The following is a 115,343-nucleotide window of genomic DNA, read 5'->3' on the forward strand; positions in this document are numbered from 1 at the left end:
AACAGCGACTTGTGTCAAGGAGGTGATACAGATAACCACGGGGAGGATATCCCTTGAAGGCGAAGCATTATCTGCTCCCGAGAACATGCCGCGATTCGAGGAGCTCAAAAGGAGTTTAGCGATTCATGCAGAGATCAGTAAGAACACTTAGAGCGGGACGCCAAAGCCTTCCAGCCTGAGTTCAGGCAACACGGCGATAATGGAAGGCAGGCTGCACCTGCTCGTGTGCCAAGCGTTTGAGCATCATTCGAATCATTGCCAGGTAGATCATCGCCTCACTGCTTTCCAGCCTAAACTCATAATCCTTACTCATCCGCCGGTTGCGCCCGATCCAAGCGATTGTCCGTTCTATCACCCAGCGCCTCTTCTTATGGCGCACTTTCTTCGGGGGCCGTAGCGCCGCCCAATCGATTACCTGGCCTGGTGCCACCCAGACGCCGCGGATTGGCGGCGGGTGCTTGAGGACCTCCAGCGTCCAGCCCAAGGTTTCCTTGATCCAGTCTGCCAACTTCCCCGAATACCCCTGGTCCGCCCACAGCTTCTCCAGCCGTGGATAGACCGCTCGCAGGGAGGCCAGGACCAGCTTAGCGCCTTCTCGGTCCTGCAGATTGGCCGGATGGACCACCACTTTCAAGAGCAGGCCCAGCGTATCGACCAGCAGGTGGCGCTTGCGCCCGGAGAGCTTCTTCGCCCCATCGTAGCCGTGTGGCCCGCCACGCTCAGTGGTCTTGACCGACTGGCTGTCGATGCTGGCCGCGCTGGGTGTGGGCTGCCATCCAGCCTGCCCCGTACCCGTTCGCGCAGCGTCGTGTGGATGCGCTCCCAAGTGCCATCCAGGCGCCACTTGCGAAAATAGGCATAGACGGTGGACCACGGGCCGTAGTCGCGCGGCAGCATCCGCCACTGGCAGCCGCTCCGCAGCAGGTAGAAGATCCCATTCAAGATGACCCGCAAGTTGACCGTGCGAGGGCGCCCGCCTGGCTTGGCTGGAGGCAGCATCGGCGCCAGGATGGACCATTCTTGGTTGCTCAGCTCCGAGGGGTAGAAGGCAGCAGCCATGAAACACCTCCGTGCGTTGGTGATGCGTCCTACCCTACCTCATCTCTTCAGGCTTGGCTAGTCCCTTCCCTATGAATGTTGCTCTCCCCCTTTTTCGCAAGGTTGCTGTTTACGCCAGCCCAGGCTGGGAGGCTTCGCGTACAGCCTCTACAGCGGGACGCTGAAGGATTGAGCCATCACGCAGGCACTGCATCAGCTCTCTCCTTGCCTGGCTTCTGCGACAGATAGCCACAGTGCCAAAACCAGCCATGCGCATCCTGCACCGTGATCTGCTCCAGCGCTTGGGCGATCGCCTCCTCCAGCGCCTCGCGGGTGCGCGCTGCCAGTCGCCGCAGCCAGGTTTTCAGCTTGGAGAACGCTTCCTCGATCGGCGTCAGATCTGGTGAATAGGCAGGCAAGAACAGCACTTGGCAGCCTCTGGCCTCGATCATTTGGCGCACTCGCTCCCCTTTATGGACACTCAAGTTGTCTAGGACCACCACCTGCCCTGGCCTCAGGCTCGGGGCCAGCACCTGTTCAACATAGGTCTCAAAGGCCAGGGTATCAACGGCCCCTTCCAGAATGAAGAGGGCCTGGACCCCTTCGAGCGTCAGTCCAGCGATCAGCATGGTGTTCTTCCCCCAGTTGCGTGGCACCACCCCATAGGCCCGTTGCCCACGCGGCGCTCGCGCATAGAGCGCCGTCAATGCAATCGTGCTGCCACATTCATCGATAAAGAGCAGGTCGTTGATCGGCAGGTGGCCCTTCAGCTCACGCCAGGCCGCGCGGTCAGATTCGCTTCGTTCGGCGGCCACCACCGATTTTTTTCCAGGTCCAGCCCAGCCGGTCAATGGCGCGACGCATGGTATCCCAGCTGACCCGCTGGCCATGGGTGGCGTCGTATAGGCGGCAGTGCTCAGCCAAGGTGACATCCCGATGGGCTGCGAGTTGTCCAGGCAATTCGGCCTCCAAGGCGGCGTGTTGCTTGGGTGGGCGGCCAGGAATGGGTTTGGCGGTCACCTGCCCGGTTTCGCGGCGTTGTTTCAGATACCGCTTGATGGTCGCAACGGACACCTGGAAGGCGGCGGCAATCTCAGCCTGGCGATGGCCTTGATCCACCGCACGCACGATCCGTTGGCGCAAATCGTCAGAATACGCTCTCATGCCTCCAGCATACCACATCGCTCAACTCTTTTGCGTACCGCTGTAGGCTTCTGCCCCAGGCATCAACAGGCTGGGCAGTTGACTCAACTGCGCTGTCGCCAATTTGGGTGTCGGGGCTTTGGCGAGGTAGCATCGCAGTTCCTTCAAGGCCGCGCGCCGGAGCCATTGACCAACGTCCTCAGGAGTCACGCCGAGTGCCGCGACGGTGCCCCATTGCTTCCAGCCCTGCTGTTGCAGCTCCCAGGCTCCCGCCGTCGGCCTTCGAGCCAATCCAGCTGTGTTTTTTGGGTATTCATACCTCTTGGTTTGCATGTTTGGGGTCTTACATAGAGATCAGTAGGTCGCGGCCTCTATTATGCTGGCGCATCCGAATATCCTGCGGTGGTGTTGCAGACGCCTCTCGTGAATCTGATAGCCATCGTGGCAATGTTTGTCGTCTTCCTGATCGTGGATACATTCCTCTTTGTGCGCAACGAACGCAACACGTGAGAAGTTGCCAGAAAGAAGCGCGCTTCTTTCTGGCGACAGTTATTACCACGGCTGGAGATTCTGAGAGCGACTGAAAAAGAGCCTCGTCTCTTCCCTACAGCCTTCTGCCCATCTTGCTATCTCTGCTCTCACTGCTGTATAATCTTGTGTCAATCAAGAGTCATCTATTTAGGGTCGGTCCCCTGGTATTCAACCAACCTCTCTTAGCGCTTCAGTACTGAAACGCTTTCCGATTGATTTCACACCACAATAGCCAGCGCTCAAACAATGCCTTGAATGGAGGTATCCTTGAATACCCACCGTGAGCGCCCATCCAGCAACGCGTGCCAGCGCCCTCTCGCTAAGGCGTCTCCGCCAGCGCCCTATCGCCTGATCAGACTGAGCAACCAGGGGCTACGAGCCTGGCTGGCTCTCCGGCTCTGGCTCCTGGCGAATACCTTTGCCCCTCAGTGGATGCCAAAACGATGGCATCATCCGCTGCTGGGCTATCTGGCGGCTGTGTTGCTTGAGTTGGCTGCCGCCAGTCTGACACTCCTGTCAGTTTACCACCTGCCTATCTTTGCCATACAAGGGACGCTGATGATCCTGGGGATCATCCTGTGCGCGCACATCTGGGGCAAAGGGCCAGGTTTCTTTGCGACCCTCGTAGGGGCGGCGCTATTGGAGTTTGTCGTGTTGCCCTCCTATTTCCCCTGGTTTCTCAATGATGTCTCCGATAGGCTCAGCGTGACCATGTTCTTGCTCGTTGGCGTCAGTATCAGCCTAGTCGCCAACCAGAGTGGATGGACACGCCAGCAGGCAGAAGAGATGACCCGCTCGCTCAGAGAGGCACACGCCAGAGCTGAACGAGAGCGCCTACGCCTGCGCTCGCTCTTGGAAGTCCTGCCTGCGGCTGTGGGGATGATGGACACTCAGGGGCGCATGGTGGAAACCAACCTGGCAAATAAGACTCTCTGGGGGGGAAACGCGCCGCGCCCTGGCGAGATGGCGCAGGTTCAGAAGTGGCGTGGCCGATGGCCTGACACCGGCAAGCCTCTTGCCCCCGAAGAGTGGGCGATCACGCGCGCATTCATCAAAGGCGAGACTACCATCAACCAAGAAGTGGAAGTGGAGTTCCCTGAGGGACAGCGCAAAGTGATCCTCGATTCTGGAGTTCCGATCCGCGAGGAGCAGGGGAGAATTATTGGCGGGGCAGCTATACACCAGGACATTACCGAGCGCAAGCGGCTGGAGGAAGCACTGCGCGCGTCCGAGCGCAGGGCGGCGAACCATGCCAGCGAACTCGAAGTGATCTTCGCAGCCATGACCGACGGTGTGTTTGTCTACGACGCGGAAGGTCGCATCTTGCGCCACAATACAGCCGCCCGCCAGATCTTTGGGTTCGATGCTCAGCCTGACGTTGTCTCCCTGCCTTTTAATGCGCGAGCCTCTCGCTATGCCCCGCTTGATGAGCACGGCCAGTCCTTCCCTATAGAGCACCTGGCCCTGAATCGTATCCTACGGGGCGAAGTTCTCACCAGCAGCCATGCCGCTGACGAACACCATCATACGCTCGATGGGCGCAAACTGTCGATTAGTATCACCGGAGCGCCACTCCACGATGCCGGGGGTGCCCTAACTGGCGCCGTCGCCATTGTGCGCGATGTTACCGAGCGACGCCAATTGGAGCGAGAGGTGGCTGAGCGTGCCGCCCAACTCGAAGCCATCTTCGAGAGCATTGCTGATGGGTTGATCGTCACTGATTGCCAGGGCCGAGTGCTGCACATGAATCAGGCCATTAGAACGCTGCTTGGAATTGAGCAGGATCTCAGGGGTTTCACAATGTCCCAGATCGAAGAGATCGCGGAGTATTCGGTGTGCAATGCCCAGGGGCAGCCCCTTACCGATGCAGAACGGCCCATCAGCCGCTATCTCCAGGGTGAGGTCTTAACCAGACAGCAAAGCGTCGATCTCATCCTCCACACGCGCGCCGGACGCGAGATTGGCGTCAACGTCGGTGGCGCACCCATTCGTGATGAAACAGGACATATCCTCGGTGCCGTCGAAGTGATTCGTGACGTGACCGAACATCGACGGTTGGAGCAGCACACCCATCATACACTGAACGCGCTGCTGGCGATGGCCGAAGCTCTGGTGCAGGCGCCCAATCAGACGCCTGCTGCGCCTGAGGATACCGCGCCACGTGATCCGCCCGTAGCGCGGCGTTTGGCAGAGTTGACACGCAGCGTCCTGGGGTGCCAGTACGTCAGCATGGCCGCAGTCGAGCCAGGAACCGAGACGCTGACACCGCTCACCGTCGTGGGCCTCTCGCCAGAAGACGAGCAGCAGTGGTGGGCCAGTTGGAACCCGCAGCCCTACGTCGGTGATGGCCTTCAACTTGGCGCTCTTGCTGCGCCGTGTACGGACAAGTCGGTTCTGCTCGAAAGGGCACAACCACCACTGCCCATCTGTCAGTATGTCACGCCGGAACACAAATCAATCATAGTACCAATGCGGGTGGGTGAGACTCTGGTAGGCGTGCTGCGACTGGATGATGGAGCGCAGGAGGATAATTATACCTGTCCGAACAGGCAGGCGCTCATCAGAGCAGTTGCCCGACTCGGCGCATTGGTGGTGGAGCGCGAGCGGCTGCTGCGTGAACGAGCGGAGGCGCGAGCAAGCGAACTCGCCCTGAGGGAGACCAATGCACATATGGATGCGTTCCTGGGCATGGCCGGACACGAACTCAAAACCCCGCTGACCAGTGTCAAGCTTGCACTGCAACTGGCAGAGCGCCGCATCCATCGCCTCGTCCAATGCGAGAAAGCTGAAGGCGCCGACTTGGCCCCATTTCTGGAACAGGTGGCGCGCGCCGAACACCAGACCGACCGCCTGGATCGGCTGGTAAACGATCTGCTCGACGTGTCGCGCGTCCGAGCAGGGAAACTGGAACTCCACCCCGAACCTGCCGATCTCGCGGCCATCATCCGCGAAGCAGTAGAGGAACAGCGTCAAGCCGCCTCGGACCGCAGGCTCTCCCTTCAACTCTCCGCTGATCAGCATATCCTGGTCACGGCTGATACGGACCGCATCGGGCAGGTCGTAACCAACTATCTAACCAACGCGCTGAAATATTCGCCAGTGGATCGCCCTATCCATGTCGGCCTGGCAATGGACGGCCAGCATGCGCGCGTCTGGGTACGCGACGAGGGACCAGGGCTGCCTGCTGAGGAACAGGAACACATCTGGGAGCGATTCCATCGGGTCAAGGGGATCGAGGTCCAGAGCGGCAGCGGCGCCGGATTGGGATTAGGATTACATATTTGCCAGACTATCGTTGAACGTCATCAAGGGCAAGTGGGCGTCGAGAGCGCCCCTGGACAGGGGTCCACCTTCTGGTTCACCCTGCCACTCGCCAGCTAGATGTTCGGCAAAGGCAGGCGCGCTTGACCATCCCGCTCTTGCCGCCCGAAGCCTCTGTTGTTTTGCCAGGTTTCTTGCTATAATGCCTTGGGAGAGACCAGGGGAAGGTCGCTGGGAACATCAGCATAGCAAAGAAGAGCGAGCAACAGATGCCCGAAGAACGTAAACTGGTGACTATTCTATTCGCAGATGTCACTGGCTCAACCAGCCTGGGAGAATCCCTAGACCCCGAAGATTTTCGCGCCTTGATGGGCCGCTACTATGAGCACGCGCGGGAGATCATCAGCCGCCATAGCGGCACGCTGGAGAAATTCATCGGCGATGCGGTGATGGCGGTTTTTGGTCTTCCAGCGGCGCATGAAGACGATGCCGAGCGCGCCCTGGCAGCGGCTCTAGCCTTGCGCGAAGTCATCAGACAGGATGCGTTGCTGGGCGAGTCCTTCCAGTTGCGCATGGGCGTCAATACGGGCGAGGTCATGGCGACAACTGATGCCTCGCGCAGCGACTTTCTGGTCACTGGCGATGCGGTCAATGCAGCCGCGCGCTTGCAGCAGAACGCCAATCCTGGCGAAATCATCGCCAGCGAGCGCACCGCGCAGGCCGCGCGCATGGCTTTTGTGTTCGAGGAGCCGCGCGAGATCCAGGTGAAAGGCAAGCAGCTTCCTCTGCGCGTTTTTCCACTCAAGGAAAAGCGCACAGTGCGCCTGGTGGAGCGACCACCACTGGTTGGGCGCAAGCAAGACCTCTTGCAGTTGGAGATTCTCCGCGAACACGCGCTGGAGGACGAGCGCCCACAGTTTGCCTCGATTATCGCCCCCGCCGGGACAGGCAAGACGCGCCTGCTGGAAGAATTTTTGAGCCGACTCGATCCAGAGGAGGGCTTCCAGGTTGCCGCCGCACGCTGCCAGCCGTATGGCGAGACGATGGCTTATCTGCCGCTGCAAAGTCTCTTGCAAGAACTGTTGGGCGCAGAAGTGAGCAGAGAACGCGCAGTTGACAGCTTTACCCAGGGCGGCTACCGGGCTGACGACTCCGCTCGGCTGGCCGGGCATGTGCTGGCGACCCTGGGCCGTGAAGGTGAAAGCGGCGCAAGCGCCGACCGCGAACTGATCTTTAGCGCGTGGCGGCTGCTCATTGAAGCACTTGCCCGGCAGGCGCCACGCATCATTATCATCGAAAACCTACATTGGGCAAGCGATAGCCTGCTTGATCTGGTCGAACACATCTCCTCGCTGCGCACTCAAGTCTCGCTCCTCCTGATTGTCCTCAGTCGTCCTGAACTGCTGGACCGGCGACCCAACTGGGGTGGGGGCCGCCAGAACTTTACCTCGCTCGCCCTCCAGCCTCTTTCGGCCAAACGCAGCCGCGAACTGGTCAAGCGCCTGGCCCCCGATCTGCCCGAAGCAGTGAGCGCGAAAATTGCCGAAAGCTGCGGAGGCAACCCCTTCTTCGCCCAGGAATTAGTCCGTGGCCTCGCCGAACGTGGTCTGGTCGGCACAGCAGCGACCACCGACGCTCTGCCTGATACCGTACACGCAGCAGTGCTGGCCCGCCTGGACCTGCTCTCGAAAGCCGAGCGCGAAGTCTTGCAGGTCGCCTCGGTGGCTGGCCGCTCTTTCACGCCAACACTGGTCAAGAGCGTTTTGCCCACCTTGAGCGCCGATGAGATCGAAGCCGCGCTCAACGGCTTGCTGGCCCGCGATATGGTTGCCACCGCCGCTGGCGGGGTGTTCACTTTCCATCATGGGCTGATGCTTGATGTGACCTACGGCACGCTCTCTCGTGCCGAACGCATTCGCCTGCACAAAGCCATCGCTGCCTCTCTGCTGGAAGAAGCGAACGATCACCTCGACGAATGTGTGGAACTCCTGGCCTATCACTACCATAAAGCTGTGGAATTGTCGCGTCTCTCGGCAGTTCCACAGAAGCTTGAGGTCGAAACCGAGCGCGCCATTAAATTTCAAGTACGGGCCGGTGAACTGGCGAGTCGTGCGGGCGCCTTTGGCGAGGCGCTGGCGTATTTCGAGCATGCCCTTCAACTGGCCGGGGATGCGGAAAAGATAACGCTTTATGAGCAGTTGGGCGATAGCCTGGCTATCCCGTGGAAAATAAAAATCCACGAGGCGTATCAGCGCGCGCTTGATCTCTGGCGCGCCTTGCCGGACCGCCAGCCCCTGGCGGGAGCGCGCCTGATTCGCAAATTGTTGATTACGAAGATGCGCTGGCATGTTGCAGACTCACTCTCGAAAGAGGAGGCCGAAGCACTCTGGCAAGAGGGAATACAACTGGCTGAGCTGGCTGGGGACGAGGAGGAACTCTGGCGAGTACGCACAGCCCCACTGTTTATGCAGGATGATTTCAGGGAACTGGGGGTTGAGGAGATGCGCCAGAGCAAACAGGTACAGGCGCTTAAGCAAGTCGCAGTTGAGGCAGCCGACCATTTTGAGCAACGCCAGGATTGGAATGCTTTGAGCGAGATTCTGGATGGCTATTCCGTACTCCAGTTCCGTTCTGGTGAGAACACTGAGGCGCGGAATACTATTGAGCGCCGTTTACAACTGGCGAACCTCTCTTTTAGCGAACGCGCTGATGCCATCTCGTCGTTTAATGCGATTGCCCTCCTCAGTGGAGACTATGATGCAGGCATTCAGATGATGATAAAGACCCTGGAAAGCCTGCATCCAGGGGAACCCTTAGAAGCGTTTGCGCATGCGCTGAATGGGCCAATCTGGTCGCTGTATTTCACCGCGCGCTGGTCTGAGGCTCCTAGATTTCGCCAGGCATTAGATGAGATATGGAGGCATACTCACGACATCGAGGGGGACCAGAGGGTACTCCTGGGAAGCTATTTAGCTTTGCTCGTCATGGCGCTCGCTCGTGAGGATCAGGCAGAGATTAAGACTATCGAGGAAATCTTGCGTCAGATACAGCCAGATTGGCGTGATGTCCCTGTGTTACCCTTCGTAGCCTTTTATCGTGATGGAGATTTCAGTCAGTTTCAAGTGAGCAGCCGTGGCGACGACCTTGCCGGCGCGTTGATAATGCTTTTCACCGAGCATGAACAAAATCCGCCAGATGAGGTGCTGAAGCAGGGGGACTACTTCGCAGACGACCTGACACTGCGAGCCTCCGCTATAGCCAGCGCGCTGCGCGCCAACGAGAACGCAGCCCTGGCGCAAGCTATAGACGAAGCCGAGGCTCATCAACTGATCGTCCATGCCGCGCGCATGCGTATCATCCTGGCTAAACACACCGGCGATCTTAGCCAGTTGGAGCGTTCCCGCGTTGTGCTGGAACCCCTGGAGGATCGCCTTTTCCTGCACAAACTGCGCGAGGTCGAGCAAATGCTGCTTTCGTAGAAAAGCCTCGCTGAATCTATATCACCTGACCAGCCCATCGTGTCTTGTAGAAACCTGATGTTATGTTAGGTTTCGCTGTATCGAGCGTGAGGGCAAAGGCTTTCACGCTCGTTGTCTTTTTCAGGAGGAATCCGACATGGCCGAGCGTATTGAACATCTCAACTCGATGGTCCATATCCGCTTTCAGGGTCAGAGTTGGCATATTGAAGCGCGCGAGCTTGGCATCAGCCCCAACGCCAGCGATGAGGAGGTAAAGCGGGCGCTAGCGCAGCATTTCGAGGTATCGGTAGCCAAATTTGCGGCCTATGTAGTCGAGCGCCATGAGAACGGCAACATGACTGTTCGCCCGGAGGCTGTTTTTGGCTAGCGGGCTGGCGCAGGAAGTGTAGGAAAATCACGATGAGCGAGAATGACACCCGTCTGACATTACTCAACACACTCCTGACGACACCGCATCGGAATCTGAGGGCAATTTACCCGATCCACAAGGAGATGATCGAGCAAGACCCACGCTTCTATGTGCAGGTGGCTGCCTGGTACGCTGATCATGGTGATGTGCGCGATCACAAGGAGATGTTCGTCATCAACCTGGGCCTCTCGCAGTTTGAGGGACACCGCGATGTCGGGCTGGCCTTGCTGCGCGACCTGCCGCCCTATGAAGTGGCCCGCGTGGTGGACTTCATCAAGGGGCAGGAGGTAACGCTCCAGCCGCCCAAAGAGCAGCGCAAGCCCGGCAAAAAAGCCGCCAGAGCAAAGGCGCAGCAGGCCAGCCAGGAGAAGCCGGAGAAGAAAGCGCCACAGAAAGAGAAAGTGGGCCTTTTTGTCAACGTGCCGCGCTCCATGCGCACCGAGATTCAGCGCTATCTACGCGAGCGCGAGCGCGACTGGCGCCGCCTCGATAGCGCGCTGCTGCATGGGCGCGCAGCGATGAAGCGGCTCTATGCCGGGCTGCACATTCAGCCGTCGGAGCGCAGCCAGGCGATTCTCTTTGCCAATCAGCCGCCGGAAGAGAGCATGCAGTACGCCGTCAAGCAGATCGCCAGGGCGACAAATCCAGCGGATCAGGCGCGCGCCATCGCCGAACACCGCATTCCCTACCGGGTTGCGGCTTCGCTCATTCGTGAGATGACACCTATGGTCCTGGCTGCCCTGATCGATGTAATGACGCCGCAAGAAGTCATCAATAACATGGCGTCGCTCAAGAAGCATGGCGCATTTGAGAACGAGGATGTCAAGAAACTCGTCGAAAGCAAGCTGGATGCAGCCAGGAAGGATAAGCGCGTCTCAGCCTATAAGGCCAAGGTGGCGATTGAGGCGGCAGGCGTCTCCGGCGAGCTTGCTGAAAAGCTGGACGAGATTACCGAGACGCAGGTGAAGGCCAAAGGGCGCATCAAGCGGCCCACAGTTTTATTGCTCGACAAGTCTGGCAGCATGCAAATCGCCCTTGACGTGGGCCGCCAGCTTGGCGCGATGATCTCGGCCATCTGCGAAAGCGACTTCTTTGCCTATGCCTTCGACAGCATGCCCTATCCTATCGAAGTGAAAGGGCAATCGCTGGCCGATTGGGAAAAAGCGCTGGCGGGCATTCACGCAGGCGGCTCAACCTCTTGCGGCGTGGCGCTAGAGTGGATGCGCAAGCAAAAGCAGCGCGTCGAGCAGATCATCATGGTGACAGATGAAGGCGAGAACCACGCGCCGCTGTTCAAGGACGCTTACACCGCCTATGCAGAGGAGCTTGCCACACGCCCGGATGTCATCTTTGTAAAGGTGGGCCAGGCAAGCAATCACCTGGAGCGTGTGTGCGCCCAGATGGGCATCTCGCCCAGCGCCTTTGAGTTCAAGGGCGACTACTACGCGCTCACCAACCTGATCCCGCTGCTGACCCGACCATCCATGCTGGACCTGTTGATGGAAATCATGGCCTACCCGCTGCCCAAACGAAAGGTGGGCTAGTCTTGTATGGGCATCAAAGACCTGCTGAATAAGCTGGAGGCCGCAGAGCAAGATTTCCTGGCCTCGGAGGTGCTCGCCCCGGTGCTGCCTGGGCAGGCGGTGACGGTGCGCATCACGGGTATCGTTTGCCGATTGCATGTGGACAACCAGCGTTTCGAGGGCTGGGCCATCATGCGACCGCTCTCCACGAGTCAGGCGCGCATCGTCCGTCCTGCTCGTCTGGCAGAGGTTTCAGCCTTTCTTAAGCTCTTCCCGGCAACACGCCTGATCGCTGTGCTGCGCGAAGGCCGTCGCTGGCATGGCCTGGCAGCACAGAAAGGCGATACACGCTTTCGCATTGATCGCCCGATGCCTGCCCTGCTGGCAGAGGAAAGTATCCAACCGTTCGAGACCCTGCTCGTGCGCTTCGATGGCCGCTTCTTCTGGTACGAGCGGCGTGATCCACGCCGCAATCCCGCCCTGGCCGCCTATCTACGCCAGGCGCTGAACGATAGAGTCGCGCCGGGCGACTTGCACAAATCAGGGCTGTCGGCGGAAGAGCGAGCGGCCTATACCTGGGCGTGGGGTCTGCTCGAAGAGGTTCGAAAAAGCGCCGTAGAGCAGCGCCTGGCCGATGCCCTGATGCACGCTGGTGGGCAATTGGAGGCGTTTACCGAGCGCGACGAAGCCTATACAATCACCTACGAGGTTGATGGCTCACGCCACGTCAGCACAGTACGTAAAAACGACCTGACGGTACTCACGGCTGGCATTTGTCTCTCCGGGCAGGATCAGCGATTCGATCTGACCAGCCTGGTTGGCGTGGTACGCGAGGCGGCTGCGCGTAGAGGCATCGTCAGGGTTGGCGATGACGGCATAGACGAAGAAGCGTACTGGCGCGTTCATCCAGCCCCCGAAGGCGAGGGTTAAACACACGCTTATGGATGTGTTTCTGGAAGAAGCAGCTATTCTGACGGGGAGTCGGCGCGGGCGCGTCTGGCTGACGCGCAGGTGCCACCCGGCCCAGGGCGCGCCCATGTCGGTTGAGGCCGACTGGCGCTGGGCGCTGCGGCGCGAAGAACGCTATGGCGACGTGATCGGTTTCTATCATACGCATCCGTTCACGGCGGGCGCGTCTCCCAGCGAGCGCGACGTGCGAACGATGCGCGCCTGGTGCGGGGCTTTTGGCAAGCCGATGCTCTGCGTAATTGCCTGTGGCACGCAGGCACAGACAACGCTGTTCGCCAATGACGAGGACGAGGGGCAAGTCTTGACCATTACGGAATGTTTTGCAGGCGGCCTGATCGTCGCGGTAGAGGAGATAGCAGAGGAGACCTGAGTATGGCGGATAAGTTCCTACACGAATCGCTTTACCGGGGCCAGGAGGCGCTTGATCGACTGGCGCAGGCGCAGATTACCGTTTGTGGCGCCGGGGCGCTTGGTTCACATCTGATCGATACCCTGGCGCGCCAGGGCGCGCGGCGTCTGAGGATCATTGACCAGGATCGTGTGGAAGAGCATAACATCGGCACACAGATGTACGATGAAGGGGATATTGGCGCTTTCAAGGCCGAGGTGATGCGGGCGCGCTGCTTTCGCGCCACCGGCATCGAGTTTGAGGCGGTGGCAAAGCCGTTGTCGGAGCGTAATATTGCCAGGCTTCTGCGCGAAGCCAGCCTGGTCATAGACAGCTTTGATAACTCCGCATCCCGGCGGCTAGTCACGGAGCATTGCCGCTCACAAAATCTGGCTTGCCTGCACCTGGGAATGAACGCTGATTATGGCGAAGTCAAGTGGAACGAAACCTATCGCGTACCCGCTGATGTCCTTGAAGGCAACGCCTGCGAATATCCCCTGGCGCGCAACCTCATCCTCATCATAGTTGCCATCGGCAGCGAGGCTGCGCTCCGCTTTCTGCTGGATGGGCAAAAAGAAAGCTATTCCTTTACCTTGCGCGATCTTTCAGTAAATCGAGAATCCTGACCGCGAGGGTTCATCGGGCGGACAAAGTTCAGCCCTGTACAAGTGCCAGAAGCGGTTGTTTGTGCCTTTCGGCCATCCCTCTGTACAAGAGAAGTGAGGAGTCGAACCTCGACGCTTTGCAGCGTTACCAGTTTGTACGCTTCCGCTGTCAGGGTACAGGGCTGAGGTTTGTCACTATCAAGAGCGTGCCAGAAGCTCGCGTGTTCATTGGAAGAAATCAGGCGTGCAAGTTCCAAAAGCAGTATTTACCGCTCTGCCATTGAGCTACGGGCGCATAATGGAGCGCCCGGTGGGACTCGAACCCACAACCTGTCGGTTAGAAGCCGATTGTATGCTTTTGCTGTTGGGGCACGCCTGATGTCTCAACAGTGATAGTATAACCAGCTTCTTGCGATTTGTCAAGATGTTCGGGAAGTATATCAGGGGCAGAAAAGCAAGAAGCCTGGAAAATCTCGCGCAACCAACAATATTTCGCATTACGAACCTCTTGACATCCTCTGCTTTTTTCGGTATCCTATAAATAACTGACTAGACAGTTATTTATAGTGAAAATGAACAAATGCTTCGACACAGAGCAAAGGTTATACAAGAGCAGGCTGGAGGGATACAATGTCTCCTCGCCCTGATGTCAGCGAAGAGCGCAAAGCACAGATTCTCAATGCAGCAACGGCAATCTTTGCCCGGCTGGGCTTCCACGAAGCGCGGATGGAGGATATTGCCAAAGAGGCCGGACTGAGCAAGGCCACACTCTATCTCTACTTCAAGAGCAAGGACGACATAATCGCCGCCATTCTGGACCATTTCTATCATCGGGGGTTGCAAGACTTGCAGTTGGTCCAGGGGTACGAGGGGTCGATCACCGATCTGCTGCTCATGATTACGCGTTTCCTGGCCGCCGAGGCGGAGCAGATGATGGCGCTCTTGCCCATCTCTTTTGAGTTCTATGCGCTGGCCGCGCGCCGAGAGGATGTGCGCCAATCGGTCAAGGAGTATTTCCAGAGCTACCGCGAAGGGCTGGCGGCGTTGATTCAACTAGGGATTGAGCGAGGCGAGTTCCGGCCAGTGGACCCACATGAGGCCGCCATTACCCTTGCAGCCATCTTTGAAGGGCTGGGGGTGCTGGAAGCAACCGACCCCGACGTAGTGAGCTGTGAGGTTCTTGCCGAAAAAGCCGTTAGTTTGCTGCTAACAGGGTTAATAATAAAGAAGGAGTGAGAACTAAATGTCAGAACAGGTCTTGCGCGTTCAGGAGATTCATAAGTCATTTGGGCGGCACAAAGTCTTGCAGGGGGTGAGTTTCTCAGTCTCACCTGGCACGTTAGTGGGCATCGTTGGCGAAAACGGCGCGGGCAAATCAACGCTGCTCAAGATTCTGGCGGGCGAGCTACGCCCCAACCAGGGGCAAGTCATGCGGCGCGGCGCGCTGGGCTACTGCCCGCAGCAGGTGATCTTGAACGAGGCGCTGACCATCAGCCAGCACCTCGATTACTTTCGCGCTGCCTATGGCATCGATAGTCTGCGCCCTGCCGACGAATTAATCGAACGCCTGGGCTACGCGCGATACCGGGCAGCAATCGTGCGCACGCTGAGCGGCGGCACGAAGCAGAAGCTGAACCTGACACTGGCGCTGATGCACCAGCCCACTGTGCTCCTGCTGGATGAACCCTATCAAGGCTTCGATTGGGAGACGTACCTCCGCTTCTGGGAACTGACGACTGAGTTGCGCGAGCAGGGCTGCGCTGTGCTGGTGATCTCCCACCTCTTCTTTGAGCAAAAACGCTTTGATGAACTCTATCACTTGCAGCAGGGCCAGATAACACGGGCCGCCTCTTGATAGACGTCCCTCCCTAGAAAGGAACTAGAGTATGACAAGTTCGTTCTCTCGGCGCTTGCTGACTGCTACGCGCTACGCGCTCTTTGAACAAGGCCGCAACCGATTTGCTCTGGGTCTGTTACTGATCTTCGTCCCCCTCTGGTACTACCTGGTCCTGCTGCTCACACGGGGCACAACGCTGGATTTCAAGTACTGGGCAACCGGAGCGATGCTGCATGTTGATGGCGGCAATCTTTCGCTGCTGACCGCAGGACTCAATGCCATTACACTTATCGTCGGCTTTATGTTCTTTGCCGCAGTTGGCAAAGGCATGCAGTTTGATCGTCGGCTCGTCCTGAGCGGCTATCCGCAAGTCGTGCTGATCCTGGGTAAGCTGCTCGCCCTGCTGCTGGTCACGGCGCTTATCTCCCTTTACGCCAGCCTGGTCCTTTTCGCCTTCTGGCAGCATGGGTATCCGGCCTCGTTGCCGCTGATCTGGCTGGGCTTCTGGTGCTCCGCGCTGATCTATGGCGGCCTTGGGCTGCTGCTGGGCGTGCTTGTGACAAATGAACTGGCCGGATTTTTTCTGGTCATTATGGTCAGCCTGTTTGATACCTTCATACAAAACCCTGTCGGTAATCCGGTGGGCAATCAGCCCATACTGAAGGAGTTCCCCTCCTTCGGCGCAATGCAACTCGATGTGGCGGGCGGATGGCCCAATCCAGTTCCCTGGGAATACTTTGGCCTGTCAATGGTCTGGTTTGCGGGATTTGCGCTGCTGGGGCTGATTATCTTCTGGTGGCGTACCCGCGCCCGCAGCGTGCGGACCCTCCCACTCACAGCGCCAGCCCCAACAGTATCCAACAGGCCGAATCTCAACGTATCGGGGACGGTAAGCTCTGAGATCCCATGACGCCAGGATTCTAAGCTACCGCTGGCGCTTGCTTATCAAGTCGTCCCACGAGTCTCTCCGAAGGCATAGCGTAGGAAAAGATGGCTGCTGCCACGCCTGAGATCGACCAGGGTTCCCCAGACAGGCTGCTCCGGCGCAAAGCGTTTGCCATCAACAAAGCCGGGGCGTTCGGTTGAGCCATCGCGTCCCGCCACCTGTGGAGCCAACGTCAGAAAGAGTTCATCCAAGAGGCGCTCAGCAAAAAAAACGCTCATCAGCTTGGGACCGCCTTCGGTCAAAATGAGGTCACAAGAACGCTGTCGGTTGATTGCCTCCAACACGGCCTTTGCACCGACAGAACCCTCGCCTGCTGCAATGCTGACCTTCACCCAGGATGGCAGCAATTGCTCTCCCAAGCGTTCTGCCCCGGAGCGGGTCGTCACAATCAAAACAGGCGTCTCGCCAGATTGAAACACTGGCAAGGAAAGATTCACAGCCCCCTGGGCCGTAACGATCACACTCAGCGGTGGCTCTGCTATGCCAAGACGCGCGCGTGTCTGCTGATACGCCTGGAGAAGCGGCGGATAGATATGCCCAGCGGTCCAGCGGTGGTTAGGAACCGAGCGGAGCGTACCCGCGCCAATAATAACCGCATCAGCGATGGCGCGGAGTAAGCCCATCACCAGGCGATCATGTTCGTTGAAGCCGCTGATCTCGCCTCCCCCGGTTCTGCTGCCCGGCGAGTTCAGCGCAACCACACCGTCCAGCGTGCTGACAAAGTTGCCGATGATATAGGGCCGCCCAGGATGCGGTGGGAACTCCAGCCGACCATACACCGCTGCCAGTTCTGCTGGCAGCGGCAACGCGGGACCGCGCTCAATGGCGTAGAGCGTTTCTAATGGTTCAAGTGGGTTCATGGGCGGACTCCACAGGCCGTAAAGAACTCAGCCCGCAAGGCTGGGTCGCTCTCGTAATGGCCGCGCCAGAAGGTCGTGCGCGTCAGGGGCGCTCGCTCGCGCACGCCGCGCATCTCAGTACAGAGATGCTGGGCCTCCAGATAGACCGCCACGCCATGTGGCTGAAGCATCGTTTCTAATGCTTCGGCGATCTGTTGCCCCACGCGCTCCTGCACGGTGAAACGCTTGGCGAACAGCCGAACCAGCCGGGTCAGTTTGGAGATGCCAATAATATGCTCGTGGGCAATATAGCCGAGATAAGCCCGGCCAAAAAATGGGAGCGCGTGATGCTCGCACAGGCTGAAGAACTGAATCGGCCCTTCGATCACTTGGCTCAGCCGACAATCCGGCCCGCCTCGACACTCCGTCTCAAAGACCGTCAGCAGCTTGGGATCGCCCTCATAGCCCTCCGTAATATCGTAGAGCGCGCGAATAAAGCGCTGTGGAGTCTTCTCCGTGGCCGGGGTATTGGTCTCCATCCCAAAGGCCGTAAAAATCTCAGCCACATAATCCTCAAACCGCCGCATCTGCTCATCGGAAATGCGGCGCGGGTGCAGGCGCATGGCGGCCTGGTAATCCCGATCATCGGTCTCGTCAACAAAGAACATTAAATACACCTTTCCAGGCAAATAGCCCAGGCTTCATGTGGTTTTAGACACGGCAAAATGGCAATGAGGCGCTTCTCCTCGCGCGCAATGCTCCTCAACTGGCTTTCCCACCAGTTCCCCCAGCAGCGCCTCAGCCAACTGGCACATCAGCGGATGGTCTGGAACCAGCGTCGCCAGAGGGCAGAGCTGCCCCTGAATCCAGAAGACCTCTTCTGCTTCCTCCAATTCCGCCAGTCCTCCCAACTCGTTGAGCGTTTCCGTAGCGACGCACAGGCGCATTCTCAGATCGCCTGCCGGAGTCGGCAATGTCTTCCCCAGACTCCTTCCGGTGGCGCGGATAAATTCTTCGACCTGTGTTGGAGGCAGTTGTTCTTCTAGTACGTCGAGCAACTGGTGCAGCACCGCTTCGTATGCCTTTGGGAACAAACGCTCGGCTTCAGGAGCCAGGGCATAGACAAAAGCGGGCTTGCCAGAACCGCGACGCACCCCCTGCTGGGCAACCAGCCCATCGCGCTCAAGCGTTGCCAGGTGCGCACGCACAGCATTATCCGTCAGGTGGAGCGCCTGGGCCAGTTCCTCGACAGTTCGGCTGGCCCGACGCAGAAGCAGAATCAGTTGGCCGCGCGTGGTGGCGAAAAAACGATGATTCCAGGGCGTTGTCATCATCCCTCCTGCTCTCCCTTCTTGGTGGAGAGTATAGCAGGGACTTTTTGTCTTTGTCAAGCAAGTCAATAGATTATTTGACTTACTTACTGCTACCTGCAAGAAGGCATCGGGTAGAGCGCCGCTCGCTCGGCAACATCAAACGGAAAGACTGTGTATTGCTTGCCATCTGGTTGCATTTGCACCACAGCCATTGGCTTATAGATATTGGCTCCCTGTTGGTTAAATTTGATCCGCCCGTAAAAGGTCATCACATCAAGCTGCGCAAGCGCGGCACGCACAGCAAGCGGATCGAGACTGCTCGCATGTTCCAGCGCCTGTCCAAACGCGATCACTGCTGCCGAAGCCTCCGCGACTTCGTAGGGAATCTCTTGATACAGAGGATATTGAGCAGTGAAGGCTGCGGCGTAGGCTTTTGGAGTTCCCCACGGATCAATGCCCTCATATTTGAGCGCGCTGGTCCATTGGGTTGCTCCAAAGATGTAGTTGGCCTGACTTTGCAGATACGCGCGAAAGAGCGTTGAAGATGGCCCTACACTAAAACCCATCGCTTTGGGCGAGACACACAGCGTTTTCGCCTGCTTCGCCAGCAGAAGCGTATCTTGAACATGGCCCGCACCTAAGAGGAGGTCGGGATGCAGCGCCTTAATCGCCAGCAGTTGTTGGCTGAGATCTTGCGTATCCGTAGGGTAGAAGTCTTGATAGACTACCTTCATCCCACGACTCTGAGCATATTCGGCTGCGCCTGCCACCACCTCTTTGGAGAAGGAATCTCTAGCGCCCAACAACGCTACTGTCTTGGCGGTGGGATCTTTAGCCAGCACGACAGCAATAATCCCACGCAGATAGTCTGTGGCTGGACTCAGCACCCCAAAAACGTAGTGATACCCATGAGCAAAGATACTGTCTGCCGAGCCGTTGGAACTCACCAGCGGCAAATGATAGCGTTCAGCCAGGGGTGCAACGGCTTCGGTGAGATCTGAACTGTATGGGCCAAGGAGAAAATTGACCTCATCTTTGTTGATGAGTTGCTCATAGAGGTGGACTGCCAGATCAGGTTGGGACTCGTCATCATAATAGCGAAGCGCCAGACGATAGACTTTCCCCCCAACTCTCAGCCCCCCTTCCTCGTTGATCGTATTGATCGCCATGAGATAGCCATCGCGGGTGTACTGACCCTCTTGAGCCAGCTCTCCTGTGATGGAAATGGTCGCGCCAAAGGTAATGTCGCCCCCGGCGCTATCGCTTCCTTTCCAGGTCGGAGTACATCCAGTCAACAGGAGGCATAGAGCTATCGTCAGCAGTGGAGCGTATCTCCATCGAGCGCAGCGCCACATCGGACACCTCGTTTTCCAGATCAAGCGTTGATCTGCTGTATTGAACAGGGGCAATTTCGCCAGGGAGAACGGCCTCCTCACTTGTAGCCCACCTTCCAGGCGACCAATCGTCGTGTCGCCTGGAAGGCTGTACTTACAAGTAGCCCTGCGCCAGAGGGGTTTTATTAGGCGCTCTTAAGAACCCATAAAGCGATAGCCGATGCCCGATTCAGTCACAAAATAACGTGGATTCGCTGGATCAGGCTCCAGCTTATGGCGTAAACGCCCCATATACACGCGCACATATTCAGCCTCTTCCCCATATTCAGACCCCCAGACCCGCTGTAAGAGCATTCGATGGCTTAACACCTTGCCCTCATTCGTCACAAGTTGCTCTAACAAGGCAAATTCTGTTGGCGTCAGACGAACATCCTCCCCAGAGAGACGAACCACACGCCCTTCGAGGTCAATCTCCAGATCTCCATAGCGGCGCACACCCGCCGAGGGAGGCTGTGCGAACCACTGACCACGCCGAAGTGCTGCCCGGACGCGCGCCAGTAACTCCTCCACCCCAAAGGGTTTCGTCAGATAATCATCAGCGCCGAGATCAAGGGCTGCTACTTTGTCGCACTCGTCATCGAGCGCCGTGAGGATGATAATGGGTACCGTTGAGATCTCGCGTATCCGACGACAGACCTCTAACCCATCCATAGAGGGCATCATAATATCAAGGATGAGCAACTGTGGGTGATCTGTCTCCCAGAGTCTGAGCGCCTCAATGCCGCTGCTTGCCTCCAGAACGGCAAAGTCCCGCGCACGCAGGTTGCGACAGATGAAAGCGCGCAATTCCAACTCATCCTCAGCAACCAGAACTCGTTTCGTTGGCATGGTCAGCTCCTTTGACCAGGGCAGCAACTTCTCGCGCGTACCCGCTTAGCAGCGCCAGGCATCCAGATCAAGCGCCAATAGGTGAGCCTGAGACAACATGGTGCCCTTGGAAATACTCGCTAGGCGCTTCCTCTCTGGCAGACGCAGGACCAATGGGGAGTGAAAAAGAAATAGCCGTCCCCTGATCGTTACTTTCGGCCCAGATCGAGCCATTATGCGCTTCAATAACTGCCTTGCAGATGGCTAACCCTAACCCTGTGCCTCCTGAGCGCTGCTGGATGCCCTGCTTGGCCCTGTAAAAACGCTCAAAGATATGAGGAAGCTCATCAGGAGTGATACCAGGTCCATCATTCCACACGGATACGACCACCTGTCCTTCCTCTAGCCTGGCAGTGATGCGAACTTCACCCGCTCCATAGGCGCGCGCGTTGGCAAGCAAATTGCGAAGAACGACTTCGATACGCGGCCCATCCAGTTCTAGCAGGGGAAGCTGTTCTGGCAGCGCAACTGAAAGAGAAGGGATAGCAACGTCAAGCTGGCGCAGAACTTGCTCCACCAGTTCCCCAAGCTGTCTGGGGCGCTGATGAAGGGTGAGAATGCCCGCCTCCAGCCGTGATAAATCCAACACGTCGCTCACCAGATGCGCCAGGCGATCTGCCTGCGCGCTAATGACCTGGAGAAAGTGATGTTGGTCTTCTGCTGACCAGGTTACATCTTCCTGAAGCAGCGTCGAGGCATTCCCCTTGATAATAGAGAGTGGTGTCCGTAACTCATGCCCGACAGTCGCCAGAAGCGTCGTCTTGAGTTGGTCGATTTCGCGCTCGCGGGTCACATCGCGTAGAAGGAGGCCGCGCCCACTGACCAGGCCCGACTCATCATGCACGTCAAAGACCTGAAGCCGGATGGACCGTTTTTGCGCTCCTGCACTCATCTCCATGACCCAGGTTGGGGTCTCGCCCTGAGCTATACGTGCAAGCATGGCATCGTAATCGTCCTGGCTCGCGCTGGCGCCACGCAAGGCCGCGTGGATCGAGGCGATGGAGTTATCCTCCAGCACAGCCACCAACGACCCAAGGATGGCTTTCGCGCCAGGGTTCGCATAGAGTACGTTGTCATTGACGCTCGCCAGGATCAGCCCATCACTCATACTGCTCATGATGGCGGCCAGAGTCTGTTTTTCTTTCCTGGCCCGTAAATAGAGGCGCTTGTTTTCTTTGGCGATCTCACGGAGCCGTTCATCGCTGCGCTCGTAGAGGACGGCATGCTCCCAGGCCAGCATAGCATAGTTGGCAAAGGTGAGCAGCAGATCTACTTCGTGAACACTGAAGGGCTGAGGGTGTGTCCGATGGACCACCAGCACCACGCTCCCCACATGGCTGCTGATAATTGGGATGGACAGGATGGAGCGGAAGCCTTCGGCATAGGAAATAGCCGGAAAGAACTTACCTTCCTCTGCCAGCATTTGCACCGGATGCCCACTACGCAGGGCCAGCATAGAGGGTGATTCCTGGTCATCAGGCGAGAGGCGAAAACCCTGACGCAGAGCGGCGCTTCGTCCCTCACTGGCGAGTACCCGTAAACCCTCTTGCTCGTCTTCAACATACACGGTAACGGCCTGCACATTGACCAGCCGCCGCGCCTGGTCAATGATAGTTTCCGCTACAGCTTGCGGATCAAGCGATGCGACCACCGCGCTGGAGGTTTCAAGTAGGGTGCGGAGTTCGGCTAACTGAGTGCTGACATCGCCTTCCAGCCGTTGCAGCGAGCGGGTCAGTTCGCCCACCGCGTCACTCCGCTGCGTGAGCAACGAAATGGAAGGCAACGTTGGCACGCGGGGAGGGGGAAAAGCTCGGTAGCGGGTTGCCAGTGTTTGCAGCGGTTGAATCACCCGTCGCGTGAGCAGGAGCCAGAAGCAGCAGCCTCCTAGTGCGAAAAGCACCGCCGCGACCACAAGCCAGGTACGAAAATGGTAAATGACGGCCAGGGCTTCATCGGCAGGTCGCTGCACTACGACAGCCCAGCCAGTGCCTGGAACCGGGACAGAACTGAAGAGCCACTCTCGCCCATCTGGCCCACTCCCCAGCCTGGTCGCTGGGTGTCCGGCCAGCGCATCGCTTGCCCCGGGTAGCTCACTCTCTACTGGCTGAAGGAGCCGTTCACGTTCGGAGGTACCGATAAGCTGCCCATCTTGATCGAGGAGACTGATGAGCAGGTGGTGTTGCTGGCGTTCCTGGGCATTGATGACAGTGCGGAGCGGAACGCTGAGGACATTGAGCGAGAGATTCGTGGCGACGATCCCCTGTAACATCCCATCAGGGCTACGTACCGCCTGAGCCACCGCTACCACCGCATCAAAGGTAGTCAGATCGACAACTCCTTCTTCTACAACCGGGCTGGTGGCGTTCCTGGCCTTCTGATAGACCGACAGCGGATCGTGGGAAAAATCGACCCCCAGAGTAAGTGGGTCTTGTGGAACTGAGACACGAAGCACCCCGTCAGCATCCAACCAGTAGACGCGATCAATATCGTTGCGAGCCATCTTAAACGCGCTGAAAGTTCGCTGCATCGCCGCCAGATCGCCCTGGCGTACCTCCTGCTGCTGGCTGAGATCGGCTACCGACGCTTTCGCGTTGCCGAGCTTGATGCTGGTCTCGATAGCCATCTCCTGGGCCAGAGCGAGGTCTGACGCCTGCACCTGGGATTGCAACTCCTGCTGTACGACGGCATTCACCATCAATCCAGTACCCAGGACGATCAGGACAAAGAGCAAATAGCCGCTGAGCAGTTGCACGAGCAGTGATTGATGTCTGATGCGTGTCATAGCGCCGCTCCCAGCACGAAACCGCTCTCCAACAGGAGGACTAAGAGACTATCAGTTTCTCTGTTATTATGCACCTCCTGTCTACTAATGCAAGAGCTACTTACCCAGTTGAGCCTCTGCTGCTGGCTCGTCTGGCTTGCTGACGCCTCGCTCTCCGAGATAGGCGGCGCGCACCTGTGGACTGTCCATAAGGGCGCTGGCTGAGCCACTCAGGACGATGCGCCCGTTCTCAATCACATAGCCCCGATCCGCTCGTTCCAGTGCAATCTGGACATCCTGCTCAACCAGCAGAATACTCAGTTTTTCCTGCTGGTGGATAGTATCCAGCGCCGCAAGGATGTCATCAACCACGTTGGGCGCCAGACCGAGCGACAGTTCGTCAATCAGCAGCAGCTCCGGGCGAGCCATCAATCCTCTCCCAATAGCGCACATTTGCTGCTCGCCGCCGGAAAGCGATCCTGCTAGCTGCTTGCGGCGCTCACGCAGCTTGGGCAGGAAGGTAAAGACACGCTCAAGATCGTCGGCGATGGCGCGCGCTGAACCAGCTCGGTGGGTATAGGCGCCAAGCCGGAGATTCTCTTCGACGTTGAGTCCAGCAAAAAGTCGGCGGCCCTGGGGGATGTGTGCCAGCCCCAGCCTGACTACCTGTTCCGCGCCGACGCGGGCAATCTCACGTCCGGCAAAGGTGATACTGCCTCTCCAGACTGGCAGCAGGCGCGAGATCGTGGTCAGAAGCGTCGTTTTGCCTGCGCCGTTAGCCCCTACTAGGGCAATCAGTTCACCAGAGAGAATCTCCAGAGACACATCCCAGAGAACCTGATTATCACCATAGCCAGTCGCTAGATTCTGGATAGTGAGCAGCGGCAGCGTAGATCGAGAAAGCGATGCCGCAATCTTGCTCTCCTGGGACACTGACCTCTTTGCAGAGTCATTCATCGTGCTGATGCTGCCTTTCCTTATCCCCCATCTGCGCTTGCTGCGCCTGGCGCTGCCGGAGATAACGCTCGCCCAGATAGGCTTCGATCACTTTCTGGTCGGAGAGTACTTGCTCAGGCGCATCTTCAGCGATTTTCCGTCCGTGGTGCATGACCAGAATCCGGTCAGACACGCCCATAATGGCCTGCATCACATGCTCGATGACGATGATAGTTACGCCCGTCTGGTTGATCGCGCGGATCAAGGAAACCGCTTGCGCGACCTCGGTAGGAGTCAGCCCGGCCATAACCTCATCCAACAACAAAAGCGTTGGGTTGGTTGCCAATGCGCGGGCGAGTTCCAGCCGTTTCCGGTCAGCGGTAGTAAGCTGGTTCCCCTTGAGGGCCGCTTTGTCGGCCAGCCCCACCAGCCCCAGTACCTCATCAGCCACGCGCAGCGCCGCGTAACGACCCAGATGCCGCTGACCAAAGAGCGCGCCTATCAGAACGTTTTCACGAATATCCAGACCGGTAAATGGTTGGGTAATCTGAAACGTGCGCGCGATGCCCAGGTGCGCCCGGCGATTGGCAGGCATACGGCTAATATCCTTGCCTTGATAGATGACCTTGCCGACAGTTGGCCTGAGCGCGCCAGCGATCAGATTCACCAGCGTTGATTTACCGGCGCCGTTGGGGCCGATGATGCCCAGCACCTCACCTGGCGTTACCACGAAGCTGAGGCTATCCACCGCCGGGAGGCCACCAAAACGCCTGCCGATGTTTTCCAACTGAAGCAAAGGCACAGCAAAGGCTTGCGCTGCTCCTAAAGGGGCTTCAGATGCCGTTATCGGCGATGAACCGTCGGACACGTCGCGCTCCTTCAATAAAGCGATTGCTGCGGGCGGCTCCCGGCGCGGGTTTCTGGAAGAATTCCTGCACCAGCGGTAAGAGTCCTTGCGGCAGCAATATGGTGACGATGACGATAGCCGCGCCAAGCAAGGTATTATGGATACTAAATCCGCTGACATCCAGTTGATAGGAGCCGTATTCAAAGATGATGGCTCCCACCAGCGGGCCAAGAATGGTTCCAGCGCCCCCCAGGAACGTGAGCAAGACCATCTCCACCGAGATGCCCACATCAAAAACCGTGAAGGGGTCGAAACCAATCAGCCAGTAGGCATACAGCCCACCAGCCAGCGCGGTTGGAATCGCGCTCAGCACAAAGGCGCTGACTTTATACCAGTACGTAGCGATGCCCAGCGCCTCTGCCGCCTGCTCGTTTTCGCGGATAGCGACCAGCGCGTAGCCGAATTTGTTGCGCGTCAGCAGAACAGTGATCAGCAAGCACAGCAGAGAAAGTCCCAAAAACGCGTAGAAGAAATACTGATAGGCCGCGAGACCTGGCGGGAACAAAGAAACCTCGCCACCGCTGCCGCCGATATTGCGAACTGCAACCAATTCACGCAGCGCCTCAGCGATACCCAGGGTGGCTATGGCAAAATAGTGGCCCCGCAGCCGGAGGACCGGCAGCCCCAGCAGGAAGGCAAAGAGGCCAGCAATCAATGCGCCTCCCACCAACCCTACCAGGAAAGGTATGTTGGCCTGCAAGCAGAGGCCAACGGTATAAGCGCCGATGCCAAAGAACGCTGCATTCCCGAAGGCTGCGTAGCCGGCAAAACCGCCGATAAAGTTCCAGCTTTGCGCCAGGACACAATACATCAAGATGAGCGTCCAGGTATGCAGATCGGACGCATCGCCAGTGAATGGAGTCAGGCCGATGAACGCTAGAATGACCAGCCCCCCAAGCAGGGACCAGAGCCATCCCCGCCCCTCTTTTGCTGCTGGGGGGGAAGCAGTGGTCGTCGGGGACGCCGATGGCTTTGCGCTTGTCGCCATGCGATTCCTCCTCACGAGTAGAACGCCTTGCCCAGCAAGCCCTTTGGTCGCAAGACAAGGACGGCGACCAGCAGCAAGAATGCGATGACATTATTATACCCAGGGCCAATCCAGGAGATGAGCGGCGCTACCGTCTCGGCCAGGCCGAAAACGAGTCCACCAGCAATAACTGCCCAGGGTGTACCCAGACCACCGAGAATCACAATGACAAAAGCCGAAAGGGTGAAGCTGCCGCCTTGGGAGGGGTCGAAGGACTTGAGTTCAGCCAGCATCGCTCCAGCAGCTCCAGCCAGCGCCGCGCCGATGCCAAAGGTCAGCGCGTAGATACGCCGAATGCTGATGCCCATCAGACGCGCCGCATCGCGGTCCATGCCAGTCGCCAGAATGGCATTGCCGGTGCGGGTGCGCTCAAGGAAGAGGCTCAGTGCCACAGTCAGCAGGAGGGCGATGGCCGCTGCGATCAGTTGGTCAAAAGCGATATGCGTCGAACCAAAGTTGAGGCCAGCGCCTGAGTAGGCCACATTGACAGAGCGCGCGTCGCTCTTGAAGAATTGTTGCAGCAAATCGGCAATCAGCAGGTCCAGCCCGAAGGTCAGCATGAACGTCACCAGGAAGGGCGCCCGGATGATACGGTTGATGGCGACATATTGCACAATCCACCCCAGGACAAACAGGACCAGCATCGAGATCGGAATACCAAGGAACGGATCTAGATGCAGGGGGGAGGTAAATATCCAGAAAGTGGTATAGGCGCCAACGAGGACAAAGGAGCCATGCGCCAGATTGACAATATTCATAATGCCCCAGACCAGAGAAAAGCCCAGGGCTACAGCAGCATAAAAGCTGCCGACCAGGAGCCAGTTGACAACTGCTTGCCCCCAGGGCATAAATGCTCTCCCTTCGCTACAACAGAGGATCGCCGGATGCCCCGATGGCACAGGCGAGGACGCAGCAGGCTGGCTGCGGCTCGCAGCATAGCTACGAGCCGCAGCCAGTCCCGGTGAGACAGCGCCTAGCGGCTGCCGAAAGGCGGCGTTGGGTAGATCAGTGGCGCGTTGGCGATATTGGCCGGGTAGACGGTGACGATCTTGCCATTTTGGATCTGAATGGTCGCCATCGGTTTGAAGGTGTTGGAGCCGGTAGAATCGAAACGCAGTTCACCATAAAAGGTCGTGATGTCCAGGTTCGCCAGGGCATCTCGCACCTTCTTGGGGTCAATCGATCCCGCCTGCTGGATAGCATACTGGAAGGCCAGACCGGCTGCTGTTGACTCAGCCGACTGGTAAGAAGGCTCGTGGTTATACTCCTTGACATAGAGCTGCTCATAGTTGGCTGGCGTGCTGAAGACATCAATGCCTTGATATTTCGCCTGAGCCGTCCACTGCGCGCTGCCCAGTATATCGTTGGCATCAGCGCCAAGCGCGGTAGCGAAATCAGGGGTCGCCGGGCCAACGGTGAAAGCATACAGCTTGGCGTTAATCCCTAGCTGCTTGGCCTGCTTCATCGTCACCAACGCTTCGTTCTCGTGGCCCGACCCCAGGATCATATCAGGCAAGCTGCCGCCGGGGCCGGTGGTCTTGAGAGCCGTCAGCACACCCGTCAGATCGGTAGTGTTTGCCGGGTACTGCTGGTAGTAAGTCACGGGCAGATTATGACTGTCGGCGAATGCTTTGGCCGCCTCGGCCACCTCAACAGAGAACGAATCATTGGCGAAGATGATCGCCACATTCTTTGGTGGAGTCGCCAGGGAGAGCGCCGCCTCAAGCATGACGCTCGCATACTTTTCGGCAGGGCTGAGGACACCAAAGATATAGTGGAAGCCTTTGGCGAAGATCGATTTCGCCGCGCCATTTCCCTCGACCATCGGGATTTGATACTGCTCGGCTATTGCTTCATCTTGCAGGGTAGCCGCAGTACCGTAGGGGCCGAGCAGGAAGTTTACCTTGTCCTTCGTGATCAACTGCTGTGTCAACTGGGAACTCTTGGTAGGATTGCTCTGGTCGTCATACCACTTCAGTTGCACCTGATAGTTCGTGTTCCCAACCTTGATGCCACCGTGTGCATTTATCTCCTTCGCCCAGAGCTTGTATCCCTCCAGGGTCAGGTTTCCTTCTGTGGACGTTGCTCCGGTGAGCGAGATCGGCGCTCCAAAGAGCAGCGTATTGTTCCCACCTCCGCCAGTGCTGCCGCAGCCGGCCAGTGTCCCCGAAAGAACCAACACGAACAAGGCCAGGACCGGCATGATGCCCCGACCTCGGCCAGAGGTAAGCCAGGAATGAAACCAATGCGTGGGATGAGAAGATGATGGGGATGATGCGCCGAGATAAGTTGCCATGTACCCTCCTCTGAGTAGAGTGTTACCTGCCAATCTGCTCTGGAACCTTACAATCTGAGTGTACCTGGCTATGTGTAAATACGGTGTAAGAAAATCAGCAGCGTTATAAAAATTTTGTAAACATTCATGGCAAGAGACAAGAAATTGCCTACCCATTCTTTGCAAGCCCACGCTGGGGCGCAATGTAGAGTAGAACCGGCCAGAGCGTAACCAGGCCCTTTCTCCTGCGCTCATTGAAGCAGGCACAGGATATGCGATGCGCAGAACAGAGTAGGGGAATAGAGCAGCTATCCCTCGCTTGTTGCCGTAATCTGGTGATATACTGTGTCCAGATCATCGAGGTATGTATCTGCGAACAGGCTGATGGCAGCCTCAGCGTATGACGGTACTCTGCACGAGAAAGAGGTTTCTAGTTATGGCGTTTGAACTCCCACCTTTGCCTTACGACTACACCGCGCTTGAACCACACATTGATGAACAGACGATGCGCCTGCACCATGACAAACACCACCAGGCTTACGTGACCAACCTCAACAACGCCTTGCAAGGCCAGAGCCAGTTTGAGAACCTGGCTATCGAAGACCTGATGCGCCGGATTAACGAGATACCAGAAAATATTCGCACTGCCGTGCGCAACAACGGCGGCGGGCATGTCAATCACAGCATGTTCTGGCAAATCATGAAGCCCAACGGCGGTGGCGAACCCTCTGGCGCGCTCGCTCAGGCGATCACGCAAGCATTTGGCTCGTTTGATCAGTTCAAAGCTGCCTTCAACGATGCTGGAACAAAACGCTTTGGCTCCGGCTGGGCCTGGCTGGTCCTCGACAATAGCGGAAGGCTGCAAGTCATCTCAACGGCAAATCAAGATAGCCCCCTAATGGACGGCCACTTTCCAGTCATGGGCAACGATGTTTGGGAACATGCCTATTACCTGAAGTACCAAAACCGCCGCGCCGATTATCTCAACGCCTGGTGGAACGTCGTCAACTGGGACGAGATTGCTAAACGGTACGAGCGGGCGAAAAGCGGGCGCTAAGGGCCATCCTATCTTGAGAAGGACTTCACGAGCCGACATCCCGGGGAGCAAAAAGTTAGCGCGAACCCGGCGGCTTCCTGGAAACGACTAAGTAACCATCCCTCCCGGCAAGTTTCGAGGAAAACAGCATAGCTTGCTGGAAGGGATGACTCTTAAGCGCGGCTGCACATGCCGCGCGCAGCTAGACCACCGGATTCAACTTCATTACCGTTCGATCTGTTCCTTGATAGCTGCCAGTCGCAATAAAGGCCGTCTGCCAGCTATAGGTATAGTCTATCTCTACCCCCAGCGAATCTTCGTTGGGAGGCGAAACCTGGCGTTTAGAAGGATCCCAGCTACCAGAGCTTGGTGTGGGTGGAGTGGCAGGGTTTGGGCAACCAGGATTACCTAGAAAGACCTCCTGATCCGTAGTGGGGTTCCCGTTACTGTCTGCCTTATAAATAATAATCTGCGTAACTGTCACCAGTGTCAAATTCTGCGTCGCAGCATAAACAGCCCCTAAAATGGCGCAATCCGCCCCTGGATTCGTATCTTCTTCGGCGCCAGTTCGGGCAGCCTGGCGAGTCGCATAGACGACAGCCAGATGGCTATCCAAAAGGCTGCCAAGATCAACACCGCCCGCGAGCAGAAGAAACATAATGCTCATGAGTACCGCAAATTCAACAAGAGCTTGCCCTCGTTGGCGGCGTCGTTTATCCAGGCCAGGGTGTTGCACACGCTCCACTTCCCAGGCGTCCACGACATCCTCCCTCCTTATCAAGCAGGCATCATTAAAATGTCTGTGGTTCGATGAGTTGTATAGAAACACTGGTCATCACAAACTGGCCCCGAGAAGCAGAAACAAAAGATGTCACCCAGTTATAGGCAAACGTAATGCGCACTCCCAGGTAATCGGCAGCATTGAAGGTGGCATTACGCGAAGCAGGGGGCCAGCCCAGTGTGCCAGGGCAGGGGTTGCCCTGCCCATCATAGACATCCTCGTCGGCTTGCTGGGCGCAGCTTGCCAGCGGCGCCGGGATAGAACCATTCGCGCTGGACTTGAAGATCTCGATCATCTGAATATCGCTGAACAACAGAGACGTTCCCCCTGAACTCGCGGAGAAAATCGCCTGAATGATCTTGCTGTCAGCAGCGGCATCAGTCGGCCCCAGGACCGCCCCAACACGCGCCCCTTCCCGCGCCGCAAAATTCGCCGTATTCACACTCTGAAAGAGGAAGCAAAACTCAATCGTCCCAAAGATCACCAACAAAAGCAGTGGGGCAACCAGAGCAAACTCCACCAGGCTCTGACCACGCTCGCTGCGACGCTTCTTTAGAGGGACCAGCAGGCTTTCTTTAATCATCTCTCATCCTTCGACAAGGCAGGGCTGCGTTCTGCTTCTCTCGACTGTTCGACCAGAAACGCCCTACCCGCCATGAAAATGAAAATTAGGAAGCTTTTCATGGCTTCAGTTGATAGCTCACCTCTCTGGTCGAAGGTAGGCCAGGCGCTTTGATGAGCCTGATTATAGAAACACCGTCAGGCGGCGTCAATAGCTCTCCCCAAAAAGTGCTACTTCATTGCGCGAAATGCGCCGCATGCTCAGTGCTGAATAAAAACCCAGGGGGTCTCCTGGCGGCGATGATCCTCGTAGCGCGCAATGTCATCGGCATACTGAAGCGTCCAGCCGATGTTATCAAGACCCTTCAACAACGACTCTTTCTTAAAGGCATCAAGTTGAAACGCAAAACTCTCTCCAGATGGCCTGGTGACTGTCTGACTTGGCAAGTCCACCTTGAGACGATAGCCTTCGGTTGCCTGGACTTCGCTGAAGAGGGTATCAATCTCACTCTTCTCCAACGTAAGCAGGAGCATGCCATTGTTGAAGCTGTTGTTATAAAAAATGTCGGCGAAACTGGGGGCAATGATGCAGCGGAAACCATACTCCCGCAGCGCCCAGGGCGCATGCTCACGCGACGAGCCTGCGCCAAAATTGGCGCGCGTCAGCAAAATCTGCGCGCCTTTATAGCGCGGCTGATTCAGCACAAAATCTGGATTGGGCGTGTTCTGGTTATCCAGATAGCGCCAGTTAGCGAAAATCGCCGGACCAAATCCTGTTCGACGGATAGACTTGAGATAACGAACAGGCGTTATGTCATCGGTATTGACGTTTTCGCGGTCTAACGGCGCGACAATGGCTTCAAGCGTCACAAATGGTTCCATAAATCTCTCTATCCCTCAGCGGTGGCTAGCTATCTACTCGCCAGGCGCGAATATCAACGAAATGACCGGCGACGGCTGCCGCAGCCGCCATTGCCGGGCTGACCAGATGCGTGCGGCCACCTTTGCCCTGCCGACCCTCAAAGTTACGGTTACTGGTGGAAGCGCAGCGCTCGCCCGGCGCAAGCTGGTCGCCATTCATCGCCAGGCACATGCTGCACCCCGACTCGCGCCACTCGAAGCCAGCCTCGCGGAAGATGTCGCTCAGCCCCTCCTCTTCAGCCTGACGTTTCACCGTTGTTGAACCTGGCACGACAATCGCCGTGACGCCAGAGGCAACCTTGCGCCCCTTCGCGTAGCGCGCCGCTTCGCGCAAATCCTCAATCCGTGAGTTGGTGCAGGAGCCGATAAACACGGTATCAAGGGGAATATCGGTAATGCGAGTCCCAGGCTTCAGGTCCATATAGGCCAGCGCGCGCTCCCAGGCTTTGCGCGTGCTGGGATCACCCGCCTGGGCAGGGTCAGGAACAACGCCTGTTACGTCCGTGCCCAGGCCGGGGTTCGTCCCCCATGTCACCTGGGGGGACAGATTATCAGCCCGCAGATCAACCGATGTATCATACACGGCGCCTGGGTCGGTGCGCAGCGAAAGCCAGTACCGCGCCGCCTGCTCAAACTCCGCGCCTTTGGGGGCAAAAGGTCGGCCACGCACATACTCAATTGTGCGCTCGTCCGGCGCAACCATCCCGGCGCGCGCCCCAGCCTCAATGCTCAGGTTACAGAGCGTCATGCGGCCTTCCAGCGTGAGCGCGCGCGGTGTTGAGCCGGTAAACTCGATAACATAGCCGGTACCAATCGCCGTACCATACTTCGCCATAAAGGCCAGGGCAACATCCTTGGCAAAGACCCCTGGCGGAAGCTGGCCCTCGATGCGTACTTCCATCGTCCTGGGCCGCTTTTGCAGGAGACACTGCGTAGCCAGCACATGCTCCACCTCGCTGGTACCAATGCCCATCGCAAAAGCGCCAAGCGCCCCATGCGTGGAAGTGTGCGAATCGCCACAGACAACCGTCATCCCTGGGAGCGTAATGCCTAACTCTGGCCCAATCACATGCACAATCCCCTGGCGTGGATCGTTGAAACCAAAGAAGGGCAGTTTGTACTCACTGGCGTTGCGCTCCATCGTGGCGATCATTTCAGCACTGCTCTGGTCCACAATATCTTCAACCCGGCGGCTGCGAGTCGGCACATTATGATCGAGCGTAGTAAAGGTTGCGTTGGGTTGGCGCACTGTACGCCCCGCCAGGCGGATACCCTCAAATGCCTGGGGCGAAGTCGCCTCATAGGCCAGATGACGATCAATATAGAGGATCGTAGGTTCGCCCGGCGCCTCGCGCACAGCATGAGCATCCCAGATCTTATCGAACAATGTTTTGGGTATTGCTGCCATCAAAAACTCCTTGCCAGGTTCTTCTCAGCGGTGAGAACAGTGTCCACAGTGACAACCGTGACGGGTGTGGGTCCATATGATCAGTCAGAAAGCCCTTGCCCCACTAATCTCCCGCCTCGTGCGCTGGCGCAATCGTAACGGTTTCAGCGATGCGGCGCAGGTCCATCTCCTCGGCCACACGATTCTTCGACAACAGAACCTTCACCAACTCAAATGCCTGCGTCAACTGCTCGCGCTCAAGCGTATAGCCCAGTTCGCGCATCTGGGCATCCAGGGCCGCGCGACCGGAAAGCTTGCCAACATACAGACGCCGATCAGCAGCAGTCAGTCCGACCGATTCAGGCGTCATGATTTCATAGGTTCGCGCATCTTTCAGCACACCATCCTGATGGATACCGCCGCCATGCGCAAAGGCGTTCGCGCCAACAATAGCTTTGGTCCACTGAGGCTGCATCCCGCTGAGCTTTGCCACCAACCGGCTGGTCGAGATAATCTTGGTCGTATCCACCTTGACATCCACATCCAGATCGGCGCGGCGGGTCCGAATTGCCATGATAACCTCTTCAGTTGCCGCGTTGCCCGCGCGCTCACCCAGGCCGTTGATACAGGTATCCACGCGATCAACGCCATTGCGAATGGCCTCCATTGCGTTAGCAACAGCCAGCCCCAGATCATCATGGCAGTGGGCCGAGAGCAAGATGCCGGGAAACTCGCGCTTGAGTTCGGCGATCAACTCGCCAAACTCCCAGGGGAGCGCGAACCCAACGGTATCACAAATGGTGACGTGGCGAACGCCTTCTTTCCTGACAGCGGCCACCACCTCAAAAATAAAATCATGTTCGGTGCGAGTCGTGTCTTCCAGAGCAAAATCCACGTTCTCGGTATAGCTCCGTCCTCGCGCTACCGCTGTGCGGGCCAGTTCCAACACCTCTTCTCGTGTCTTGCCGAGTTTGGCCTGCCGATGCAGCGGTGAGGTGCTGATAAACGGCTCGATGACCGGGTGCGCCGCGTCTTTGACGGCCTCCCACGCTCGATCAATATCCTGGGGAAACGCGCGGCCAATAGCGCAAATCTCCGCGGTGGCAACGTTGCGAGCAATCAATTGCACCGCTTCAAATTCGCCGGGGCCTGAGATCGGGAAGCCGCAATCGAGCGTATCAAAGCCCATATCCGCCAGCGCCTGAGCTATCTGAAGCTTTTCCGCAGGAAAATAATTGATGCCAGGTGTCTGCTCGCCGTCGCGCAGTGTTGTCTCGTAAAACTTAATGATGCGAGTCATCGTCGTCTCCTCATCATATTGCGGGCTTGTACCCCAGCCTACTTTAAGCAATTACCAGTATCGCGCTCATCGTCGCTGAAGGCCCAACTTTTCGGGGCACTAGACGTAGGCGCCAAGTTTCATCGAAGCCGCAGCTCCTACAAGTTGCCCCGCAGTGCTTGTTCGCGCTCGATAGCCCCAACCATATGCAGGCAGTTCGCAGGTCCATTATACCAGCAAGAGGACTAGAAGGGCAACTGAAGCCAGGGAACCCAGGGCCATGAAAAAGGTCATAACAGCTTCCAGCGCAAGCAGCCGATCAGCTTCAACGGCTGCTTGAAACGGGGAAGGAGACCGGCTCTATCACGAGAGACAACCCATCGCCACAAGGGAAGGCTCAGGTGGGCGCGTGATAATCTGGAAAAAGGGGGGCAAAATCGAAGCTGCGTACCTGGGCAAATCGGCTCAGCCAGTTTACGATCTCTTCATAAAGAGGGTGCGCGCGCACCGCCTGGCTCGCTTCATCAGAAGCACACCCCAGGTAGCAGAGAAAGAGCGGCTCTGCTTCTCTTGCTTCCTGGGGGCTGGTGCGGGCCAGGAAGATCTGTCCCAGCGGGGCTTCTGCCGCCAGTGTACGCAATCCGGCTATCCAACGCTGACGCATGTGGGTCTGCTGTCCGACTATCCTGCTGACCACCAGAACAATAGCATGGCGCGCCTCCACACCAGAACGGCTATACCCCCAGATATAACGGAGGAACCACTCCTCAGTCTCTCCTTCCACCTGCCCTGGAAGCGTCAGCCGGTACTGATCTGGCCTTTGTAAAGCCACGGCGCTGCCTGCGCTTTCCATCAAGTCATCTCCCTCCATCTTTCTTCCTGCTTCTGGATCCCAGGTGGTCAAGATGAGATAGGTATGCGCCTCCCCTTGACTACGGAAAAAGCGTGCGACAAGCAATTCAGGCAGCGCCGGAAGACGCTCGATAAGCCATCCTAACTCTCGTGGAGCCTTGTCAATCTGCCCAGGATAAGGGTGTATTAAAAGCGCGTGCAACGTTTCCATGAGTAAAGCATATCCTTTCGACGCTGGATAGCTGAAGCATAAAGGCCACTTATCTCCAAAGACTACCGATGGCTTCCCTCTGGGAGATATAACGGACTACTCAGAAAAATATCCGCACCTTAAATGAAAAAACTGTCAAACCACTTGGGCTTTTTCCTTCTCGACAACCTACCAAAATGAATAAACATTCAGCATTGGCGCCTATAGCTTTCAGCCGATATTCATTGATTGATGGTATGCTTTCAATGAAAGCGAGCAATGGTATGGAAGCGCCAACCCGGCTACAAGTAGAGCTAGCCTCTGCTGGCAGGCTCGAAAATCTCGGTAAACACCGCATGGAACAAGCGGAAGAGGTGGACATCAATGACTGAACTACCAGCAGATCAGCACATTACCTATCAACTGCAATACCGCAAGTGCGGTAAACCTACTTGTAGTACGTGCAAAACGAGCGTAGGTCACGGACCCTACTGGTATGCGTATTGGCGCGATGGCGCCAAACTTCGTTCAGGTTATATCGGCAAAGTTCAACCAATTGCCGTAAGATCTGCTGAAGTCGCGCAGAGAAACGCCTAGCGGCAGTCCCAATTTACCTCTACCTGGCACACACCTCTGTTCAACGACTCATGCTTCAGGTGATGTGGATCACATCCATTCTCCACATCGCCTCTTGCCCTCTTCATTGAGCCTGGTAAAACCCCTGGCTCTTCGCAGGCTTCTTCTGCCTCGCTCAATGCAATATGCGCTGGATGAGCAACCAGAATGAGTTGACACAGCCGAGCAGCCCTGCTATACTAGAAACACCTCCTCTCGTTGTTTCCTTGTGGCGCCAGGCAATAGAAGACGCTATCACCTACCCATACCCGCGAAAGAGGAGAAGAAAAAGTGACGAGCGAATCTGAAATAGCAAGCCAGAACACCCCGGAGCAAACACATGAGCTTGCAGGTGAACATACTTCGATCTCTGAAACACCACCCTGGCGCCGGCCAAACACCAGCCAGGCAACCGCCAATACGCACCGCGACCTGAATCAGATTATCGCTCGCGCCCGTGAAGAAATAAGACACCTTCGGGAAGAACTCACCAGGCATGAAGCCCAGAGCGCCCATGTAGCCCAGGAACGCGATGAAATCCAGCAGCAATATACCCATCTTTACGAAAATTTTCTAGAAGCGGTCCATCTGGCAGCGGAAGAAGACGTTCGCCAGGCTGAGCATCAACTCCGCACCACTCCACAGCGCATTCCCAAGCTTTTCGAGTCAATACAGGAAGCGATCATTGATTGGCTGACAAAGCAGCAAGCCGAGCGAGAAGCCGCGCTGCGCCAGAAGTTGGCAACCGTAGAGCAGCAGGCCGCAATCATTCGCCAGGAACTCCTTCATGAAAGAGAAACGCTCAATGCAGCACGCGAGAAGTTTGCCCTTGAGCGCCAGACATTTACTATGCACATGAAGACACGCGAAACATGGCTGCAAAATCGCTGGCTCGTCAAAGCCTGGGGGACAGCAGCCGTGATGTTTCTGGTTCTGCCTGCGCTTCAGATATACCTGGTTCTGCAAAAAGCAAGCACGTGGAACATCATCATTATTCCTACCGCCATTTGTCTGGTGCTGACCGCCCTCATAAACCTTGCGCAATCAAGGAAAAAGCCTGCCTCGAAAAAATAGCCTTGTATACAGGGAATCCCATCAAACTGGTCAGGAAAGCCAGCTTCATCAGCCGCCGGAGCGAGATTCTACGCCCCAGCCCGTCTCATCCTTGACATTTCCCAAACAACAAGCTAGAGTGATGAACATCACCACAAGCAGCCGAAAGGCTCGTAGTTCAGGCGCATATGATGCCGGACTATTCAAACAGGCTCTTTATCGTCTATCAACCAGCGAAAAGGCAGAGACTGAGGCCGACCTTCCACAGCCTCAGCTCAGGAGGTAGCACATGAACGGCCTCATGATGGATTACCCGCTTACCTTGCAACAGTCCTTCAACCGCGCAATCACCCTTTTTCCCAAACGCGAAGTAGCAACCCTGACCGAGAATGGCATCCATCGCTACACCTATGCCGATTTTGGTCAACGCGCAATGCAACTTGCTGCTGCCCTGACACAATTTGGCATCAAGCCAGGGGATCGTGTCGCCACCTTCGCCTGGAATACCTATCGCCACCTGGAACTCTATTTCGCCGTTCCTTGCATGGGCGCCGTTCTTCACACGCTCAACATTCGTCTCTTCGCCGACCAGATCGCCTACATTGCCAACGATGCCGAAGACCCCATCATCTTCATTGACGGCGATCTTATCCCCCTGCTAGAGCCACTGGCCGAAAAACTTCCCACTGTGCGCCAATACGTCATTATGGGCGAACCATCCGCCAAGGCAACAGGGAAACTTTCGCCAGCCATTGACTATGAAGAGTTCCTTGCCAGCGGCTCAACCGACTATGACTGGCCGAAGCTTGACGAGAATATGGCCTGCGCCATGTGCTACACATCAGGCACCACAGGTAATCCAAAGGGCGTGGTCTACAGCCATCGCTCCACCTACCTGCACTCTCTTGCCACAACGCAAGCCGATACCCTTGCTCTCTCCGAGCGCGATACCCTCCTTCCAGTCGTACCCATGTTCCACGCAAACGCCTGGGGACTGGCCCACGCCGCGCCGATGATTGGCGCCAAACAAGTCTTCCCTGGCCGTTTCATGGACCCGGCCAAAATCGCCCACCTCATCGCTGATGAGCGGGTCACGCTGGCCGCAGGCGTCCCAACCATCTGGATCGGCTTGCTGCAAGTCCTCGCCAGAGAACAAATTGACATGTCCAGCGTAACTCGCATTCTGAGTGGTGGCTCTGCCGTCCCGCTTGCCTTGATCGAAGGGCTACAAAAATACAACCTGAATATCGTCCACGCCTGGGGTATGACCGAAATGTCGCCCCTGGGTACACTGGGCCATCTCAAGAAGGAATACCTGAGCCTTTCCAACGAGGAGCAGAATCGTATCCGTACCAAACAGGGCTTCCCCGTTGCCGGTGTTGACATCCGAGTAGTCGATCTTGCTACCGGCCAGGAACTGCCCTGGGACGGCCAATCATTCGGCGAACTCCAGGTGCGCGGCCCCTGGATTGCGCAAGCCTACTATCACGACGAAGATAGCGCCTCCAAGTTCGTAGATGGCTGGTTCCGCACTGGCGATGTAGTCACCATAGACGAAGAAGGCTATATTCAGGTTTTGGACCGCACGAAAGATCTGGTCAAGTCCGGTGGCGAATGGATCTCCTCTATCGAACTTGAAGGCTTAATCATGGGCCATCCCAAAGTGCTAGAAGCCGCCGTAATCGCTGTGCCGCATCCAACCTGGCAAGAACGCCCGGTGGCATGCGTCGTGCCGAAACCAGAGTTCAAAGATCAAATCACCAAAGAAGAAGTCATCGAATATCTAAGGCCGCGCGTTGCCAAGTGGTGGCTGCCTGATGAGATTCTCTTCATCGAAGCAGTACCGAAGACGAGCGTAGGCAAGTTCGATAAAAAAGTCCTGCGCACTCAGTTTGCAGGAATTACCCTCTCCGTGTAAGAGAGGGCTAACGTGCCAGGGCTAACCCCTGGCGCTGAGGGGAAAGCCACATGCAATCACCCACATCTGGCACAAGGCTCTCTCTAGGGACCACCTTCCTGGGCGTAGCTCGCAGCCGCGCCCAGGAAATTGCCCTTTTCTTCGAGGGTCATCCCATCTCCTACGGCGATCTTGCCCGCCAGAGCGAGGGTTTTGCTGCGGCTCTGCGCCTGCGCGGCATTCAACCAGGAGATCGGGTAGCCATCCTCCTGCCCAACTTCCCGCACTTCCTGCCGGCCTACTTCGGTACAATGCGAGCGGGAGCTATCGCCATTACTATGAACCCCACCTACCGCCCGCCAGAAATCCGGCATATCTTCACCGATGCGCAGGTCGCTGCGGCGGTCGTGTGGTCTGATGTTCTGCCTCTGGTCCAGCAAGCCATAGGTGAAGACGCCTATCCCCGTCTGCTCATCTCTGTATCCCTGCCCACCAGTGAAGGGGATACCGCTGCCCCATCAAGCGCGCCAGCAGGGGCCGCCCATGTTGAAACGATCGGCTTTGAGCAATTTCTAGGAGAGGCCGCTGCTGCCATTGCCACAGGCAAAGCGCCAGAACCAATTGCCGAACCAACCCCGGATGATGTGGCTGTCATCCTCTATACCTCCGGTACCACCGGCAGGCCCAAGGGAGCGATGCTCACCCACCGCAACCTGCTCTCCAACGCCCAGGCCATCATCCAATTAGCAGACCTGACCCCCAATGATGTATTGATGAGCGTGCTGCCCCTCTTTCACGTTTTTGGCTCAACGGTCTGTATGGTTGCCCCATTGCTGGCTGGCGCGCCGATTGTCCTCGTGCCTAGATTCGACCCAAGACGCTTATTACCAACCATCCAGCAGCACAAAGTCACTATCCTGGCCGGAGTCCCATCTATGTATGCGCTCCTGCTCAGAACACCATTGGCGACACAGGATATTTCCTCTTTACGGCTCTGCGTTTCTGGTGGCGCAGCACTACCAGGCGAAATCCTGCGTGCCTTCAAGGACAAGTTTGGCATTCCACTCATTGAAGGCTATGGCCTCACTGAATCGTCACCCGCAGCCGTCTTCAACCCGCCCAGGGGTGTCCAGAAAGCAGGCTCCATTGGGCTGCCTATCCCTGGCGTTGAAGTCCAGGTCCACGACACCAGAGACCAGCCGCTTCCTGCCGGGCAGATTGGAGAGATCGCCATTCGCGGTCCAAACGTCATGAAGGGTTATTACAATTTACCAGAGGCCACCGCGCAAACTATTCGCAGCGGCTGGTTGTATACCGGCGACCTTGGCTATCAGGATGAAGACGGCTATTTCTTCATCGTTGACCGCGCCAAGGACGTCATCATCAAAGGCGGCCTGAACGTCTATCCGCGTGAGTTAGAAGAGGTCTTGATGGCTCATCCCAATATTGCCGAAGCGGCGGTTGTGGGCATTGGTGATGCCGTGAAAGGCGAATCCATCAAAGCCTGCGTCACGCCACGCGAAGGGCAAGAACTGACGCGGGAAGAAGTCATCGAATACATGCGCGAACGAGTCGCGCCCTTCAAAGTCCCCAACCTCGTCGAATTTTACACACTGCCAGCAGGACTCCCCAAAAATGCCACCGGGAAAGTGCTGAAGACCGAACTGCGCCAGGGGAAATAAGGATTTGGACCTGCTCCTCCAGAAACTCCAGCAGTTTTTTCGGGAGCGATCTATCGAATGCTATCTGGTAGGGGGGTCTCTGCGTGATCTGCTGCTCGGCCAGCAGCCTCAAGACCTTGATCTTGCGGTACGCGGCAATCCAGAGCCGGTCGCCCGCGCGCTGGCCGATGAACTCAAAGGGCGCTATATTGCCCTGGGTCTGGAAAAAGGCGTAAAGCGTGTTATCCTCCATAAGAAACCGTACAGCAGGTTCATCATTGATATTGCGCCCCTGCATGGCGAACAGATTGCCGATGACCTCTCTCAGCGCGACTTCACCATCAATGCCCTGGCGCTCTCCCTGGAAGAAGCCGCTGCGCTAACGACATTACCCACCCAGCAGCAGAAACCCGCGCCCCTCATTGACCCATTCAATGGATGGCGCGATCTTCACGCCAGCACATTACGGGCAGTGCAGCCGGGCGTTTTCCAACATGACCCGCTACGTCTGCTGCGCGCTATTCGTTTAAGCGCCAGACGCCAGCTATCCATCGAGCCATCTACCGCCAGCCTCCTCCACCGCGACGCGCCGCTGCTCATCCGAGTGACTCCTGCGCGTATCCGCGACGAACTCCTTCAGATGACGAGCTTGCCCAACGTCGCAGAAGCTATTCGTATGCTGGCTGCATATCAATTGTTCCCTGCAATCTTTCCTGCCTTCTATGACTCAGGCAACCAGGTTGATTGTTCCAAGAACTGGAGTCCAGACCGAAGCGCCTGGTCAACACTAACCTGCATGGCAAAGCTAATATCCGCATCGCAAGGAGAGGCCGCTTCACTGACACAGATAGAGCAGCAGATACTTGCTCCTCTCCTTCGGTTGAGCAACAGGCCGGCCTTCAAGAAGCGTTGGAAAAAATCTCCAGGTGGAGCGCATCCCCGCTCAGTCCTACATCTTCAAGCAGCATTGCTATCCGCTCTCCTCCAGGCAGGAGGAACGCCAACATCTCACCTGGAAGGAAACACAGCAAGCCCCCACCCACCAGAGCAGCTACGGTTGATCGCGGCTGCATTAAAACGACTGACTATGGGGCGGCGAGCCACTGCTTTTATCGTTTTCTTGCTTCAGGAAGGCTTATCTCCCTGGAAGGTGGAGCCTCGGCCCCAGGCTGGGAGCAGCGAACCCTGGATAGCGGCCCGACATTATTTTGAGCGATTCGGCGAGCGAGGGGTAGACCTCGCCTGCTTCTGCCTCGCGCTTCAGATGAGCGCCCCCCAGCAGGAGCCTCCAGATGGCGGCTGGCTGGCGCAGGTTCAAATACTTACTGACCTCATCGAAGCTTACCATTATGAGCGCGATTCCATCATTCCCCCTTCCCTCATTGACGGGCAAACGATCATAACGCGCCTGGACTTCATGAAGGGGGCAGCCATAGGAGCCTTACTGGCACAAGCGCGTAAAGCTCAGCTTGATGGGATCATTCAGACCAGAGCAGAGGCATTACAATTCATTGCGGATCATGCTTCTTCTTCCAGAGGAAGCGTACAGCAGGAAGTATCTGGCATCGGCCAGAACAAGAACTCGGCGCTAAAACAGTCGAGCGAGTGAGCAGAGAGTACTTTATGGCCCTGGCCTGCTCACTCGCCCGATTGTCATACCGACACGGCTAGATGATTTGACTGCGCTGCTGGGCAAGATACGTATGTTGCTCAGAGAGCGGTATCGCTCTTCCCCTGTAGGAGTCGAAAGACGCTGGCATCTGCTGCCAGGAGCGCGCGCCTGATTCGACTGCCCAGCCCAACGAAAGATTCGGCAATGTTCTGGTAATAATCCGATTGGCCGATCTTACCCCAGGAACGAACCGCCGCATCCGTCCACCAAGCAAGAGGGCAAAACTCGCCAGGATCGCCCCATTGCGCAGCACAAGCGCCAGAATCCCAACCCACTGCCCTGCCAGCAATTGCGGCCAGACCACCGTCTCCAACTGGCCCAGCAGCAGCGCCCCCAGCAGCGTCAAGACAAAGATAGACTGGCGTCGGCCCTCGAAGCGAACCATCGCCGCCAGCGGCAGAATCGCCAACAGATAATGACCTGGCAGCGCCCGAAACGTAATCATAAAGGCAAGCATCACCAGCAGCGTAGTCCTGACCAGCGCAGTATCACGCTCTTCAGGCCGCGCCTTGATGGAACGGTAAAACCGCCAGTAGAGCCAGCCGATGAGAATAACTCCCAAAGGAACGGCAAGCGTATCTACCAGCGAATTAAGCGGAGAAAGAATATCCCGCGAAAGGTCGGCTGGATTCGCGTAGCTTGCTGTGGCAAGGCCAAAGAGACGCCCACCCAGCAGCAGCAGCCCCGCATACATACTCTCAATCTCTACGCCACGATCTACATGATAGATAACCGCGTGGAGAAGAGGCTGCCAGCCAGCCATCAGAACCAGCGGCGCCAACACCGCAGCGCCAGATGCCAGAGTTGCGCGCAGCCCTTCATAGAGGCCACGATAGCTCGCGCGCCCCTCCATCAATTGGTAGAGAACGAACAAAGGCGCAAGCGCCAGAGGAAAGCCCTTGGTCAGCGTTGCCAGCACTAACATCACCCAGGCAAGACCATTCCGCCGACGAATAAGGGCCACCACAGCAATCATGCAGAAGGTTCCGGCAATCAGATCGAACTTCTGCGCAATGGCCCCGCTGGCCGCCACAAAGCTTGTATAAAGTAGACCGGAATAGAGGCCGGAGCGATCCCCTGGTATCAGCCCTTTTGCCAGACGAATGACCAGGAACAATGTCAACAGATCAAGCGCCATCATCTCCAGCGCAAAGCTCGCGCCATAGCCCCATTCGGTGAGCGGCCCCGCATGCGCCAGACCCGGCAGAATAATGAAGAGCATCCCAAGTGGCGGATATTCGACAGGGAAATTGCGATATGGCAGTAAGCCATCCGAGATGCGCTGCGCATAGAGAAAGAAAGCATCATCAGGGTAATGATGCCCAAGCATCACATTGAGCAGATAGATCAGCCGCGTCACCAACCAGAGCGCTATCATAAGCACCCAACCCGCGCGCCCATCTAGCGAGCGCAGTCTGAGTAAGGGCGTCTCCATTGAACGAGGAGCCAAAACTGCCATTCCCTATGATACCTCCCCCGATAGAACAAGCTGGGCTGACTCTGTTGCAATCGTTGGTGTCCCCACCCTGGCTTCATCAGCCTCTTGCGTGGTCAATCGTCGAGCGCAGGCCAGCAGCAGCGCCGCTGGCAGCGCGCAGAAATAGAAATATGTTGGCAGGCTGCGCCAGGCCAGGAAAAGCGGCAATACCGCCAGCACCATCGCAGCCTCGGGGCGTTCTCGCCCCCAGCGAAAATACCAGAGTAGCGCCCCAACCATCGCTGCCCCCTCCAGCACTGTATAGGCTGCGTGCGGCAAGAACGGCAGGAGCTTCCCGACGGAAAGCGCGATCAGTCCCGCGCCTTCTGGAAACATCGGATCACGCAGCGGCGCAAGCACCCCCGCGACCCAGGCGGAGCCATCCATCACGATAAAGGGCAGGTTGGCCGCCAGGAACAAAGCCACAGCTAACCCCGTCCGCACCAGCGCATCCCGCAAACCCAGGCGTTGATAAATAAAGATCAAATAGAACGGCAGATAAAACCACGCATTTTGCTTACTGGCTATCGCCAGCCCGACGAAGATCGCCGACACCCACCAGCGTTCCCAGAACAGCCAGGCGAGAAAAACGAGCAAGATATAGAACATATCCAGATCGCCAGCCAGCACCGAGTTCAACACAGGCAAATCCGCCAGAAAGAGCAGCGCCACCCACCAGCGTAAGTCACGCCGCACAAAACGCAGCCCGATCACCGCGAGCAGCGCCAGACACAAGAGATAAAAAGGTAACACCGTTGGCAAACCGGCCCAGACCAGCGGAACCAGCGCCAGAAAAGACAGCGCCGGATAGCTGGCATGCGACTCAAACTCCAGCACCTGATCAGGCTGCCCTACGGGTTCTTGCGCCAGCAGCGCCCGCAGTTGCTCTTTGGTAGGGTAATCTTGCTGGTGCGCCAGCGCCCCCTGTTGGAGCGGTGTTGTAAACTCCGCAGACTGGTGATAGTCCCGAATCGCAGCAACAATATCCGAGTTAGTGTATGGATTCTGCCCATGCAGCAAAAGATACGCAGCGTTATGGTCCAGCAGCGTCCCATCATTGAAATAGACCGGCGGCTGAAAACTCTCCACCACCAGTAAGCCAACCTGGCGCAGACCCAGCATCGCTAAAATCAGGCAGCTTATCAGCGCAGCCCACCCCAGCGCGCGACCAACCTTGCCAACAAGCAGCTTTGGGAGGCGCGGACTCACCGCCAGGCAGAGAGCGATAAGGCTCAGGCCCATCATCAGGAAAGAAACCGTCTCCGCGCCTGCAAGGCCAAACGCCCCGCGCGTCCACTCAGAGGGGATCTCTTGATACGCTTGAAGCCCAATCGCCAACCCCAGCAGCAGCAGACGCAGCGGCAGATGCGTGGAAGAGGCTTCATCAATCAAATCATCTGCCTGGCCCGACACAGAAGCAGCAGGTTGCTGCCTGCCAAAAGACCATGCGCCTAATTGTAACGGCCAGATTCCAGGAATCAAGCCTGTTCGCCGAAAAAACGTCAAGCGCCCTTGTCCTCCAGAAAGTGTACCGCCTCACGAACCGGGCGCTCCAATGCTTAAACTATGTAGCGTATCTACAAAACCGCACTGGAAATGCCTGGCCGCACCCTCAGATAAGAACGAGCAGCAGCGAAAAGAGGTCACACTCTGGCCGAGAAGAGTACCTGGCAGGACACACTCACAAAAAAGGCGGGAACCGGCAGAGTCTCTGCTTCCGGTTCCCGCTGTTATTGGATGTGCGCTTTAGCGCCTAACGCTCAGCCAGCCAGGCCGCCACGTCTTTTGCGTGATAGGTAATGATGAGGTCAGCGCCCGCCCGGCAGATACCCGTCAATATCTCCATCGTAATCCGCCGCTCATCAATCCAGCCATTGCGGGACGCCGCCTTGACCATCGCATACTCGCCGCTCACGTTATAAGCCGCCAGCGGCAGATCAAACTGCTCGCGCGCCCGCGCCAGCACATCCAGATAGGCTAAGGCCGGCTTGACCATAATCAGGTCTGCGCCCTCCTGCACATCCAATTCAATCTCGCGCAGCGCCTCGCGGGTATTGGGTGGGTCCATTTGATAGGCCCGGCGGTCTCCAAACTGCGGAGTAGATTCCGCCGCTTCGCGGAACGGGCCATAAAAGCCCGACGCATACTTGGCCGAATAGGCCATAATCGGCGTCTGACTAAAGCCATGTTCATCCAGCGCGGCGCGGATAGCGCCAACCCGTCCATCCATCATATCCGACGGCGCAACCATATCAGCGCCAGCCTCCACATGTGAAAGCGCCTCGCGGACCAGCAAGCGCAATGTCGCGTCATTTTGCACCTCGCCATTCACCACCACGCCGCAATGACCATGACTGGTATATTCGCAGAAGCACACATCGGTAATCACGACCAACTCTGGCGCCTGCGCTTTAATAGTGCGAATCGCCCGCTGCACAATCCCTTCAGGATGATAAGCCTGTGAACCAAACTCGTCCTTCTCCGCAGGGATACCAAAAAGCAGCACTGCTGGAATGCCCAGGCTGACAACAGACGCGATCTCGCGCTCCAACCCATCCACCGGCCACTGATACTGCCCCGGCATAGAAGCGATCTCTTGAGGCTGGCGCACCGTCTCCGCAATGAACAGCGGAAAGATCAGTTGATCGACAGAAAGCCGGGTTTCCCGAACCATTCGGCGCAGCGTCTCTGTGCGCCGGAGGCGGCGCAGGCGGCGGCCAGGGAAACCTTCTCCGCGCGCAATAGAAAGGTGAGACGCCTCGGAAACCATCTTCGAGGCGGGAGACATCACATCGCCTGGCATAGTCTCACAGCTCCTTCTCACGGTTCATTCTGAAGGTGAAGGCGATAGTAGATTTCACGATGCCCTTCTTGGAAACCTAACGACTCATAAAGACGAATAGCAGGAAGATTTTGCTCAAACACATGCAGGTCAAGAAAGCTGATACCTTCGGCGCGGCTAAACGCAATGAGCGTTTTCATCAGTTGATGAGCAATGCCATGCCCCCGATAGTCGGGATGAACCACCACGCGCTTGATATAGCCCACCTGTGTAGGCAGCGTCGCTGGCGCCAGCACCAGTTCCGCCTTGCCAACAGCCACAGCATCAGCCTCCGCAAGAAAAATCAGGTTGCGCTCGTGCATACTGGGATCAAGCGAACCAAAATACTTCTGAAGGTCGTGATGAATATTACGAAGCGGAGAAGTACCATAGCGATCTAAAGCTTCTATTGCGGGAATATCATCGAACGTTGCCTGTCGGATCACCAACCCCGTTGTCAGATCACTTTCAGTCATGCCTAACCTTCTGCGGCTGCGCTTCCTCGCCCCATCCTCACTCGCTCTTGCGTGGCAAGCGCAGCACCGCGACTAAGGCCACCAGCGCGGTCAGCAGATATAACGAATAAATAATGTAATCTTCGGCGTCTTTCGCAGCGAAAATATGCGTAATACCAAAGACAAAAAAGCCTGCGCTAATGGCAAACAAAAGAAGCGTGCTGGTAAGTTTCCTCGACATAGCTCTTCTCCCCCGTCAGGGAGGCTCCATTCTTAAAGCTGATGTAACATGCGCCTCGCGGCGTAAAAGTCCACTGGAGAGTTCGCATCAGCAGCATTATATCATAAGCCGCCGATCAGGGCTTGCATCGCCTCGGACCCTGGCTATCTAAAATCATAGGGCCAAATGCTTACTTGCGACAAGTCTCGCCTCAACCTCAAGAGGTAGAGACTTTGCGAGTTCATTGCTTCCAAGAAGTGAGAAGGTATAATCTCAAGAAGTGAGAAAACGTAATAGCGCAGGAAGGAGTACCAGGTTTATGCAGCTTGCAGGAAAAGTGGCGTTGGTCACAGGAGGCTCGCTAGGTATCGGCGAAGCGATTGCGCGCGCTTTTGGCCGCGAAGGCGCTCACATCACGGTTGACTACTTTCACCATCGGGAACCAGCCGAGCATGTATGCCGGGAGATCGGACACGGACGCGCTATCGCCGTTCAAGCCGATGTCAGCAAAGTTGCCGACATCGAACGTCTGGTGCAGACAACAGTTGAGAAATTTGGGCGGCTGGATATTTTAGTAAACAATGCTGGTATTGAAATGCCCACACCCTTTCTCGAAGTCACTGAAGAACAATGGGACCAACAGCTTGCGGTAGACTTGAAAGGCCCGTTCTTTGTTGCCCAGGCTGCCGCGCGCCAGATGATAAAACACAAGAAGGGCAAAATCATCAACATCTCATCCGTTCACGAAGACCTGCCCATGCCTGGCAACGCCGCGTATTGCGCGGCAAAGGGCGGCTTACGCATGCTCATCCGCACTTTAGCCGACGAGCTAGCCCCGCATCACATCAATGTCGTTGGCATCGGCCCTGGCGCTATCGCCACCCCGATTAACAAACACACTCTGGAAGACCCCCAGAAGGTCCAGGCCCTCTTGAGTACCATTCCGCTGGGGCGCATCGGCAAGCCGGAAGATGTAGCAGGACTGGCCGTCTGGCTGGCATCAGACGCGGCAGATTACGTAACCGGGACCACCTTCTTCATTGACGGCGGTCTGATGGTCCACGCCGGCAGCCTATAGCCTATAAAGGCGCTCGCTCTTCGTAAATCATGGATGCGCCCATAGCCTGAACTAATGCGCTGCCCTGCGGAACTTATAACCCAGCCCTCGCTCAGTCAGGATATAGTACGGATGAGCCGGGTTTGGTTCGATCTTGCCCCGCAGGCGGCGGATATAGACTTTCAGATAATCCAGTTCGCCTGCATACTCCTCACCCCAGACATGCTTGAGCAGCGTCTCGTGGGTGAGGATATGCCCGGCATTGCGCACCAGCAGATAGAGCAGGTTATACTCCGTTGGCGTCAGATCGATGACCCTGCCAGCAACACTCACCTCGCGGCAATCATAATTCATCCGAAAAGCCTCGCAGCAAAACGAAGGTGCTCGATCCGTCGGCGCAATCATCTCTGCCCGGCGCAGCACCGCTCGCACGCGCGCCAGCAGTTCCAGGTGGCTGAACGGCTTGGTAATATAATCATCCGCTCCCAACTCCAGCCCGCGCACCTTATCTAACTCGGCCCCTTTCACCGTCAGCAAGATAACAGGAATATTACTCACCTGGCGAACACGCCGCAGCACATCAAGCCCATTGAGGCGCGGCATCGCCACATCCAGAATCATCAAATCTGGCGCATCATCAAAGAATCGCCCCAGCGCCTCTTCCCCATCTGAGGCGCACAGGACATCGCTTTGCGCCCAGTGCAGGCGGAAAATCGTCGAAGTAATCTCAAGCAAATCACACTCATCATCAGCAAGCAAGATACGCATAGCTTATCCTGAATCAACAGCAGGCAGCGTAAAATAAAACGCGCTGCCCTTTCCAGAGACGCTCTCCACCCAGATATGTCCATCCTGCAAAACAACCAGTGCTTTCGCCAGCGCCAGCCCAATACCGAAGCCGCGCGAGGGAGCCTGGCTATTGGCCCCTCGATAAAACCACTCAAAAAGATGCCCCTGTTCTTCCAGCGGCACACCTGTCCCTTCATCGTGTACCCCAAACAACACTTCGCGCTCCTGGCCGTTCACCGTCAACCTGATAGCCGTCCCTGCCGGAGCATACTTCTGCGCATTGACCAGCAGATTCACTAAAATCTGCTCAAGCCGATGCCTATCCCCCAGGACGCAAACATCTTGTGGCTCAGCCTCGATCACCAGGCGCTGCCGTTTTCCCTCCAGAAGCGGGCCGAGCATCTGCCCAACGGATTCGGCTGCTGACTGGCAATGCAGACATTCGGGGATACATTCAAGCTGGCGATGATGCTCGCGCCACAGGGCAAGCAGATCATCAATCAACACATTCATCCGCGCGCAATTGCGCTCGATAACCCGCAGAAGGTTGTCCCGGCGCTCAGCCCTGGATTCATGCACGCCGCCAGCGAGCAGCGAAACGCTGGCGCTAATCGCGCTTAGCGGCGTATACAATTCATGGGAAAGCTGCGAGAATACCGTCTGGCGCAGCGCCTCCCACTGGCGGCGCTCAGCTTCCCAGCTAGCCTTCGTGTGCCTGATATAGACCTTGATACCACTTATTCCCAGCGCAACTATCAACAAGAGCAGCGCGTGTTCAGCTAGCAAAGTGATTTGCAGCGCCGAAAATGGCTGGTGAGGCGTCAGCAGAACACCGAGCGCGAAGGCGCTACAGGCTAACCCGCCGAAACAAAGGCATATCATCGTTGATGACTCATCCAGCAAAGCGACAGCCCATCCTAAATAAAGCAGATAGAGTGGGCTTGCCCACCCGCCGCTGAGCGATACCAGGATAGTAATAACCGCCAGATCGAGCAAAAGCTGAGGTGGAGCAGGGTAACGCCAGCGCAACCAACCAGGAAGCCTCCACGTAGAGCGCAGCGCGTAATACAAGACAAACACCCCTACCCAGGCCGCTGAATGTGGCAGCGGGGCTTTCACATGCGCGTGCGCCTCAAGCAAGGCAAGAAAAATGGTTGTGGCGATAAAAAACCAGAAGATTCCTTCACCAAGCCGCTGAGTTGGTATTGGGCCTGCCTGGGTCAGAGGGCTATGCTTCGCACCAGAGGGAGAGAAAGAAAAATCTATTGGTCCTGTCCTCTCTCAATGATCATATTCACTGGAAGCCAGATTGCGCCTGGCATGGGTTCGCACAAATTATGCCGGGGCGTCCTACAAGCGTTATGAGCACCGCTCGTATCCAGGCGCATCCCACCGCACATCGCGCGTGGAACGCTGGGCCGCTCGGTAGTTACGAGACGTTTTTGACAGCGCGTGGTACAATTTACGACGGCAGCAGCCGTAAGTGCCTGACTTCCTCCGCTGATCCCACTGATCGGCGGAGTCGTTATCACCTGGCCGCCTTCCCACATCACCTCTTAAGGAGACTACCTTGCGGCGAGCGTAGAGGAACCCAAACCAATATGGCTCGATCAGACGCTCCGCTCGCCCGTTGGAGGCAAACCATGCTTTCTGTGATCGCCACCATAGCGTTCTGGGTTATCGCCGCGCTATTGGTCGGCTCGGCGCTGGCAGTGGTCTTGCGCCGCAACATCGTTCACGCCGCTCTTTTTCTCGTCCTCGTTTTCGGGGCGACTTCTGGCATCTTTATCTTGCTCAACGCCGAGTTTATCGCTATTGTGCAGATACTAATCTACGCGGGCGCAATTACCATTCTGATCCTTTTCGCCATCATGCTCACACGCCACAGCATGTCGCGCCAGAGCAATCCGGCGAACAAACAACTCTGGCCTGCGGCCATCGTCTGCGTACTGCTGGGAGCCAGCATCATCTTCGCCATGTTCACCCCAGGTTCGCAGCTTCATCCAGAGGCCGATAGCACATTCATAAGTACCAGCATAAACAACGTCCTTCGCATCGGGCAGCTTCTCTATAGCCCATCCGGGTATAGCTATGTACTCCCCTTTGAAATAGCCTCCCTGGTGTTGCTCGTTGCTATTGTAGGGGCTATCGCCATCGGCAGGGAGGATTAAAAATGACCCCGTTTGTTTCAGGTGATATTGGTTCCATCTTCTATCCCCTTACGCTGGGGCATTTTCTGGTCCTGGGAGCAGTGCTATTCTGCATCGGGCTTTTTGGCGCGCTCACCCGCCGCAATGCCGTTGCCGTGTTGATGAGCATCGAAATTATGCTCAACGCCGTCAACGTCACACTGGTAGCTTTCGCCTATTTCAATAAGCCAACTGCGAACCTTCTTACCGGACAAATCTTCGCCATCTTTATTATCACTGTTGCGGCAGCCGAGGCAGCGGTGGCGTTAGCCGCCATTATCGCTATCTACCGACGGCGCAACACCATTGATGTCAGCGACATCAACATGATGAAATGGTAATACCGTATCTGTTGAGCGCAACGTCGCGCCTAACCACCAAAATACGTATGAGAGGTTAGCTAGCTTATGGGTGTAATAGATCAAGCCTGGCTTATTCCAGCACTCCCCTTAGCAAGTTTCGTTATTATCGTCTTCTTTACGCGAGTCATGGATGTGCGCAGCCGCAGGGTTGTGGCTGTTCCAGCAGGCGCAGCCAATATCGGCTATCCCTCTGGCCTGGCCCACGAAGAAGCCGAAAGCGCAAGTCACGAGCCAACCGATCAGCCTGGCACACACACTGGCGGCCATGACGCCGATACCTCGCAGGCTGCTCATGGAGATCACCGTCCGGCTGGCAGCGCCACACGCGAGGATGGCTCACACAGCGCGCATGGCGCGGGGGAGCATGGCGGCCAAACCCCCTTCTGGGCCAGAATGAGCGGCTATACGAGTATCGTCGCTGTCACCATTGCCTGGGTTATCTCCCTGATTATCCTGATCCAGTTCATTACCGGCGGCAGCAGCCTTCAGGCCAATGGCAGAACCATTTCCCTCTACACCTGGTTCTCCTTCAGCAGTACCCTCAACTATCCCATCAACTTCCACGTTGATTCGCTGACCGCCCTGATGCTGGTCGTCGTCACCACCGTCTCGATGCTGGTCCAGATTTACTCGCAAGGCTATATGGAGGGCGACCCCGGCTACTCCCGTTTCTTCGCCTGGCTTTCGCTCTTCACCGTCTCGATGCTCATCCTGGTGCTGGCCGATAACTTCCTGGTTATCTACATTGGCTGGGAACTGGTGGGCCTCTGCTCCTATCTGCTGATCGGCTTCTGGTACGAGCGGCACGATCCACCGCCAGCGGCCCTCAAGGCGTTCGTCACTACCCGCTTTGGCGACTTCGGTTTTCTGATTGGCATCCTGATCCTCTTCTTCAACTTCCACACCTTCTCCTTCAGTGCCATCAACGCCCAGGCTGGAAATATTGACATTGCCTTGCTAACCGTCGCAATGATCTTGATCTTCTGTGGCGCGGTGGGCAAATCCGCTCAGTTCCCGCTGCATACCTGGCTGCCGGACGCGATGGAAGGCCCAACACCCGTGAGCGCGCTGATTCACGCCGCCACAATGGTCGCTGCTGGCGTCTATCTGGTCGCGCGAACCTTCCTGATCTTCCACGACCACGCTGGCCCACAAGCCCTCGAAGTTGTCGCCTACGTGGGCGGCTTTACCGCGCTTTTTGCCGCCACCATTGGCCTGGTACAGAACGACATCAAGCGCGTGCTGGCCTACTCGACCGTGAGCCAGCTTGGCTATATGTTTGTGGGCCTTGGCGTTGGACCAACCAACGCCACTGGCATGTTCCATCTTTTCACCCATGCCTTCTTCAAAGCCTTGCTCTTCCTGGGGTCCGGCTGTGTCATTCACGCTATCTCCGAGCAGGATATGCGCAAGATGGGCGGTCTGGCGCCCTACATGAAGTGGACCGCTGTACCGTTCCTGCTGGCAACGCTCTCCATTTCCGGCATCCCGCCGCTAGCAGGCTTCTTCAGCAAAGATGGCATCATCGGTGAAGCCTACCTTTATGGTCAGGATCACGGAGGGAACTATATCCTCTATGGAATGACCCTCTTCACGGCTGGCCTGACCGCTTTCTATATGTTCCGGCTCTGGTTCCTCACCTTTGGCGGGCGGGGCGGCAGGTTTGGCGGCTTCTGGGGCGGCGAGTATCGCGGTGAAGGCACGCCGCATACAGTACCGTTTGTCATGTGGGGGCCACTGGTTGCCCTGGCAATTCCAACCGTCCTCGCGGGTTTCTGGGGGTGGCCCGCCAATTTCCCGGCGTTCCTGACCGGCAATCCAGCCGCAGCAGCATTCGAGAACCCCTTTACAGCGGCTCTGACATGGGTTGGCGTCGCTGTTGCGCTGCTTGGCATAGGAGGCGCCTGGCTGGTGTATGGCGTTCAGGCAGTTCCAGCCAACGCGCTCACACGCAATGCGCTGGGCGCTTTCGTGTACCGCGTGCTGCTCAATAAATACTATATTGACGAGTTCTACGGCTGGATCATCCGCTACATCGTGCTTGGCCTCTCCTATGCCGCGCAGGCGCTTGATCGCTACGTCATTGATGGTGTCGTTGATGGCTCAGCCGTCGTCATCAGGACCAGTGGCAATATCTTCCGTCGCACCGAAACTGGCCGGGTGCAGAACTATGCGGCAGCGATCTTTGGCGGCGCGCTCGTTCTCGTGATCGTCGTCTTTTTCGTTGTCCTGAAAGGGAATTAATAGGGGGCTGTAGAGTCGTGCAAACACAATTTCACTTACTTCTCACGTTAATTGTCTTTCTCCCCGCTGCCGGAGCGATTGGGCTATTTCTGATACCTGGCAAGCGGAACGACCTGGCAAAGTGGGCAGCAGCTATCGTGTCAGGGCTGGTTTTTGTCCTGACGCTTGCCCTCCTCTTTGGACAGCAATGGGATAACACCAGCATTGCCAGTTCAAGTACGTTGCGCTGGGTTGATTTTAGCCCCTGGATAAACATCCAGCTTGGCTCCAGCTTCCAGTTCAAGGTGGATTATTTCCTGGGGGCAGATGGCCTCAGCCTCCCAATGATTATCCTGAATGGCCTGCTCAGCTTTCTGGCTGTGATCGGCTCCTGGCATATTGAAAAGCGTACCAAAGACTATATGGCCCTGATCCTTCTGCTGGAAACGGGCGTGATGGGCGTTTTCTGTGCGCTCGACCTCATCCTCTTCTTCCTCTTCTGGGAAGTCGAGTTGATCCCCATGTTCCTGTTGATCGCTGTCTGGGGCGGCCTGCGCCGCGAGTACGCCGCCTGGAAGTTCCTGCTGTACACCCTGCTGGGCAGCTCAATCATGCTGGCGGGTATCCTGCTGCTCTATTTCGAGCAGGGCGCTCAGACCGGAACCTATACCGCCAACATGATCCTGCTTTCCCAGTCAACCCATCAATTGGTCGGTTTCCTGTCGCTGGGGCCGATCCAGATCACCGCGCAGTTGCTGGCGTTTCTGCTCATTTTCTTTGGTTTCGCTGTCAAAATCCCAATGTTCCCATTCCATACCTGGCTCCCCGACGCCCATACCGAAGCGCCGACCGCCGTCAGTGTGCTGCTGGCGGGCGTGCTGCTGAAGATGGGCGCTTATGGCTTGATTCGCATCTGCCTCGGCTTTTTCCCGTTTGCCGCGCACGATCTCGCCTGGTGGCTTGGTGGTCTGGCCGCTGTCAACATCCTCTATGGCGCGGGTGTCTCGATGATTCAGAGCGACATGAAGAAGATGATCGCCTACTCCAGTGTCAGCCATATGGGCTATGTTTTGCTGGGCGTAGCGGCAGCCGCAGCCGCAGCGGGCGACCCCAGCCTCTTCGCTTTTCAGCAAGCCGCGCTGACCGGCGCAGCCCTCCAGATGTTCACACATGGCAGTATCACGGGCCTGCTCTTCTTCTGCGTCGGTGTACTCTATGAGAAAGCCCATACGCGCGAGATTGACATCTTTGGCGGCATCGCGCAGCGTATGCCCAGGTTGATCACCATCTACACGATTGCCTGTCTCGCCTCGCTAGGTCTGCCCGCGCTCAGCGGCTTCGTTGCCGAATATCTCGTCTTTACCGGAAGTTTCCCGATCCTGACAACCTGGACCATTCTTGGCGCTTTCGGCATCGTTCTCACGGCGGGCTATCTGCTCTGGATGCTCAAGCGCGCCTTCTATGGTCCGCTTAACGCGAAATGGGCGGCGCTGACTGATGCCACCAACCTGGAGGTAGCGCCGCTGGTCGCGCTGGTCGCGGTCATCCTGCTCTTCGGCATCTTCCCTGGGCTTATCGTCAATATTATTCAGCCAAGCGTCAGCCAGATTATTCATACCCTGGCGGTTATCGCTCATTAAGGGGGTCGTGCTGTGCCAATTGCAAATAATGACATCTGGCTGCTCTCGCCGGAATTGAGCCTCACCATTCTGGCGCTGGTAGTCATCTTTCTCGATCTGGTCGTCAAACGTCGCATAGTAGTCGTTCTAACGGCCCTGCTGGGGCTGGCCGTTCCCGCTGGCTTCACCTTTGCGCTGGCGGCGAACCCTCCGCAAGACCCGCATGGCTTCTTTAACATGCTTATCGTCGATCAGTATGCTATCTTTTTCAAGCTGCTCTTCTTGCTGATCGGGGCGGTCATGCTGCTTATCTCCTATGACTACGTGAACAAATACGTCCGTTCGGCTGGCGAGTTCTACGCGCTCTTGCTGCTCTCCGTCACTGGCATGATGCTCATGGCAAGCAGCAGCGAACTCATCACCATCTACATCTCACTGGAACTTGCCAGCATACCGCTTTATGTCATGGCTGGCTTGCTGCGTAACGATGATCGCTCTGCTGAAGCCTCCGTCAAATATGTCCTTCTGGGCGCTATGTCTTCGGCCATCCTGCTTTACGGCTTTGCGCTGCTTTATGGGCTGACCGGCACAACCGATCTTCACGGCATTGCTCAGGCCACGATCACCAGGGGCTTTGCCGACGGTAACATTCTCCTGCTCATGGCGGCTATATTCGTGCTGGCCGGTTTTGGCTTTAAAATCTCGGCGGTCCCTTTCCATACCTGGGCGCCCGACATCTACGAGGGCGCACCCACTCCGGCAGTCAGCTTCTTCTCAGTCGGGTCAAAGGCGGCTGGCTTTGCGGCCCTGATTCGCGTCTTCATTGATGGAAACCTGGGGCCATCTAACGGCCAGACCTTTGTTATGCTCATCGCAGTCATCGCCGTCGTAACCATGACGCTCGGCAACGTGGTCGCCATTGTCCAATCAAACGTAAAGCGCATGATGGCCTATTCCAGCATCGGCCAGGCTGGCTACATACTGGTTGGTTTCGCCGCCAGCGTTGGCACAAACAACTCTGCTGGGACGGGCAGCGCGCTCTTCTTCCTCTTTATCTATGTCCTCACCAACCTGGGCGCTTTCGCTGGCATCATCGCGCTGAGTCACATCCTCGGCACAGAGAATATCCGCGACTTCAACGGACTGCGCTTCAGAAACGCCTGGCTCGCTGTAGGAACGTCTGTCTGCCTGCTCTCGCTGGCGGGCGTACCCCCAATGGCCGGATTCATCGCCAAATTCTTCCTCTTTGCCGCTGCCTGGCAGCAAGGACTGACCTGGCTGGTAGTCATCGCCGTTCTCAATAGCCTGGTCTCGATGGGATACTACGGGTACCTCGTTTACGCCATGTTTGTAAAGCCCCCGCTGAAAGAGGAGCGTATTAGCAGCACGCCTTCTCTGAACACGGCTCTGGCCGTTTCTACGGTGGGCATTATCGTAGTCACCATCCTGACCCAGTTCTTCCTCACCCAGTCCCAGATTGGCGCTCAGAGTTTGGCAGCCTTCCTGGGTCACTAGGGTTGTCCCTGTAGCGCCGCCTTCCAGGCGGCGCTACAGGGACAACCCTCCGCTTCACGCGGATGTGATATTATCAAGGGCCGCGTAAAACCCTGCCCTTCAGGGCTAGGGATAGAAGCGGCCTTGCACGACCTAAACACATGTGCGATACTCTGTCCAACGTGCTGCACCTTGACAAGAGAATAGTGTTTCGCTGGGTTCCGTCGTAAATCGTTCCGACGGGTAAAAGCACTAGCGTTTTGCGCGGGCGCCAGGCGATACACTTGAGCCGGAGTCACGCCCGCCAGGTGTGCCTGTAACCACGTTGCCGGGCCAGGAAGTGGCCCACAAGGGTACGCCCTTGTAGAAGCCCTGTGCTTGAGCACTGGGGTACTTCACTCTTGCTCCTCGCTGTTTCTCCAGAGATCACCCCAACGCTCCAGCAAAGAAGCTAGCTGATCTCTCTGGCGTTCTTGCTTCTCCGCTTTAGCTGCTCGCTTTTGCGGCTTGTTGGCCTTTATCGGTTTTGGCGGCGCAGGTGTCGGCTGAGCTTCTTCCTGCCCAAACCACTCTACCAGAATGGAGCAGGCTTGGCAGAGAAACACCGAAGCGCCCTTAGATTCCTCAACCGCAACGGCAAAGCGATGCCCACAGATGCGACAAACCACGCGCTGCCAGGAATCCTCTGGAAGATCGGCTAACTCTGCCATCGTTTCGCCTCGCAGAAATCTGCCAACGTTGGCTCTACTGGAGGGTTCGTAGTATCTCAGGAGACATCCAGAGTCTAGCACCAGAGCCGCTCGCCGTCCAGGGGAAAACAAGACTTCTCAATAGCACTGGCAGCGCCGCTTTCCAGGCGGCGCTGCCAGTGCTATCCGCAAGCATACAAGAAGATGGGGCATTACTCGTAGCGCAAGACTTCAAGTGGTCGCACGCGCGTGGCGTTCCAGGCCACCAGCCAGGCCACCAGCATACAGATTACCGCCGTCGCAAGGACAATCCCCAGGACGATAGGCGCGCTAACCCCCAGAGTGATCTTAAAGACCACTTTCGCCAGCACCACCGTTGCCAGCGTCACCAGCAGCATCGCCAGCAGCGCCCCGGTAAAGCCAACGACGCCGTTCTCCATCAAGACCTCGCTGAGAACACTGCGGCTGGTGTAGCCCACCGACTTCAAGATACCAAGCTCTCGACGCCGCTCCAGCATCGCCAGCGCCACCGCATTAGCAATGATGATGATGCCTGCCAGCATTGCCAGTGAAGCAATCGCCGTAAGCAGGATAATCAAGTTGTTCAGCAGGCCATTGATAAAGACCAGCAAATCAACCACGCTGAATGTCTGCACCGAAGGCACAGCTTTTTGTATCTGCTGGAGCGTATCGTGCGCCTGATTGGGATCGAGCTTCAGCGAATACACGTACAGCGGATTGCCACCACTCAGCGTATTCACCAGACTATTCGCGCCATAGATCGGCAGATTCGTACCGGTAAAACTCGTCGGGTAGAACCCCACCACTTTTAGCGTCGCTGTTGTTTTGCCGTCACGGCTGCCCACCTTCACCAGATCATCCAGCTTCAGATTGAGCGGACCAAGCGAGGCAGCCTGCGGCATCAACACGTTATAACTGCCGTCAGGGTTCGGGCTGGCATCCTGCGCAATCAGATTACGACCAACCTGACTGGCCTGGAACCCCTTTACGATCTTCGTATCGGGAACAGTTCCCTGGGCAAGATCGTAGCCGGTGACTCCGCTCAGGAAAAAGATCGCGCCCTGGCGCCCTACACTGCTGCTGGAACCAGCATCAGAGACCCCTTGCAGAAACGTCCCAATATCAACATTGTTGACCGCCAGCGGGATGTCTTGCGCAACAGCGTTCACCGTCTGCCCCTGGATCTCCGAAATCTGCGCCAGCTTCTGATCCACTGCCGCTTTATCCGCGCTCCCCACCAGGAGAAACGAGTTATATTTCAATTGTGTGGAGAGAGCGGAATTAATTTCATCCTTGATATTCTGTCCCAGCGTCAAAATCAGCCCGATAGCAAAAACGCCCACAAAGAGCGCCACCATCGTCGTCGAGGTGCGAATCTTCTGCCGCCCGATATTGCGGAGCGCCATCTTCACATTTGACTTCCAGGTGCGCGGCAAGATAACCACCACCAGACCCAGCAAAGAAACTACCAGGAACAGAACGCCAAACGCTGGTATCGCCAGAGTGATGGCAGCAGAGATGAGCAGCGCCCCACCGATCAGCAGCACAAACCACAAAGAGAAACGCTCCGGCACAGGCAGCTTCCCAATGATGAACGCGATCAGCGTAAAGGCCAGGCTCAGCAAGAGTAAGAAGATGCCCGCGCCAGCCACCAGGCCAAGCGCCACGCCCACGCTCTTCAGAATGCTCAGCGCCAGGAAAAAGAACAGCACTGCCAGCAGGACGGCAAGCAAAATGGACACCGCGATCCCTGTTCCGCCCCTGCGCTCGGCTATCCCGCGCAGCACTTCCACAGGCCGAATCTGGCTGGCCTGCACAATCGGCAGCAGGCCAAAGATCAACGCAGTGAAGAAGCCAATCGCCACCCCGGAAACCACCGTCACGGGATCAATACTCCCGGGCAAAGCGATACTAAACAACTGTTCCACCAGGCTCTTCACCAGGAAGCTGACGCCAACACCAGCCGCCGCTCCCACGATGCCGCCAGCAATGCCCAGCAATCCGGCTTCGACTCCAAAGAGCAGATAGAGATCGCGGCGCTGATAGCCCGCCGTCTTGAGCATGGCGATCTCGGTCTGGCGGCGGCGCAGCAAGACCTGCATGGTATTGATGATGCCCACGCCCCCGATCAACAGCGCCAGCAGGCCCACCACCTGGAGGAAATAGCGAATCAACTGTACCTGATCCTCATTCTGCTGCAAGGCATCTTTCGTGGTCGTCACCGTCGCCAGCGGCAGAGCACTCTGGATGCTCTGCTTGGCCGCGTCAGCGTTCTCATCGCTGTGATCGGGAACATCCGCGTAGATCGCGTTATAGGAAACGGGCTGATTAGAAGCGCCAGGCAGCGCCTTGTACGAATTCAGAGACACCAGCGCCTCATCTCCCTGGAACAGCCCGCCATTTTCAATGACACCAACAATCGTGCCGGTTACAACACGCCCATCCCCCGCATGAATCGTGATGGTATCGCCCACCTGCGCGCCCAGGGTCATCAGCAGGCTCTGAGTCACGACCAGATTATTGCCCGTTAAGAGCGACGCCAGGCTCCCATTGGGAGGATTTGTGAAGGTAGGCACACCCGCCAGTGGAAAGACCTGTGGGTCTACCGCCGCCAGGTTGTAGAATTGAAACTGCCCGTCGTTGTCAATACTCTGCGCTTGCGATTCAGCAACAGCGGTATATTGAGTAATCTCGTTTTGTGATTTGAGAGTGTCAAACGTCGTAACCTGCTCGGCTGTGAGCGGTACAATATCGCTGCGAACAGAAATATCACCGCCGTTGCCTGCCCGAATATTACTTGTTAGCCCATCGTTGACCATATTGCCCACAAGCTGCAATGCCACAATCGCCAGCACTCCCACCGCGATACAAAAGATCGCCAGCAGCGTTCGTTGCCCTCCGCGCGCCAGTGAGCGACTTGGATACGACCAGTAGAACCCGGCCTTCATGATCTCTGCTCCATCTCTTCAAGGAGAGGCTTTTTACATACTCCTGATTATTCGACGGCAGCCGCCACCAGACCATCCACAATGCGAACCGAGCGATCAGCCGAGGCAGCCACATCAGGATCATGCGTCGCAATAATGAACGTCGTCCCCGTCTGCTCGCGCAAGCCTCGAATCATTTGCAAAATATTGTCGCTGTTGCTCTGGTCCAGATTGCCGGTTGGCTCATCCATAATGATGATCGCTGGATTCGTCGCCATTGCCCGCGCCACAGCTACCCGCTGTTGTTCGCCGCCGGAAAGCTGGGTGGGCCGATTCCCCAGGCGATGGCCTAATCCCACCAGCCCTAACAGTTCTTTGGCTCGCGCGCTGGCGCTCCCCTCGTGTTTGCCCACATAGAGCGGAATCTCCACATTCTCCTGGGCGGTCAGTGTCGGGATAAGATTAAATGCCTGGAAGACCATCCCTATCTTCTGATTGCGAACTTTCGCTAGCTGGCTCTCGCTCATGCGCGTGATGTCGATCCCATCAATCAACACCTGGCCGCTCGTGGGGTTATCCAATCCGGCAATGATGCCCAGCAGGGTAGACTTACCAGAACCGGAAGGCCCCATAATGGCAACAAACTCGCCTTTATTCACACGCAAGTCAATGCCCCTGAGAATCTCGATTCGGTTGCCGCCCAGGGGTAATGATTTGTGAATGTCTCTGGCTTCCAACGCAGGCGCCATAGTCGTTGCTGCGCCGCCTGATTGTAAGGTTGTCTGTTCCTCAGAGTACGTCATGCGTTTGCGTCTGTCCCTTCTTTTATCTGCTGCGCCAGAGCCGCCCTCTCCTCATGCCCGGCCCTGGCGTCTGGTCAGTATGATTGGCCCATCTGCTTCTACGGCGCAAGGCTGAAAAGGTTGTACCCATCTGAACCATTTCCATAAAGGATAGTACTTGCCACAGGCCATTTAGAACAAGTGTAATACGTCATGTCCATAGCCCTGCCTTTCGTCAGACTTCCTGCTCGCTCCTGGGACTTTATCCGGGTTCGGACTGTTGAGCCGATGGCAAACACCTTTCGGCCCCATTTGCACGAAACCGACCAGGGGCGTCTCATCATCCCTGCTCAGAACGCCGACAGCTAGTGGGGTATGCTCAGTGGTGCAGAGCAGAGCGCCAGCCGCCATCTGCTCTGATGGGTTTCGGCTGGCGCTCTCACGAAGCGAAGAAAAGAGAGTTGACTTATAAAGGGACACGCAGAAATTGCTCGCGGGCCTGAGCAATCTGATTCAGTCGGCGCACCATCGCGCGAACCTCCTGTGCGTAGGCGCTTGTCCAGCTATCGGCATTTGCATTGCTCGCCTGCTGATAGATGACCTCAGCGCCGCGCACCAGGTCCAGATCGAATTGCAGAAGCTGGCGCAGTGTCATCAATTCCTGGCGAAACCGGCCCCAGATGCGGTCAGCAGTTGGCACAGCCATGCCTCGGACACGTCCCTCCAGGTCAGCAATCTCCTGCTGCAAGTCGCGGATACCCTGGACAGCCGCCAGCGCCTCTCGCGGCGGGTCGGGATTTTCGCGTGTCAGCGGCGGAATATGCCGCACTTGATACTCGCCCGCCAGGGTCATCAAGCAAGTAACCGCATCGCTGAGATAGCCGCTGGCTTTGCCGCGCACCAGAAGATCATCAGAGCGCGCCTGGTTCTGCGTGTTATAAAAGTTGTAGCCAAAGCCGGAGAGCGCCAGTTGCAGCGCCTGCACCACCGGATCGTTGGATAGACCGCCACCCGGAGGGTACATGTTCATTGGCTCGCCTGCCTTGGATGCGCCTGTGGGGCTGGCGCTGAATTGCCAGCAGAGACCGCTGCACCGATTTGAGCAGTTGAAAGCGTCGGCATGGCCGCCATAGTAAAGGGCTGCCCAACCGCCATATTGGGCGCAGAGATGATGCCGTGCTGCGCCATCAACATCGCCGTGTAATAGCGTACTGCCTCAACCTCGCTCAAGCCAAATGCCTTGAGCGAAATCAACGAGCGCATACGCTCGTCGCGTGGATAGACCAGCACCTTCACCGTATCCAGGCTAATACCATAGCCCTGCAAAAACTGCTGGAGATGCTGAAAAACGATCTGCGTCAGATCATGAATCTTTTCATTCACCGACTCCAACGGCGTGACTTGAACGATCTGGTTGATCGCCTGCTCGACTACTGGCCCCGCATAGACATTCACCTCAGCCGTCGTCAGCGTGTGGCCGCGATAGGGCATATGCTGCACCAGACGCATCGCGTCTTGCTGGCTGTTGACGTGGATATAATAATCCACATCGTAGCTCATCTCGGCCATCTCGCGCGAGAGCGCAAAACCAGTCGTTTTCACCACCAGCTTAGCGCGGTTGATGTACAGCGCCTCATACTGCCAGGGACTTTGACCATCATAGAAGGCCCGCTGGAAGGAACCCAGGAGCGGCTTTTCAGGCGTCACGACGGGGTACTGGCCGGTCTCATAAATATAGATAACCGCTCCCCGTGATTTCAGGACACAAAAGTGGTTACTCTCCACCGTCAGAAGTGAACCGCTCACAATGTCGTTTCTGGGATAATGCCAGAGGAGTACCTCTGGCCCCATCACCTCTTCGCCGTCAGGAAGAAGCGTAGAAATAACGTGACCGATAGCCATACCCAGATTCCTCCCTTGAAACCTACACTATACTCGGCAGCAATGCCTATTTCTAGTATAGCAGGCGAATCAAGCGGGGAACTCTAGTCGTATTTCGTCCAGACGCTCTTCACCTCGGTGTACAATTCCAGCGCGGCATGGCCGTGTTCGCGCCCGTAGCCGCTCTGTTTATAACCGCCAAAAGGCGAAGCCGCGTCAAAGACGTTGTAGCAGTTAATCCAGACTGTGCCTGCTTTGAGCAGCGAAGCCAGCTTATGCGCCTTGCCCAGATCGCGTGTCCAGATGCCCGCCGCCAGGCCATAGGGGCTGTTATTGGCGCGTTCGGCTACTTCCTCCAGCCCCTCAAATGGCAGAACAACCACCACCGGCCCAAAAATCTCCTCGCGCGCAACTGTCATCTCATCGGTGACGCCGCTGAAGACGGTTGGCTCGACAAAATAGCCGCCTTCCAGACCGTCGCCAGCAGCGCGCTTGCCGCCTGATACTGGCTTCGCGCCTTCGCGCAGACCGCTCTCGATATAGCCCAACACTGTCTGCATCTGACTTTCCGAGACAACCGGTCCCATCTGCACCTTCGGGTCCAGTCCATTGCCCAGCGTCGTCTTGCGCGCCCGATCTGCCAGCCGCTCGGTCAATTCCTCAGCAATAGAACGCTCGGCGAAAAGGCGCGAGCCAGCCGTACAAACCTGGCCCTGGTTGTAGAAAATCGCGTTGAACGCGCCCCTGACGGCTCCCTCCAGATCAGCGTCGGGTAGGACGATATTAGGCGACTTGCCGCCCAGTTCCAGCGAAACCCGTTTCACAGTATCAACCGACTCCCGCGCAATCTGCTTGCCCACTTCGGTTGAGCCGGTGAAGGCAATCTTATCTACTTCGGGATGCCGCACCAGCGCACTGCCCACCCGCGAACCTGGGCCGGTAATAATATTCACTACGCCTTCAGGAAAACCGGCTTCCAGCGCCAGTTCGCCAACGCGCAGCGCCGTCAGCGGCGTGGGGCCAGCCGGTTTCAAGATCATTGTGCATCCCGCCGCCAACGCGGGAGCCAGTTTCCAAGACGCCATGACAATCGGAAAGTTCCAAGGGATAATCAGGCCGCAAACACCAACCGGCTCGCGCAGCGTGTAGTTGAGGATGCCCGGAGCCGAGACAGGGACTGTGTTGCCCTCAAGCTTTGTCGGCCAGCCCGCGTAGTAGCGAAAATGATCAATGGCAATCGCCACCTCGACGCCCGCAATCCTGCGCACCTTACCGCCATCAACCGTCTCCAGTTCTGTCAGTTCCTCGAAGTGCTGTTCCATCAGATCGGCCAGCCTCCAGAGCAGCTTGCTGCGCTCCGCAGGGGCGATCTTGCGCCAGGGGCCGGTAAAAGCCGCGCGCGCCGCTTTGACTGCCTTATCCACATCCTCAACGCCCGCAGAAGCTATGTGTGTCAGCACCTCGCCCGTCGCGGGATTGCGCGTCTCATAGGTTTCGCCCGAAAGAGCCTCGGCCCACTGCCCTCCAATAAGCAGTTTCTTCTTTCCATCCAGAAATTGCGACACCTCTTGCCGCATTGCAATAGTCGCCATATCTTGGGTACTCCTTCGTATGAGTGATCACCGCCCTGGCAGTGGGGCGCAATCACCAATCTTCGCTTACGAGCATCCTCGTTTCCGCGTCAGCACTCAGGGATATTATATCTTCGTTATGAGCACAGGAGAAACAGAAAAAGCACGAAAAAGCGCATCGTGGGGTTGACACACTCATTATCTCCCAGGTATGCTCTATGTAACAATCGTAACCAGACCTGGGGTATCTCCCATATTACGAGCATACATTTCGTGTATACAGTGAGAGCAAAAACGCAGAGTAACAACTGCACAGCATCTAAGCTTTATAACCACCATCATCACGAACAGGGGTGAGGGTTGGCGGCTTATGGCTGCACGCGCCTTCACCCCTTCAAGTAGGTAGGATGTCCAGTCTGGACATCCTACCTACGTTTTTTACTCTCTGATGTATGAAGGCGCTCCCTTGTGAGAAAGGAGTAGAACACAAGCAATGTTTCCAACTGAACGAGAGCAGGACGGGCAGCTTCGGCTGGCGATCCAAAAAGAAGGGCGGCTCACTGAAGACACCCTGGCGCTGCTGCGGGCAATTGGTCTGGAATTTGAGAGCTTTGGTCGGCGCCTGTTTTCCAACTGCCGCAACTTCCCACTGTCCCTGCTCCACACCCGCATTGACGACATTCCAGAATATGTGGCCGCTGGCACAGTAGACCTGGGCATTGTGGGGCGCAATCTGCTGCACGAAGAACAGGGTGCGGTGGAAGCACTGCTTCCGCTGAGCTTTGGCTATTGTTCGCTGGTTGTCGCCGTACCCAAAGAATCGCCGATCACCAGCGTCGAGCAGCTTGCCGGGGCAAAAATCGCTACCTCCTATCCCCACTCGGCACAGCAGTTCTTTCAAGCGCAGCAGATTCCTGTCGAGATCATCACTATCAGCGGCTCTGTGGAGGTTGCCCCGCTGCTGGGGCTTTCTGGCGCAATCGTCGATCTGACGGCAACTGGCAGTTCACTGATATTAAATGATCTTCGCCCCCTCCACACGATTTTAGAATCCGAGGCGGTACTGGCAGCCAATCCAGCGGCGCTGGCCGACCCGGCAAAGCTCGACGCCATCAACCGGCTGCTGCTGCGCATCAAGGGAGTGTTGGCAGCCAAACGCTACCGCTACGTAATGATGAACGCGCCCCGTTCTGCCCTGGAGGAGATCAAGCATATCGTGCCAGGGCTGAAGACACCCACCGTCGTACCATTGGCAGACCCGGAATGGGTAGCCGTCCATTCCGCCATACGTGAAGAGGTTTTCTGGGAAGCCATTGAAGCCCTGCGAGCGGCAGGAGCCTCTGAGATTCTCGTCTCACCTATCGAAAAATTGGTGCTGTAGAAAGAGGCTTCGTAATGTTGATCGCCCGCCTGGCAGATTTACCCAAAGAAGACTATGAACGGCTCATGCGCCGCTCCAGGCAGCAGATGGAAACCATTCTGCCCAACGTTCGCGCTGTCATGAATGATGTACACGAACGCGGCGACGCGGCGCTGCGCGATTATACTCTGCGCTTCGATCATGTCCAGCTTGACAGCCTGGAAGTCTCGCCCGAAGAGATAGCTCAGGCGCCCACGCAGACAGCGCCAGAACTGTTGGCGGCGCTCAATCAGGCTTCAACAAATATCAAAACGTTCCATAAGCGCCACCTTCAGCATGAGGGCAAAGTGGACACCCAGCCAGGCGTCACTGTCTGGCGTGTCTGGCGACCCATCGAGCGCGTCGGCCTGTACATCCCCGGTGGCAAGGCGACCTATCCCTCATCGGTCCTGATGAGCGCCTTGCCCGCGCGCATCGCTGGCTGCCGTGAAATCATCCTTTGCTCGCCGCCGCGCTCCGACGGCAGCCTCTCCCCGGCGCTGCTCGCGGCTGCTTCTCTAGCCGGAGTGCAGCGCATCTTCAAGCTCGGCGGCGTCCAGGCCATTGCGGCAATGGCCTATGGTACTGAAAGCGTGCCGCGTGTCTCCAAAATCTTTGGCGCGGGCAGCGCCTACGTCGCCGCCGCCAAGCTCCTCGCTTTTGGCGAAGTGGATATTGATCTTCCGGCGGGTCCATCAGAGGTATTGATCCTGGCAGACGAGACCGCCCACCCGCGCTTTGTGGCGGCAGACCTGCTGGCACAGGCGGAACACGCCGAAGATTCCGCCTGCCTGCTAGTCACGACTTCCCGCACGCTGGCCGAACAGGTGTCCGTTGATGTAGAGCGCCTGACCGAACCGCTTGAAACGCGCGACAAGATTCGCGCCTCCCTGGAACGCTTTGGCGCGCTCTTGCTGGTTGAAAGCCTGGAAGAAGGCGCCGCCTTCGTCAATAGCTACGCTCCCGAACACCTGGAGATCATTACCACCGACGATCACCGCATTCTGAGCAGCATTCAGAACGCTGGCTCCATTTTCCTGGGCAATTGGTCGCCAGAGCCTGCGGGCGATTACGCCTCCGGCAGCAATCACACGCTGCCAACCGGCGGCTACGCTCGCATGTTTTCGCCGCTCTCCGTCGAAAGTTATGGGCGCAAGGTACAGGTGCAGGAACTGACACGCGATGGTCTGGCACGCCTGCGAACTACCGTTGAGACTCTGGCAACGGCTGAGGGATTGCCCGCGCACCGACAATCAATCAGCGTCAGATTCGAGGAGGGCGCTGAAGGGAGCGCGCAGTTACACACATCTCAGCTTGTCCAGATTCCAGCGCAGGCGCGTTACGCCCCATCCGATGAACCACTGGCCGTCCTGCCTGCGCGTCGGGCTATCGTAGAGCGCGTGACCGCCGAGACAGAGATACAGATCACACTTACTCTGGATGGCGCTGGTCACGCCGATCTTCAGACGCCTACACCCTTCCTCAATCATCTCCTCCATGCGTTTGCCCGGCATGGCCGCTTTGACCTGAAGATCGAGGCGCGCGGTGACACCGAGATTGACGACCATCATACCGTTGAGGACATCGGTATTGTGCTGGGCCAGGCGCTTCAGAGCGCCCTGAGCGACAAGCGCGGCATTGCCCGTTTCGGCTCCTCCTACGCGCCGATGGACGAGGCGCTGGCCCGCGCCGTGCTAGACATCTCTGGCCGCCCCTTCCTGGTCTACGAAGCGCCAGGCATCGCCTCCTGGGTCGGGCGCTTTGATACCGCGCTCGTAGAGGAGTTCTGGCGAGCGTTCGTCACACACGCGGCCATCACGCTCCACCTTGATTTGCTGCGTGGCCGCAACGCGCACCACGCGCTGGAGGCGCTGTTCAAGAGCGCCGGACTGGCCCTGCGCGCCGCAACGCGCGTCGGCGCCCGTGATGGCGCGATCCCCTCTACAAAGGAGGCGCTTTGATGATAACCATCGTTGATTACGGCGCGGGCAACCTGCGCAGCATCTCGCGCGCCTTCCAGCATCTCGACATAGCGGCGCGCGTGGTTGATCGCCCGGAAGCTGTGGAACGGGCAGAAGCCGTCGTGCTGCCAGGCGTGGGCGCGGCGGGCGCAGCCATACGCTATCTCAAAGAAAAAGGGCTGGATGAAGCCGTGCGCGCCGCGCTTCAGCGCGGCGTCCCCTTTCTGGGCGTCTGCCTGGGGATGCAGTTGCTGTTGGGCGACCACGAAGAGGGCGATACCGCCGGGCTGGGTCTGCTGGCGGGACGCGTGCGCCGTTTTTCCGAAGGGCTAATCGTCCCACACATCGGCTGGAATCAGGTACAGCCGGTGCGCGAGACGCCCCTGTTTGCGGGTATCCCGCCTAGCGCGTACTTTTATTTCATCCATTCCTACTATACTGAACCAGCCGATGCTGCCCTGATCGCCGGGCAGACGGACTATGGCGGGCCGTATTGCAGCGTCATCGAGGCCGACAACCTTTGGGGTGTGCAGTTTCATCCCGAAAAGAGCAGCGCCAATGGGCTGCGCCTGCTGCGCAATTTTGCAAAGGTGGCCCGTCAGTGTTGATTCTACCGGCGATTGATCTGCAAGAGGGGCGCTGCGTGCGACTGGTTCAAGGCGATTTTGCGCAAAGTATGCGGTTCTCAGATAATCCCGCAGCCGTCGCCAGCCGATGGCAAATAGAGGGCGCTCAATGGCTGCATGTGGTCGATCTGGATGGCGCTCGCAGCGGCGCGCAAGCTAACCTGGAACCCATCAGGCAGATTCGCAAGGCGGTTTCCATCGCTATTGAGGTAGGTGGAGGCTTGCGCGCTCTCAAAGATGTCGCCACGCTTCTGGACCTTGGCATCGAGCGCGTCATTCTAGGCACCGCCGCGTTGAAAGATCGCGCGTTTCTGCGGGCTTGCCTGGAGCGTTGGGGCGAGCGTATCGCGGTTGGGCTGGATACCCGTAATGGGCTGGTTGCCAGCAATGGCTGGCTTGAAACCTCAACCGTTCCGGCGCTGACGCTGGCGCAAGAATTGGCGGCGGAAGGCGTGGCGCGCTTTATCTTTACCGATATTCAGCGCGATGGCATGCTCAGTGGACCAGATCTGGCGGCGCTGGCGACGCTTCTGGCAGCCGTCAACCGGCCCATCATCGCATCGGGAGGAGTCGCTTCGCTCGCTGATCTTAAGGCGCTGGCGGCGCTCGGTGTTGAAAGCACGATTGTTGGCCGCGCGCTCTATACCGGCGAAGTGAGGCTGGCAGAAGCGTTGTCAAGTACAGAAGGGATACGCTGATGCTCACCAAACGATTGATCCCCTGCCTGGACGTGCGCGACGGGCGCGTGGTGAAGGGTGTCCAGTTCGTAGATTTACGTGACGCTGGCGATCCGGTGGAGTTGGCCGCGCGCTACAGCGACGAGGGAGCCGACGAAGTGGTTTTTCTGGATATTACGGCTTCCAGCGATAACCGCGCTACAATGCTCGATGTTGTCGAGCGCACCGCTGAGCGTGTCTTTATCCCGCTTACCGTTGGCGGCGGCATTCGCAGTGTGGACGATATTCGCGCAACACTGCGGGCGGGCGCTGATAAAATATCGCTCAACACCGCCGCCATTGCCTCACCCAAACTGCTCCGCCTGGGCGCTGAGGCATTCGGCTGCCAGTGCATTGTGCTGGCGATTGATGCCCGGCGCAACAATGCCACACCCTCCGGCTGGGAGGTCTTCAGTCACGGAGGCCGCCAGGCAACTGGGCTGGACGCGCTGGCCTGGGCAGAGCAGGGCGCGACGCTGGGCGCAGGCGAGATTCTGCTGACCAGCATGGACCACGACGGCGCTCAAGAAGGCTACGACCTGGCGCTCACCGCAGCGATAGCCGGAGCCGTTTCCATTCCAGTCATCGCTTCAGGCGGCGTAGGCACGCTCGAACACCTTTATGAAGGGCTGACAATTGGCAAAGCCAGCGCCGTCCTGGCCGCATCCATCTTCCACTTTGGCACATTCTCTCTCTGCCAGGCGAAAACCTATCTTCAAGAGAAAGGGGTAGCTATCCGGCCATGCTAAGCGAGATACGCTTTGATCGAGATGGGCTGGTTCCAGTCGTGGCGCAGGACTACCAGACACGCGATGTGCTGCTGCTCGCCTATATGAACGCCGAGGCGCTGCAACGGACACAGGAAACCGGCCTGGCCCATTTTTGGAGCCGGTCACGCAGGCGGCTCTGGCAAAAAGGGGAAACATCCGGCCATGTGCAAGAAGTGGTTGCATTACACATCAACTGTGAGGGCAATAGTCTGCTGTTGGAAGTCAACCAGCGCGGCGAGGCCGCCTGCCACGACGGCTACCGCTCCTGCTACTATCGCCGACTGAATAGCCTGGGAGCCTGGGAGGTCAGCGCCCCGCGTCTCTTCGACCCGGCGCCAGTCTACAACGCAGGCAGCAGCAGCGAGCAGACAAGCGCCCACCCAGGCTTGCAAGAAACAGATGAGCTTGCCCAGGTGCTTCAGTGCATCTATCGTGCCTACTGCTACCTGCGCGATCACGACCTGGAGGCTGTATCTGGCACGTCGCGCCGCCTGCGCCATCCTGACCTGGCCTGGCTGCGCCAGCGTATCGGCGAAGAGTTGGCAGAACTGGCAGGCGTTCTCTCCGGCGTCCATACACACAATACACCAACCGAAGATGTGATTCTGGAGGGTCGCCAGGTCTGCTACTGGCTGTTCTTGCTGGCTGCGGCGCTAGACTTGCCCTACGAAGCCATCACTCCCCATATCCATCTGCGCAGCGGCTTCGAGAGCACAGAGAAACTCGACGCGGCGGCTGCCAGCGAGTTTGCCCGGCAGCAGCATCATGGCGAGCAGGGGGCGCCAAGCGATATAGTCACAGGCTTGCGGTTGGTAGGCGCGGCCTGCCGCCAGCAAGGCGTTCCACTGATTGCTCTGGCGGAAGCAGAGTTACTTGACCTGAGCCAGAAGAGTTATCTCAGCGGAGCATTTTGATCAAGGAAGGAGTATCCATCATGACCGAGCGCGAACTGCTCCGCCTCCACATCGAGGCAGTGTGGAACCTCACGCTTCCAGCGGTAGACGAGGATGGGCATGAACTCATGTTGACACAGGGCCTCCCCCTCCCGCCCTGGTCACTCTATCTGGGCACCTTTGCCCATGAGCAGATGGCTATCTGGCATCCTGATGTTGTGCCTGAGCGGCGCTTACAGTATCTAGAAGACGCCCGCAAAGCGGATGTTGTCTGGGATCAGGCGCTTGGAATGCGTCGTGAAGTGGTATTTCACTATCCCATCATTTCCCCTCAGCAACAAGCACAAGCCAGGCAGCTAGCGCGGGTTCTCGGCGCAGAGGATGCTGATCTCATTGATGCTTTCGAGTCAGAAAGCGCCTCTTATTTTCTAAACCCCCGCAACGCTCCCTGCATCGGCGTCTTGATTGATGGCCGACTGGTGAGTATCGCCCACAGTTCGCGCCAAACCCCATCAGCCTGTGAATTGGGCGTCAATACCTTACCTGAAGCGCGTCGTCGGGGCTATGCCGCAGCGGCAACCACCCTCTGGACGGCCATTGTGCAGCAGAAGGGACTGGTTCCAATCTACAGCGCCTTTGCCTGGAATACCGCTTCATTACACCTGGCGCAAGCTGTAGGATATGCGCCAGGCATAAATGGTGTGTATGGTCCTGTGCCGGAAGTTGGCGAATAAACAGGGTATGCCCCCTCTGCGTGAAGAGGGCTTGCAGCCAAAAGGACCAGCCGATTGCCAGACAATCTCTCAGGGCGCCAGCATATCCAGGCCGAGGCCATGCAGAAGCAGCGTCTGGGCCACATTTGCCGATGCTCCCCAGTGCGCCGTCGCCTCGCGCACAGCAGATTCAGAGGGGAGTGGTGTTCTCAGATAAGCCAGGCCAACCGCCTTGCGCACGCCAAGATCGCCCGCCACAACGGTTGGGCGGCCCAGCGTGCGGGCCAGAATCCACTCTGCCGACCAGCGCCCGATGCCGCGCAGCGAGATCAGCCTGGCAATCACCTCTTCGTCGGGCAGCGCCTCCAGGTCAGCTATGTTCAATTGCCCGCTGGCTATCGCCTCGGCGGCGTTGATGATATATTCAGCCTTGCGAGTGGTGAACTGGAGCGCGCGAATCTCGTCTACGTGCGCGGCGGCCAGGCGCTCCGCGCTCAAGTGATAGACCACATACCCATCAACCTTATGCCTTTCGCCAAATGCCTCAGCCAGCCGTCGGCGTGTTGTTGCCGCCCAGCGCAAATTGACCTGCTGCGCGCTGATTGATCGCACCAGCGCCCCTAGCAAATCAAACTGCCGCACCGTTCTCAAGCCAGGGAAAGCCACATCCAGGCGCGCAATCACCGGATCGCGCTGGAGCAGGTCTACAAACTCCGACGGCGCAGGGATGAACGTAGCGCGCAGCGCCTGTTCCAACGCAGGCAGATGGGCAGAATCATCAACTCTGGCCTTTAGGGCTGGCTCCGCTGTGGAGCCAGCAGCAGTACAGGCATAGGCCACGCTGTACTCGCCGATACGAAGCGCGCGTACCAGATGCGTGCCGTCCCAGCGGTCAATCAGATCGTCACCCGAACGCCGAAACAATTCCAGCGACGCAGGAATATCAATGGGGCCAGAAAGCTGTACGATCACTCTGCCCGGCGCTGGCGCAGCAAGATCGACGCCCGGCGAATGTTGGGCGTCGGCAAACGAATCCACAGGGGTCTCCTTACACTGAACAGATCGCTCTTTAAGCGCGGTTGGCCTATGCTACCCGACGTTCAGTGGCTCTTTTGAGAGCGTTTCTTGCGCCACCGCCGCCAACGCCTTGATAAAGAGCGGCGATGTATTCAACGATTCGATGCGAGCGAACTCGATGCCCGCCGCCTCCGCCTGCTCGCGCGCGCCGATCTCAATATCATAGAGAATCTCCAGATGATCGGCAAGGAATTGTACCGGCGCGATCAAAACATGCTGATAGCCCGCCGCGCGTAGTTCCGGCATGACATCGGCAAAATCGGGCTTCAGCCACTCTTCCGGCGTATGCCCGGCGCTCTGATAGCAGAACATCCAGCGGTCCTCGGCTAAGCCAAGCATCCTCGCAATAACCGCAGCCGTCTCTTTGAGATGGTTGATATAATCCGGCTCATTCTCGATCACTCGCTTAGGCATGCTGTGCGCCGTCAGCAGCACCGGCACGCGCTCGCGTATCTCTGATGGAAAACGATCAAGCGCCTGCTGCACCCGCTCGGCCAGCGCCTGCAAGAAATAGGGCTGCAAATGCCAATCCTCGGCGATTTTCAGCGTCAGGTCGGCGCGGCGAAGGTCGGCTACGGCTTGCTGAAGCGTGTGCACGTAGCCGCTCATGATAATGGGCGAATACTGCGGCGACATGATAATCCCGACAATTTGACTGGCCCCGGCGGCAGCTTCAGGCACAACATCAGCAATCAGCGGCGGGAAAAAGCGCATCCCGGCCACTACCCGATAGAGGCGTCCATCGTTCTGCTGGTTCAATGCTCCTTCCAGCGCAGCCGCTTGCTCGCGGGTGATGCGCAGCAGCGGCGAGCCGCCAATCAGATGATAGCGGCGGCGAAACTCGGTAATCAGCGCCTCGTCAGGCTCGCGCCCGCCGCGCACATTCTTCAGATAGGCCGGAATATCATCCAGTGTCGGAGGCGACCCATAGGTCATCAACACCACACCGATCTGTTCTTTCTCTGACATGCGTTTCCTGGCTTTCTCCCCCTCAAGCAACAGAACTTGTTCGCGCAGTGGTTTCGTGAACCGCATCAACCAATCGGCGCAGTAGATCGGGTGAGGTCGGGGCCAGCACCCCATGCCCCAGGTTAAAGATATGCCCTGGCCGATTGTCGGCCCGCCGAAGAATATCTTGCATACCCTGCTCAACCGTCTCCCACGAAGTCAGCAGAAGGGTGGGATCAAGGTTGCCCTGGATGCCACGCTCAGGGCCAATACGCGCCCAGGCTTCGTCGAGATCAACGCGCCAATCAACGCTGATGACATCGCCGCCCGCTTCGGTAATAACTTCCAGCAAGCTCGCCGTGTCGGTGCCAAAGTGGATAGCAGGCGCGCCGGTGGCTTTCACCACCTCGAAGATGCGCTGGCTATAGGGCAAGACAAAACGCCGATAGACGCTGGGGCTAAGCGCGCCGACCCAGCTATCGAAAAGTTGCACCACATCAACCCCGGCGTGGATTTGCGCCACCAGATAGCGCGAAACCACCTCGGTCAGCTTATCCATCAGGGCGTGCCAGGCTTCCGGCTCTCCATACATCAGGGCTTTGGCAATCGCGTAATCGCGTGAAGGCCGACCCTCGATCATATAACAGGCCAGCGTGAACGGCGCGCCAGAAAAGCCGATAATAGCCTTCTTGCCCTCCAGTTCGCGGCGGACCAGGCGAATCGCCTCCAGCACATATGGCGTTGATTCTTCCGGGTCAATCACGCGCAGCGCCTCAACCGCCTGCATCGTGCGCACCGGATTATGAATGATCGGGCCAACTTCTGGCTCAATCTCAACCGCGATGCCCATCCCCTGAAGTGGAAGCATAATATCGGCATAGAGAACCGCGCCGTCAACGCCAAACTTGTCCACCGGCATCAGGCTAATCTGCGCGGCGACATCGGGGGTCTTTGCCATCTTTAAAATATCGTCGTTGAAGCGTTTGCGCAGTTCTCGGTATTCGGCGAGGCAGCGCCCGGCCTGGCGCATGAACCAGACGGGCGTCATATCTGGCTGCTTATGATTGCAGGCGTCAAGAAAACGGGCTACGCCCGTATGAGGCGGAACTGAAGAGGACACAGTATTGCGCTGCATAAGTCATCCTTATCTTGAATCTCAGCAGGGTATCAGGGTGATCTTTTGCAGCGGCTAAGAATGCCTCACACAACCGACGGGTGGCCCCACCCCTGCCGCCTGGAAGGACGGCGCTACAACCCCGCCCCTGCTCGTGCGGCGGTTGTGTGAGGCGTCCTAAGTCTTTACTGAGGCTGCAAAAGACCACCCTGGGTATAATAATAAGACAAGGAGTTACATTCCGCCAACTTTTGGCGAAGAGGGCTAATCAGGGGTGAACATCGTCCCCGCGCCCTGGTCGGTGAAAAGTTCGCGGATCAGCACATGGGGGACACGCCCATCCACAATATGCACCCGATGCACAGTCTCCAGCGCCTGGAGCGCAGCCTCCGTCTTTGGAATCATTCCACCCTGGATAACATCTTGCGCGATCAGTTCGCGCGCCTGCGAAGCCGTAAGTTCAGAGAACAGCGTGCCATCAGCGGCCTGAATGCCGGTCACATTGCTAAGATAGATCAGCTTATCCGCCTCCAGCGCGAGCGCAATCGCTGCTGCCGCCTCATCGGCGTTGACATTCAGGCACTCGCCCTGCTCCCCATAGCTCAGCGGCGCAACCACCGGGATATACCCATGTTGCAGCAGCAGTGTAATGGGGCCGGGGTCTACACGCACAATCTCGCCCACTGCGCCAAGTTCGGGGTCACGCTGGCGCGCATAGATGCAGGGACCAGCAAGGCCACTTAGCCCAATCGCCTGCCCCCCAAGCTGGGCAATCTGCTGCACCAGCGAGGTATTCACCTCGCCGATCAGCACCATCTGCGCTGCCAGAAGCGTGGGTTCATCGGTCACGCGCCGCCCATCCACAAAGCGCGACTGGTGGCCGATGCGCTCCAGCCATTGGGTAATGGACGGCCCGCCGCCATGCACAATCACCGGCAGCGCGCCCACGCGCTGCAACCAGATCGCATCCTCCAGCACATCGCGGTCACGCTCCAGCGTGCTGCCGCCCAGCTTCAAGACCAGCACCTTCTTTTGCAAGCGATTAATATACGGCAGCGCCTCGCGCAGCACCGCCACAATACGCTCATGCTGGTCGCCATTAGGCTTATCCATCGTCGAGAGAGGGAGAGTGGAAGTATCAGTCACCGCATCTTGTCCTTCACGCTGTTCATCGCTATCCGTTTGCTACGGATACATGCCAGATGCCGTCAGGCCAGTCTCTTCAGGCAAACCACAGAGGATATTGGCGCACTGCACTGCCTGGCCGGATGCGCCCTTAATCAAATTATCAATACAGGAGATCACAATAAGCCGCTGCGTCCGGCGATCAATGGTCGGGTAGAGCAGGCAGCTATTACTTCCCGCCGTCCACTTCGTCGCTGGCGGGCGCGGCGTCAGCCGAACAAAGGGCGCGCCAGCGTAAAAATCGGCATAGAGCGCCCGCAGCGCATCCTCGCTCAGCGGCTCAAGCAGATCGGCATAGCACGTCGCCAGAATGCCGCGCGTCATCGGGGCATGGTGGGGAAGAAAGGTAAAGCGCAAGGCGTCACTGCCCTTCGCCACCCGCGCCAGTTCCTGCTCCATTTCCGGCGTATGACGATGCCCTTCCAGACCATAAGCGTCCATACTCTCGTTCATCTCACTGTAATGGTTCGTCAGCGAAAGTGTCCGTCCCGCGCCGCTTATGCCCGATTTGGCATCAACGATGATGTCTGGTTTGATAATTCCCTTCGCCAGCGCGGGGGCCAGCGCCAGGATAGTCGCTGTTGGATAGCAGCCCGGATTGCCGACCAGCCTCGCCTCGCGGAGTTCGTCACGATGCAGTTCGCACAGGCCATATACGGCATTCTCTAGCAACTCCGGGCAGGGATGCGCATGCTTATACCAGAGAGCATAGGTCTGGGCATCGCGCAGCCGGAAATCAGCCGAAAGGTCCACCACGCGCCGCCCCTCAGCCAGCAGCCCAGGAATGACCTCAGCCGCCGCGCCGTGTGGCAAAGCCACAAAGACCAGTTGGGCTTCTTTGATCTGTTCTGTAATCATGAGCTGGCCTGTAGTCAGATGCGGGAACACATCGCTGAGCAACTGCCCCTGCGCGCTCCTGGCCGTCACCTCACAGAGATGGAACCTGGGGTGCTGTACAATCAACCGGGCCAGTTCGCTGCCGGTATAGGACGTGACGTTCACAATCGCTACAGGAATACGCTCGGCCATCTCAGCCCTCCCAGGGGTATACGCTATTGCCCAAAAACACACGCTCCCGCCCCCGCATTTCTCTGCGCAGGAACGAGAGCGCCAGATTGCTCTTACGTGCCATTCAAGAAGAATACGCGAAAAATCCCCAATTGTCAATATCAGGATGCTTGCCCGCTCCTGGATTCGGCGCGCTCAATCAACTGGTTTGCTGGAAAAGTTGGGGCAAGCGCCTTGCGCGCCTGTCAGCAGATTGATGGCTTCTGGCACATCCCTGGCACATTGTGCGCCAGCGGTGAGCAAAGCGTCGTAGAGCGATGCGCCTTCGCCGCCCGTATAGTCACGCGCTGCAACTTGCGCGCGGAGAGACGCGGTTTCAGACGCAGTATCGTCCTCCACTGTTGGAGCAGAGAGCGGCTCCAGTAAGATAGTATAGAGACCCTCCTGAGCCGCCTCCAGCGCCAGGCGAAGCATAATCAGGTTCCCCGGACCAATAGGCACAGGACACAGGATTTGTGCCTGCGTCCGCTTCAGCGCGGCCTGCGCCTGCACAGCAGTATCCGACGAGATCGGCGCATAGGGCTGCTCGCCGATAACCTCGGCTGCCAGGCGCAGCGCCAGCGCATAATCGCTATCCCCAATGTTGAGCGCGCCGATAGAGAAGGAAATATGCGCGTCTGCAAGTCCGCGCATCAGCAGGGCCGCGCTGCCCCCTCCGCCAACCAGATGTACCAGAGGAAGCGCATTTGCCTCGCCTCTCACCTCAGCCAGGGCTTGTTGCCGCTCCTCATTGGCAGAGGCAGGCGGCACAACGCTCAGATGGGTTGCCCCATGCAGGATACCGACCTCAACGGGGACTTCATAGACGCGGCTGAGCAGGCGGCTCTGGAGGACTTCAACTGGCGGCCCATCGGCCACGATGCCGCGCTGAAACAAGATCAGGCGCGAAAAGTAGCGCGCCGCCAGATTCAGATCGTGCATAGTGGCGAAGATGGTAATGCCGCGCTCCTGATTCAGACGCTGAGCCACTTCCAGCACGCCAATCTGATACTTGAGATCGAGGTGAGTGGTTGGCTCATCCAGCAGAAGCAAATCAGGCTGCTGGGCCAGAGCCAATGCCAGGACTACCCGCTGCTTCTCGCCGCCGCTCAGTTCATTGAAGATACGCCCGGCCAGTGGCCCTGTGCCGGTTGCCTCCAGTGCTTCCTGAATAGCGCGGTGATCGGCGAAGCTCTCCGTCCCCAGGAATGAGAGATAGGGGGTTCGTCCCAGGCTGACCAGTTCGCGCACAGTGAAAGCAAAGGGCGTGCTCGATTCCTGGGGAACGACAGCCACGCGCCGGGCGATCTCGCGCCGCGCCAGGCTGCGCAGGTCGCGCCCATCCAGCAGCACCCGCCCCCGCTGCGGGCGCAGCGCGCCGGTTGCCAATTTGAGCAGGGTTGTTTTGCCGGTCCCGTTTGGCCCCAGCAGCGCGACCATCTCCCCAGTCTCCAGCGACAGGCTGGTGTCTGCAAAGAGCGGCTGACTCTCATAGCCAAATGTAACGTTCTCAAGCTGGAGCAGCGTATTCACCAGCGATACTCCCGACCAGAGCGGCGCAGCAGATACAGGAAGAACGGCCCGCCTACCAACGAGGTCAGCACACCAAGCGGCAGCTCGGATGGCGCAATCACCGAGCGCGCCAGCAGATCCGCAACTACCAGAAAGAGCGCGCCACCCAGCGCGGAGGCTGGCAGGAGCAGGCGATGGCCGGGGCCAAGCGCCAGGCGCAGCGCGTGCGGCACAACCAGCCCCACAAAGCTCACCAGTCCGGCAATCGTAACTGCTGCTGCTGTTAGCAGCGAGGCCACAGCAATCAGCAGCGTTTTCTGGCGTTCAACATTCACACCGAGATAAGCAGCGCCCTCCTCGCCCAATGAGAGCGCGTTGAGCGTGGGGCCAAACGTGAGCGAAGCCAGCAATCCAATGAAGGTCAGAATAGCAACAACGCCTACCTGATCCCAGCTATCCGCAGAAACGCCGCCCCACAGCCACGACAGCACCGAACGAAGATGCTCCTGATTCGGAGCCAGATAGATCAGCAGCGCCTGAATGGCGCTCATCAGCGAAGTTACCACCACGCCTGCCAGCAGCAGCGAGACAACAGGCGTGCGCCCACCGACGCGCGCCAGCCAGTAGACCAGAGCCACCGCGAGCAGCGCGCCCACGAAGGCAAAAAGCGCGGTCTGCTCGATGCCCAGGATCAGAAGGCTGCTGGGCAGCAGAAAGCCAATGGTGATACCCAGGCCCGCCCCCGCTGATGTGCCGATCAAATAGGGATCGGCCAGCGGATTGCGCAGCAACCCCTGAAAAAGCACGCCCGCCACTGCCAGGCCCGCGCCCACCAGCGCAGCGCCAATGACGCGCGGCAGCCGAAGTTGAAGAATGATGATCTCATTGGCAGCGTCCCAGGTCTGCCGAAAGTGAAAGAGATGCGTGCTGTTGAGCGTAATTTTGATGATCTCTCCGGCGTCAATGCGAACCGAGCCGATGGCGGTAGCAAAGACCAGCGCGACGAGCAATCCAGCAAACAGCAGTGGCAACACGATGATAGCGCGTTTCCAGCGGCTGCTCCCCACAGCCGCGCCCGCCTGCGCCAGTTCTGTGCCGCTAACAGGCGATACAATCGTTTCTTCGCCCAGCCTCGGCTGTTGTGGTGGACCAGGAAACGGCGATGGCTTGTCGGTTGGCCTTATCGTCTGCATGAGAAGTTGTCCTTTGTCCGATCCGGCAGATTGGATAATCTGGCTACATCTATAAGCAGTTATTTAAAAAAACCTCTCGTCCATCCAGATTGGAAGAGAGGCAGCGCAGCCAGACACAACGCCCTGGCGCTTGCTCTCTCCTCTGGCGCGAAGGATGGCGAGCAGAGCCGCAGGGCAGGTCTCCTGGCTTCCGGCTTTGGCGCTCCTCTCGTCGTCTTCCTACCATCTTAGCTATGGCAGTGGCTTGCCCGCCTGGCTATCAAGCAGGACACCTGACGAGGAAAGCTGACCGGATACAGTGGCGCGTCCGCATCGGCATTGCACCGATTTCCCTATTCTGCTCATGACGAGCCACCCTGCGACACACTAGTATTCAGTTGGTACCAATACTATAGCGGCTCTAACCAGCAGCGTCAATAACATGGAGAGGGGCTAAGGTTCCATCAAACATGAGGTATTGGCGAGCGAGGCGTGTTACTGGTGGCCCCGCTTTTTGGTGGAACCAGAGGCTTACTACGCGCTGGCGGCGTTGAGCGTTGCCAACTCCGCGGCGCTCAGCCGGAGTTCGGCTGCCCCAAGTAGTTCGCGGACCTGCGCGGCAGAAGTGCCGCTGGCAATCGGCGCTGTGACACCCGGCCTTGCCATAATCCAGGCCAGCGCCACCTGCGCCGACGTCGCGTTATGCGCCCCTGACACCTGATCAACCGCTGCCAGCACCGCCCAGCCCTTCTCGTTCATGTAGCGCTGCTGAATGCCGTCCGCCCGTTTGCTCGTGGGCAGGTCTTTATCTGGCCGATACTTGCCGGTGAGGAAGCCGCTGGCGAGCGACGAATACGTGATAACGCCCAGCCCCTGCTCTCGACACAACGTTTCCAGAGCGCCCTCATAGACGGAGCGATTCATCAGGTGATAGGGCGGCTGCATACAACTATAGCGAGCATAGCCGTGTTGATCGCTCACCTTGAGCGCCTCCGTTACACGCTCCGCGCTGTGCTGAGAAGCGCCGATAGCGCGCACCTTGCCCTGGCGGATCAGTTCGTCAAACGCTCCCATCGTCTCCTCCAGGGGCGTGGTCTGGTCGTCTTCATGGGCCTGATACAGATCGATAGCCTCGGTTTGCAGGCGGCGCAGCGATACTTCAACTTCCCGCATCATATATTGCCGCGAAAGCCCTCGATCATCGGGGCCAGTCCCCATCTGCTTGCCCAGCTTGGTAGCGATAACCAAGGAGTCACGATTGCCCCTGGCGCGCATCCATCGCCCGATGATGGTCTCAGATTCTCCCCCAACGTTCCCATTCACCCAGGTAACATAGGTGTCAGCCGTGTCAATAAAGTTCCCGCCGCCCTCGACATACGCATCGAGGACAGCAAATGCCGTCGCTTCATCAACATTCCAGCCAAAAACATTGCTCCCTAAGCAGAGAGGAGCAACCTCAAGACCAGTACGGCCAAGTTGACGTTTCTGCACGCAGCAGTCTCCTTCACTTCCCCAGGCAGCACAACCAGACTTCAAGGTACTTCCTGGCTACTCTGCTTCCTGGCTGAACAGCTTTTGTGTTATTATAAGCATGCAGCCTCTTGCTTCTCCCGGCTCACAGAGCCTGGAGAGAAACTAAGGACTGCGTAGGCGCTCGCTCCTCCACGAATCTGTGTGGAGCGTACAGCGAGGGCGCCAGAACGGAGATGGTCGGGGCGTGAGCTTTAGCCGTCTCTGTTTTTTTGTCTGGCGCTCATCGTCTGAGCGGCTAGCGCGCCAGTCTCCTTCCCCCCTATTTTTGCCGCTGCCGAATGACCGATCTGGCAAGGGCGCGCTTATGCACCTCATCTGGTCCATCAACGATATGCAGCGTGCGCCCATGCGCCCACATCGAAGCCAGCGGAAAATCGTCACTCATCCCAGCCCCACCAAAGACCTGAATAGCGCGATTCACCACATCCGTCAACACCTGCGGGGCCGCAATCTTAATCATAGCAATCTCATTCTGCGCAGCTTTTTTGCCAAGGTGGTCAATCATCCAGGCAGCCTTGAGGGTAAGCAGACGCGCCTGCTCGATCTCCAGATGCGATTGGGCAATCCAATCCTGAATAACCCCCTGGTCTGCCAGCGGCTTGCCGAAGGTGACACGCTTGAGCGCACGAGCACACATCAGGTCCAGAGCATATTGCGCGCCACCAATGGCGCGCATACAGTGATGGATGCGCCCCGGCCCCAGCCGCGCCTGAGCAATCGCAAAACCACTGCCTTCTTCGCCTAGCAAATTGCTGGCAGGCACGCGCACATGCTCGAACAGCACCTCGCAGTGGCTTTCATTATCAATATAGCCCATCACAGGCAGATTGCGCACGATGGTCACGCCGGGAGTATCTCTCGGTACGAGGATCATGCTTTGCTGGTTGTGCTTGTCTGGGCTATCTGGCGCTGTCTTGCCCATCACGATCATGATGGTACAGCGCGGGCGGGCCGCGCCCGAAATCCACCACTTGCGCCCATTCAGAACGTATTCATCGCCTTCGCGTTTGATAGAAAGCTGAATATTAGAAGCGTCCGAACTGGCAACATCCGGTTCTGTCATCGCAAAGGCCGAGCGAATCTCACCGTTCAGCAACGGCTCCAGCCATTGTTTCTTTTGCTCTGGCGTGCCAAATTGGGCAAGAATCTCCATATTGCCCGTATCGGGCGCGGCGCAGTTAAACACCTCTGAAGACCAGCCGACGCGCCCCATCACCTCGGCCAGCGGCGCGTATTCCAGATTGGTCAGGCCAGCGCCATATTCTTCATCAGGCAAGAAGAGATTCCATAAGCCCTCTGCCCTTGCTTTCGGCTTTAATTCGTCAATGATCTCCGCGTGATGATGCGGATTCCCCGAAGCGGCAATCTGATCTCGATAGGTTCGCTGGTTCGGATAGATATAACGCTCCATGAAGTCGCTCACCTGCCGGATGAGCGTGTTCACTTTCTCCGAATAGGCAAAATCCATGACGTTTCTCCTTCAAGCAACTGGTGAAAGCAAGGCCTCTCAATCTCGTCGCCCAGAAGGCGTGTCCAGTTGTTGCGCTTAGTATAACATGACTGCTTCGTCAGTATCTGGCCGCCAGGGGCGGCTATCCAGGAAGAGAGAACCCTTGCTGGCTCAGAAACTGACAGGTAAGTTGAATATGCCCCTGGTGCAGCGCGCTATGTTCTACCGCGTGCAGCAGACAATCACGAACTGTTGGCGGGTTGATGAGATGCTCGAACCACGAGGTGAAGGCTGATTCGACGACTCGCTCCATTTCCGCATCCGGCAAATTATCCAGCACCTCATGGCAACCTGCTATCCAGCGCTCGTAGCGCGCTGTCAGTTCCGACAGCGTGCCGGTGGCATGAAACTCTGCCGCGCGATCACGCGGAATCGTTCGTCCTCCAGCTTCTACCAGTACCCATTTTTCGCCAGCCCCAACGAGATGGGTAGCAAGCGCAAAAAGCGTATTGGTCTCTGGAAGCGCGAGCGGCTGGTTCAGCAGCGGCTCTGGAACGGCGCGCAGCGATTGGAGAACATCGTGTCCGATATAGTCCAGTATGCTCGCAAAATGCGAGGCTTCATTTGGCATTGAGATTTTCCTTTCTGATCTGAACCAACGGTACAGCTTGACAAAGCGGTTGCTCACGACGTATTGTATTATGGACAACTGTATAAGAACCTGGCCCGCGTTGATCGAGATCAGTAGGCGATTGGCCTCTCACAGCGACCCGGAGTTGGTGAAAGTCCGGGAAAGATCGGCCATCGCGCGAACGCGCTCGTGAGCGGTTGCCCGAAGAAAGCGCATCACCGCAAGTAGGGCTGTGCGGGTGGTTCCCGCGCCAGCAACAACCAGGAGTGGTCACAGCAAGCTGCACAACGTCGTGATCGGCTCACGACCCGCTGAGGGTATTGAAAAAAAGCTGTGTCAACAAGGGTGGCACCACGGGAGCGCCGATTGCGGCTCAGCGCGATTCTCGTCCCTTCGCTAATGAGTAGAGCGAGGGGGCGAGTTTTTTTGTTCCCTCGCACAGAAATGAGGAGAACAGCCGCGACTAGAAAGGAGCTTGCATGTATCACCTGTTGACGCTTGACAACCTGAACGCCGCTGAGATGGAGCGCCTGTATGCCCAGGCGCGGATAGTGAAAAGGGCGCGCAGCGCCCCAGCGGGCCTGCCGCCGCTCGCCGGACAAACCATTGCGCTGCTCTTTGAGAAGCCCTCGCTGCGCACGCGCGTCTCATTCGAGGTAGCCGCGCGCGAACTGGGCGCGCAAAGCCTCTATCTCTCACCCCAGGAAGTCGGGCTGGGCAAGCGCGAAGCCGTTGCCGACGTGGCGCGCGTGCTGAGCAGCTACGTGCATGCCATCGTTATCCGCACTTTCAGCCATACCCTGCTTGAAGACTTTGCGCGCCACGCCACCGTTCCCGTCATCAACGGCTTGACCGATGCCCATCACCCCTGCCAGGGGCTAACAGATGTCTTTACCATCATCGAAGAATACAGCGAGACATCCGGGCTGACGCTCGCCTATCTTGGCGACGGGAACAACGTGGCTCATTCGCTCCTGCAAGCAGCCGTGAAGGCTGGTATCAGTGTGCGCATCGCCGCGCCTCCTGGCTATGAACCTGATCCCGCCGTCGTGGACGCCGCGCGCAATGAAGCCCTGCTCACGGGGGCCAGCGTCACGCTGACCACCGATCCTGGCGAGGCTGTTTCTGGCGCGCACATCCTGTATACCGATGTCTGGGCCAGCATGGGCCAGGAAGGTGAAGCCGCGCAGCGCCACACCATCTTCTCCGGCTATCGCATTGATAGCCGCCTCCTGGCGCTGGCAGATCAAAACGCCATCGTCATGCACCCGCTGCCCGCGCATCGCGGCCAGGAGATTACCGATGAAGTGATTGATGGCCCGCACTCGCGTGTGCTGGTTCAAGCCGAGAATCGCCTCCATGTCCAGAAAGCCATCCTCCTGATGCTCCTGGGCAGCAGCATGCTGGCCTCGCTTTCAGCATAGGAAGAGATGATAAGCATGGCAAAACTCTGGTCCAAAGGATATGAGATCGAACCACTGGTTGAACAATACGAGTCGGCGCGCAACGCCGCGCTCGACGCCGAACTGGCGCGCCATGACCTATGGGGATCATTAGCCCAGGCGCGTATGCTCCGCAAGATCGGCCTGTTGGATGTGGCCGAATGGGCGGCTATTGATGGCGCGCTCCAGCGTCTGCTCCATGAGGAAAAGGCAGGCTTCCTGCGTCCGGCCACAACGGAAGAAGACATTCATACCACCATCGAAAATCGCCTGGTGGCAGTAGTAGGCGAGGCTGGCAAGAAAATCCATACAGGCCGCTCCCGCAACGATCAGGCGCTGCTCGACCTGCGCTTGTATGCCAAAGAGAACCTGCTAGCTATCGCTGAGGCTGCGCTTGATACCGCGTCGGGCTTGCTCGCATTGGCGCGTCAGCACGAATGGACACCCATGCCTGGCTACACCCATATGCAGCGGGCTATGCTCTCGTCGGTGGGCCTCTGGGCTGCCGCCTATGCTGAGGCGCTGCTGGATGATTGCGTGGCGCTTGAAGCCGCTTATACGCTGAACGATCAATCGCCTCTAGGGTCGGCGGCAGCCTATGGCGCGCCGCTTCCTCTGGACCGGGCATATGTCGCTGAACTGCTCGGCTTCGCCCGCCCGCATCACAATGTCCTCACGGCAGCAAACGCGCGCGGCAAGGGCGAAGCGGCGGTAGTCCAGGCGCTGGCGCTCATCATGCTCGATCTCAGCAAATGGGCGCAGGATGTCCTGCTCTATACCACACGCGAATACGACTTTTTTCACGTACCCCAGGAACTATGCAGCGGCAGCAGCATGATGCCTCAGAAGCGCAACCTGGGCGCGCTAGAACTGGTGCGGGCGCGCGCGCAGACCGTTATTGCGCTCCAGGGGCAGATGCTTGCCACGCTGGCCGGGCTGCCATCCGGCTACAATATGGATTTTCAGGAGACCAAAGCGCCGCTTATTGAAGCCGCGCATCTCTGCCAGGAAAGCCTGAAGATTGTCAGTTTGTTTGCCTCGCGGCTTGAGGTAGATGAGCAGCGTCTGCAAGCCGCCTGCACCGCTGAACTCTTCGCAACTGACCGCGCGCTTGATCTGGCGCGCCAGGGAACCCCATTTCGTGACGCCTACGTGGCCGTAGCCACAACCGCCGCTGACCAGCAGCAGGCTGATCTCATAACACAACTGCGCGCCCGCGCTCATGAGGGCGCGCCCGGCGCCCTTGACCTGGAAGGCGTGGCAGCACGCATCAGCGCCGAGCAGAACGTCTGGGCAGCGCGCCGCAGACACTTTGAGCAGGCGATTGCAGCATTGGTCGGCGAAAGCAGCACATGAAAGGGGAACGGGCCATGCAAAAAGCGCCCATCAAAGCCCGTGAACCGACGAAGAAAGAAGAAAGGACAAACAGATATGGCGCAAAAAGTCGTCCTCGCCTACTCAGGCGGGTTGGATACCTCGGTAGCCATTCGCTGGCTACAAGAAACCTATGGCATGGAAGTGATCGCGCTGACCATTGACGTGGGCAACGAGCGCGACATCGCAGCAGTAGCCGCGCGCGCCCGTCAGATTGGTGCGGCCAAAGCCCTCACTGTGGACGCGCGCAACGAATTTCTCACCTATTTTGTCTGGCCCGCGCTGCAAGCCGGGGCCATCTACGAAGGCGCGTATCCGTTGGCGACAGCACTCGCCCGCCCATTGATTGCCAAGCTGCTCGTTGATGTGGCTCGCAGCGAAGGAGCGGCAGCCGTCGCACACGGCTGCACCGGCAAGGGCAACGATCAGGTTCGCTTCGATGTCTCTATCATGGCCCTGGCCCCCGACCTCAAGATTATCGCGCCGGTGCGGGAATGGAGCATGACCCGCGATGCCGAGATCACCTATGCGCAGGAGCATGGCATCCCTGTTGCCGCCACAGCCGCCAGCCCCTACAGTGTTGATGCCAACCTGTGGGGGCGCAGCATCGAGTGCGGCATTCTTGAAGACCCCTGGACCGAACCCCCGGCGGATGTTTGGGAGTGGACAGCAAACCCGGCAGCCGCGCCCGCCGAGTCAACGGAGATCACGATCACTTTTGAGCGCGGCGTGCCGGTGGCGCTGAACGGCGAATCGCTGGACGCCGTGACGCTGGTACAGCGATTGAACGCCCTGGCTGGCGCGCATGGCGTCGGGCGCATAGACCATATTGAGAACCGTCTGGTCGGCATCAAATCGCGTGAAGTTTATGAAGCGCCCGCAGCGATCACGCTCTTTACCGCGCATCGCGCCCTGGAGAGCCTGACACTCAGCCGCGAACAGGTGCGCGTGAAAGAAACGCTGGCTGGCGAATATGCCCGGCTCATTTATAACGGCCTCTGGTACAGCGCCTTGCATGGCGATATTCTGGCGTTTATGCGCAGTTCGCAGCAGTATGTCAGCGGTGAGGCGCGCCTGAAACTCTGCCGGGGCGCGTGTACCGTCGTGGGACGCCGCTCGCCCTACTCCCTCTATCAGCACGCGCTCGCTACCTATGAGACGGGAGACGCCTTCGATCATCGCAGCGCCCTGGGCTTCATTTCGCTCTGGGGGCTGCCGGTGAAGACACAGGCGCAGGCGCAGCTTCTCCAGGAAGGCAATGGAGGCGCTTCAGCGCAAGCGATTGCTTCAGGCGAAACCTTTGCCACACCATTTACCACCATCGCAGCGCCCAGGCCACTCGCCCAGGAGCCGGGAACGACTGCTCAAATCACATCCGCTTGAACAGGAGTGTTGTACTTGTAGCGCCGTCTTCCAGACGGCTCAACGACTGGCTATCTTCCAGGCGGCGCTACAAGTGGTGCAAGCCTTTTCCAAAAGTAAAAGACCGTTTCGCCTGGTGGGCAATTTTCCAGCGTTCCGTAGAGCATGTAGCCCATTTTCTCGTAAAACGCCGGGGCTTGAAAGTTCGAGGTAGCCAGACGCGCGTAGCGGCACCCTCGTTGATATGCCTCCTGCTCTGCCTGCCTCAGAAGTTCTCGACCCAAGCCTTGATGGCGAAGGCGTTCCTCGATCCAGATCACACTGATCTCGAACCACAAGGGAATAGCGTGTGTTCTTCCTACCACCCCTCCAAGAACGGCTCCTGCTCGATCAAGCACGTAGATATGTAACGGTAAAAGATCATGGCGCTCGATGGAAAGCACTGTGCTGTGCGTCTGATTAAAGGCGACAAGCTGGCTGGTGAGGTAGTCTTCTCGTTGTTCGCTGACGCGCTGATCGAATACGTACTGGTCCTGGCTATCGCCAGGGTCCAGGGCATTGCTAGCCATACAAGCTGCCTCCATACAAACACCTGCAAGCCACGCTGCTTACATTGTAGAAAGGGAAGCAAGAAGGGTGTGACGGGTTGCATCAGGAGCCTAAACGGTTCCAAAAGTCATCCCCAGTTCTTTGAGGTGCTTCCGATAGGCGATAGCCAGCGCATCAGAACGATGATGCAGTTCGGCTTGCAGGTCGAGCGGAAGACGTTCTGGCCGCTGCGCCTCGACCACCGGCAAATCTTGCGCAACAATCACGTCCTCAAAGGCCCGAATCTCTTCAGCCGGAGTGTCATAGCCATAGTTCATCGCCAGCCACATCCACCCGATGCAGACCGCTTCCTCGACAGGCGTGATGGCGAGATAAATCACAAAGTTTTGCCCTGTCGTCTTTTTGAGATACCCGGTGAATGGCCGGAAGATCGAGTAGGTGTAGGTCACGGTAGCGCCCTGGCCCAATCCATCGGGATTGGGCTGCCAGACGCGAATATCGTTTGCCGTAATGCCCTCTGGCCCCACCACGATCTCATACTTCTCGATCTCGGCGTGCTGCGGATCTCCCAGCAGCCCTTCATGGACGTAGGGAAAATGGGCTACGTCCAAAAAGTTCTCCATAAAGCGGGTTCCGCTGGCTTTACAGGGATAGGGGCCGCAGAGAATCTTGCGATAGGAAGCGTCGTCCCACTCCACAAAAGCAGGGATGTCACGCTCTGGATTCCCCATGCACACCCACACCAGGCCATAGCGTTCCTGCGCCTGATAGACTTTATACACATGCACGTTGCTTGCCGGGACTTGTCGTGGGTGCGCCGGAAAGCGAATACACTGCCCATCCTGGTTATAGGTCCAACCATGATACCCACAGATCAGGGTGTCGTTTTCAATGCGGCCCATCGAGAGCGGTGTCCCCCGATGCGGGCACAAATCTTCCCACGCGGCGATCTTCTCCCCCACGCGCCATAAGACCACATCCTCTCCAAGCAGGCGAACCGATAGAATTTGCCCCTCCTTCAGCCCTTCCGCCTGAGCCACCGGATGCCAATCGTTGAGCAGCACAGCATCAATCATTAAGAATTGTGCCCTTCCAGGTTCTCATCAACAAGCGTATAGTTCATCGCGGCAGGGCTTGTCGCCCCGCCTTAATTCAGGCGCTCGACGATCATCGCCATGCCCTGGCCGCCACCGACGCACATCGTTTCAAGGCCAAAGGTTTTGTCGGCAGTGCGCAGGCCATTGATCAGCGTCGTCATAATGCGCGCGCCCGTCATCCCATAGGGATGCCCCAGCGCAATCGCGCCGCCGTTGACGTTCAGCTTCTCCCAGGGGATGCCAAGATGCCTGGCCGACGGGATAACCTGAGCAGCGAACGCTTCGTTAATCTCCACCAGATCAATGTCATCAATGGTCATATTTGCTCGCTTCAGCGCCTGGCGGCTGGCTTCGATTGGTCCCAACCCCATGATCTCCGGGTTCAGCGCCGAAACACCACTCGCCACGATGCGAGCCAACGGCGTAATGCCCAGTTCTCGCGCTTTGCTATCGCTCATCACCACCACCGCAGCAGCGCCGTCGTTGAGCGGGCAGGCGTTGCCCGCCGTGATCTGGCCGTCTGGCCGAAAGACTGGCTGAAGTTCGGCCAGTTTCTCCATCGTCGTGCCAGGGCGGGGGCCGTCATCTTTCGCCACAACCGCGCCGCCGGGCGTCGTAATCGGCGTGATCTCGCGCTCAAAAAAGCCATTCTGCTGCGAACCCACCGCCCGATGCTGCGACAGGCAGGCGAACTCATCCATTTCCTGGCGGCTGATGTGTTCGGCCAGGCGAACATTCTCTGCGGTCTGGCCCATCGCAATATAAATATCGGGCAGCCCAACTGGGGGTTCCCATGAATCAGCTCCCTGCGTGCGCTCTTTCGTGCGCGCTTCGGCCTGCGCAAAAGCCGTGTTATGCGGGCCAGCGTCAGCCACCCCATTCATAAACCGGCTCACGGTCTCGACTCCGGCAGCCACAAACACGTCACCCTCGCCCGCTTTAATGGCGTGGAAGGCCATCCGAATGGTCTGGAGCGACGACGAGCAATACCGATTCACCGTCACGCCTGGGACACCCGGCATACCCGCCAGGATCGCCACCACCCGCGCCATATTGAACCCCGACTCACCGGCAGGCTCACCGCAGCCCAGCAGCACGTCCTGAACAGTGGTGGGGTCCAGTTGAGGTACCTTCGCAAGCGCCGCCTTCACAATGGTAGCGGCCAGATCATCGGGTCGGCACTCCACCAGCGACCCTTTTGCGGCTCGCCCAATGGGGCTTCGCGCAGCAGCAACAATGACAGCTTCGGGCATGATGATCTCCTTTAGTTGTTCTGAACTGAGGTGATCCGAACTGGTTAAACCGGAGTCTTAGTCCATCCTCTGGGCCTGCCTCATTATCGGGTAGAAGGGAAGGGCGCGTCAATGGTAGATTTTCGTTCAAGCCTTCTTCTCAGCCCACTACCGTAATCTGTTACAGTAATAGCTAATAGATCAACTTTCCCGCAGACTCCCACCATCCATACGCTCTGAAAGGCTGGTTCTGATAATGAGTGCTTCTGCTGCCGATGCCCACGAATCTGCCGCCGGATTCGGGGCTGGTCCTTCTGACCGCGCGCCTTCATCGTCGGTGACATTGGGCGAACGGAGCCTTCTCACACTGGCGCTGGTACGTATCTTCTTCGGGTTTCTCTGGTTTCAGCAGCTTGCCTGGAAGATGCCGCCCGACTTTGGCGGGCTGCGTACCGATGTCGAGCGAGAGGTCCAGCACACTATTCTCCCTGGTTACAGCACCATTATCCAGCATGTCTTCCTGGCACACTTTTCTGTGCTGGGGGCCGGTATCTGGGCCGCCGAGTTTCTGGTAGGTATGTCGCTGCTCTTTGGCCTCTTCACCCGCCTGGGAGTTTTGCTGGCGCTGATACTCTCGATCCAGCTTTACGTCGGGATAGCCTACGCGCCCGGCGAATGGTACTGGGGCTATGGCATGCTGCTGATGCTCAGCCTCGTTCTGCTCGCAGCGCCTGCGGGCCGACGGTTGGGAGTTGATCAGATACTCTGGCCTCGGCTCAATCAGATAGCAAAAACAAGCCGCCCAGCCCGCCTGCTGCTGCGATTTGTCTAAATCACCAGGAGGAAACAACATGCGCAGCATTCGTGACGGCCTTCTGGCCGGAGCACTCTCCGGGCTGCTCCTGGTGACGCTGCTCTTTTTCGATGAAGGGCCGGGCAACCAATTGATACTCGTCGCGCAATCACTCGGACTGGATGGTCGCACAGGGAGCAAGTGGGTTGCCACGCTGGTGATATTCGTCCTGGGAGCCATCATCGGTGGACTCTTTGGCGCGTTACAGCGGCAGCCATCCGCTTCTCGTGGGTGGGCTTTGCTCTGGGGATTGATTGTTGGCGTCGTCTGGTGGGCCGTCCTCTTCGTCGTCGTAGGAGGCATAGCGCAGCGGTTGCCGTTTTCGTTCTATACACTGCTGCTGTATCTCGTTCTCTGGCTGGTCTACGGCCTGGTTCTGGCAAGCGCGTACACAACGATGCGGCAGAAAGGCGCTGGACAACCAGCGTGAGCATGGTCCCATAGAAGTTCAGCGGCAAGCTTTTGTATAATGCGTAGTATGAAACTATGGCGTCTCTGGCGCTCCTGGGCGCGTTTGCTGCTCTGGGCGCATGCTCTCAGCATCCTGAGTTTTTATCTCATTCTTTGGCGGCGCACTGCCCCACCCAAAATCAGTCAGACCAGGGCTGCGCCCGAGCCAATTCCTGAACACATCACTGTTTCAATAATTGTGCCTGCGGGAAATGAAGAGCGCAATATTCGCCGCTGCGTCACTTCACTTCTGGAGCAAGAGATGGCAAACAACGAAACCTATCAAACGCTGGTCGTTGACGACGCTTCGACAGACGGAACCGGGCGCATTCTGGAAGAAATTGCCCGCTCGCATCCTCACGCAGACCGATTGCAAGTGCTGCGGCTCGATACACTCCCTACGGGCTGGGCGGGCAAGCCCCACGCGCTGCACGCCGGCGTGCAGCAAACGCAAGGCGACTGGCTGCTGTTCACCGATGCTGATACCTGGCACACCCCTCAAGCCTTGCATGCGGCGCTCACGGAGGCGATCCAGGCCAACAGCGACCTGTTCTCCTTTGGAACTCAGCAAGAGCTTCCGGGATTCTGGGAGAAGGTCATGATGCCAATGGCCTATCTGGGCATCAGCATGAACTATCCCCCCAGATTGGTCAATGACCCGACCAGCCCGGTAGCCATCGCCAATGGGCAGTATCTTTTGATTCGTCGCAGCGTCTACGAAGCACTTGGCGGCTACGCGCGCCCCGATCTTCGCAGCACCTTGCTGGATGATCTCGATCTTGCGCGGCTGGTCAAGCGTCACGGGTATCGCCTGCGTCTGGTGGATGGCCGCGATCTGGTGCGGGTGCAAATGTATCAAGGATTAGCGGAAGCCTGGCGCGGCTGGCGCAAAAATGCGTTTTTAGGCAGTCGCGGAGGCATCCCGTTCGTTCTGCTGCAACTCATTGGTTTGCCAATCATGACCATTCTCCCGTTCCTGCTGCCTTTGCTGGCCGTAAGCAAGAAGGCGCACAGAGCCTCGGGCCTGTCGCGCCAGGAAATCATCGCTGCCGGACTGATAGAACTGACGCCCTTACTGGCTTATCGCTTTTGGGAAAACCGGGCGATGAGAGTCCCCTGGTATTATGCTTTTACCCACCCCCTGGCGGGCGCTTTGTTTGCGGGTATCCTGGCCCAATCAACCTGGCAAGTGTTGACAGGCAAAGGCGTAGACTGGCGCGGCAGGAGCTATTACGGGAAGTCGCGGCCAGGCTCAGAGATAGATCAATAATAGAATACATCAAGAATGATATAGGCTGATCAGCTATATCAAGAATGATATAGCTGATCAAACCATAACGGTGGATCACGCGCGCCCGGCTCTGATTCAGGAGGCGACCTGGGCGGCCCCTCCCTGCAACAGTTCCCAGAACCGTAGCACATGCTGGTCAGTTGTGCGAATATTCCCAATGGCGCAGCGCAGAGTAAAATGCTCATGTACTTTGGTATGCGAGATAAAAATCTCGCCGCTGGCGTTGATATACTCCATGAGCCGCTCATTGAGCGCATCCAGGCGCGCCTCATCCGATTCGCCCAGTGGATGGTAGCGAAAGCAAACGGTGCTAAAGGGCGCTGGGGCCATGCGCTCAAACTCCGGCGCTGCATCTATCCAGTCCACCAACATCTGCGCCAGCCGACGATGCTCGCGCAGACGCCGGGCCAGACCCTCCTGCCCAAAGTAGCGCAGAATCATCCAGAGCTTGAGCGCGCGGAAGCGCCGTCCCAGCGACGTGCCATAATCCATCAGGTTCACCACTTGATCGTCCACGCTGGTCTGGAGAAAGGCAGGAACCAGGCTAAACGCCTGACGCAGCATCTGAGGCCGTCGGCAATAGAGGACGCTGCAATCAATGGGAGTGAACAGCCATTTATGCGGGTTGACAACAATAGAATCCGCTCGATCACATCCGGCCAGCACAGGGCGCAATTCCGGCAGAATCGCTGCCGGACCCCCATACGCCCCATCAACATGCAGCCAGAGGCCATATTGTTCGCAGAGATCGGCAATCGCCGGAACCGGATCAATACTGGTAGTAGAAGTCGTGCCCACTGTGGCAGCTACCGCAAAGGGTCGCCAGCCAGCCGCGAGATCTTCTTCGATGGCCGCAGCCAGCGCGCGAGCGTCCATGCGAAATTCGTCGTCAGTCGGGATTTTACGCAGCCCGGCCTGGCCGATGCCCAGCACAATAGCCGCTTTATCAATTGATGAATGCGCCTCCACCGAAGCATAGGCGCGCAGACGTGGAAGACCTGGCCGTCCGGCCAGCCCTTCCTCACGCGCCTGTAATCCCTCTATAGCTTCGCGCGCCGCCGCCAGCGCGTAGAGGCTGCTGGCAGAAGCGGTATCGTTAATTACCCCCATGAACGTATCCGGCAAATCGATCATCTGGCGCAGCCAGCCAAGCGCCACCTCTTCCAGTTCAGTTGCCGAAGGCGAAGTGCGCCAGAGCATCGCATTCACATTGAGAGCCGCCGACAGCAGTTCGCCCAGGATGCCCGGCCCGGAACCAGAGATTCCAAAATAGGCCATAAAGCCTGGGTGATTCCAATGGGTGATCCCTGGCACAATGACGCGCTCAAAATCCTCCAGAATGGCTGCCATGCTCTCTGGCGCGCGGGGTGGTGTATCTGGCAGCGCAGCCTTAATGGCTCCGGGCGCAGCTTTGGAAAGCACCGGATAAGCGGTCATATCTGCGAGATAGGCTGCCACCCATTCGATGAGTTGATGTCCATAACGGCGAAAAGCTTCGGGGTCCATATCTCCCAGGCCCATCTGCCCAGGATCAAGCGGCTGGTTGCCAGGCATGCTATCCATTCCGGTGACTCCATCTCTCTAAGGGCGCCTCACACAACCGCCGCACGAGCAGGGGCGGGGTTGTAGCGCCGTCCTTCCAGGCGGCAGGGGTGGGGCCACCCGTCGGTTGTGTGAGGCATTCTAAGGGGTGTTGCCTGTCCAATGGCAAACCTATGAAGCATCATAGCCAAAGCCTTGCAGATTGGCAAGGCAAAAGCCCTGCAAAAATACTCTGCAAAAATACTTTGAGGACAAGAATCGGATAGATTTTGCACCCATCATGGCTTATCATTCCTATGTGAGAAGCATGACATACAAAAGCAGAGGCCGATGCTCCGGTTGTGAGAGGTTGTTCATAATGACAAACGAAGCAAGTTACTGGCAGGCAGTGCTGACAAGGGACAGAAACTCCGATGGGCGCTTTGTCTACGCTGTGCGCTCTACAGGGATTTACTGCCGCCCGTCGTGTCCGTCGCGGCGGCCAAAGCGCGAACAGGTACTCTTCTTTCTGCTCCCGCAAGTGGCGGAGCAGGCAGGGTTTCGCGCCTGTCGGCGTTGCCAGCCGCGAACCGTTGACGGCTATACGAATGAGCAGGTTGAATTGGTACACCAGGCATGCCGCGCTATCGAGGCCCATCTTGATGACGATCTTAGCCTCGCCAGCCTGGGCGCTCAACTCCATATCAGCCCGCATCATTTACAGCGCAGTTTCAAGCGTATCGTGGGAATTACACCACGCCAGTACGCCGAAACATGTCGCCTGGGCCGGTTCAAGAGCCGTCTCAGAGAAGGAGAAACCGTGACCAGCGCCATGTATGAAGCGGGCTATAGTTCCAGCAGCCGACTCTACGAGCGAGCGCCCGCCCACCTGGGCATGACACCAACCGCATATCGAAAGGGTGGTCTTGGGATGAATATTGTTTACACTATCGTTGATAGCCCTCTTGGCCGCCTGCTGGTTGCAGCAACAGAACGAGGGATTTGTGGAGTAAGCTTGGGCGACTCCGATGCCACGCTCGAAGCGGCTCTGCGCCACGAGTACCCCGCCGCGCAGATTCAACGCGACGAAGCCGGGCTGAAAGAATGGGCGCCCGCTTTCTTGAGCTACCTGAATGGCCGCCAGCCGGACCTTAGCCTGCCAGTTGACGTCCAGGCAACGGCATTTCAATGGCAGGTCTGGGAAGCACTGCGGGCCATCCCATCCGGCAGCACGCGCTCGTACAGCGAAGTCGCTCAAGCGATTGGTCATCCTAGGGCAACGCGCGCCGTCGCCAGAGCATGCGCTACCAATCCGGTAGCTCTCGTTATTCCCTGCCATCGCGTGGTGCGCCAGGACGGCCATCCTGGCGGCTACCGCTGGGGAATAGCGCGCAAGCAGCAGTTACTTGAGCAGGAGAAAGCAGCGCAATCCGCTGCCGATAAGGAAGCGATGCAAACAGTGGGCAGGCATGGCTAATACTCAAATCCTGTTGAATGCGAGAGGCAGCCACCTACAGGTGGCTGCCTCTCTTCATGCGATGTGGTATAAACAGCCGCCATAGCGGTTAGACAGAGGCTTCCCAGACAGCTATAGGTTATTACCAGCCGAGGTAACATCAGCAGCGGCTAATGCCGATTTGGGGATCAGGCGCATCAACGCAGTACGCAGCCAGGAGTGCATCCTGCTCAGCAGCGCCGCATCTTCGGCTTCCAGCGGTTTGACCAGCAGAAGCGCCGCAAGCAAGAGTACTGTAAAGAGCAGGCCCGCTCCGATCAAGCCCAGCCATCCTTCTGGGCGCCAGAGCAAACCCGCAATGACTGGCACTGCCAGCGCCAGCGCGTAGCGCAGCACGAAGAGCAGTGGATAGCGCCGATTGAGAGAAGGCAAAAGATAGGCCAGTTGGGCCAGTTCCACCAGGACAGGCGGCAAGCCGGTAGCGATGAGCGCGCCCATTGGTCCGTTTTTGGGGATAAGCAGAAAACCCAACAGAACAGTCAGCGCCAGCGAGGCCCATTGTAAGTACACGACGAAACGCTGCTTTTCCAGCACATACAACGCCGCTTGATGGGTACCTCCGCCTGAAACGCGCGTGAGGATATTAAAGACCAAAAAGAGTTGCAGCAGGGGGCCAACGTCGGCATACTCCTCCCCAAAAAGCAGGACAACAATGGCTTGTGCATTCAACAGCGAAAAGACCAGCAGCGGCAGCGCCAGCAATGTCTGGACCTTCAACACAGCGCGCCAGGAAGTCGCCAACCAGGAGCGGTTTTCGCCCGTGTAGGCGGCGGTCATCGTTGCCATACCCACGCCACTGAGGCCAGCCACCAGCAGCAATCCAGCAGAATGCCCTAGCTGAAAGGCCAGGTTGAAGAACCCTATCTGGGTTTTGCTAAAAGCATACAAGACCAGCAGCGAGATCACCACCTGCTTGAGCAATGCGTTGCCCGCCAGGTTCGTCAACCACGCGGCCACACTCAAGCGCAGGGCTGGCAGCAGTGAAATGGCCTGGCGTGGGCGTCGCATCAGCAAGAGAGGAGCGAGCCAGAAGAGGTAAGCGAAGGCTGTAAGCCAGGAGACGATCCCAAGCGCCCAGAACACGCCATCCACTCCCCAGCCCAGCTTCAGAAAGCCCCAGGCCAGCGCCAGATTGGCGGCCTGTGAGCATCCACTGACCACCAGAATGACACGAGTTCGCAGCAGGGATGTGAAGATCGCAAAAAGGATACTGACAATCCCGCTGCCACCCACATAGAACGCCAGCGAAATCAGATGGTTCTGAAGCGCCGCGTCTCCTAGAGCATCGGCAAGGCCGACAGATCCAGGGATACTGAGTTGATTCAGCCAGCCAGGCAGCACCGGTAGGAGGAAGAGCATCGCGGCACAGAACGCCAGGAGAAAGAGCAAGCGAGTACCGAGTAAGCGGCGAATAACGCTGCTCGCCTGCGCTCGCCCATCTTCGGTAAGCGCGCGCGGTACCCAGATCGTGGCAGCTTCTTCCAGCCCAAAAGAAGACAGATAGGAAACGGTTGTAAAGGCCGTAAGCCCGTAGGCGTATGCCCCGTACTCCTGGGGGGGTAAGCCGCGTGTCACTACCTCGGTCAGCAGAAAGCTTGAGCCAAAAAGCCAGAGTTGATACAGTTGGTTCCAAAGGAAGCCCATTGGTGCGCGTCGCACCAGCACCTCTGCTTGTAATGCGCCACTACCTCGCGCTTCAGTTCTGAGAGATGCGCTGGTCCTGGTTTGGCCGCCGTTTGTAGGGATGAAAATCACCACCCTTATCTACTCGCATATGCCCCTGGCGTGCCTGAGTATAGCATATCTCATCAAAAGCGCAAACCAACAAATCCTATACCTCTGGCGCCAATAGAGAGAGCGCGGGGTACGTTAATCCTCTTGTGTACCAATAACCAGTTCAGGGTGATCAGTATAGGCTATCGCACGCACAATGTCGCCTTGACTGACAATGCCAACCAGCGATTCTCCGCGCATCACCGGCACGCGATTGATCTTCAGCCGCCCCAATAGTCGCGCAATCTCCTGAACAGGTGTATCCTCAGCCACACTCGTGACCTTGCCGGTCATAATTTCACCTACCGTTGCGCCCGTTTTGCTCAGGAGATCGGCCCTGGTTGCCACTCCGATCACCGCCCCATCGTCAGAGACAACTGGCGCGCCGCTGATATGGCGCAAAGAAAGAAGCTGCGCAAGATCAAAAACGGATGTCTGCACCGTGACTGTCAGGACCGCCGTACTCATAATGTCGCGCGCTGTAAGCATCGGTAATCATCTTTCTCCCGGGTGGCGAGGCTGCTCTGGCCTCACCTGCCCTTGCAATGCTGTCAATCAGCCAATCGTTGCTTCGATCTGCCTGTATCTTATCCCTGACCTGGCCGCGAGCAATGATGCTTCGGTATCTCCATTCTCCTCCAAAGTATAGTGAACCACTGCTGGATGGTCAAGGGAGGGCCAGGTACTCATTGGGCAGCTTACCTAGTGACACATGAGGAAGTTACACTGCTCTCGCTCTTTGTCTGAGGGGGCGCCCGCCAGAGTTGACATGGCGAAACCAGCATGCGATAATCCTCGCAACCTACTCAGCCACTAAATATTGAGTGGGTAAGTATCTTTTGCGCTTGCTGTAACCGTGAATTGAGGAGAAAGGGAGGTGCAGGGGAGGCAGACGTTGCCTCTTACGGCGTGAGGAATCATCCTGCAGAACGGTTTCTGCACTTCATGACGACCTTATCTTAATGATAGCAGTCTTGTAGAAGGGGGACCATATTCATGTCACGTTTGTTCAGGCTTTCCCGTCTTGCGATCCTCGTGGCGCTGCTCTTCTTTATGGGCACGCTAAGCGCCTGCGGCGAAGCTTCTTCTGGCAACAGCCCGACACCCGCGCCCAAGATCACGCTCAATGTCTTCGCGGCAGCCTCGCTGACCAATGCCTTTAAAGAGATCGGCCAGGCGTTCCAAACGGCCCACCCCAATGTCACCGTCAGCTTTAACTTTGCTGGCTCCCAGACACTGGCTTCCCAGATCAATCAAGGCGCCAAGGCTGATGTCTTCGCCTCGGCCAACCAGAAACAAATGGATGTCGTCGTCCAGGCCGGTGGCGCTGATGCCAGCAAAAGCCGGGTCTTTGTCCAGAACCTGCTGCTGGTAATCATCCCCAAGAGCAACCCTGGTCAGATCTCCACCCTGCAAGACCTCGCCAAGCCGGGCCTCAAGATCGTCCTGGCCGACAAGTCTGTGCCTGCCGGGCAATATGCCGCCGACTTCCTGACCAAGGCCAGCGCAGACCCCAGCTTCGGCGCCAACTACCAGGCCAATGTCACCAAGAACGTCGTCTCTTATGAAACCGATGTCGAGGCCGTCGTGACCAAAGTTGTCCAGGGTGAAGCCGACGCGGGCATTGTCTATGTCACTGATGCCCTGGCAAACTCCAGTCAGCTCGGCCAGATTGCCATTCCCACCAATCTACAAACAGTCGCCGTCTATCCAATTGCGCCGCTCAAGGCGTCCAAGAACGCGGCGACCGCTCAGCAGTTTGTAGACTTTGTTCTCTCCAGTGATGGGCAGACGATCCTCGCCAGGTATGGCTTCAAGTCCCCGAACGGCTAAACGACCGCTCGATGAGCGCGCCCTGGCACACATTGGCGCGCGCCGGGGCCGCTCTGGTATATTGCAAGTATCGGCTCTCCTTACAGGTGAGGGCAGAGGTCAGAGAGTGAGGCAGGTGTGCAACTTCAGTCCAGCGCAAAGGCGAACGTTCCACCCCAACCACGAGCAGCGCCGCTGCGGCTCAGCACGGCACGCTGGCTGGCGCTGGCGCGGCAGTTAGTCCTGGTGCTGGCGAGCCTGCCGATGCTGCTTTTCTTCCTGCTGCCCCTGGTGGCCCTGGTGCTGCGCGTGCCACTTGACACGCTGCTGGCGAACCTGGTAGACCCCACTGTCGCCAAAGCAGTCCAGTTGAGCCTGACCACGACCCTCATCACCACTGGCGTGACCATTCTGGCAGGTACCCCCATCGCCTATCTGCTCGCGCGCGGGCGCTTCCCTGGTCGCATCGTGGTGGATACCCTCATTGACCTGCCTATGCTGCTGCCGCCTGCGGTGGCGGGAATTGCGCTGCTCGTCGCTTTCGGACGGCGCGGGCTGCTGGGGCCGTCCCTTGAAAACGTTCATATCGAACTCGCCTTCTCCACTACGGCGGTGATCTTCGCGCAGGTGTTTGTGGCTGGTCCCTTCTATGTGAAGACGGCGATCACCGCCTTTGCCCGTGTAGACCGCGAGATCGAGCAGGCCGCAGCGGTTGATGGAGCGGGCGCGTGGGGCGTCTTTCTGCGGATCACGCTGCCGTTGTGCTGGAGTACGCTCTTCACCGGCGCAGTAATGACCTGGGCGCGGGCGATGGGCGAGTTTGGGGCTACGATCCTGTTTGCGGGCAACTTCCCCGGCATCACTCAGACGATGCCGTTGGCGATCTATGTCGGCTTCGAGAGCGATTTCCAGGCTGCACTCACCCTGTCGGTCATTCTGCTGGTGATTGCCTTCCTGGTGTTAGTCGTTGTGAAAGGGGTCTTGCGGCAGCGGTTGGCAACGACACTGTAAGGCACTCCCAGCAAGAAAGGGGCACACTTATGTTTCCACATGAAGCCCCGGCCTTTGATATGTAAAGCCATCCCTATCCCACCTTCTTAGCTCTCCCGTGGAGATTGTGCTATAGTACCTGCTGGCAAACGACCACCGGAGCGTCTCCACCGCAGGATGAAGGAGGTCCAGTTCGATGGACCAGGCAAAGCACACAGTACCCCAGGAGCCAACAGAGGCGTCCTCCTCCCATGCAGCAGCGACACCTGGTCGCACGCCTCTCCTGAGACGCCGACTGCCGCGCTACCTGCTGCTGGCGCTGGCGCTGCTCATCCTGGTTTGGGGGTTTATTCCCGCTGTGCGTGCCTTCACCCTGATTGCCAATTTCTCGCACCGCTCGGCTCCTCTCGCTCCGACTGACCTTCCTGTCCAGAGCGTCCACTTTCGCGCCAGCGATGGTGTTGCGCTGGCGGGGTGGTTTGTTCCCACCTCCCCAACGGCTCCGACCGTCATCCTGGTACATGGCTTCAAGGGATCGCGCGCCGATATGCTGCCCTGGGCACGGTTTCTGGCTGGGGCTGGCTACAATGTCTTGCTCTTTGATAGTCGCGGCTGCGGCGAAAGCGCAGGCTGGGCTATCACCGATGGCGCTCGTGACCCAAGTGACATCGTGGGCGCGGTTGCGTATTTGCAGCAGCGCGCCGACCTCCCGTCGAAGCGGTTTGGCGCACTGGGCGTGTCAATGGGCGCTGGCGCGGTCCTCCTGGCCGCCGCTCGTGAACCGGGGTTGCTGGCAACCGTGGCCGACAGCGCCTGGGCGGACCAGAGTGTGCAGATCCATCGTATGGATAGCCTTTCGCTTCCTTTCTTCTCGCTTCCGCTGCTCCCCTATGGCCCAGCCCTGGTGGATGCCCTGATTGGCGCGCATCTGGCCGATGCGCGTCCCCTGGCGGCCATCAGCCAGATCGCGCCTCGTGCGGTCATGCTCATTCACTCTGCCGATGATGAGAACACCACCACCCCGCTTTCCGGCGAGCGCCAACTCTATGCCGCTGCTGGTCAGCCCAAAGAGCAGTGGATTGCCCCCAGCGGTGGACACGCTGGCGCGCTGCATGCCCACACAGCGGAATATGAACAACGAGTCCTGGCTTTCTTTGCCATGTATCTGCGCCCTGCTGCTTAGAACACCTCATAAAAACAAGGAATAGCATGGCCTCAGCCACGTGTAGCGCCGACCTGAGAGGGTTTTGTTAGCCTCGATTATTTGCCGCAGAAACCCCAGGAGAGATATAGTAGTATCTGTAGCATCAATCATTGACCGGTAATCTGACTGTGCTATCAAGCAAGCCAATCACCAGAAAGCTGGATGACACCAGCAGCAAAGACCAGGACCAACCCCTCAGGAGCAGCAACACGTGCAACAACAAGAAAGGACCACAGTCGAAGAGGCTGCAAAACATAAACACGAGGCGGATTCTCCCCTTGAGACCCCAGCCATTACCGTTGAAAATATTACGAAACGCTATGGGGCTGTACACGCCGTAGACGGCCTCAGCTTTACCGTTGGCGTTGGAGAAGTCTTCGCGTTGCTTGGCCCCAACGGAGCGGGCAAAACCACCACCGTCGAAATCCTGGAGGGCTATCGCTCGCCAGATGCAGGGACGGTTCGCGTGCTGAGCCTGGACCCGATCCGCCAGGGGCAGCGACTCAAGCAGCAGATCGGCATCATGCTTCAGCAAGATGGCTTGTATCCTGGCCTCTCCGCGCGCGAAGCACTGCGGCTCTACGCGCAGTTCTACGAACATCCTGCCGACTCCGAAGCCCTGCTGGAGCGCGTAGGGCTTCAGTCGGCGGCAAAGACCCGCTGCCGCCAGCTTTCCGGCGGCCAGAAGCGCAGGCTGGCGCTGGCCGTAGCCTTGGTGGGACAACCAACGCTGGTCTTTCTGGACGAACCCACTGCCGGCATGGACCCCCAGGCGCGGCTGGCTACCTGGGAAATTATTCGTGACCTCCGGCGCGAGGGGGCAACCGTCCTGTTGACGACACATCTGATGGACGAGGCTGAGAAGTTGGCAGATCACGTAGCGATCATCGATCATGGGCGGCTGGTGGCCCTCGATACCCCTGTAGCCCTGACAGGCGCAGCCGCAGCCGGAATGATACGCTTCAGCGCGCCCTCCGGGCTGAATTGCGCGGCGCTGGGAGCGTTGCCCGACGCGCAGGAAGCCAGAGAGGTCAGCCCTGGCTCCTACGTACTCAAAACCACGAATGCCTCGGCGCTGCTCGCCGAATTGACAGGCTGGCTCCGTGACCAGAGCATTACCTTAACAGAACTGCGCGTTGGGCATGGCTCGCTGGAAGAGATTTTCCTCCAGTTGACCGGAACAGAGGTGCGCCTGTGAATATCCCCTCTCAAACAACGTCGCTTACCCAAGGCAGACCGGAGCAGGCGCAGCAGAATACTTCGGCGGGCGTCGGGTTGCTGGTTCGCTCCATTCTGGCGCAGACGCGCGTTGAATTACTCCTGACCATTCGACGCGGCGAGAGCGTGTTGATTACCATCATTGTGCCGGTAGTCCTGCTCGTCTTTTTTGCTTCACTCAACATTGTGCCAACGGGCGGGCGAGCCGTTGACTTTCTCCTGCCTGGCATGCTGGCGCTGGCCGTCATGGCAACCGGCATGGTCAGCCTGGGCATCGCTACCGCTTACGAACGCTACTATGGCGTGCTAAAGCGGCTGGGAGGTTCGCCGCTGCCGCGCGGCGGATTGATTACCGCCAAGATAGCATCCGTCCTCGTGCTAGAAGGCGCTCAGATCGTCTTGCTGGTTGGGGTGGCTGTTGGCGTCTATGGCTGGCGGCCACAGGGCGAATTGGCCGTTGCGCTGCTGGCGCTGGCGCTGGGTACGGCAGCCTTTGCCGGATTGGGTCTGGCGATGGCTGGCAGTTTGCGGGCGGAAGCCACGCTGGCTGGCGCGAATGGCCTGTATCTGATTTTCCTCTTGTTGGGCGGTGTCCTCTTGCCGCCCGATCATCTTCCGGCTCCCCTGGAGGCTCTGGCGCGCGCCCTCCCTGCCGCCGCGCTGACCGACGCGCTCCGCGCCTCCATGACCAGCGGGGCAGCCTTCCCTGGCTCCGACCTCATCCTGCTGGCCGTCTGGGCCGCCATCATCCTCCTCGTTGCCATGCGCACCTTCCGTTGGGAATGAGGCAAACGAGTAAACAGCGGAGGGCATCGAGTACCCTCCGCTGTTTATCGCGTCCTCTTTCAACCTTCCAACCTTCACCTTGACGTTCACTGCTCACATATCCTAAGATATATCCTACAAGTAGAATATATTCTGTAAGCGCCTCACGCGCTCATGCGCGCCGTATCCTGCATTGACGGGCATACCAGCACCAGACAGCAGAGTCATTTCATGCGCCAGACTGAACAACAAAAAAAGGGCTTAGCCCTGGAACAGTCCCCTTCTCAAGCACTGGAAGAGCCTGCCAGTCGTCGCCAGGATACGCTCGCTGAGGCTGAGAAGGACGAGCAGGAGGAGAAGCCAACCAATAAATGGGCGGTGTTTGGCATTGTGGCTATCGGCATCTTTATGGCAACGCTCGATAGCAGCATTGTCAACATCAGCCTTCCCAGCATCAGCGCCTACTTCCAGACGCCGCTGAACGGACTGGTCGAATGGGTCATCATCGCCTATCTGATTACCATTGCCAGCGTCTTGCTCACCTTTGGACGCCTGGCCGACATCTTTGGGCGCAAAATGCTTTGGATGCTGGGCCTTGGCTCCTTCACGCTGGGTTCGGCCTTATGTGGCGCCGCGCCGTCGCTCCTGCTGCTCGTTGTCTTCCGCGCCTTACAGGGCATTGGCGGCGCGCTCCTCATGGCAAATAGTACCGCTATGCTCGTCCGCGCTTTTCCAGAGAGCGAACGTGGCCGGGTGTTGGGCCTCAACTCCGTATCCGTCTCGCTGGGTATCAGTGCTGGCCCAACACTGGGCGGCCTTATCACCACCAGCTTAAGCTGGCGCTGGATCTTCTATGTCAACCTGCCCCTTGGCATCCTTGGCCTCGTTTTAACATGGATCGTCCTCAAAGAGCCATTACGACTTCGTGGGCGACAAAGATTCGACCCCTGGGGCGCTGCGCTGCTCTCTGCCGGGATTACTGCCATCATGCTGGCCCTCTCATTTGGGGAAGAGCGCGGCTGGTTTTCCGCATTGATTATCGGGCTGTTCGTGGGCGGTTTCTTACCGCTAGTAGCATTCGTCTTTGCTGAGGGGCGGGTCGCTGAGCCGATCATTGATCTGCGTCTCTTCCACAACCGCCTCTTTGCCGCCGCGAACCTGAGTGGCTTGCTCAGCTTCTTTGCGCTCACTGCCGTAAGCTTCCTCTTGCCGTTTTATCTCGAAAACCTGCGCCATTTCCCCACTTATACCGCTGGCTTGCTGCTTACCCCTATACCGCTGGCCGTTTCACTCATTGCGCCGATCAGTGGACGCCTCTCAGACCACTTTGGTTCGCGTGTCCTCAGTTCCGCCGGGCTGGCGACTTCGACCTTCGGCCTCTGGCTGCTTACCGGACTCGAAGCCGATTCATCAATCTTCTCGATTATCTGGCGTCTGGTGGTGACAGGCATTGGCATCGGCCTGTTTCAATCCCCAAATAACAGCGCCGTCATGGGGACAGTACCCCGTGAACAGCGCGGCATCGGCGGTGGCTTCCTGGCAACAGTGCGAGTCGTGGGCCAGAGCCTGAGCGTCGCTGTCGCAGGGGCCGTCTTTGGTGGGCTGGGCGCTTCTCAAGCAGGCCAGATACTTGCCAACGCCGCCAACCTCTCGACAGTTGAGATTACGACGCTGCAAACTACCTTCCTCACCGGCTTTCATACCGCCCTGCTCGTCTGCATGGGCATAGCGTCCATTGGTGTGTTCACTTCGCTGGTACGGGGCAATGGCCGCTAGCCACTCAACAGAGGAAATAAGAGCGCCTCCAATGGGCTTGCCATCTGAGGATGGCTAGGCTACAATCTCCTTATCGAAAAGAAAGTGATAGCCCTATGACTGAAGCAAATCAAGCCCCCACACTTCCCATAGACGCATTGCGTCAGCGGCTGATCGACGAAATGCGGCGGCTGGAGCATGAGCTATACCAACTCACTCGCGGAGATGAGGCCGTCAGCGCCACCGAGCCAACACTGGAAAGGGATGGAATGGCAGGCGATCAAGCCGACGATGCGAGCGTCCTTTCTCAAGCAGAACGCAACCGGGCGATCATCGCGCATACCCAGCAGCTTCTCAGTCAGGTAAACGAGGCGCTAGCACGCATAGACGCTGGAACCTATGGGAAGTGTACTCATTGTGAGCGTCCGATTCAGCCAGCCAGGCTTCAGGCGATACCCTCTGTCGCGCTCTGCATGGACTGTCAGACCAAAAGTGAACTAGCCCAAAATCGGGGAGGACGGCCACAAGCTTGATGAAGAACCGCCCATATGTGTATGATCTGATCATGCTTCTGGTTGGGGCATTGACGATCACCCTGGACCAATGGAGCAAAGCCGCCGTTCGGCAGTATTTTGGTACCTGCAACACCGGCGCTTATATCCCATTCCCGAACGATCATTTTGGCCTGACCTACGCCTGCAACACTGGCGCAGCCTTTAGCTTATTTCAACACGGACACGAAATCCTGCTTTTTCTATTTATTGCCGCTGCGCTGGCCGTCGTCATCTGGCTCTATATCCATTTTTCCAGTCAGCCCAGCCTGCTGCTCAAGCTGAGTTTCGGCCTTGTCCTGGGGGGAGCCATTGGCAACCTGATTGATCGCTTCCGCCTGGGATATGTCACCGATTTTCTCCTCTTCACCGTCAGGCAGGTTGGATTTCTCTTTCCCGTCTTTAACCTGGCCGACAGCGCGATCTGCCTGGGCATCTTCTTGTTGATGATCTATCTCTGGAGACGCCCAACGCCAGCAAAGCGCACACCAGGCCCTCAGAAAACTGATCCGACGATGGCTGAACCAGCCTCAGCCGAGCGCCCTTCTTAGAGCGCCTCACACAACCTCCGCACGAGCAGGGGCGGGGTTGGAGCGCCGTCCTTCCAGGCGGCAGGGGTGGGGCCACCCGTCGGTGGTGTGAGGCATTCTTAGGCGATGCAAGCGTTCCACCCTCGTGAGGTTCCGATGGCGCCAGGCAATCTGGGGAACAAGACCACTGAAGAACTTACCTACACCGGCTCAGACAGCGCCCGCATTGACGTGTTCATCGCTCGCGCCCTGCCGCGCCTTTCCCGCACAAAAGTTCAGGCGCTCATCAAGCAAAACGCCATCCTCCTCAACGAGCGTCCGGCCAAAGCCAGCGACAGGCTGGAGTCTGGCGACACCATACTGGTGAACGAGCCAGTAGAGGAAAAAGCGCAGACGGCCCCTGGAGAGCCAGCCTTCCCATTGGAGATACTTTTTGAGGATGACCAGATCATTGTCGTCAACAAACCGGCTGGCCTGGTCGTCCACCCTGCCGCGGGCCACAACGGCAACACGCTCGCGGATATGCTCCTGGCGCGCGACCCAACTATCGCCCAGGCCGTGAATCCCGCCAATCAGCATCGCCCCGGCATCGTTCACCGGCTCGATAAAGATACCTCCGGGCTGCTCATCGTTGCTAAGACTTCTACTGCGATGATGGGCCTTGCCCAACAGTTCGAGGCACGCGCCGTCACCAAACGCTATCTGGCATTAGTAGAGGGCCATCTCCCGCTGGCCGAAGGCGCCATTGAGGCCCCCATCGGACGCGATCAACGCCACCGGCAGCGCATGGCAATCACTGCACAACATGGCCGCCACGCGCACACCCTCTTTTGGGTTGAGCACGAGTTTAGCCGCTTTACCCTGCTGCGGGTCCAGATTGTGACGGGCCGCACCCATCAGATTCGCGTGCATCTCGCGGCCATCGGACACCCCGTTGTGGGTGATCACGTATATGGCCGCGCGCAGCCCCAGGAACCGCCCCGGATGTTTTTACACGCCGCCGAACTCCAATTCAGACATCCAGTAACCAGCCAGCCGCTGGCCTTCCAAGCGCCTCTGCCGCCCGATCTTCAGGATTTTCTTGAGGGTCTTCAACCCTGACCCATTTCAGCTTCAGACAGAGCAGCGCCAAAATGCTCTGAATCCTCGCTCGCACTTGCAGCCAGCCGTAACCGGATGTAGTATGAGCCTTACAGGGCAGCAAGAAGAGGTGGGGTTGGAGACCCGCCGTATCAACCATCTTGACAAAAAGGAGTGCATCCCCATGCAGAACAGTCGTTACCAGCTTACCTGGCTCGGTCATGGCACGTTCAAGCTTCAGACTCCGCACGGCAAAAAGATTCTGATCGACCCCTGGGTACAGGGAAATCCAGCCTGCCCGGCAGACCAGAAGAGCATTACTCAGTTGGATTTGATGCTCATCACCCACGGACACTTCGACCACATCGCCGACGCTGTGACCATCGCAGCAGAGGCCAAACCCTCAACCGTCATTGGCGTCTTTGAAACCTGCAACTGGCTGGAGAGCAAGGGCGTCCAGAACTGCTCTGGAATGAACATTGGCGGAACTCAGAACATTGACGGCGTGCGTGTGACAATGACCCATGCCGACCACAGTTGCGGCATTCTGGATGGTAACACCATCATCTACGGAGGTGTCGCCGCTGGCTACGTCATCGAACTAGAAAACGGTGCGACTCTCTATCACGCAGGCGATACCGGCCTGTTCGGAGATATGCAACTGATCGGCGAACTCCATCGCCCCAGCGTTGCTGTACTCCCCATTGGCGACCACTTTACTATGGGACCACGCGACGCTGCCTACGCCTGCAAGCTGCTCCAACCGCAAGCCGTCATCCCCATGCACTTCGCCACCTTCCCGCTGCTGACCGGAACGCCGAAAACGTTTAGCGAGGAGCTTGCCAAACTGGGATTACAGCATATCGAGGTCATCACCATGCAGCCCGGCCAGACCATCGCGCGTTGATACCTTATCTTCTTGAATATTTGCAGATGCCACTTGCAGGCAAAACGACGGTTGTTTGCCTGGAAGGCGGCGCTGCAAGTAAGGTTCCACCAATGATCGGGGGTTGCCGCTTGTAGCGCCGCCGTCTCGGCGGCTCAACGCTGCGCCAGGGCGCGCGTTCGCCCTCCGGGCCACGGCGCCAGCAAGCCAACGCTGGCCGCCGGGACGGCGGCGCTACAGGTGGCTGGCCGCCGAGACGGCGGCGCTACCAGTGGCGCGCCGCGTTTGCCAACACCTCATGTTTGGCAGAACCTGCAAGTAACTCCCTCTTGCGTTTTGTGATTGCTTCTGGTAATCTTGGCCGCAAACCTCAGAGGGCGCTGCCCGCAGCAGCGAGAGGGGGGAGGATGTGATACCGAACTCGAAAGAAGCGCGTATCCAGGGAGGGGACGCTGCGAAAGGCAACCGGCGGAGAAGCCAGCGTATCACTGCGCAAACACCAGTGAAACCGATAACAGCGCCCCGCCGCGTGAAGCTGATCTCGAATCTGGCGCTGACAGCACTCCTGGGCGTAATCTTGCTCACGCTAAGCCTCTGGTTAGGAGGCATCCATCTGCCATTTCTCCCAACCGTCCCCGATCAGCCCAGCCTCAGTATCAGTGACGGGCCATATCGAGTAGGAAGCATCATCCAATTGCGAGGCGCGCATTTCTCTCGCTATGCCATTATCGTTCTGCTCCGCGATGAGCAGCCGGCCACCGACAGCAACGGGCTGCGGCAGTCGGTTGACTCAGACGGCCAGGGAGCCTTCACCGCCACTCTGACGCTCACCGCCGATTGGAGTCCGGGCAACCATATCCTTGCCGCCAAAGATACTAGCAGCGGCCAGCAAGTCTCAGTTGCCATATCCGTAGAAAAAGCCACAGGCCAGCGCGCAGGCTAACTTTCTCTAACCCATTGCTTGGATCTGCTTGCGCGCTACTGGCAGCAAGGGGAGAAGATCGCTTGCCAACAACCCGGCGTCGCCTGTGGTTTCGCTTGCGATACTTCCGGCGCGGCTGTGCAAAAAGACCCCTGCCGACGCCGCCTCGAAGGGGGCCATGCCCTGCGCCAGCAAACCGCCAATCGCGCCCGCCAGCACATCGCCCGTCCCCGCTGTTGCCAGCGCCGGATTCCCACGCCAGTTGATACGCGCCCGGCCATCGGGCGCAGCGATGATCGTACAGGCTCCCTTCAACACCACCACCTGGCCCCATTCGCGCGCCCTGACCTGGGCAATCTCCAGCCGATCAGGCCCACCGCCAGATACCTGTTGGCCGCCACAAAGGCGACTCATCTCGCCAGGGTGAGGCGTCAGAATGCTCTCCTTTGGCAAAAGCTCCCACCAATGTTCAAGCGATGCCAGATTATTCAGTCCATCGGCGTCAAGGACCAGCCTGGGGCGTTCAGCGTCAGGCATCGCTCTCAAACCCTCCAACACCCTGAACAAAAGAGAACGTGTTGCCTCGCTGCGCCCCAACCCAGGCCCCATCACCAACGCGCCATAGCCCTCTAGCGCGCCAAGCAGCGCCTTTGCCCGCTCTTCAGGCGCGGCCTGGGCGCCAGGCAGCAGCGCGAAAGTCGCCTCAGAGTGTTTGGCGCTGTATATCGGCAGCATCTCTGGCTCAACCGCAAGGGTAATCAACCCGGCGCCAATACGCCCGGCGGCTGTTGCCGCCAGATAGGCCGAGCCAGGATAGGGTGGCGAACCGGCCAACACCATCACCTTGCCAAAGGTACCCTTATTACTCTCCAGCGGGCGCGCGGGCAGCTCCTGCCGCGCCAGCGCATCGGTCAGCATCTCCAGGCGAATAGTCTCATCCATATCCGCTGGCAGACCAATGCTGCCCACCAGGAGTTCACCCACCAGCGCAGCCCCAGGAAAGAAAAAGAGGCCCAGTTTCGGGTTTGCCAGCGTGATCGTCACATCAGCCGGAATAGCCCCTTCATCGGCCTGCCCCGTATCTGCGTTCACCCCGGTTGGCAGGTCCACAGCCACCACACGCAGATCACGTCGCTTCTCGCGCGCCTCACGAACTATCGCCAGCGCCGCGCGCATCGTCGGGTCCAACGGGCGCGAACGCCCCGTACCTAGAATGGCATCGAACACGAAATCTGCCGAGGCCAGCGCCACACGCAGATGCTTCAGATCATCACGAACCGGGATCGCAAAGCCACCCTCACCCCCCAACACTATCTGACCCTCTTTCCACAGATAGAGGGTTAGACGCGCGCCCCAGCTTTTCAGGTGGCGGGCAATCACCAACCCATCGCCGCCATTGTTGCCCGGCCCGATGAGCAGCGCCGCGTTTTTTCCCTGAATATCGCCAGCCCAGCCGCGAAAGAGATCAGCGGCGCTGCGCCCCGCGTTCTCCATCAACACCCGCGACGACATCCCCAGTTCACGCTCGGCCCGCGCCTCCAGTTCGCGCATCTGGTCAATCGAGACAATTTTCATCGCTCGCTCCTTTTGCTCTGCACAAGCCTGACGGCCTGGACTAAGGGCGCTTATCTGCTGTATCCCCGAAGTCATTGTAGCACGAAGCAAGCCATAAAAACGTGAAGAGCAGGCGAACTATCAGACCTTCACGCGCTCGACATACCCGCCAGTGCGGGTATCAATCTTGATCACATCGCCTGTCTCGACAAAGAGCGGCACATTGACGGTAGCGCCGGTCTCCACCCTAGCCGCTTTCAAGACATTCGTCGCTGTATCCCCGCGTACTGCCTGCTCGGTATAGGTCACTTCCAGCGTGATAAACGTCGGCAGTTCGACGCCGACCACTTCTTCCCCATCAAAAAGCGCTTCTACAACCATCCCCTCCTTGAGAAACACTGCACTCTCTCCCAGCATCTCTATCGGCAGAGGAAACTGGTCATAGGTCTCGGTGTTCATAAAAATATAATCCTGGCCGTCCTGATACAAATACTGGCAGGAGCGATGCTCCACGCGAACCACTTCGATCTCTTCGCCAGAACGGAAGCGCACGTCCTGCACACGCCCGGTCTTCAAGTTTTTCAGCCTCGTGCGAATAAACGCGCGCCAGTTTCCTGGGCTGACATGATGAAACTCGACCACGCTCTGAAGCTCACCATTATAGCGAATAATCAAACCATTGCGAATATCGGATGTTGTCCCTGGCATGGACTTCCTAACCTCCTAAGCTACCCAAGAACCTTAAAGCAATTTCATAGTATAGCACACCTACAACGGCTGCCTGTCTATATGTATGATCGCTCGTCTTTTTTCAGCCCATCTTTTTGCAGCAGGTAGATTCGCCCCCACTCACCCAGCACCGCAACCGAATAGCCGCGCACAATCTGTAAGCTGCTCTGCTGCCGCACTGCTGCTTTGAGTAATTCATACTGGCTGCTCAAAATGACTGCTCTCCCGCCGCGTTTCAGCACGCGCGCCAATTCAGCCAGAAAAGCCGGATAGAGCTGCTCAACCTCATTCCGGGAGCCGATCTGCTTGCCAAAAGGCGGGTTCGTTGCCACCGCGTCAATTGATTCCGAGGCAAGCGGCAGCTTACGAGCATCCCAACGAGAGACGCGCCAATGTCCGCCCAGCCCGGCAAGATTCTTTCGAGCAGTTTCAACATGACGAGCCACACTATCACCCCCAAGCGCCTGCTGGTACTTCCCAACCAGCATCCGCTCAGCCAGCAGCGTCCCGCTCCCACACATCGGGTCCAGAAACGTATCGTGTTCATCTGGCGTGGTCAAGAAGACCATCGCTGCCGCCACCGACGGGCGCAGTGACGTGGGCAGATGTGCCGTTTGATACGCTCGATGCCGCATCGTCCGGTCTGAAAGACGTAGCCCACAGAGCAGCCTGCCGCCCAACAAGTTCGTCCAGACCTCTAGATTGGCGTCTTCCTCCACCAGCAGCCAGGTATCTCCCAGGCGGCGTCCCAGCCCTTTCAGAACGGCCTGCTCGACATCCACACGACGAAACTGATGCTGGCCCTCCATGCGCGTCACCACTCGATAGGTCAGGCGGGAAGCACGCCCACGCAGCTTGCTAAATACGTGAACCGCTTGCCCAAAGAGCGGATCAGCTTCAATGGCGCGCGTCACCTCTTGCAGCGCGCCCCTGCCGCGCGAAGCGATCTCGCTGGAAAGCGCCAGCAAAAACACATCTTCAACTGTGCGCAGTTCCAGCAGACTCTCTGCCGACCCGTCGTAATCAAAAACGAGGATGCCATTCCGCTCTTTGGCAAACAGATATTCTTTCAGCCGTGCGCCCGGAAAACGCTGATGCGCCTCCAGCCAGGCGATTTGCTCAACGCCTGGCATCGTCTGCGCATAGTAGGGCAGCAAAGCGGGCTTGCTGGCTGTCGAGCGCGGCGCGGATGGCATACTACTCTCTTCACCCTTTCATTTGACAAAGCCCTGCTTGCCGCGACATAATACGGCACGCCAAATAATGACACCAGTTACCTGAGCCGCTATCCGCCACATTGGAGGAGGAGAATAGAGTAATGGCTGAAGCCACCCCATCCGAACTAGAAACTCGCCTGCGCGCCGATGTACAGGACGCGCAGCGCCAGCGCGATCAGGTGCGGCTAGACACCCTGCGCATGGCCCTCAACGGCTTTCATCTGGAAGAAGTCGCCCGCACAGACCGCGACAACCCCAACTATGGGAAAACCTTAACCGAGGCTGACCGCCTTGCCATTCTGGACAAGCAAGTCAAACAGCGCAGCGAAGCTGCTGCGCTTTATCGCAAGGGCAACCGTCCCGAACTGGCCGAGAAAGAAGAACACGAAGCTGCGATCCTGCAAACCTATCTTCCCGCCAGGCTCACCGATGACGAACTGCGCCAGGTGGTGAGCAGCCTGGTCGCGCAGCATGGCCGCGAGTTCAAGATGATCATGCCGCTGGCGGCAAAAGAGACGAAGGGCCGCGCCGAAGGGAGCCGCGTGCAGCAAATCGTGCGAGAACTCACGAGCTAGCGAGCAAACCACTCTACTACATCCTGAACACCCCAAACTTGGTCTCAGGAATCGGCGCGTTGAGCGAAGCGGCAATGCCCAGAGCTAGCGTCATGCGGGTATCTAGCGGATCAATGATGCCATCGTCCCACAGGCGCGCGGTGCTGTAATAGGGGTTGCCCTCCGCTTCGTATTTTTCCAGAATCGGCGCTCTGAAGGCTTCCTGCTCTTCCTGGCTCATATCCTGGCTGCGCGCCCGCAATCCCTCCAGCCGAACGGTCAGCAGGACGTTTGCCGCCTGTTCGCCGCCCATCACCGAAATGCGCGCATTGGGCCACATCCATAGTTGCCGGGGCGCGTAAGCGCGCCCGCACATCCCATAGTTGCCCGCGCCAAACGAGCCGCCGATAATCACCGTAAATTTGGGTACTTCCGCGTTCGCCACCGCCATCACCATCTTTGCCCCATCCTTGGCGATGCCGCGATTCTCATATTCTTTGCCCACCATAAAGCCAGTAATGTTCTGGAGAAAGATCAGCGGCGTCTTGCGCTCGCAGCATAGTTCAATAAAATGGGCCGCTTTGAGGGCGCTCTCCGAAAAGAGAATGCCGTTATTGGCAATAATACCCACCGGATAGCCCATGATACGCGCAAAGCCACAGACCAGCGTGGTCCCATAGAGCGCCTTGAACTCGTGCAGGCGCGATCCATCCACCAGCCGGGCGATCACCTCGCGCACATCGTAGCTCTTGCGCCAGTCGCGCTGGACAATCCCATAGATTTCGCGCGGATCATATTTCGGCGGTTCCGGGTCGGCCACATCCCAGGGATAGTCTTTGCGCCGATTCAGATGGACAACAATGCTGCGTCCTAGAGCCAGCGCGTGCTCATCGCTCACAGCATAGTGATCGGTCACACCGGAGATGCGCGAATGCACATCCGCGCCGCCCAATTCTTCCGCCGTCACCTCTTCGCCTGTCGCTGCTTTCACCAGCGGCGGCCCGCCCAGGAAAATCGTCCCATTGCCTTTTACGATCACTGTCTCATCGCTCATCGCCGGGACATACGCCCCGCCCGCTGTGCAGGAACCCATCACCAGCGCAATCTGCGTAATGCCCTTCGCCGACATGCGCGCCTGGTTATAAAAGATACGCCCGAAATGTTCTCGATCAGGGAAAACATCGGCCTGAAGCGGCAGAAACGCTCCCCCCGAATCTACCAGATAGATACACGGCAAATGATTTTGCTCAGCGATTTCCTGCGCCCGCAAATGTTTTTTGACGGTCATCGGATAGTACGTGCCGCCCTTGACGGTTGCATCATTGGCAACGATCACGCATTCCTGACCCTCCACCACGCCGATCCCCGTCACAATCCCCGCTGCCGGGGCGTCACGCTCGTACATATCCCAGGCAGCCAGCGCGCTGAACTCCAGAAAC

The 115,343-nt window shown here is 57.8% G+C and carries 101 protein-coding genes and 1 riboswitch (1 of these 102 running past the window's edge); of the genes, 48 read left to right on the forward strand and 53 right to left on the reverse strand.

The features are described from left to right. Positions 1-181 precede the first annotated feature (181 nt). From VH599_01670 to VH599_01680, 3 genes are all read right to left on the reverse strand, one after another. Positions 182-1,059, reverse strand: a protein-coding gene (locus VH599_01670; GenBank protein HEY7346998.1) for an IS5 family transposase whose coding sequence is annotated in 2 segments (ribosomal slippage) — positions 182-786 and positions 786-1,059 — 879 coding nt in all. Because the reading frame shifts where the segments join, the coding sequence is not laid out codon by codon here. Between the two features lie 176 nt (positions 1,060-1,235). After that, entirely contained in the window at positions 1,236-1,853 is a 618-nt protein-coding gene (locus VH599_01675) for an IS630 family transposase (GenBank protein HEY7346999.1), read from the reverse strand. Next, a complete protein-coding gene (locus VH599_01680; protein ID HEY7347000.1) occupies positions 1,828-2,220 on the reverse strand; it encodes a helix-turn-helix domain-containing protein in 393 nt (130 codons plus the stop codon). Before VH599_01680 ends, VH599_01675 begins: the two co-directional genes overlap by 26 nt. A gap of 759 nt (positions 2,221-2,979) precedes the next feature. Here VH599_01680 and VH599_01685 point away from each other — a divergent pair. From VH599_01685 to VH599_01730, 10 genes are all read left to right on the forward strand, one after another. Continuing rightward, on the forward strand, positions 2,980-6,093 hold the full coding sequence (locus VH599_01685) for a PAS domain S-box protein (GenBank protein HEY7347001.1): 3,114 nt from the start codon (positions 2,980-2,982) through the stop codon (positions 6,091-6,093). Positions 6,094-6,242: 149 nt separating this feature from the next. Then, a complete protein-coding gene (locus VH599_01690) occupies positions 6,243-9,452 on the forward strand; it encodes an adenylate/guanylate cyclase domain-containing protein (protein ID HEY7347002.1) in 3,210 nt (1,069 codons plus the stop codon). 136 nt (positions 9,453-9,588) lie between these two features. After that, positions 9,589-9,819: a hypothetical protein gene (locus tag VH599_01695; protein HEY7347003.1), complete on the forward strand. Its 231-nt coding sequence runs from the start codon at positions 9,589-9,591 to the stop codon at positions 9,817-9,819. Positions 9,820-9,851: 32 nt separating this feature from the next. Next, complete coding sequence (locus VH599_01700; GenBank protein HEY7347004.1) at positions 9,852-11,405, forward strand: hypothetical protein; 1,554 nt, start codon at positions 9,852-9,854, stop codon at positions 11,403-11,405. A gap of 6 nt (positions 11,406-11,411) precedes the next feature. Beyond that, on the forward strand, positions 11,412-12,314 hold the full coding sequence (locus VH599_01705; protein HEY7347005.1) for a hypothetical protein: 903 nt from the start codon (positions 11,412-11,414) through the stop codon (positions 12,312-12,314). A gap of 10 nt (positions 12,315-12,324) precedes the next feature. After that, positions 12,325-12,723, forward strand: a complete 399-nt coding sequence (locus VH599_01710) for a Mov34/MPN/PAD-1 family protein (GenBank protein HEY7347006.1) — start codon at positions 12,325-12,327, stop codon at positions 12,721-12,723. A gap of 2 nt (positions 12,724-12,725) precedes the next feature. Beyond that, positions 12,726-13,367, forward strand: a complete 642-nt coding sequence (locus tag VH599_01715) for a ThiF family adenylyltransferase (GenBank protein HEY7347007.1) — start codon at positions 12,726-12,728, stop codon at positions 13,365-13,367. A 609-nt stretch (positions 13,368-13,976) separates the two neighbouring features. After that, entirely contained in the window at positions 13,977-14,582 is a 606-nt protein-coding gene (locus VH599_01720) for a TetR/AcrR family transcriptional regulator (GenBank protein ID HEY7347008.1), read from the forward strand. A gap of 7 nt (positions 14,583-14,589) precedes the next feature. After that, complete coding sequence (locus VH599_01725) at positions 14,590-15,201, forward strand: ABC transporter ATP-binding protein (GenBank protein HEY7347009.1); 612 nt, start codon at positions 14,590-14,592, stop codon at positions 15,199-15,201. A 31-nt stretch (positions 15,202-15,232) separates the two neighbouring features. Beyond that, entirely contained in the window at positions 15,233-16,093 is an 861-nt protein-coding gene (locus VH599_01730) for a hypothetical protein (GenBank protein ID HEY7347010.1), read from the forward strand. 35 nt (positions 16,094-16,128) lie between these two features. On the opposite strand, the gene VH599_01735 is transcribed toward VH599_01730, so the two are convergent. The 11 genes from VH599_01735 to VH599_01785 form a co-directional block, all read right to left on the reverse strand. Further along, positions 16,129-16,989, reverse strand: a complete 861-nt coding sequence (locus tag VH599_01735) for a dihydrofolate reductase family protein (GenBank protein HEY7347011.1) — start codon at positions 16,987-16,989, stop codon at positions 16,129-16,131. Further along, entirely contained in the window at positions 16,986-17,636 is a 651-nt protein-coding gene (folE, locus tag VH599_01740) for a GTP cyclohydrolase I FolE (GenBank protein HEY7347012.1), read from the reverse strand. The genes VH599_01735 and folE overlap by 4 nt, the downstream gene beginning before the upstream one ends. Before the next feature lie 33 nt (positions 17,637-17,669). Beyond that, positions 17,670-18,302, reverse strand: a complete 633-nt coding sequence (locus VH599_01745) for an ArsR family transcriptional regulator (protein HEY7347013.1) — start codon at positions 18,300-18,302, stop codon at positions 17,670-17,672. A gap of 89 nt (positions 18,303-18,391) precedes the next feature. Then, entirely contained in the window at positions 18,392-19,576 is a 1,185-nt protein-coding gene (locus VH599_01750) for an amino acid ABC transporter substrate-binding protein (GenBank protein ID HEY7347014.1), read from the reverse strand. Positions 19,577-19,810: 234 nt separating this feature from the next. Next, positions 19,811-20,503 (reverse strand): response regulator transcription factor, encoded by a 693-nt coding sequence (locus VH599_01755; protein HEY7347015.1) that lies wholly within the window; start codon positions 20,501-20,503, stop codon positions 19,811-19,813. A 67-nt stretch (positions 20,504-20,570) separates the two neighbouring features. After that, positions 20,571-23,324 (reverse strand): ATP-binding protein, encoded by a 2,754-nt coding sequence (locus tag VH599_01760; GenBank protein HEY7347016.1) that lies wholly within the window; start codon positions 23,322-23,324, stop codon positions 20,571-20,573. Positions 23,325-23,420: 96 nt separating this feature from the next. Continuing rightward, entirely contained in the window at positions 23,421-24,236 is an 816-nt protein-coding gene (locus VH599_01765; protein HEY7347017.1) for an ABC transporter ATP-binding protein, read from the reverse strand. Positions 24,237-24,252: 16 nt separating this feature from the next. Next, on the reverse strand, positions 24,253-25,107 hold the full coding sequence (locus tag VH599_01770; GenBank protein HEY7347018.1) for an ABC transporter ATP-binding protein: 855 nt from the start codon (positions 25,105-25,107) through the stop codon (positions 24,253-24,255). Further along, the gene (locus tag VH599_01775) at positions 25,073-26,134 is read right to left on the reverse strand and encodes a branched-chain amino acid ABC transporter permease (GenBank protein HEY7347019.1); all 1,062 of its coding nucleotides are present in this window, start codon (positions 26,132-26,134) and stop codon (positions 25,073-25,075) included. Before VH599_01775 ends, VH599_01770 begins: the two co-directional genes overlap by 35 nt. 11 nt (positions 26,135-26,145) lie before the next feature. Continuing rightward, on the reverse strand, positions 26,146-27,021 hold the full coding sequence (locus VH599_01780) for a branched-chain amino acid ABC transporter permease (protein ID HEY7347020.1): 876 nt from the start codon (positions 27,019-27,021) through the stop codon (positions 26,146-26,148). Between the two features lie 125 nt (positions 27,022-27,146). Continuing rightward, a complete protein-coding gene (locus VH599_01785; protein HEY7347021.1) occupies positions 27,147-28,469 on the reverse strand; it encodes an amino acid ABC transporter substrate-binding protein in 1,323 nt (440 codons plus the stop codon). A gap of 415 nt (positions 28,470-28,884) precedes the next feature. Between VH599_01785 and VH599_01790 the strand changes: the two genes are divergently transcribed. After that, complete coding sequence (locus VH599_01790) at positions 28,885-29,505, forward strand: superoxide dismutase (protein ID HEY7347022.1); 621 nt, start codon at positions 28,885-28,887, stop codon at positions 29,503-29,505. 181 nt (positions 29,506-29,686) lie between these two features. Here VH599_01790 and VH599_01795 read toward each other — a convergent pair whose 3' ends face one another. From VH599_01795 to VH599_01820, 6 genes are all read right to left on the reverse strand, one after another. Continuing rightward, positions 29,687-30,244 (reverse strand): TadE family protein, encoded by a 558-nt coding sequence (locus VH599_01795; GenBank protein HEY7347023.1) that lies wholly within the window; start codon positions 30,242-30,244, stop codon positions 29,687-29,689. A 31-nt stretch (positions 30,245-30,275) separates the two neighbouring features. Next, on the reverse strand, positions 30,276-30,848 hold the full coding sequence (locus tag VH599_01800) for a TadE family protein (GenBank protein ID HEY7347024.1): 573 nt from the start codon (positions 30,846-30,848) through the stop codon (positions 30,276-30,278). Between the two features lie 239 nt (positions 30,849-31,087). After that, positions 31,088-31,708, reverse strand: a complete 621-nt coding sequence (gene leuD, locus VH599_01805) for a 3-isopropylmalate dehydratase small subunit (protein ID HEY7347025.1) — start codon at positions 31,706-31,708, stop codon at positions 31,088-31,090. A gap of 25 nt (positions 31,709-31,733) precedes the next feature. Continuing rightward, positions 31,734-33,155 (reverse strand): 3-isopropylmalate dehydratase large subunit, encoded by a 1,422-nt coding sequence (gene leuC / locus VH599_01810; protein ID HEY7347026.1) that lies wholly within the window; start codon positions 33,153-33,155, stop codon positions 31,734-31,736. Between the two features lie 103 nt (positions 33,156-33,258). Continuing rightward, positions 33,259-34,434, reverse strand: coding sequence for a 2-isopropylmalate synthase (locus tag VH599_01815; protein ID HEY7347027.1), 1,176 nt, complete (start codon positions 34,432-34,434; stop codon positions 33,259-33,261). A 376-nt stretch (positions 34,435-34,810) separates the two neighbouring features. Then, positions 34,811-35,476 (reverse strand): hypothetical protein, encoded by a 666-nt coding sequence (locus VH599_01820; protein HEY7347028.1) that lies wholly within the window; start codon positions 35,474-35,476, stop codon positions 34,811-34,813. Between the two features lie 885 nt (positions 35,477-36,361). Here VH599_01820 and VH599_01825 point away from each other — a divergent pair. From VH599_01825 to VH599_01840, 4 genes are all read left to right on the forward strand, one after another. Beyond that, positions 36,362-37,144 carry a hypothetical protein gene (locus tag VH599_01825; GenBank protein HEY7347029.1) on the forward strand — a complete coding sequence of 261 codons (783 nt, stop codon included), beginning with the start codon at positions 36,362-36,364 and terminating at the stop codon, positions 37,142-37,144. Positions 37,145-37,412: 268 nt separating this feature from the next. Beyond that, positions 37,413-39,041 (forward strand): long-chain fatty acid--CoA ligase, encoded by a 1,629-nt coding sequence (locus VH599_01830; protein HEY7347030.1) that lies wholly within the window; start codon positions 37,413-37,415, stop codon positions 39,039-39,041. A 50-nt stretch (positions 39,042-39,091) separates the two neighbouring features. Next, positions 39,092-40,702, forward strand: a complete 1,611-nt coding sequence (locus tag VH599_01835; GenBank protein ID HEY7347031.1) for a long-chain fatty acid--CoA ligase — start codon at positions 39,092-39,094, stop codon at positions 40,700-40,702. A gap of 4 nt (positions 40,703-40,706) precedes the next feature. Next, positions 40,707-42,290: a hypothetical protein gene (locus VH599_01840; protein ID HEY7347032.1), complete on the forward strand. Its 1,584-nt coding sequence runs from the start codon at positions 40,707-40,709 to the stop codon at positions 42,288-42,290. A gap of 58 nt (positions 42,291-42,348) precedes the next feature. On the opposite strand, the gene VH599_01845 is transcribed toward VH599_01840, so the two are convergent. The 5 genes from VH599_01845 to VH599_01865 all read right to left on the reverse strand — a co-directional run bounded on the left by VH599_01845 (position 42,349) and on the right by VH599_01865 (position 47,347). Then, a complete protein-coding gene (locus tag VH599_01845; GenBank protein HEY7347033.1) occupies positions 42,349-43,812 on the reverse strand; it encodes a glycosyltransferase family 87 protein in 1,464 nt (487 codons plus the stop codon). Positions 43,813-43,815: 3 nt separating this feature from the next. Then, positions 43,816-45,336: a hypothetical protein gene (locus VH599_01850; GenBank protein HEY7347034.1), complete on the reverse strand. Its 1,521-nt coding sequence runs from the start codon at positions 45,334-45,336 to the stop codon at positions 43,816-43,818. Positions 45,337-45,583: 247 nt separating this feature from the next. Continuing rightward, positions 45,584-46,633 carry a porphobilinogen synthase gene (hemB, locus tag VH599_01855; GenBank protein HEY7347035.1) on the reverse strand — a complete coding sequence of 350 codons (1,050 nt, stop codon included), beginning with the start codon at positions 46,631-46,633 and terminating at the stop codon, positions 45,584-45,586. A gap of 17 nt (positions 46,634-46,650) precedes the next feature. Beyond that, complete coding sequence (locus VH599_01860; GenBank protein HEY7347036.1) at positions 46,651-47,127, reverse strand: GNAT family N-acetyltransferase; 477 nt, start codon at positions 47,125-47,127, stop codon at positions 46,651-46,653. A 37-nt stretch (positions 47,128-47,164) separates the two neighbouring features. Next, positions 47,165-47,347 (reverse strand): hypothetical protein, encoded by a 183-nt coding sequence (locus VH599_01865; GenBank protein ID HEY7347037.1) that lies wholly within the window; start codon positions 47,345-47,347, stop codon positions 47,165-47,167. Positions 47,348-47,645: 298 nt separating this feature from the next. Between VH599_01865 and VH599_01870 the strand changes: the two genes are divergently transcribed. Continuing rightward, entirely contained in the window at positions 47,646-48,404 is a 759-nt protein-coding gene (locus VH599_01870) for a glucose 1-dehydrogenase (GenBank protein ID HEY7347038.1), read from the forward strand. Between the two features lie 51 nt (positions 48,405-48,455). Here VH599_01870 and VH599_01875 read toward each other — a convergent pair whose 3' ends face one another. Together VH599_01875 and VH599_01880 are read right to left on the reverse strand one after the other, a co-directional pair. Further along, positions 48,456-49,151, reverse strand: a complete 696-nt coding sequence (locus VH599_01875) for a response regulator transcription factor (GenBank protein HEY7347039.1) — start codon at positions 49,149-49,151, stop codon at positions 48,456-48,458. Between the two features lie 3 nt (positions 49,152-49,154). Next, positions 49,155-50,291 (reverse strand): HAMP domain-containing sensor histidine kinase, encoded by a 1,137-nt coding sequence (locus VH599_01880; GenBank protein HEY7347040.1) that lies wholly within the window; start codon positions 50,289-50,291, stop codon positions 49,155-49,157. Between the two features lie 482 nt (positions 50,292-50,773). Between VH599_01880 and VH599_01885 the strand changes: the two genes are divergently transcribed. The 5 genes from VH599_01885 to VH599_01905 all read left to right on the forward strand — a co-directional run bounded on the left by VH599_01885 (position 50,774) and on the right by VH599_01905 (position 57,080). Next, a complete protein-coding gene (locus tag VH599_01885; protein HEY7347041.1) occupies positions 50,774-51,343 on the forward strand; it encodes an NADH-quinone oxidoreductase subunit J in 570 nt (189 codons plus the stop codon). Positions 51,344-51,345: 2 nt separating this feature from the next. Beyond that, on the forward strand, positions 51,346-51,702 hold the full coding sequence (gene nuoK, locus VH599_01890) for an NADH-quinone oxidoreductase subunit NuoK (GenBank protein ID HEY7347042.1): 357 nt from the start codon (positions 51,346-51,348) through the stop codon (positions 51,700-51,702). Between the two features lie 66 nt (positions 51,703-51,768). Beyond that, positions 51,769-53,967, forward strand: coding sequence for an NADH-quinone oxidoreductase subunit L (nuoL, locus tag VH599_01895; GenBank protein HEY7347043.1), 2,199 nt, complete (start codon positions 51,769-51,771; stop codon positions 53,965-53,967). 17 nt (positions 53,968-53,984) lie between these two features. Continuing rightward, positions 53,985-55,586, forward strand: a complete 1,602-nt coding sequence (locus VH599_01900) for an NADH-quinone oxidoreductase subunit M (GenBank protein ID HEY7347044.1) — start codon at positions 53,985-53,987, stop codon at positions 55,584-55,586. Positions 55,587-55,598: 12 nt separating this feature from the next. After that, on the forward strand, positions 55,599-57,080 hold the full coding sequence (locus tag VH599_01905) for an NADH-quinone oxidoreductase subunit N (GenBank protein ID HEY7347045.1): 1,482 nt from the start codon (positions 55,599-55,601) through the stop codon (positions 57,078-57,080). A gap of 374 nt (positions 57,081-57,454) precedes the next feature. Here VH599_01905 and VH599_01910 read toward each other — a convergent pair whose 3' ends face one another. The 3 genes from VH599_01910 to VH599_01920 all read right to left on the reverse strand — a co-directional run bounded on the left by VH599_01910 (position 57,455) and on the right by VH599_01920 (position 61,499). Continuing rightward, entirely contained in the window at positions 57,455-57,769 is a 315-nt protein-coding gene (locus VH599_01910; protein HEY7347046.1) for a hypothetical protein, read from the reverse strand. Positions 57,770-57,960: 191 nt separating this feature from the next. Continuing rightward, on the reverse strand, positions 57,961-60,717 hold the full coding sequence (locus VH599_01915) for an FtsX-like permease family protein (GenBank protein HEY7347047.1): 2,757 nt from the start codon (positions 60,715-60,717) through the stop codon (positions 57,961-57,963). 47 nt (positions 60,718-60,764) lie between these two features. Next, the gene (locus VH599_01920; protein ID HEY7347048.1) at positions 60,765-61,499 is read right to left on the reverse strand and encodes an ABC transporter ATP-binding protein; all 735 of its coding nucleotides are present in this window, start codon (positions 61,497-61,499) and stop codon (positions 60,765-60,767) included. A 192-nt stretch (positions 61,500-61,691) separates the two neighbouring features. Between VH599_01920 and VH599_01925 the strand changes: the two genes are divergently transcribed. Then, the gene (locus VH599_01925) at positions 61,692-61,847 is read left to right on the forward strand and encodes a hypothetical protein (GenBank protein ID HEY7347049.1); all 156 of its coding nucleotides are present in this window, start codon (positions 61,692-61,694) and stop codon (positions 61,845-61,847) included. A 97-nt stretch (positions 61,848-61,944) separates the two neighbouring features. Here the strand turns inward: VH599_01925 and VH599_01930 are convergent, their stop codons facing one another. The 3 genes from VH599_01930 to VH599_01940 form a co-directional block, all read right to left on the reverse strand. Next, the gene (locus tag VH599_01930; protein ID HEY7347050.1) at positions 61,945-62,508 is read right to left on the reverse strand and encodes a hypothetical protein; all 564 of its coding nucleotides are present in this window, start codon (positions 62,506-62,508) and stop codon (positions 61,945-61,947) included. Then, positions 62,505-63,380, reverse strand: coding sequence for an SPFH domain-containing protein (locus tag VH599_01935; GenBank protein HEY7347051.1), 876 nt, complete (start codon positions 63,378-63,380; stop codon positions 62,505-62,507). Before VH599_01935 ends, VH599_01930 begins: the two co-directional genes overlap by 4 nt. An 83-nt stretch (positions 63,381-63,463) precedes the next feature. Further along, positions 63,464-64,951 carry an aldehyde dehydrogenase family protein gene (locus VH599_01940; protein HEY7347052.1) on the reverse strand — a complete coding sequence of 496 codons (1,488 nt, stop codon included), beginning with the start codon at positions 64,949-64,951 and terminating at the stop codon, positions 63,464-63,466. 472 nt (positions 64,952-65,423) lie between these two features. Between VH599_01940 and hisG the strand changes: the two genes are divergently transcribed. From hisG to VH599_01975, 7 genes are read left to right on the forward strand one after another with little or no spacing between them, the layout of a single operon-like run. After that, entirely contained in the window at positions 65,424-66,311 is an 888-nt protein-coding gene (gene hisG / locus VH599_01945) for an ATP phosphoribosyltransferase (protein HEY7347053.1), read from the forward strand. Between the two features lie 14 nt (positions 66,312-66,325). Next, the gene (hisD, locus tag VH599_01950) at positions 66,326-68,290 is read left to right on the forward strand and encodes a histidinol dehydrogenase (protein ID HEY7347054.1); all 1,965 of its coding nucleotides are present in this window, start codon (positions 66,326-66,328) and stop codon (positions 68,288-68,290) included. Then, positions 68,290-68,898, forward strand: a complete 609-nt coding sequence (gene hisH, locus VH599_01955) for an imidazole glycerol phosphate synthase subunit HisH (protein ID HEY7347055.1) — start codon at positions 68,290-68,292, stop codon at positions 68,896-68,898. Before hisD ends, hisH begins: the two co-directional genes overlap by 1 nt. After that, the gene (gene hisA, locus VH599_01960; protein HEY7347056.1) at positions 68,892-69,614 is read left to right on the forward strand and encodes a 1-(5-phosphoribosyl)-5-[(5-phosphoribosylamino)methylideneamino]imidazole-4-carboxamide isomerase; all 723 of its coding nucleotides are present in this window, start codon (positions 68,892-68,894) and stop codon (positions 69,612-69,614) included. Before hisH ends, hisA begins: the two co-directional genes overlap by 7 nt. Next, positions 69,614-70,381 (forward strand): imidazole glycerol phosphate synthase subunit HisF, encoded by a 768-nt coding sequence (gene hisF, locus VH599_01965; GenBank protein HEY7347057.1) that lies wholly within the window; start codon positions 69,614-69,616, stop codon positions 70,379-70,381. The genes hisA and hisF overlap by 1 nt, the downstream gene beginning before the upstream one ends. Further along, a complete protein-coding gene (hisI, locus tag VH599_01970) occupies positions 70,375-71,316 on the forward strand; it encodes a phosphoribosyl-AMP cyclohydrolase (protein HEY7347058.1) in 942 nt (313 codons plus the stop codon). The genes hisF and hisI overlap by 7 nt, the downstream gene beginning before the upstream one ends. A gap of 20 nt (positions 71,317-71,336) precedes the next feature. Then, entirely contained in the window at positions 71,337-72,029 is a 693-nt protein-coding gene (locus tag VH599_01975; protein ID HEY7347059.1) for a GNAT family N-acetyltransferase, read from the forward strand. Between the two features lie 69 nt (positions 72,030-72,098). Here VH599_01975 and VH599_01980 read toward each other — a convergent pair whose 3' ends face one another. From VH599_01980 to VH599_02025, 10 genes are all read right to left on the reverse strand, one after another. Next, positions 72,099-73,046: a hypothetical protein gene (locus VH599_01980; protein HEY7347060.1), complete on the reverse strand. Its 948-nt coding sequence runs from the start codon at positions 73,044-73,046 to the stop codon at positions 72,099-72,101. Between the two features lie 51 nt (positions 73,047-73,097). Next, positions 73,098-74,054, reverse strand: a complete 957-nt coding sequence (gene hemH / locus VH599_01985) for a ferrochelatase (GenBank protein ID HEY7347061.1) — start codon at positions 74,052-74,054, stop codon at positions 73,098-73,100. A gap of 22 nt (positions 74,055-74,076) precedes the next feature. Next, complete coding sequence (gene hemE / locus VH599_01990) at positions 74,077-75,168, reverse strand: uroporphyrinogen decarboxylase (protein HEY7347062.1); 1,092 nt, start codon at positions 75,166-75,168, stop codon at positions 74,077-74,079. Positions 75,169-75,411: 243 nt separating this feature from the next. Continuing rightward, positions 75,412-76,293, reverse strand: a complete 882-nt coding sequence (argB, locus tag VH599_01995; protein ID HEY7347063.1) for an acetylglutamate kinase — start codon at positions 76,291-76,293, stop codon at positions 75,412-75,414. A 39-nt stretch (positions 76,294-76,332) separates the two neighbouring features. Beyond that, positions 76,333-77,361 (reverse strand): N-acetyl-gamma-glutamyl-phosphate reductase, encoded by a 1,029-nt coding sequence (argC, locus tag VH599_02000; protein HEY7347064.1) that lies wholly within the window; start codon positions 77,359-77,361, stop codon positions 76,333-76,335. Between the two features lie 174 nt (positions 77,362-77,535). Beyond that, positions 77,536-78,912 (reverse strand): ABC transporter ATP-binding protein, encoded by a 1,377-nt coding sequence (locus tag VH599_02005; protein HEY7347065.1) that lies wholly within the window; start codon positions 78,910-78,912, stop codon positions 77,536-77,538. Continuing rightward, the gene (locus VH599_02010) at positions 78,909-80,084 is read right to left on the reverse strand and encodes an iron ABC transporter permease (GenBank protein ID HEY7347066.1); all 1,176 of its coding nucleotides are present in this window, start codon (positions 80,082-80,084) and stop codon (positions 78,909-78,911) included. Before VH599_02010 ends, VH599_02005 begins: the two co-directional genes overlap by 4 nt. A 155-nt stretch (positions 80,085-80,239) precedes the next feature. Continuing rightward, positions 80,240-80,458: riboswitch (cobalamin riboswitch) on the reverse strand. Between the two features lie 139 nt (positions 80,459-80,597). Beyond that, on the reverse strand, positions 80,598-81,554 hold the full coding sequence (locus tag VH599_02015) for an aldo/keto reductase (GenBank protein HEY7347067.1): 957 nt from the start codon (positions 81,552-81,554) through the stop codon (positions 80,598-80,600). 301 nt (positions 81,555-81,855) lie between these two features. Further along, positions 81,856-83,064, reverse strand: coding sequence for an acyl-CoA dehydrogenase family protein (locus VH599_02020; protein ID HEY7347068.1), 1,209 nt, complete (start codon positions 83,062-83,064; stop codon positions 81,856-81,858). Positions 83,065-83,188: 124 nt separating this feature from the next. Beyond that, entirely contained in the window at positions 83,189-83,677 is a 489-nt protein-coding gene (locus VH599_02025; protein HEY7347069.1) for a DinB family protein, read from the reverse strand. Between the two features lie 479 nt (positions 83,678-84,156). On the opposite strand from VH599_02025, the gene argF reads away from it, so the two are divergent. The 3 genes from argF to VH599_02040 all read left to right on the forward strand — a co-directional run bounded on the left by argF (position 84,157) and on the right by VH599_02040 (position 87,876). Beyond that, positions 84,157-85,101, forward strand: a complete 945-nt coding sequence (gene argF / locus VH599_02030; GenBank protein ID HEY7347070.1) for an ornithine carbamoyltransferase — start codon at positions 84,157-84,159, stop codon at positions 85,099-85,101. 15 nt (positions 85,102-85,116) lie between these two features. Beyond that, positions 85,117-86,475: an argininosuccinate lyase gene (argH, locus tag VH599_02035; GenBank protein ID HEY7347071.1), complete on the forward strand. Its 1,359-nt coding sequence runs from the start codon at positions 85,117-85,119 to the stop codon at positions 86,473-86,475. A 75-nt stretch (positions 86,476-86,550) separates the two neighbouring features. Beyond that, positions 86,551-87,876 carry an argininosuccinate synthase gene (locus VH599_02040; GenBank protein ID HEY7347072.1) on the forward strand — a complete coding sequence of 442 codons (1,326 nt, stop codon included), beginning with the start codon at positions 86,551-86,553 and terminating at the stop codon, positions 87,874-87,876. Between the two features lie 50 nt (positions 87,877-87,926). Here the strand turns inward: VH599_02040 and VH599_02045 are convergent, their stop codons facing one another. From VH599_02045 to VH599_02055, 3 genes are all read right to left on the reverse strand, one after another. Then, complete coding sequence (locus tag VH599_02045) at positions 87,927-88,424, reverse strand: GNAT family N-acetyltransferase (protein ID HEY7347073.1); 498 nt, start codon at positions 88,422-88,424, stop codon at positions 87,927-87,929. A 90-nt stretch (positions 88,425-88,514) separates the two neighbouring features. Further along, positions 88,515-89,480, reverse strand: coding sequence for an aromatic ring-hydroxylating dioxygenase subunit alpha (locus tag VH599_02050; protein ID HEY7347074.1), 966 nt, complete (start codon positions 89,478-89,480; stop codon positions 88,515-88,517). Between the two features lie 71 nt (positions 89,481-89,551). Then, positions 89,552-90,754, reverse strand: coding sequence for an acetyl-CoA C-acetyltransferase (locus tag VH599_02055; GenBank protein HEY7347075.1), 1,203 nt, complete (start codon positions 90,752-90,754; stop codon positions 89,552-89,554). 235 nt (positions 90,755-90,989) lie between these two features. On the opposite strand from VH599_02055, the gene VH599_02060 reads away from it, so the two are divergent. Genes VH599_02060 through VH599_02070 form a run of 3 tightly spaced genes read left to right on the forward strand, consistent with a single transcriptional unit; the run spans position 90,990 to position 93,306 of the window. Continuing rightward, positions 90,990-91,565, forward strand: coding sequence for a TQO small subunit DoxD (locus VH599_02060; GenBank protein HEY7347076.1), 576 nt, complete (start codon positions 90,990-90,992; stop codon positions 91,563-91,565). A 19-nt stretch (positions 91,566-91,584) separates the two neighbouring features. Next, a complete protein-coding gene (locus VH599_02065) occupies positions 91,585-92,016 on the forward strand; it encodes a hypothetical protein (GenBank protein HEY7347077.1) in 432 nt (143 codons plus the stop codon). Between the two features lie 48 nt (positions 92,017-92,064). Beyond that, complete coding sequence (locus VH599_02070) at positions 92,065-93,306, forward strand: glycosyltransferase family 2 protein (protein ID HEY7347078.1); 1,242 nt, start codon at positions 92,065-92,067, stop codon at positions 93,304-93,306. A gap of 96 nt (positions 93,307-93,402) precedes the next feature. Here VH599_02070 and VH599_02075 read toward each other — a convergent pair whose 3' ends face one another. Next, positions 93,403-94,890 (reverse strand): aminotransferase class V-fold PLP-dependent enzyme, encoded by a 1,488-nt coding sequence (locus VH599_02075; GenBank protein ID HEY7347079.1) that lies wholly within the window; start codon positions 94,888-94,890, stop codon positions 93,403-93,405. A gap of 337 nt (positions 94,891-95,227) precedes the next feature. On the opposite strand from VH599_02075, the gene ada reads away from it, so the two are divergent. Continuing rightward, positions 95,228-96,325 carry a bifunctional DNA-binding transcriptional regulator/O6-methylguanine-DNA methyltransferase Ada gene (gene ada, locus VH599_02080; protein ID HEY7347080.1) on the forward strand — a complete coding sequence of 366 codons (1,098 nt, stop codon included), beginning with the start codon at positions 95,228-95,230 and terminating at the stop codon, positions 96,323-96,325. Between the two features lie 111 nt (positions 96,326-96,436). Here ada and VH599_02085 read toward each other — a convergent pair whose 3' ends face one another. Both VH599_02085 and VH599_02090 read right to left on the reverse strand, forming a co-directional pair. Next, positions 96,437-98,023, reverse strand: coding sequence for an oligosaccharide flippase family protein (locus VH599_02085; protein ID HEY7347081.1), 1,587 nt, complete (start codon positions 98,021-98,023; stop codon positions 96,437-96,439). A 210-nt stretch (positions 98,024-98,233) separates the two neighbouring features. After that, a complete protein-coding gene (locus VH599_02090; protein HEY7347082.1) occupies positions 98,234-98,626 on the reverse strand; it encodes a CBS domain-containing protein in 393 nt (130 codons plus the stop codon). A gap of 507 nt (positions 98,627-99,133) precedes the next feature. Between VH599_02090 and modA the strand changes: the two genes are divergently transcribed. From modA to VH599_02145, 11 genes are all read left to right on the forward strand, one after another. Next, positions 99,134-99,970: a molybdate ABC transporter substrate-binding protein gene (gene modA / locus VH599_02095; GenBank protein ID HEY7347083.1), complete on the forward strand. Its 837-nt coding sequence runs from the start codon at positions 99,134-99,136 to the stop codon at positions 99,968-99,970. Positions 99,971-100,087: 117 nt separating this feature from the next. Continuing rightward, the gene (locus VH599_02100; protein ID HEY7347084.1) at positions 100,088-100,960 is read left to right on the forward strand and encodes an ABC transporter permease; all 873 of its coding nucleotides are present in this window, start codon (positions 100,088-100,090) and stop codon (positions 100,958-100,960) included. Between the two features lie 175 nt (positions 100,961-101,135). Continuing rightward, positions 101,136-102,122, forward strand: a complete 987-nt coding sequence (locus VH599_02105; protein ID HEY7347085.1) for an alpha/beta fold hydrolase — start codon at positions 101,136-101,138, stop codon at positions 102,120-102,122. Between the two features lie 232 nt (positions 102,123-102,354). Then, positions 102,355-103,341 carry an ABC transporter ATP-binding protein gene (locus tag VH599_02110; protein ID HEY7347086.1) on the forward strand — a complete coding sequence of 329 codons (987 nt, stop codon included), beginning with the start codon at positions 102,355-102,357 and terminating at the stop codon, positions 103,339-103,341. Next, positions 103,338-104,147 carry an ABC transporter permease gene (locus tag VH599_02115; GenBank protein HEY7347087.1) on the forward strand — a complete coding sequence of 270 codons (810 nt, stop codon included), beginning with the start codon at positions 103,338-103,340 and terminating at the stop codon, positions 104,145-104,147. The genes VH599_02110 and VH599_02115 overlap by 4 nt, the downstream gene beginning before the upstream one ends. Before the next feature lie 210 nt (positions 104,148-104,357). Continuing rightward, positions 104,358-105,902 (forward strand): MFS transporter, encoded by a 1,545-nt coding sequence (locus VH599_02120; GenBank protein HEY7347088.1) that lies wholly within the window; start codon positions 104,358-104,360, stop codon positions 105,900-105,902. A 95-nt stretch (positions 105,903-105,997) separates the two neighbouring features. Beyond that, positions 105,998-106,414 (forward strand): TraR/DksA family transcriptional regulator, encoded by a 417-nt coding sequence (locus VH599_02125; GenBank protein HEY7347089.1) that lies wholly within the window; start codon positions 105,998-106,000, stop codon positions 106,412-106,414. Further along, positions 106,414-106,983: a signal peptidase II gene (gene lspA, locus VH599_02130; GenBank protein HEY7347090.1), complete on the forward strand. Its 570-nt coding sequence runs from the start codon at positions 106,414-106,416 to the stop codon at positions 106,981-106,983. Before VH599_02125 ends, lspA begins: the two co-directional genes overlap by 1 nt. A 105-nt stretch (positions 106,984-107,088) precedes the next feature. Then, positions 107,089-108,063, forward strand: a complete 975-nt coding sequence (locus VH599_02135) for an RluA family pseudouridine synthase (protein HEY7347091.1) — start codon at positions 107,089-107,091, stop codon at positions 108,061-108,063. A gap of 163 nt (positions 108,064-108,226) precedes the next feature. Beyond that, a complete protein-coding gene (locus VH599_02140; protein HEY7347092.1) occupies positions 108,227-108,949 on the forward strand; it encodes a metal-dependent hydrolase in 723 nt (240 codons plus the stop codon). A 388-nt stretch (positions 108,950-109,337) separates the two neighbouring features. Continuing rightward, entirely contained in the window at positions 109,338-109,871 is a 534-nt protein-coding gene (locus VH599_02145) for a hypothetical protein (GenBank protein ID HEY7347093.1), read from the forward strand. Between the two features lie 6 nt (positions 109,872-109,877). Here VH599_02145 and VH599_02150 read toward each other — a convergent pair whose 3' ends face one another. The 3 genes from VH599_02150 to VH599_02160 all read right to left on the reverse strand — a co-directional run bounded on the left by VH599_02150 (position 109,878) and on the right by VH599_02160 (position 113,329). Next, positions 109,878-111,425 (reverse strand): NAD(P)H-hydrate dehydratase, encoded by a 1,548-nt coding sequence (locus VH599_02150; protein HEY7347094.1) that lies wholly within the window; start codon positions 111,423-111,425, stop codon positions 109,878-109,880. Between the two features lie 120 nt (positions 111,426-111,545). Then, complete coding sequence (efp, locus tag VH599_02155; GenBank protein ID HEY7347095.1) at positions 111,546-112,112, reverse strand: elongation factor P; 567 nt, start codon at positions 112,110-112,112, stop codon at positions 111,546-111,548. Positions 112,113-112,189: 77 nt separating this feature from the next. Continuing rightward, positions 112,190-113,329, reverse strand: coding sequence for a methyltransferase domain-containing protein (locus tag VH599_02160; protein HEY7347096.1), 1,140 nt, complete (start codon positions 113,327-113,329; stop codon positions 112,190-112,192). A gap of 122 nt (positions 113,330-113,451) precedes the next feature. Here VH599_02160 and VH599_02165 point away from each other — a divergent pair, with 122 nt between their 5' ends. Continuing rightward, the gene (locus tag VH599_02165; protein HEY7347097.1) at positions 113,452-113,925 is read left to right on the forward strand and encodes a GatB/YqeY domain-containing protein; all 474 of its coding nucleotides are present in this window, start codon (positions 113,452-113,454) and stop codon (positions 113,923-113,925) included. 16 nt (positions 113,926-113,941) lie between these two features. Here the strand turns inward: VH599_02165 and VH599_02170 are convergent, their stop codons facing one another. Continuing rightward, positions 113,942-115,343, reverse strand: partial view of a carboxyl transferase domain-containing protein gene (locus tag VH599_02170; GenBank protein HEY7347098.1) — the 3' portion only. 206 nt of this gene lie beyond the right edge of the window; only the last 1,402 of its 1,608 coding nucleotides appear in the window; its start codon lies beyond the right edge, outside the window; the stop codon is at positions 113,942-113,944.

This window comes from Ktedonobacterales bacterium, from assembly GCA_036557285.1.
GTDB lineage: Bacteria > Chloroflexota > Ktedonobacteria > Ktedonobacterales > DATBGS01 > DATBHW01.

What these genes read in the sequence shown, in the direction of transcription:
- VH599_01680 (HEY7347000.1), bottom strand. Translation starts at nt 2,220, where the DNA reads ATGTGGTATGCTGGAGGCATGAGAGCGTATTCTGACGATTTGCGCCAA.
- VH599_01690 (HEY7347002.1), top strand. Translation starts at nt 6,243, where the DNA reads ATGCCCGAAGAACGTAAACTGGTGACTATTCTATTCGCAGATGTCACT.
- VH599_01695 (HEY7347003.1), top strand. Translation starts at nt 9,589, where the DNA reads ATGGCCGAGCGTATTGAACATCTCAACTCGATGGTCCATATCCGCTTT.
- VH599_01700 (HEY7347004.1), top strand. Translation starts at nt 9,852, where the DNA reads ATGAGCGAGAATGACACCCGTCTGACATTACTCAACACACTCCTGACG.
- VH599_01705 (HEY7347005.1), top strand. Translation starts at nt 11,412, where the DNA reads ATGGGCATCAAAGACCTGCTGAATAAGCTGGAGGCCGCAGAGCAAGAT.
- VH599_01710 (HEY7347006.1), top strand. Translation starts at nt 12,325, where the DNA reads ATGGATGTGTTTCTGGAAGAAGCAGCTATTCTGACGGGGAGTCGGCGC.
- VH599_01715 (HEY7347007.1), top strand. Translation starts at nt 12,726, where the DNA reads ATGGCGGATAAGTTCCTACACGAATCGCTTTACCGGGGCCAGGAGGCG.
- VH599_01720 (HEY7347008.1), top strand. Translation starts at nt 13,977, where the DNA reads ATGTCTCCTCGCCCTGATGTCAGCGAAGAGCGCAAAGCACAGATTCTC.
- VH599_01725 (HEY7347009.1), top strand. Translation starts at nt 14,590, where the DNA reads ATGTCAGAACAGGTCTTGCGCGTTCAGGAGATTCATAAGTCATTTGGG.
- VH599_01730 (HEY7347010.1), top strand. Translation starts at nt 15,233, where the DNA reads ATGACAAGTTCGTTCTCTCGGCGCTTGCTGACTGCTACGCGCTACGCG.
- VH599_01735 (HEY7347011.1), bottom strand. Translation starts at nt 16,989, where the DNA reads ATGAACCCACTTGAACCATTAGAAACGCTCTACGCCATTGAGCGCGGT.
- folE (HEY7347012.1), bottom strand. Translation starts at nt 17,636, where the DNA reads ATGTTCTTTGTTGACGAGACCGATGATCGGGATTACCAGGCCGCCATG.
- VH599_01745 (HEY7347013.1), bottom strand. Translation starts at nt 18,302, where the DNA reads ATGATGACAACGCCCTGGAATCATCGTTTTTTCGCCACCACGCGCGGC.
- VH599_01755 (HEY7347015.1), bottom strand. Translation starts at nt 20,503, where the DNA reads ATGCCAACGAAACGAGTTCTGGTTGCTGAGGATGAGTTGGAATTGCGC.
- VH599_01760 (HEY7347016.1), bottom strand. Translation starts at nt 23,324, where the DNA reads ATGACACGCATCAGACATCAATCACTGCTCGTGCAACTGCTCAGCGGC.
- VH599_01775 (HEY7347019.1), bottom strand. Translation starts at nt 26,134, where the DNA reads ATGGCGACAAGCGCAAAGCCATCGGCGTCCCCGACGACCACTGCTTCC.
- VH599_01780 (HEY7347020.1), bottom strand. Translation starts at nt 27,021, where the DNA reads ATGCCCTGGGGGCAAGCAGTTGTCAACTGGCTCCTGGTCGGCAGCTTT.
- VH599_01785 (HEY7347021.1), bottom strand. Translation starts at nt 28,469, where the DNA reads ATGGCAACTTATCTCGGCGCATCATCCCCATCATCTTCTCATCCCACG.
- VH599_01790 (HEY7347022.1), top strand. Translation starts at nt 28,885, where the DNA reads ATGGCGTTTGAACTCCCACCTTTGCCTTACGACTACACCGCGCTTGAA.
- VH599_01800 (HEY7347024.1), bottom strand. Translation starts at nt 30,848, where the DNA reads ATGATTAAAGAAAGCCTGCTGGTCCCTCTAAAGAAGCGTCGCAGCGAG.
- leuD (HEY7347025.1), bottom strand. Translation starts at nt 31,708, where the DNA reads ATGGAACCATTTGTGACGCTTGAAGCCATTGTCGCGCCGTTAGACCGC.
- leuC (HEY7347026.1), bottom strand. Translation starts at nt 33,155, where the DNA reads ATGGCAGCAATACCCAAAACATTGTTCGATAAGATCTGGGATGCTCAT.
- VH599_01815 (HEY7347027.1), bottom strand. Translation starts at nt 34,434, where the DNA reads ATGACTCGCATCATTAAGTTTTACGAGACAACACTGCGCGACGGCGAG.
- VH599_01820 (HEY7347028.1), bottom strand. Translation starts at nt 35,476, where the DNA reads ATGGAAACGTTGCACGCGCTTTTAATACACCCTTATCCTGGGCAGATT.
- VH599_01830 (HEY7347030.1), top strand. Translation starts at nt 37,413, where the DNA reads ATGAACGGCCTCATGATGGATTACCCGCTTACCTTGCAACAGTCCTTC.
- VH599_01835 (HEY7347031.1), top strand. Translation starts at nt 39,092, where the DNA reads ATGCAATCACCCACATCTGGCACAAGGCTCTCTCTAGGGACCACCTTC.
- VH599_01845 (HEY7347033.1), bottom strand. Translation starts at nt 43,812, where the DNA reads ATGGCAGTTTTGGCTCCTCGTTCAATGGAGACGCCCTTACTCAGACTG.
- hemB (HEY7347035.1), bottom strand. Translation starts at nt 46,633, where the DNA reads ATGCCAGGCGATGTGATGTCTCCCGCCTCGAAGATGGTTTCCGAGGCG.
- VH599_01860 (HEY7347036.1), bottom strand. Translation starts at nt 47,127, where the DNA reads ATGACTGAAAGTGATCTGACAACGGGGTTGGTGATCCGACAGGCAACG.
- VH599_01865 (HEY7347037.1), bottom strand. Translation starts at nt 47,347, where the DNA reads ATGTCGAGGAAACTTACCAGCACGCTTCTTTTGTTTGCCATTAGCGCA.
- VH599_01870 (HEY7347038.1), top strand. Translation starts at nt 47,646, where the DNA reads ATGCAGCTTGCAGGAAAAGTGGCGTTGGTCACAGGAGGCTCGCTAGGT.
- VH599_01875 (HEY7347039.1), bottom strand. Translation starts at nt 49,151, where the DNA reads ATGCGTATCTTGCTTGCTGATGATGAGTGTGATTTGCTTGAGATTACT.
- VH599_01885 (HEY7347041.1), top strand. Translation starts at nt 50,774, where the DNA reads ATGGCTCGATCAGACGCTCCGCTCGCCCGTTGGAGGCAAACCATGCTT.
- nuoK (HEY7347042.1), top strand. Translation starts at nt 51,346, where the DNA reads ATGACCCCGTTTGTTTCAGGTGATATTGGTTCCATCTTCTATCCCCTT.
- nuoL (HEY7347043.1), top strand. Translation starts at nt 51,769, where the DNA reads ATGGGTGTAATAGATCAAGCCTGGCTTATTCCAGCACTCCCCTTAGCA.
- VH599_01910 (HEY7347046.1), bottom strand. Translation starts at nt 57,769, where the DNA reads ATGGCAGAGTTAGCCGATCTTCCAGAGGATTCCTGGCAGCGCGTGGTT.
- VH599_01915 (HEY7347047.1), bottom strand. Translation starts at nt 60,717, where the DNA reads ATGAAGGCCGGGTTCTACTGGTCGTATCCAAGTCGCTCACTGGCGCGC.
- VH599_01920 (HEY7347048.1), bottom strand. Translation starts at nt 61,499, where the DNA reads ATGACGTACTCTGAGGAACAGACAACCTTACAATCAGGCGGCGCAGCA.
- VH599_01925 (HEY7347049.1), top strand. Translation starts at nt 61,692, where the DNA reads ATGTCCATAGCCCTGCCTTTCGTCAGACTTCCTGCTCGCTCCTGGGAC.
- VH599_01930 (HEY7347050.1), bottom strand. Translation starts at nt 62,508, where the DNA reads ATGAACATGTACCCTCCGGGTGGCGGTCTATCCAACGATCCGGTGGTG.
- VH599_01935 (HEY7347051.1), bottom strand. Translation starts at nt 63,380, where the DNA reads ATGGCTATCGGTCACGTTATTTCTACGCTTCTTCCTGACGGCGAAGAG.
- VH599_01940 (HEY7347052.1), bottom strand. Translation starts at nt 64,951, where the DNA reads ATGGCGACTATTGCAATGCGGCAAGAGGTGTCGCAATTTCTGGATGGA.
- hisG (HEY7347053.1), top strand. Translation starts at nt 65,424, where the DNA reads ATGTTTCCAACTGAACGAGAGCAGGACGGGCAGCTTCGGCTGGCGATC.
- hisD (HEY7347054.1), top strand. Translation starts at nt 66,326, where the DNA reads ATGTTGATCGCCCGCCTGGCAGATTTACCCAAAGAAGACTATGAACGG.
- hisH (HEY7347055.1), top strand. Translation starts at nt 68,290, where the DNA reads ATGATAACCATCGTTGATTACGGCGCGGGCAACCTGCGCAGCATCTCG.
- hisF (HEY7347057.1), top strand. Translation starts at nt 69,614, where the DNA reads ATGCTCACCAAACGATTGATCCCCTGCCTGGACGTGCGCGACGGGCGC.
- hisI (HEY7347058.1), top strand. Translation starts at nt 70,375, where the DNA reads ATGCTAAGCGAGATACGCTTTGATCGAGATGGGCTGGTTCCAGTCGTG.
- VH599_01975 (HEY7347059.1), top strand. Translation starts at nt 71,337, where the DNA reads ATGACCGAGCGCGAACTGCTCCGCCTCCACATCGAGGCAGTGTGGAAC.
- hemH (HEY7347061.1), bottom strand. Translation starts at nt 74,054, where the DNA reads ATGTCAGAGAAAGAACAGATCGGTGTGGTGTTGATGACCTATGGGTCG.
- hemE (HEY7347062.1), bottom strand. Translation starts at nt 75,168, where the DNA reads ATGCAGCGCAATACTGTGTCCTCTTCAGTTCCGCCTCATACGGGCGTA.
- argC (HEY7347064.1), bottom strand. Translation starts at nt 77,361, where the DNA reads ATGGCCGAGCGTATTCCTGTAGCGATTGTGAACGTCACGTCCTATACC.
- VH599_02010 (HEY7347066.1), bottom strand. Translation starts at nt 80,084, where the DNA reads ATGCAGACGATAAGGCCAACCGACAAGCCATCGCCGTTTCCTGGTCCA.
- VH599_02020 (HEY7347068.1), bottom strand. Translation starts at nt 83,064, where the DNA reads ATGGATTTTGCCTATTCGGAGAAAGTGAACACGCTCATCCGGCAGGTG.
- VH599_02025 (HEY7347069.1), bottom strand. Translation starts at nt 83,677, where the DNA reads ATGCCAAATGAAGCCTCGCATTTTGCGAGCATACTGGACTATATCGGA.
- argF (HEY7347070.1), top strand. Translation starts at nt 84,157, where the DNA reads ATGTATCACCTGTTGACGCTTGACAACCTGAACGCCGCTGAGATGGAG.
- argH (HEY7347071.1), top strand. Translation starts at nt 85,117, where the DNA reads ATGGCAAAACTCTGGTCCAAAGGATATGAGATCGAACCACTGGTTGAA.
- VH599_02040 (HEY7347072.1), top strand. Translation starts at nt 86,551, where the DNA reads ATGGCGCAAAAAGTCGTCCTCGCCTACTCAGGCGGGTTGGATACCTCG.
- VH599_02045 (HEY7347073.1), bottom strand. Translation starts at nt 88,424, where the DNA reads ATGGCTAGCAATGCCCTGGACCCTGGCGATAGCCAGGACCAGTACGTA.
- VH599_02050 (HEY7347074.1), bottom strand. Translation starts at nt 89,480, where the DNA reads ATGATTGATGCTGTGCTGCTCAACGATTGGCATCCGGTGGCTCAGGCG.
- VH599_02055 (HEY7347075.1), bottom strand. Translation starts at nt 90,754, where the DNA reads ATGCCCGAAGCTGTCATTGTTGCTGCTGCGCGAAGCCCCATTGGGCGA.
- VH599_02060 (HEY7347076.1), top strand. Translation starts at nt 90,990, where the DNA reads ATGAGTGCTTCTGCTGCCGATGCCCACGAATCTGCCGCCGGATTCGGG.
- VH599_02065 (HEY7347077.1), top strand. Translation starts at nt 91,585, where the DNA reads ATGCGCAGCATTCGTGACGGCCTTCTGGCCGGAGCACTCTCCGGGCTG.
- VH599_02070 (HEY7347078.1), top strand. Translation starts at nt 92,065, where the DNA reads ATGAAACTATGGCGTCTCTGGCGCTCCTGGGCGCGTTTGCTGCTCTGG.
- VH599_02075 (HEY7347079.1), bottom strand. Translation starts at nt 94,890, where the DNA reads ATGGATAGCATGCCTGGCAACCAGCCGCTTGATCCTGGGCAGATGGGC.
- ada (HEY7347080.1), top strand. Translation starts at nt 95,228, where the DNA reads ATGACAAACGAAGCAAGTTACTGGCAGGCAGTGCTGACAAGGGACAGA.
- VH599_02090 (HEY7347082.1), bottom strand. Translation starts at nt 98,626, where the DNA reads ATGCTTACAGCGCGCGACATTATGAGTACGGCGGTCCTGACAGTCACG.
- modA (HEY7347083.1), top strand. Translation starts at nt 99,134, where the DNA reads ATGTCACGTTTGTTCAGGCTTTCCCGTCTTGCGATCCTCGTGGCGCTG.
- VH599_02105 (HEY7347085.1), top strand. Translation starts at nt 101,136, where the DNA reads ATGGACCAGGCAAAGCACACAGTACCCCAGGAGCCAACAGAGGCGTCC.
- VH599_02120 (HEY7347088.1), top strand. Translation starts at nt 104,358, where the DNA reads ATGCGCCAGACTGAACAACAAAAAAAGGGCTTAGCCCTGGAACAGTCC.
- VH599_02125 (HEY7347089.1), top strand. Translation starts at nt 105,998, where the DNA reads ATGACTGAAGCAAATCAAGCCCCCACACTTCCCATAGACGCATTGCGT.
- lspA (HEY7347090.1), top strand. Translation starts at nt 106,414, where the DNA reads ATGAAGAACCGCCCATATGTGTATGATCTGATCATGCTTCTGGTTGGG.
- VH599_02135 (HEY7347091.1), top strand. Translation starts at nt 107,089, where the DNA reads ATGCAAGCGTTCCACCCTCGTGAGGTTCCGATGGCGCCAGGCAATCTG.
- VH599_02140 (HEY7347092.1), top strand. Translation starts at nt 108,227, where the DNA reads ATGCAGAACAGTCGTTACCAGCTTACCTGGCTCGGTCATGGCACGTTC.
- VH599_02150 (HEY7347094.1), bottom strand. Translation starts at nt 111,425, where the DNA reads ATGAAAATTGTCTCGATTGACCAGATGCGCGAACTGGAGGCGCGGGCC.
- efp (HEY7347095.1), bottom strand. Translation starts at nt 112,112, where the DNA reads ATGCCAGGGACAACATCCGATATTCGCAATGGTTTGATTATTCGCTAT.
- VH599_02160 (HEY7347096.1), bottom strand. Translation starts at nt 113,329, where the DNA reads ATGCCATCCGCGCCGCGCTCGACAGCCAGCAAGCCCGCTTTGCTGCCC.
- VH599_02165 (HEY7347097.1), top strand. Translation starts at nt 113,452, where the DNA reads ATGGCTGAAGCCACCCCATCCGAACTAGAAACTCGCCTGCGCGCCGAT.